Origin of the sequence: Agromyces rhizosphaerae (assembly GCF_027925245.1) — a bacterium.
In the GTDB taxonomy this organism is placed as follows: domain Bacteria; phylum Actinomycetota; class Actinomycetes; order Actinomycetales; family Microbacteriaceae; genus Agromyces; species Agromyces rhizosphaerae.
On sequence record NZ_BSDP01000001.1, the window covers coordinates 3057924 to 3172242 of the forward strand.

The 114319-nt window shown below is 72.8% G+C and carries 106 protein-coding genes, 4 tRNA genes and 1 riboswitch (2 of these 111 only partly in view); of the genes, 75 read left to right on the forward strand and 35 right to left on the reverse strand.

Translation table 11 applies throughout. The features are described 5' to 3' along the window. The 11 genes from QMG39_RS14420 to QMG39_RS14470 all read left to right on the forward strand — a co-directional run. Window positions 1-850, forward strand: the 3' end of a protein-coding gene (locus QMG39_RS14420; protein ID WP_281886180.1) for an ATP-dependent DNA helicase RecG. Its footprint begins 1346 nt before the window's first position; only the last 850 of its 2196 coding nucleotides appear in the window; the start codon falls outside the window, past its left edge; it ends in the stop codon at window positions 848-850. 50 nt (window positions 851-900) lie between these two features. Further along, window positions 901-1392, forward strand: coding sequence for a pantetheine-phosphate adenylyltransferase (gene coaD / locus QMG39_RS14425; protein ID WP_281886182.1), 492 nt, complete (start codon window positions 901-903; stop codon window positions 1390-1392). A 38-nt stretch (window positions 1393-1430) separates the two neighbouring features. After that, on the forward strand, window positions 1431-2405 hold the full coding sequence (locus QMG39_RS14430; RefSeq protein WP_281887300.1) for an AAA family ATPase: 975 nt from the start codon (window positions 1431-1433) through the stop codon (window positions 2403-2405). A gap of 4 nt (window positions 2406-2409) precedes the next feature. Continuing rightward, window positions 2410-3762 (forward strand): DUF58 domain-containing protein, encoded by a 1353-nt coding sequence (locus tag QMG39_RS14435; protein WP_281886184.1) that lies wholly within the window; start codon window positions 2410-2412, stop codon window positions 3760-3762. Next, window positions 3752-6085 carry a transglutaminase TgpA family protein gene (locus QMG39_RS14440; RefSeq protein ID WP_281886186.1) on the forward strand — a complete coding sequence of 778 codons (2334 nt, stop codon included), beginning with the start codon at window positions 3752-3754 and terminating at the stop codon, window positions 6083-6085. The genes QMG39_RS14435 and QMG39_RS14440 overlap by 11 nt, the downstream gene beginning before the upstream one ends. An 11-nt stretch (window positions 6086-6096) precedes the next feature. Continuing rightward, on the forward strand, window positions 6097-6660 hold the full coding sequence (locus QMG39_RS14445) for a YceD family protein (RefSeq protein ID WP_281886188.1): 564 nt from the start codon (window positions 6097-6099) through the stop codon (window positions 6658-6660). A 9-nt stretch (window positions 6661-6669) separates the two neighbouring features. Then, window positions 6670-6873 carry a 50S ribosomal protein L32 gene (gene rpmF / locus QMG39_RS14450; protein WP_281886190.1) on the forward strand — a complete coding sequence of 68 codons (204 nt, stop codon included), beginning with the start codon at window positions 6670-6672 and terminating at the stop codon, window positions 6871-6873. A gap of 73 nt (window positions 6874-6946) precedes the next feature. Continuing rightward, the gene (gene rnc, locus QMG39_RS14455; RefSeq protein ID WP_373878355.1) at window positions 6947-7609 is read left to right on the forward strand and encodes a ribonuclease III; all 663 of its coding nucleotides are present in this window, start codon (window positions 6947-6949) and stop codon (window positions 7607-7609) included. A 2-nt stretch (window positions 7610-7611) separates the two neighbouring features. Then, window positions 7612-8526, forward strand: a complete 915-nt coding sequence (mutM, locus tag QMG39_RS14460) for a bifunctional DNA-formamidopyrimidine glycosylase/DNA-(apurinic or apyrimidinic site) lyase (RefSeq protein WP_281886194.1) — start codon at window positions 7612-7614, stop codon at window positions 8524-8526. 69 nt (window positions 8527-8595) lie between these two features. After that, window positions 8596-9606: an SDR family NAD(P)-dependent oxidoreductase gene (locus QMG39_RS14465; RefSeq protein WP_281886196.1), complete on the forward strand. Its 1011-nt coding sequence runs from the start codon at window positions 8596-8598 to the stop codon at window positions 9604-9606. A 19-nt stretch (window positions 9607-9625) separates the two neighbouring features. Further along, the gene (locus QMG39_RS14470) at window positions 9626-10432 is read left to right on the forward strand and encodes a hypothetical protein (protein ID WP_281886198.1); all 807 of its coding nucleotides are present in this window, start codon (window positions 9626-9628) and stop codon (window positions 10430-10432) included. Here QMG39_RS14470 and QMG39_RS14475 read toward each other — a convergent pair. After that, window positions 10427-11497, reverse strand: coding sequence for a GNAT family N-acetyltransferase (locus QMG39_RS14475; RefSeq protein ID WP_281886200.1), 1071 nt, complete (start codon window positions 11495-11497; stop codon window positions 10427-10429). The genes QMG39_RS14470 and QMG39_RS14475 overlap by 6 nt on opposite strands. A 139-nt stretch (window positions 11498-11636) precedes the next feature. Here QMG39_RS14475 and smc point away from each other — a divergent pair, with 139 nt between their 5' ends. From smc to QMG39_RS14500, 5 genes are all read left to right on the forward strand, one after another. Continuing rightward, the gene (smc, locus tag QMG39_RS14480; RefSeq protein WP_281886202.1) at window positions 11637-15140 is read left to right on the forward strand and encodes a chromosome segregation protein SMC; all 3504 of its coding nucleotides are present in this window, start codon (window positions 11637-11639) and stop codon (window positions 15138-15140) included. A gap of 31 nt (window positions 15141-15171) precedes the next feature. Then, on the forward strand, window positions 15172-16050 hold the full coding sequence (gene ftsY / locus QMG39_RS14485) for a signal recognition particle-docking protein FtsY (protein ID WP_281886204.1): 879 nt from the start codon (window positions 15172-15174) through the stop codon (window positions 16048-16050). A gap of 20 nt (window positions 16051-16070) precedes the next feature. Next, window positions 16071-16565, forward strand: a complete 495-nt coding sequence (locus QMG39_RS14490; protein ID WP_281886206.1) for a DUF2004 domain-containing protein — start codon at window positions 16071-16073, stop codon at window positions 16563-16565. A 48-nt stretch (window positions 16566-16613) separates the two neighbouring features. Then, window positions 16614-18191: a signal recognition particle protein gene (gene ffh, locus QMG39_RS14495; RefSeq protein ID WP_281886208.1), complete on the forward strand. Its 1578-nt coding sequence runs from the start codon at window positions 16614-16616 to the stop codon at window positions 18189-18191. An 86-nt stretch (window positions 18192-18277) separates the two neighbouring features. Then, window positions 18278-19705 carry a GH1 family beta-glucosidase gene (locus tag QMG39_RS14500; RefSeq protein ID WP_281887302.1) on the forward strand — a complete coding sequence of 476 codons (1428 nt, stop codon included), beginning with the start codon at window positions 18278-18280 and terminating at the stop codon, window positions 19703-19705. Between the two features lie 22 nt (window positions 19706-19727). Here QMG39_RS14500 and QMG39_RS14505 read toward each other — a convergent pair whose 3' ends face one another. After that, window positions 19728-20900, reverse strand: a complete 1173-nt coding sequence (locus QMG39_RS14505) for a glutamate--cysteine ligase (RefSeq protein WP_281886210.1) — start codon at window positions 20898-20900, stop codon at window positions 19728-19730. 260 nt (window positions 20901-21160) lie between these two features. Between QMG39_RS14505 and rpsP the strand changes: the two genes are divergently transcribed. From rpsP to QMG39_RS14530, 5 genes are all read left to right on the forward strand, one after another. Continuing rightward, window positions 21161-21565 (forward strand): 30S ribosomal protein S16, encoded by a 405-nt coding sequence (gene rpsP / locus QMG39_RS14510; protein ID WP_281886212.1) that lies wholly within the window; start codon window positions 21161-21163, stop codon window positions 21563-21565. Between the two features lie 4 nt (window positions 21566-21569). Beyond that, on the forward strand, window positions 21570-21806 hold the full coding sequence (locus QMG39_RS14515) for an RNA-binding protein (RefSeq protein WP_281886214.1): 237 nt from the start codon (window positions 21570-21572) through the stop codon (window positions 21804-21806). 1 nt (window position 21807) lies between these two features. Beyond that, entirely contained in the window at window positions 21808-22398 is a 591-nt protein-coding gene (rimM, locus tag QMG39_RS14520) for a ribosome maturation factor RimM (RefSeq protein WP_281886216.1), read from the forward strand. A gap of 9 nt (window positions 22399-22407) precedes the next feature. After that, the gene (gene trmD, locus QMG39_RS14525) at window positions 22408-23118 is read left to right on the forward strand and encodes a tRNA (guanosine(37)-N1)-methyltransferase TrmD (protein WP_281886218.1); all 711 of its coding nucleotides are present in this window, start codon (window positions 22408-22410) and stop codon (window positions 23116-23118) included. 150 nt (window positions 23119-23268) lie between these two features. Then, window positions 23269-24045, forward strand: a complete 777-nt coding sequence (locus tag QMG39_RS14530) for a sirohydrochlorin chelatase (protein WP_281886220.1) — start codon at window positions 23269-23271, stop codon at window positions 24043-24045. 39 nt (window positions 24046-24084) lie between these two features. Here the strand turns inward: QMG39_RS14530 and map are convergent, their stop codons facing one another. Next, window positions 24085-24852, reverse strand: a complete 768-nt coding sequence (gene map, locus QMG39_RS14535; protein WP_281886222.1) for a type I methionyl aminopeptidase — start codon at window positions 24850-24852, stop codon at window positions 24085-24087. 86 nt (window positions 24853-24938) lie between these two features. Here map and QMG39_RS14540 point away from each other — a divergent pair, with 86 nt between their 5' ends. The 12 genes from QMG39_RS14540 to QMG39_RS14595 all read left to right on the forward strand — a co-directional run bounded on the left by QMG39_RS14540 (window position 24939) and on the right by QMG39_RS14595 (window position 34673). Then, on the forward strand, window positions 24939-25454 hold the full coding sequence (locus tag QMG39_RS14540) for a hypothetical protein (RefSeq protein WP_281886224.1): 516 nt from the start codon (window positions 24939-24941) through the stop codon (window positions 25452-25454). Window positions 25455-25641: 187 nt separating this feature from the next. Further along, window positions 25642-25989 carry a 50S ribosomal protein L19 gene (rplS, locus tag QMG39_RS14545; RefSeq protein ID WP_281886226.1) on the forward strand — a complete coding sequence of 116 codons (348 nt, stop codon included), beginning with the start codon at window positions 25642-25644 and terminating at the stop codon, window positions 25987-25989. A 73-nt stretch (window positions 25990-26062) separates the two neighbouring features. Then, window positions 26063-26800, forward strand: a complete 738-nt coding sequence (lepB, locus tag QMG39_RS14550; RefSeq protein WP_281886228.1) for a signal peptidase I — start codon at window positions 26063-26065, stop codon at window positions 26798-26800. A 4-nt stretch (window positions 26801-26804) separates the two neighbouring features. Next, on the forward strand, window positions 26805-27491 hold the full coding sequence (rnhB, locus tag QMG39_RS14555) for a ribonuclease HII (protein WP_281886230.1): 687 nt from the start codon (window positions 26805-26807) through the stop codon (window positions 27489-27491). Between the two features lie 6 nt (window positions 27492-27497). After that, the gene (locus QMG39_RS14560) at window positions 27498-27821 is read left to right on the forward strand and encodes a DUF2469 family protein (protein ID WP_281886232.1); all 324 of its coding nucleotides are present in this window, start codon (window positions 27498-27500) and stop codon (window positions 27819-27821) included. Window positions 27822-27930: 109 nt separating this feature from the next. Continuing rightward, complete coding sequence (locus tag QMG39_RS14565) at window positions 27931-28290, forward strand: YraN family protein (RefSeq protein ID WP_281886234.1); 360 nt, start codon at window positions 27931-27933, stop codon at window positions 28288-28290. Continuing rightward, on the forward strand, window positions 28290-29828 hold the full coding sequence (locus QMG39_RS14570) for a YifB family Mg chelatase-like AAA ATPase (protein WP_281886236.1): 1539 nt from the start codon (window positions 28290-28292) through the stop codon (window positions 29826-29828). The genes QMG39_RS14565 and QMG39_RS14570 overlap by 1 nt, the downstream gene beginning before the upstream one ends. Next, window positions 29825-31054, forward strand: coding sequence for a DNA-processing protein DprA (gene dprA, locus QMG39_RS14575; protein WP_281886238.1), 1230 nt, complete (start codon window positions 29825-29827; stop codon window positions 31052-31054). The genes QMG39_RS14570 and dprA overlap by 4 nt, the downstream gene beginning before the upstream one ends. Before the next feature lie 147 nt (window positions 31055-31201). Then, window positions 31202-31846: a hypothetical protein gene (locus tag QMG39_RS14580; protein ID WP_281886240.1), complete on the forward strand. Its 645-nt coding sequence runs from the start codon at window positions 31202-31204 to the stop codon at window positions 31844-31846. Between the two features lie 217 nt (window positions 31847-32063). Then, complete coding sequence (locus QMG39_RS14585) at window positions 32064-32687, forward strand: hypothetical protein (RefSeq protein ID WP_281886242.1); 624 nt, start codon at window positions 32064-32066, stop codon at window positions 32685-32687. Between the two features lie 106 nt (window positions 32688-32793). Continuing rightward, the gene (locus tag QMG39_RS14590) at window positions 32794-33711 is read left to right on the forward strand and encodes a metallophosphoesterase (protein WP_281886244.1); all 918 of its coding nucleotides are present in this window, start codon (window positions 32794-32796) and stop codon (window positions 33709-33711) included. A gap of 41 nt (window positions 33712-33752) precedes the next feature. Continuing rightward, a complete protein-coding gene (locus tag QMG39_RS14595; RefSeq protein ID WP_281886246.1) occupies window positions 33753-34673 on the forward strand; it encodes a tyrosine recombinase XerC in 921 nt (306 codons plus the stop codon). Window positions 34674-34677: 4 nt separating this feature from the next. On the opposite strand, the gene QMG39_RS14600 is transcribed toward QMG39_RS14595, so the two are convergent. Beyond that, window positions 34678-35313: a murein hydrolase activator EnvC family protein gene (locus QMG39_RS14600; protein ID WP_281886248.1), complete on the reverse strand. Its 636-nt coding sequence runs from the start codon at window positions 35311-35313 to the stop codon at window positions 34678-34680. Between the two features lie 258 nt (window positions 35314-35571). Between QMG39_RS14600 and rpsB the strand changes: the two genes are divergently transcribed. The 9 genes from rpsB (at window position 35572) to QMG39_RS14645 (ending at window position 42158) form a co-directional block, all read left to right on the forward strand. Beyond that, the gene (gene rpsB, locus QMG39_RS14605) at window positions 35572-36471 is read left to right on the forward strand and encodes a 30S ribosomal protein S2 (RefSeq protein WP_281886250.1); all 900 of its coding nucleotides are present in this window, start codon (window positions 35572-35574) and stop codon (window positions 36469-36471) included. Between the two features lie 38 nt (window positions 36472-36509). After that, window positions 36510-37340, forward strand: coding sequence for a translation elongation factor Ts (gene tsf / locus QMG39_RS14610; RefSeq protein WP_281886252.1), 831 nt, complete (start codon window positions 36510-36512; stop codon window positions 37338-37340). Window positions 37341-37457: 117 nt separating this feature from the next. Further along, window positions 37458-38192, forward strand: a complete 735-nt coding sequence (gene pyrH / locus QMG39_RS14615) for a UMP kinase (protein WP_281886255.1) — start codon at window positions 37458-37460, stop codon at window positions 38190-38192. 52 nt (window positions 38193-38244) lie between these two features. Further along, a complete protein-coding gene (gene frr / locus QMG39_RS14620) occupies window positions 38245-38799 on the forward strand; it encodes a ribosome recycling factor (protein ID WP_281886258.1) in 555 nt (184 codons plus the stop codon). A gap of 9 nt (window positions 38800-38808) precedes the next feature. Continuing rightward, window positions 38809-39789 carry a phosphatidate cytidylyltransferase gene (locus QMG39_RS14625; protein WP_309298783.1) on the forward strand — a complete coding sequence of 327 codons (981 nt, stop codon included), beginning with the start codon at window positions 38809-38811 and terminating at the stop codon, window positions 39787-39789. A 14-nt stretch (window positions 39790-39803) separates the two neighbouring features. Further along, window positions 39804-40355 (forward strand): DivIVA domain-containing protein, encoded by a 552-nt coding sequence (locus tag QMG39_RS14630; protein WP_281886260.1) that lies wholly within the window; start codon window positions 39804-39806, stop codon window positions 40353-40355. Window positions 40356-40558: 203 nt separating this feature from the next. Continuing rightward, window positions 40559-41113, forward strand: coding sequence for an aggregation-promoting factor C-terminal-like domain-containing protein (locus QMG39_RS14635; RefSeq protein ID WP_281886262.1), 555 nt, complete (start codon window positions 40559-40561; stop codon window positions 41111-41113). An 8-nt stretch (window positions 41114-41121) separates the two neighbouring features. Then, entirely contained in the window at window positions 41122-41427 is a 306-nt protein-coding gene (locus QMG39_RS14640; protein WP_281886264.1) for an Rv1322 family protein, read from the forward strand. Beyond that, complete coding sequence (locus QMG39_RS14645; protein WP_281886266.1) at window positions 41424-42158, forward strand: alpha/beta hydrolase; 735 nt, start codon at window positions 41424-41426, stop codon at window positions 42156-42158. The genes QMG39_RS14640 and QMG39_RS14645 overlap by 4 nt, the downstream gene beginning before the upstream one ends. 63 nt (window positions 42159-42221) lie before the next feature. Here QMG39_RS14645 and QMG39_RS14650 read toward each other — a convergent pair whose 3' ends face one another. Then, window positions 42222-43286 carry an AI-2E family transporter gene (locus tag QMG39_RS14650; protein WP_281886268.1) on the reverse strand — a complete coding sequence of 355 codons (1065 nt, stop codon included), beginning with the start codon at window positions 43284-43286 and terminating at the stop codon, window positions 42222-42224. Between the two features lie 25 nt (window positions 43287-43311). Then, window positions 43312-44925: a DivIVA domain-containing protein gene (locus QMG39_RS14655; RefSeq protein ID WP_281886270.1), complete on the reverse strand. Its 1614-nt coding sequence runs from the start codon at window positions 44923-44925 to the stop codon at window positions 43312-43314. Window positions 44926-45164: 239 nt separating this feature from the next. Between QMG39_RS14655 and QMG39_RS14660 the strand changes: the two genes are divergently transcribed. Both QMG39_RS14660 and QMG39_RS14665 read left to right on the forward strand, forming a co-directional pair. Continuing rightward, window positions 45165-47030 (forward strand): DUF8094 domain-containing protein, encoded by a 1866-nt coding sequence (locus tag QMG39_RS14660; protein WP_281886272.1) that lies wholly within the window; start codon window positions 45165-45167, stop codon window positions 47028-47030. Window positions 47031-47041: 11 nt separating this feature from the next. Beyond that, window positions 47042-47995 (forward strand): tetratricopeptide repeat protein, encoded by a 954-nt coding sequence (locus QMG39_RS14665; RefSeq protein WP_281886274.1) that lies wholly within the window; start codon window positions 47042-47044, stop codon window positions 47993-47995. Between the two features lie 43 nt (window positions 47996-48038). Here the strand turns inward: QMG39_RS14665 and glgB are convergent, their stop codons facing one another. Then, complete coding sequence (gene glgB, locus QMG39_RS14670; protein WP_281886276.1) at window positions 48039-50243, reverse strand: 1,4-alpha-glucan branching protein GlgB; 2205 nt, start codon at window positions 50241-50243, stop codon at window positions 48039-48041. Next, window positions 50236-52209: an alpha-1,4-glucan--maltose-1-phosphate maltosyltransferase gene (locus QMG39_RS14675; protein WP_281887306.1), complete on the reverse strand. Its 1974-nt coding sequence runs from the start codon at window positions 52207-52209 to the stop codon at window positions 50236-50238. Before QMG39_RS14675 ends, glgB begins: the two co-directional genes overlap by 8 nt. A gap of 118 nt (window positions 52210-52327) precedes the next feature. On the opposite strand from QMG39_RS14675, the gene glgP reads away from it, so the two are divergent. Beyond that, complete coding sequence (gene glgP / locus QMG39_RS14680) at window positions 52328-54880, forward strand: alpha-glucan family phosphorylase (RefSeq protein WP_281886278.1); 2553 nt, start codon at window positions 52328-52330, stop codon at window positions 54878-54880. Here glgP and QMG39_RS14685 read toward each other — a convergent pair. From QMG39_RS14685 to glgX, 3 genes are read right to left on the reverse strand one after another with little or no spacing between them, the layout of a single operon-like run. After that, window positions 54877-56844, reverse strand: coding sequence for an acyltransferase family protein (locus QMG39_RS14685; protein WP_281886280.1), 1968 nt, complete (start codon window positions 56842-56844; stop codon window positions 54877-54879). The genes glgP and QMG39_RS14685 overlap by 4 nt on opposite strands. A 48-nt stretch (window positions 56845-56892) precedes the next feature. After that, window positions 56893-57393, reverse strand: coding sequence for a Cys-tRNA(Pro) deacylase (gene ybaK / locus QMG39_RS14690; RefSeq protein WP_281886282.1), 501 nt, complete (start codon window positions 57391-57393; stop codon window positions 56893-56895). Window positions 57394-57407: 14 nt separating this feature from the next. Next, window positions 57408-59450, reverse strand: a complete 2043-nt coding sequence (gene glgX, locus QMG39_RS14695) for a glycogen debranching protein GlgX (RefSeq protein WP_281886283.1) — start codon at window positions 59448-59450, stop codon at window positions 57408-57410. Window positions 59451-59516: 66 nt separating this feature from the next. On the opposite strand from glgX, the gene QMG39_RS14700 reads away from it, so the two are divergent. From QMG39_RS14700 to QMG39_RS14770, 15 genes are all read left to right on the forward strand, one after another. After that, complete coding sequence (locus tag QMG39_RS14700) at window positions 59517-60755, forward strand: cysteine desulfurase family protein (RefSeq protein ID WP_281886285.1); 1239 nt, start codon at window positions 59517-59519, stop codon at window positions 60753-60755. A 222-nt stretch (window positions 60756-60977) separates the two neighbouring features. Continuing rightward, window positions 60978-61172, forward strand: a complete 195-nt coding sequence (locus QMG39_RS14705) for a hypothetical protein (protein ID WP_281886287.1) — start codon at window positions 60978-60980, stop codon at window positions 61170-61172. Between the two features lie 60 nt (window positions 61173-61232). Then, window positions 61233-62405 carry a tRNA 2-thiouridine(34) synthase MnmA gene (gene mnmA, locus QMG39_RS14710; protein ID WP_281886289.1) on the forward strand — a complete coding sequence of 391 codons (1173 nt, stop codon included), beginning with the start codon at window positions 61233-61235 and terminating at the stop codon, window positions 62403-62405. A 107-nt stretch (window positions 62406-62512) separates the two neighbouring features. Then, window positions 62513-64855, forward strand: a complete 2343-nt coding sequence (gene ligA / locus QMG39_RS14715) for an NAD-dependent DNA ligase LigA (RefSeq protein WP_281887307.1) — start codon at window positions 62513-62515, stop codon at window positions 64853-64855. A 62-nt stretch (window positions 64856-64917) separates the two neighbouring features. Beyond that, on the forward strand, window positions 64918-65217 hold the full coding sequence (gatC, locus tag QMG39_RS14720; RefSeq protein ID WP_281886291.1) for an Asp-tRNA(Asn)/Glu-tRNA(Gln) amidotransferase subunit GatC: 300 nt from the start codon (window positions 64918-64920) through the stop codon (window positions 65215-65217). Next, on the forward strand, window positions 65214-66749 hold the full coding sequence (gatA, locus tag QMG39_RS14725; protein WP_281886293.1) for an Asp-tRNA(Asn)/Glu-tRNA(Gln) amidotransferase subunit GatA: 1536 nt from the start codon (window positions 65214-65216) through the stop codon (window positions 66747-66749). The genes gatC and gatA overlap by 4 nt, the downstream gene beginning before the upstream one ends. After that, a complete protein-coding gene (gatB, locus tag QMG39_RS14730; RefSeq protein WP_281886295.1) occupies window positions 66749-68266 on the forward strand; it encodes an Asp-tRNA(Asn)/Glu-tRNA(Gln) amidotransferase subunit GatB in 1518 nt (505 codons plus the stop codon). Before gatA ends, gatB begins: the two co-directional genes overlap by 1 nt. Before the next feature lie 97 nt (window positions 68267-68363). Beyond that, window positions 68364-68942, forward strand: a complete 579-nt coding sequence (locus QMG39_RS14735; protein ID WP_281886297.1) for a hypothetical protein — start codon at window positions 68364-68366, stop codon at window positions 68940-68942. A 55-nt stretch (window positions 68943-68997) separates the two neighbouring features. Beyond that, complete coding sequence (locus QMG39_RS14740) at window positions 68998-70260, forward strand: DNA polymerase IV (protein WP_281886299.1); 1263 nt, start codon at window positions 68998-69000, stop codon at window positions 70258-70260. A 73-nt stretch (window positions 70261-70333) separates the two neighbouring features. Further along, window positions 70334-70681: a GerW family sporulation protein gene (locus tag QMG39_RS14745; protein WP_281886301.1), complete on the forward strand. Its 348-nt coding sequence runs from the start codon at window positions 70334-70336 to the stop codon at window positions 70679-70681. Between the two features lie 34 nt (window positions 70682-70715). Further along, window positions 70716-70826, forward strand: a riboswitch (TPP riboswitch). A gap of 38 nt (window positions 70827-70864) precedes the next feature. Continuing rightward, window positions 70865-71500, forward strand: coding sequence for an ECF transporter S component (locus tag QMG39_RS14750; protein ID WP_281886303.1), 636 nt, complete (start codon window positions 70865-70867; stop codon window positions 71498-71500). A gap of 1 nt (window position 71501) precedes the next feature. Beyond that, the gene (locus tag QMG39_RS14755; RefSeq protein WP_281886305.1) at window positions 71502-72968 is read left to right on the forward strand and encodes an ABC transporter ATP-binding protein; all 1467 of its coding nucleotides are present in this window, start codon (window positions 71502-71504) and stop codon (window positions 72966-72968) included. Next, entirely contained in the window at window positions 72965-73747 is a 783-nt protein-coding gene (locus QMG39_RS14760) for an energy-coupling factor transporter transmembrane component T family protein (RefSeq protein ID WP_281886307.1), read from the forward strand. Before QMG39_RS14755 ends, QMG39_RS14760 begins: the two co-directional genes overlap by 4 nt. Then, the gene (locus QMG39_RS14765; protein WP_281886309.1) at window positions 73740-74300 is read left to right on the forward strand and encodes a nucleoside/nucleotide kinase family protein; all 561 of its coding nucleotides are present in this window, start codon (window positions 73740-73742) and stop codon (window positions 74298-74300) included. The genes QMG39_RS14760 and QMG39_RS14765 overlap by 8 nt, the downstream gene beginning before the upstream one ends. 38 nt (window positions 74301-74338) lie before the next feature. Further along, the gene (locus QMG39_RS14770; protein ID WP_281886311.1) at window positions 74339-74596 is read left to right on the forward strand and encodes a hypothetical protein; all 258 of its coding nucleotides are present in this window, start codon (window positions 74339-74341) and stop codon (window positions 74594-74596) included. Window positions 74597-74635: 39 nt separating this feature from the next. Here the strand turns inward: QMG39_RS14770 and QMG39_RS14775 are convergent, their stop codons facing one another. From QMG39_RS14775 to QMG39_RS14805, 7 genes are all read right to left on the reverse strand, one after another. After that, window positions 74636-75883 carry a D-alanyl-D-alanine carboxypeptidase family protein gene (locus tag QMG39_RS14775; protein WP_281887309.1) on the reverse strand — a complete coding sequence of 416 codons (1248 nt, stop codon included), beginning with the start codon at window positions 75881-75883 and terminating at the stop codon, window positions 74636-74638. A 23-nt stretch (window positions 75884-75906) separates the two neighbouring features. After that, entirely contained in the window at window positions 75907-76260 is a 354-nt protein-coding gene (locus QMG39_RS14780; protein ID WP_281886314.1) for a metallopeptidase family protein, read from the reverse strand. Window positions 76261-76288: 28 nt separating this feature from the next. Then, window positions 76289-76364 (reverse strand) — tRNA-His (locus QMG39_RS14785). Window positions 76365-76413: 49 nt separating this feature from the next. After that, window positions 76414-77034 carry an oligoribonuclease gene (orn, locus tag QMG39_RS14790; protein ID WP_281886316.1) on the reverse strand — a complete coding sequence of 207 codons (621 nt, stop codon included), beginning with the start codon at window positions 77032-77034 and terminating at the stop codon, window positions 76414-76416. A 10-nt stretch (window positions 77035-77044) separates the two neighbouring features. Beyond that, the gene (locus tag QMG39_RS14795) at window positions 77045-77905 is read right to left on the reverse strand and encodes an SGNH/GDSL hydrolase family protein (protein WP_281886329.1); all 861 of its coding nucleotides are present in this window, start codon (window positions 77903-77905) and stop codon (window positions 77045-77047) included. A gap of 139 nt (window positions 77906-78044) precedes the next feature. Continuing rightward, window positions 78045-78117, reverse strand: a tRNA-Arg gene (locus tag QMG39_RS14800). A gap of 87 nt (window positions 78118-78204) precedes the next feature. Then, a complete protein-coding gene (locus QMG39_RS14805; protein WP_281886331.1) occupies window positions 78205-79422 on the reverse strand; it encodes a cation:proton antiporter in 1218 nt (405 codons plus the stop codon). A gap of 122 nt (window positions 79423-79544) precedes the next feature. Here QMG39_RS14805 and nadE point away from each other — a divergent pair, with 122 nt between their 5' ends. Beyond that, window positions 79545-80366, forward strand: coding sequence for an NAD(+) synthase (nadE, locus tag QMG39_RS14810; RefSeq protein ID WP_281886333.1), 822 nt, complete (start codon window positions 79545-79547; stop codon window positions 80364-80366). A 21-nt stretch (window positions 80367-80387) separates the two neighbouring features. Here the strand turns inward: nadE and QMG39_RS14815 are convergent, their stop codons facing one another. Together QMG39_RS14815 and mgrA are read right to left on the reverse strand one after the other, a co-directional pair. Beyond that, window positions 80388-81101 carry a hypothetical protein gene (locus tag QMG39_RS14815; RefSeq protein ID WP_281886335.1) on the reverse strand — a complete coding sequence of 238 codons (714 nt, stop codon included), beginning with the start codon at window positions 81099-81101 and terminating at the stop codon, window positions 80388-80390. Between the two features lie 114 nt (window positions 81102-81215). After that, entirely contained in the window at window positions 81216-82220 is a 1005-nt protein-coding gene (gene mgrA / locus QMG39_RS14820; protein ID WP_281886337.1) for an L-glyceraldehyde 3-phosphate reductase, read from the reverse strand. 227 nt (window positions 82221-82447) lie between these two features. Here mgrA and ssb point away from each other — a divergent pair, with 227 nt between their 5' ends. From ssb to QMG39_RS14835, 3 genes are all read left to right on the forward strand, one after another. Beyond that, window positions 82448-82963, forward strand: a complete 516-nt coding sequence (gene ssb / locus QMG39_RS14825; protein WP_281886339.1) for a single-stranded DNA-binding protein — start codon at window positions 82448-82450, stop codon at window positions 82961-82963. Window positions 82964-83134: 171 nt separating this feature from the next. Then, entirely contained in the window at window positions 83135-84817 is a 1683-nt protein-coding gene (ettA, locus tag QMG39_RS14830) for an energy-dependent translational throttle protein EttA (RefSeq protein ID WP_281886341.1), read from the forward strand. 2 nt (window positions 84818-84819) lie between these two features. Beyond that, a complete protein-coding gene (locus tag QMG39_RS14835) occupies window positions 84820-85299 on the forward strand; it encodes an acyl-CoA thioesterase (RefSeq protein WP_281886343.1) in 480 nt (159 codons plus the stop codon). An 85-nt stretch (window positions 85300-85384) separates the two neighbouring features. Here QMG39_RS14835 and QMG39_RS14840 read toward each other — a convergent pair whose 3' ends face one another. The 3 genes from QMG39_RS14840 to QMG39_RS14850 all read right to left on the reverse strand — a co-directional run bounded on the left by QMG39_RS14840 (window position 85385) and on the right by QMG39_RS14850 (window position 87333). After that, a complete protein-coding gene (locus tag QMG39_RS14840) occupies window positions 85385-85891 on the reverse strand; it encodes a hypothetical protein (RefSeq protein ID WP_281886345.1) in 507 nt (168 codons plus the stop codon). A 2-nt stretch (window positions 85892-85893) separates the two neighbouring features. Beyond that, the gene (locus QMG39_RS14845) at window positions 85894-86349 is read right to left on the reverse strand and encodes a Rieske (2Fe-2S) protein (RefSeq protein ID WP_281886347.1); all 456 of its coding nucleotides are present in this window, start codon (window positions 86347-86349) and stop codon (window positions 85894-85896) included. A 117-nt stretch (window positions 86350-86466) separates the two neighbouring features. Then, a complete protein-coding gene (locus QMG39_RS14850; protein ID WP_373878356.1) occupies window positions 86467-87333 on the reverse strand; it encodes an acyl-CoA thioesterase in 867 nt (288 codons plus the stop codon). 97 nt (window positions 87334-87430) lie between these two features. On the opposite strand from QMG39_RS14850, the gene QMG39_RS14855 reads away from it, so the two are divergent. Then, on the forward strand, window positions 87431-88108 hold the full coding sequence (locus QMG39_RS14855; protein WP_281886352.1) for a DUF8185 domain-containing protein: 678 nt from the start codon (window positions 87431-87433) through the stop codon (window positions 88106-88108). 22 nt (window positions 88109-88130) lie between these two features. Here QMG39_RS14855 and QMG39_RS14860 read toward each other — a convergent pair whose 3' ends face one another. Genes QMG39_RS14860 through pepN (QMG39_RS14875) form a run of 4 tightly spaced genes read right to left on the reverse strand, consistent with a single transcriptional unit; the run spans window position 88131 to window position 95349 of the window. After that, window positions 88131-89798 (reverse strand): FAD-binding dehydrogenase, encoded by a 1668-nt coding sequence (locus tag QMG39_RS14860; protein WP_281886353.1) that lies wholly within the window; start codon window positions 89796-89798, stop codon window positions 88131-88133. Between the two features lie 26 nt (window positions 89799-89824). Next, window positions 89825-90229: a globin gene (locus tag QMG39_RS14865; protein ID WP_281886355.1), complete on the reverse strand. Its 405-nt coding sequence runs from the start codon at window positions 90227-90229 to the stop codon at window positions 89825-89827. Beyond that, a complete protein-coding gene (gene pepN / locus QMG39_RS14870; RefSeq protein WP_281886357.1) occupies window positions 90226-92793 on the reverse strand; it encodes an aminopeptidase N in 2568 nt (855 codons plus the stop codon). The genes QMG39_RS14865 and pepN (QMG39_RS14870) overlap by 4 nt, the downstream gene beginning before the upstream one ends. Window positions 92794-92805: 12 nt before the next feature. Next, window positions 92806-95349 (reverse strand): aminopeptidase N, encoded by a 2544-nt coding sequence (pepN, locus tag QMG39_RS14875; protein WP_281886359.1) that lies wholly within the window; start codon window positions 95347-95349, stop codon window positions 92806-92808. 144 nt (window positions 95350-95493) lie between these two features. On the opposite strand from pepN (QMG39_RS14875), the gene QMG39_RS14880 reads away from it, so the two are divergent. From QMG39_RS14880 to QMG39_RS14905, 6 genes are all read left to right on the forward strand, one after another. Continuing rightward, the gene (locus tag QMG39_RS14880) at window positions 95494-95991 is read left to right on the forward strand and encodes a ribose-5-phosphate isomerase (protein ID WP_281886361.1); all 498 of its coding nucleotides are present in this window, start codon (window positions 95494-95496) and stop codon (window positions 95989-95991) included. A gap of 3 nt (window positions 95992-95994) precedes the next feature. Further along, on the forward strand, window positions 95995-96999 hold the full coding sequence (locus tag QMG39_RS14885) for an Fpg/Nei family DNA glycosylase (RefSeq protein ID WP_281886363.1): 1005 nt from the start codon (window positions 95995-95997) through the stop codon (window positions 96997-96999). Window positions 97000-97061: 62 nt separating this feature from the next. After that, window positions 97062-97712 carry an FMN-binding negative transcriptional regulator gene (locus QMG39_RS14890; protein WP_281886365.1) on the forward strand — a complete coding sequence of 217 codons (651 nt, stop codon included), beginning with the start codon at window positions 97062-97064 and terminating at the stop codon, window positions 97710-97712. Then, on the forward strand, window positions 97709-99184 hold the full coding sequence (locus QMG39_RS14895; protein WP_281886367.1) for an amidohydrolase: 1476 nt from the start codon (window positions 97709-97711) through the stop codon (window positions 99182-99184). The genes QMG39_RS14890 and QMG39_RS14895 overlap by 4 nt, the downstream gene beginning before the upstream one ends. A gap of 146 nt (window positions 99185-99330) precedes the next feature. Continuing rightward, window positions 99331-100713, forward strand: coding sequence for a sensor histidine kinase (locus QMG39_RS14900; protein WP_281886370.1), 1383 nt, complete (start codon window positions 99331-99333; stop codon window positions 100711-100713). Between the two features lie 4 nt (window positions 100714-100717). Next, window positions 100718-101371, forward strand: a complete 654-nt coding sequence (locus QMG39_RS14905; protein ID WP_281886372.1) for a response regulator — start codon at window positions 100718-100720, stop codon at window positions 101369-101371. Between the two features lie 102 nt (window positions 101372-101473). Here the strand turns inward: QMG39_RS14905 and QMG39_RS14910 are convergent, their stop codons facing one another. Further along, window positions 101474-101962 carry a Dps family protein gene (locus QMG39_RS14910; protein ID WP_281886373.1) on the reverse strand — a complete coding sequence of 163 codons (489 nt, stop codon included), beginning with the start codon at window positions 101960-101962 and terminating at the stop codon, window positions 101474-101476. Between the two features lie 135 nt (window positions 101963-102097). On the opposite strand from QMG39_RS14910, the gene QMG39_RS14915 reads away from it, so the two are divergent. Then, the gene (locus QMG39_RS14915) at window positions 102098-103054 is read left to right on the forward strand and encodes an L-lactate dehydrogenase (protein WP_281886375.1); all 957 of its coding nucleotides are present in this window, start codon (window positions 102098-102100) and stop codon (window positions 103052-103054) included. A gap of 44 nt (window positions 103055-103098) precedes the next feature. On the opposite strand, the gene QMG39_RS14920 is transcribed toward QMG39_RS14915, so the two are convergent. Genes QMG39_RS14920 through pflB form a run of 4 tightly spaced genes read right to left on the reverse strand, consistent with a single transcriptional unit; the run spans window position 103099 to window position 108560 of the window. After that, complete coding sequence (locus tag QMG39_RS14920) at window positions 103099-103779, reverse strand: DUF998 domain-containing protein (protein WP_281886377.1); 681 nt, start codon at window positions 103777-103779, stop codon at window positions 103099-103101. Between the two features lie 46 nt (window positions 103780-103825). Continuing rightward, window positions 103826-105415, reverse strand: a complete 1590-nt coding sequence (locus QMG39_RS14925; RefSeq protein ID WP_281886379.1) for an HD domain-containing phosphohydrolase — start codon at window positions 105413-105415, stop codon at window positions 103826-103828. 41 nt (window positions 105416-105456) lie between these two features. After that, a complete protein-coding gene (gene pflA / locus QMG39_RS14930) occupies window positions 105457-106263 on the reverse strand; it encodes a pyruvate formate-lyase-activating protein (protein WP_281886381.1) in 807 nt (268 codons plus the stop codon). A gap of 11 nt (window positions 106264-106274) precedes the next feature. Continuing rightward, on the reverse strand, window positions 106275-108560 hold the full coding sequence (gene pflB / locus QMG39_RS14935; protein WP_281886383.1) for a formate C-acetyltransferase: 2286 nt from the start codon (window positions 108558-108560) through the stop codon (window positions 106275-106277). 224 nt (window positions 108561-108784) lie between these two features. Between pflB and QMG39_RS14940 the strand changes: the two genes are divergently transcribed. After that, window positions 108785-109180: a rhodanese-like domain-containing protein gene (locus QMG39_RS14940; RefSeq protein WP_281886385.1), complete on the forward strand. Its 396-nt coding sequence runs from the start codon at window positions 108785-108787 to the stop codon at window positions 109178-109180. Between the two features lie 81 nt (window positions 109181-109261). Here the strand turns inward: QMG39_RS14940 and QMG39_RS14945 are convergent, their stop codons facing one another. From QMG39_RS14945 to QMG39_RS14955, 3 genes are all read right to left on the reverse strand, one after another. Next, window positions 109262-109909, reverse strand: coding sequence for a DUF2637 domain-containing protein (locus tag QMG39_RS14945; protein WP_281886387.1), 648 nt, complete (start codon window positions 109907-109909; stop codon window positions 109262-109264). A gap of 116 nt (window positions 109910-110025) precedes the next feature. Further along, a tRNA-Gly gene (locus QMG39_RS14950) sits at window positions 110026-110096 on the reverse strand. Between the two features lie 80 nt (window positions 110097-110176). Further along, window positions 110177-113851, reverse strand: a complete 3675-nt coding sequence (locus QMG39_RS14955) for an SCO7613 C-terminal domain-containing membrane protein (protein ID WP_281886389.1) — start codon at window positions 113849-113851, stop codon at window positions 110177-110179. A gap of 208 nt (window positions 113852-114059) precedes the next feature. Between QMG39_RS14955 and QMG39_RS14960 the strand changes: the two genes are divergently transcribed. Together QMG39_RS14960 and tig are read left to right on the forward strand one after the other, a co-directional pair. Continuing rightward, a tRNA-Pro gene (locus tag QMG39_RS14960) sits at window positions 114060-114134 on the forward strand. Between the two features lie 50 nt (window positions 114135-114184). Continuing rightward, window positions 114185-114319, forward strand: the 5' portion of a protein-coding gene (tig, locus tag QMG39_RS14965; RefSeq protein ID WP_281886391.1) for a trigger factor. It continues 1311 nt past the right edge of the window; only the first 135 of its 1446 coding nucleotides appear in the window; the start codon lies at window positions 114185-114187; its stop codon lies beyond the right edge, outside the window.

Consider the following 114319-nt stretch of genomic DNA (forward strand, 5'->3'; position numbering starts at 1 on the left):
GAGCACCATCCGGGAGCTGCCCACGGGACGCCCGGGCATCGAGTCCTTCGTCGTGCCGCTCGCCGACCGTCCGGCGTGGTTCGGGCGCGTCTGGGCGCGCGTGGCCGAGGAGGTCGCGAAGGGCCACCGCGCGTTCGTGGTCTGCCCGGCGATCGAGGCGAAGCAGGTCGAGGAGGCCGACGCGGAGGAGGTGGACGTGGAGGTCGCCGAGGCCGCGGACGGCGCCCCGCCCGCGCCCCTCGCCTCGGTGCTCGACGTCGTGGCGCGCCTGGCCGAGGCGCCCGAGATGGCGGGCCTGCGCATCGCGCCGCTGCACGGGCGGATGTCGAGCGACGAGAAGGACGCGGCCATGCGGTCGTTCGCGGCGGGGGAACTCGACGTGCTCGTGGCCACCACCGTCATCGAGGTCGGCGTGGACGTGCCCGACGCGTCGACGATGGTCGTGCTCGACGCGGAGCGGTTCGGCGTGTCGCAGCTGCACCAGCTGCGCGGCCGGGTGGGCCGGGGGAGCGTGCCGGGACTCTGCCTGCTCGTCACCAACGCGCCCGAGGGCACCGTCGCCCGCGAGCGGGTCGACGCGGTCGCGGCGACGACCGACGGGTTCGAACTCGCCCGGGTCGACCTCGAGCTCCGGCAGGAGGGCGACGTGCTCGGCAGCAGCCAGTCGGGCCGGCGTTCGTCGCTGAAGCTGCTCCGGGTCGCGCGCGACGGCGACCTGATCGTCGCCGCCCGCGAGCTCGCGCGGGGCGTCCTCGACGAGGACCCGGTGCTCGCCTCCCACCCGGCCCTGGTCGCCGCGGTGCGCCGCCGCCTCGACGAGGAGGAGTCGCAGTTCCTGAGCAAGGCCTGAGACTGTCCACCGGCCCCTCGGTGCGGGTCCGTGCGCATTAGTGTGGGTGCATGCGCAGGATCGCCGTCGTCCCCGGGTCGTTCGATCCCATCACGCTCGGGCACCTCGACGTGATCTCCCGTGCCGCAGGACTGTGGGACGAGGTGCACGTGGTCGTGGTGCACAACCCCGACAAGTCCGCGCTGCTGCCGATCGCGCAGCGCGTGTCGCTGCTCGAGCGCGCCATCGCCGACGCGCGCATCGACGGCGAGGTCGTCGTGGCGTCCTGGAGCATGGGGCTGCTCGTCGACTACTGCACCGACGTCGGGGCATCCGTGCTGGTCAAGGGCATCCGCTCGCAGGTCGACGTGGCGTACGAGACGCCCATGGCGATCGTGAACCGCGACCTCGCCGCGGTCGAGACGGTGTTCCTCCTGCCCGACCCGGCGAACGCCCACGTGTCGAGCTCGCTCGTGCGCCAGGTCTCCGCGCTCGGCGGCGACGTGGCGCCGTACGTGCCGCCGGTCGTGGCAGAGTACCTGCAGGGGGCGAAGACGCCATGAGCAGCGACGGGATGCACGCGACCGTGACCGGCACGCCGATGCCGGGCGACTCGGTCGGTGCGTCCGCGCAGCGCATCGTCGCGAACGTCGAGTCGGTCATCGACGGCAAGCACGACGCCGTCACGCACGCCCTGACCGTGCTGCTCGCCGAGGGGCACCTGCTCATCGAGGACGTCCCCGGCGTCGGCAAGACCGTGCTCGCGAAGGCGCTCGCGCGCTCGGTCGACTGCAGCGTCAGCCGCATCCAGTTCACCCCCGACCTCCTGCCGTCCGACGTCACGGGCGTGTCGGTGTTCGACCAGTCGAGCCGTCAGTTCGCGTTCAAGCCGGGCCCGGTGTTCGCCAACATCGTGATCGGCGACGAGATCAACCGTGCGAGCCCGAAGACCCAGTCGGCGCTGCTCGAGTGCATGGAGGAGCACCAGGTCACCGTCGACGGCGTGACCTACCCGCTGCCGGAGCCGTTCACCGTCGTCGCGACCCAGAACCCGATCGAGATGGAGGGCACCTACGCCCTCCCCGAGGCGCAGCGCGACCGCTTCATGGCGCGCATCTCGATGGGCTACCCCGACCGCGCGAGCGAGCTCGAGATGCTCGGCACGCGGGAGACCTCGAGCCCGCTCGACGCCGTCGAGGCGGTGGTGTCGGATGCCGAGCTGCGCGCGATGATCGTCGCGGTGCGGAACGTGTTCGTGTCGATGCCCGTCAAGGAGTACGCGGTGGCGATCGTGCGCGCGACCCGCGACGACCGCGAGCTGCGTCTCGGCGCGAGCCCGCGCGCGACGCTGCAGCTCGTGCGCGCGGCCAAGGCGCGCGCGGCGATGCACGGCCGCGAGTTCGCGCTGCCCGACGACGTCGACGCGCTGGCCGCGCCCGTCCTCGGGCACCGGCTGGTGCCGACGAGCCGGGCCCTGGGCCAGCACCACAACGACGGCGACCTGCTCATCGCGGAGATCGTCGACCGCATCGTGCGGGCGACGCCCGTTCCCCTCGGGGCGGCCGCGGGGCGGTGAACCCATGACGGGCGGTGTCGGATCACGCCTGGCCGAGTGGCCCAGGCCGACCCGCCGCGGTGCCGCCCTCATCGCCGTCGGCGCCATCGTCTTCGTCAACGCGCTCGTGCTCGACCGGCGCGACTTCATCCTCCTCGGGCTCATCGGCATCGCCGTGCCGCTGGTGGCCATGGGCTTCACTGCGTGGCGCATCCCGCGGCTCGACGTCGTGCGCAGCTTCGTTCCCGGCGTCGTCGCCGCGGGCGGCACGACGACGGCGTCCGCGGTCGTGCGCAATCGCGGCCGGCGCACGCTCGACGGCGCCAGGTGGCGCGACACGGCGCACCGGCTGGAGACCCCGGCGGAGTCGGTGCTGCCGTCACTCGGCCGCTGGGAGGGCGGACCGCCGGGCGGCGGCGACACGGTGCGGCTCGAGTACACCCTCCGGCTGCCGCGCCGCGGCGTGTTCACCGCCGGCCCGCTGCAGGTCTCGCTGTCCGACCCGTTCGGCCTCGCCCGCATCGAGCGCGGCTACGGGCGCACCCACGACCTGATCGCCACCCCCAGGGTCACCGCCCTGGGCGCGTCGGCGAACGGCCCGGCGAGCCTCGACGGCGTGCTCCTCGAACTGCAGCGCCAGTCGCACCCGAACGCCGACGAGCTCATCGCGCGCGAGTACCGCCACGGCGACCCGCTGCGGCGAGTGAACTGGCCGGCGACGGCCCGGCACGGCGAGATCATGGTGCGCCAGGAGGAGCAGCGCAGCGATCCCGACGCGCGGCTCATCATCGACACGGCGCTGCACGGACGTGGCCGCACCTCGTTCGCGACCGGCGACGACCGGTACCACCATCCGTTCGAGCTCGGCGTCGAGCTCGCGGCATCCGTCGGCGTCCACCTGCTGCGCGGCGGGTTCCGCCTCACGGTGTCGGAGACGGGCGCGAGCCAGCTCGAACCGGGACCGCGCCGTCGGGCCGGCGGGCTGTTCGGCGACGCCCCCGTCGAGTACCAGGGCGGGGTCGGCGAGCGGGCCTTCCTCGAGGGGCTCGCGCACCTGGCGACCCCGGGCGCCCGGGGCGGCGGCACGACCGACTCCGCCGGTGCGCCGCACGACGACCCGCGAGGGGCGACCGGTCGTGCACGCCGGCCCGCGTTCGCGGTGCTGGTGGACATCGCCCCGGCCGAGGCGGAGGCGCTGGCGGCCCTGCGTCCGGCCTTCGAGCCCGCCGTCGCCTTCGTGCAGGAGAGCGTGCGGCGCACCCTGGTCGCCGACCTCGAGGAGTCCGGCTGGCGCTGCGTCCCCGTCCGCACCGCGCAGGACATCGCGGAGGCCTGGCACTCGCTCCCGGCCGATCGGGGGAGCTCGGATGCACGGTGACTCCCCGCCGCTCACGCTGTCGCAGACGGCCGCGCTCATCGGCGCCGCGTTCGCCCTGACCGCGGTCGCGCTCACGTCGCTCGGCCCGCTGCTCGCGGGTTCGGCCTGGTGGTGGCTCTGCGCCATCGTCGCCGGCGCCGTGTTCGTCTCGGGTCTCGCGCTGCGGGCGCTCCGCACCCCGGCATCGGCCGTGCCGGTGCTCGAGCTCGTCGTGCTCGTGGCCGTGCTCACCGCGTTCTTCGGCGGGGGCACCGCGATCGCGGGCGTGCTGCCGACCGGCGCGACCTTCGCGCACTTCGGGGAGCTCGCCGCGGCGGGCCAGACGTCCATCGTGCAGCAGTCCACGCCCGCGATCGCCGTCCCCGGCATCCTGTTCGTGCTGGCGCTCGCGACCGGGCTCGTGGCGGTGGTGGTCGACATCGTCGTGGTCTCCCTGCGGGTGGCCGCCCTCGCCGCGCTGCCCGCGCTGCTCCCGCTGGCCGTGCCGGGGTTCATCGTGGAGGGCGGCACCGACTTCTGGACGGTGCTGCTGACCGGCGCGATGTACCTCCTGCTGCTGCGGGTCGACGTCGCCGTGCGGCGCCGTGGCGAGCTCGCGATCGAGCCCGAGGGCGACACCGCGCCCCGGGTCACCCCGCCGCGCCGCACGCCCGCGAGCTCGACCGTCGGGGCGACGCTCGGGCTCGCCGGGGTCGGCCTGCTCACCGCGGCGGTCCTCGCCCAGGCGACCCCCAGCATCACGAACCCGTACCTGTTCGGCACCGGCGACCGCGGCCCGCTGTTCTCGCGCGGCGTCAACCCGTTCATCGACCTCGGCGAGGACCTGCGGCGCCCGGATCCGGTGCCCGCGTTCCACTACTCGGGCACGGGGCGCGAACGGCCGTACTTCACGCTGCTCACGCTCGACCGCTTCGAGGGCGACGTCTGGGTGGCGTCCGAGGCGCCGCTGCAGGAGGAGCAGACCGTCGACGCGTTCGCCTCCCCGCCGGGACTCGACCTGGGCGTGGCGCGGAGCCTCGCGCGCACGACCGTGGTGGTCGACGACGTCATCACCACCTGGCTGCCCGTGCCCTACCCGGCGCGGTCGATCCAGGGCCTGCGCGGCTCCTGGTTCTGGGACGCCGAGTCGTTCGCGGTCGCGAGCGCCGACGACGACACGCGCGCGCAGCGCTACGTGGTGACCCACCTCGACCTCGACCCCACGCCCGAGCAGCTCCGGGCCGCCAGCCGTGCGGTTCCCGAGGAGCTCGCGAGCTTCGTGGAACTGCCCGGGGGAGTGCCCGACGTGATCGGCGAGACGACGGCCGAGGTCACCGCGTCGGCCGGTTCCCCGTACGACGCGGCCGTGCTCATCCAGCGGTTCCTGCGCGGCTCCGCGTTCTCGTACTCCACCGAGGCGCCCGTCGAGCAGGGCTTCGAGGGCGGCGGGTTCGACGTGATCGCCGAGTTCCTCGACGTGCGCGAGGGCTACTGCGTGCACTTCGCGTCGACGATGGCGGTGATGGCGCGCGAGGCGGGCATCCCGTCGCGCATCTCGCTCGGGTACACGGCGGGGTCCCGGGGCACGGGCACCCTCGCGGGCGAGGCGCGGTACGACGTCGACACGCACGACCTGCACGCGTGGCCGGAGCTGTACTTCGAGGGCATCGGCTGGATGCCGTTCGAGCCCACGCCCGGGCGCGGCACGGTGCCCGAGTACTCGCGCGTCTCGGTGCTCGCCGACCCCGGCGCGACGCGCGCCCCCGCTCCCGAGAGCCAGGCGCCGGCGACCGATGGCGGGCCCGTGATCCCGGAGGACCAGGCCGGGGGCACCGCGGCGGGGGCCGACGCCGATGCCGGGGCACCGCTCGCGAGGCTCGGAATGGTGGCGCTCGCGATCGGGCTCGTGCTCGCGGTGCCGGGCGTCGCGCGCCGGATGGTGCGCGCCTGGCGACGGCGCCGGGCATGGGACGGACCGGATGCCCCCGTCTCGGCGTGGGCCGAGATCGAGGCGGCCGCGATCGACATCGGGGACCCGCCGACCCCGTTCGAGTCCCCGCGCTCGTTCGCGGCGCGGCTCGCAGAGCGCGACGGGGTCGCCGGCGACTCGGAGGCCCGTGCGGCGCTCGAGCGCGTGCTCGCCGGCGTGGAGCGGCATCGCTACGGACCGCGGCCGGCACCGCCACCCGACCATCCCCTCACGCAGGACCTCGACCTCGTCGTGCACGCGCTCGAGCGCGGGCTGCAGCCGGCCGAGCGGTTCCGCGCGATCGCGGTGCCGGTGTCGCTCGCACGCCCGCGCGAATCGGGCGTGCAGGGCCGGCCGCGGTCCGCGGGCGCGTAGAATCGGGCCTCGTGGCATCCGCGACCAGTCCCTACCGCATCGACATCCGCGACCTCATCGGTCGGCCCGGCCAGATGCGGGAGCAGCACATCGAGGCGTCCGTCCCCGAGGCGCTCGGGGAGGGTCTCGTGTCCGTCGGCGAGGGCGATCCGATCGGGATCGACCTCCGGCTGGAGTCCGTGCACGAGGGCATCCTGGCCTCCGCGGAGGTCGATGCGACGGCCACCGGACAGTGCGGACGGTGCCTGCGCGACATCTCCCTGCCGGTCGAAGTCGAGTTCCAGGAGCTTTTCGCGTATCATTCCGGTGAAGCTTTCGAGTATGAGGTTCAAGACGACCACGTGGATCTTGAACCGCTCATCCGCGATGCGGTGGTCCTGGCACTGCCCTTCCAGCCGGTGTGCCGGCCGGATTGCCCGGGTCTCGACCCAGAGACCGGGCTCCGGCTGGAGGAACACCCGGAACTCGCCGCGAGAGAACACCGCGACCCGCGGTGGGACGCGCTCGCGGACTTCGAGGCTTCCACGGACCCTGGCTCGGACACGTCCTCCGACGCCGACCAGCAGAGAGATTGAGAGAGAGTCATGGCTGTTCCCAAGCGGAAGAAGTCGCGCGCCAACACCCACGCACGCCGCTCGCAGTGGAAGGCGCAGGCCCCTGCGCTCGTGAAGACCGTCGAGAACGGCAAGGTCACCTACAGCCTCCCGCACCGCGCGAAGGTCGTGGAGGACTCGGCCGGTACGCCGCTGTTCCTGGAGTACAAGGGCCGCAAGGTCGCCGACGTCTGATCGGCTCCCCGACGCTGACGATCGACCGGTGGTGACGGAGCGGAGCACCGAGGAGGCGGCGAGTCTCGACGCGCTGCAGCGCACGCTGCAGGTCGAGCTCGACCACGACCTCCTGCTGCTCGCCCTCACGCACCGGTCGTTCGCGTACGAGCACGGCGGAATCCCCACCAACGAGCGCCTCGAGTTCCTCGGCGACTCGATCCTCGGGCAGGCCGTCACGGTGTCGCTCTATCGCGACAACCCGGATCTCGACGAGGGCGACCTCGCGAAGCGCCGCGCCAGCCTCGTCTCGAGCGTCGCGCTGGCCGAGGTCGCGCGCACCATCGGCCTCGGGCCGCACATCCGCCTCGGTCGCGGCGAGACCCTGACCGGCGGTCACGACAAGGCATCGATCCTCGCCGACACGGTCGAGGCGATCATCGGCGCGACCTTCCTCGATGCGGGCCCGGATGCGGCGACCGACCTGGTGCTGCGCCTGATCGGTCCGCTCATGGCCGATCCGGATCGCTTCGGTGCGGCGATGGATCCCAAGACGAGCCTGCAGGAGATCGCGGCGCGCCGCGGCGCGTCAGCACCCGCCTACACGGTGACCGAGTCGGGCCCCGACCACAACAAGGTGTTCCAGGCGACCGTCGTCGTGGGCGACCTCGTGACCGGCACGGGATCGGGCACGAGCAAGAAGCAGGCCGAGATGGCCGCGGCGCTCGACGCCTGGACGCGCCTCAGCGCCGACTGAGCATGCCCGAACTGCCCGAGGTCGAGGTCGTCCGGGCGGGCCTCGCACCGGCCGTCACCGGTTCCCGCGTGCTGGGCGTCGAGGTGTTCGAACCGCGCTCGCTCCGGCGGCACGATCCGACGACCGGGGTCTTCGAGGAGCTCCTGACCGGCGCGCGCATCGAGGCGGCCGTCCGCCGCGGCAAGTTCCTCTGGATGCCGCTCGACACCGGCCGCGCCCTGCTCGCGCACCTCGGCATGAGCGGCCAGCTGCTGCTGCGCACGCCCGACGCGCCGCTCGTGCCGCTGCTGCGCGCACGCCTCCACGTCGCCTCGCCCGCGCACGGCGACCTCGCGGTCGACTTCGTCGACCAGCGCATCTTCGGCTCGCTCGCGATCGAGCGAATGGTGGAGACCGAAGACGGGGCTCCCGCCGGCTACTCCGGCGATGCGGGCGAGACGGATGCCTCGTGGCGCACGCGCCTCCCGGTGCCCGTCGCCCACATCGCCCGCGACCCGCTCGACCCGGCATTCGACGACGCCCGGTTCCTCGCGGCACTCCGGGCACGGCGCACGGGCATCAAGCGGGCGCTGCTCGACCAGAACCTCGTCAGCGGCATCGGCAACATCTACGCCGACGAGGCGCTCTGGTCGGCGCGCGTGCACTACGACGAGCCGTCCTCGGCCGTCGGTCCGGTGCGCTCGCGACGCCTGCTCGCCGCCGTGCGCGAGGTGTTCGAGCGCGCGCTCGCGGAGGGCGGCACGAGCTTCGACGCCCAGTACGTCAACGTCAACGGGGCATCCGGCTACTTCGCCCACTCCTTGAACGCCTACGGGCAGCAGGGCCGCCCGTGCCCGCGCTGCGGCACGCCGATCGTGCGGGAGCAGTTCATGAACCGGTCGTCGCACCGCTGCCCGCGCTGCCAGCGACGACGCTGATCGCGGCGGCGGTAGCATCGCAGGCGTTCGACCCTGCAGTGCTCCGCCATCGACCGGGACGGAACCGAGATGACCTCACCCGAGCACCCGACTCACGAGCCCGAGCACTTCGCCGACGTCGTGGCCGGGCTGCCGTCGCTGGAGGGTCGCACCGTTGCGGTCACCGGCAGCACGAGCGGCACGGGCGCGGTCTTCGCGTCGACCGCGGCGTCGCTCGGTGCGCGGGTGGTCCTGCTCAACCGTCCATCGCCGCGGGCGACCGCATCCGCCGCGGCGCTCGAGGCGGCGGGTGCGCACGTCGTGCCGATCGCGTGCGACCTGCAGCGCTTCGAGAGCGTGCGCCTGGCCGCCGCGGATGTCGCCGAGGCGGCGCCCGACGGCATCGACGTGCTCTGCAACAACGCCGGCGTGATGGGGCTCGCCGACGTCGCGACGCCCGACGGATGCGACGTGCAGATGCAGACCAACCACCTCTCGCACTTCCTGCTGACGTCGCTGCTCTGGCCTCTGCTCGCCGCAGCGTCCGAGGCCCGGGGAGAGGCGCGCGTGGTCAATCACTCGAGCGGTGCGCGCCGAGGGGCGCCGCTGCGCGCGGCGTACCTGGAACCCCGCGGCGGCAACCTCGGCGGTGACGGCTTCCCCGGGTTCGGGAAGTGGCGCCGGTATCAGCAGTCGAAGCTGGCGAATCTGCTCTTCACCTACGCGCTCTCCGACCGGATGCCCGAGGCCGACCGCCTGCGCGGCATGAAGTCGGTCTGCGCCCACCCGGGGCCGACCGACTCGGGCCTGCAGGCGAAGACCGCCGGTGCGGGCGGCACGCGCCTCCTCGACCGTGCCATCCTGCGGCGCACGCTCCGTGTCGCCCACTCGGTCGAGGACGGGACGATGGGCATCCTCTGCGCGTCCTTCGAGCCGGACGTCGATGACGGGCAGTTCTACGGTCCCGCCGGGCGGGGCGAGCCGGGGCCCGCCGTCCTGCTGCCGCCGGAGCGCGACCCCGCCGCCGAACGGCTCCTGTGGGACGTGAGCGAGCGCACCACCGGCGTGACGGACTTCTTCGGCGCCGACAGTGCCGTCTGACCGGCTGGGATCCCGCGGCGTGCCCGGACCGCCCTTCTTCCACCGCCGCGGCGACCTCGTCATCCGCGAGGCTCCCGCTGATCGCGTACCCGTCGCGGTCTTCGAGGGCCGGGTCCCCACACCTCGAGAGCGGAGGCAGATCCTCCGGGCGGGACTCGGACTGCACCTCGTCTCGGTTCCCCGCGAAGCCGCGGGACTGGAGTTCCTCCGCGACTTCCACGGCCTCACCAGCCTGGGCATCGTCGGCACGGGCCTCGACACCCGGCCGATCGCCGCCATCGGCTCGCTGCGCGAACTCGAGCTCACCGTGCCGGGAGCGCCCGAGACCGATCTGTCGTCGCTCCCGGACCTCGAGCGCTACTCGGGGCTCCTCCGAGGGTTCGAGACCGTGCTCGACGCCCCGGCGCTCGCCCGCGCATCGTTCTCGGAGACGTGGCGCGGCACCCTCCCGAAGCTCCCTCCCTCGCTCACGTCGTTGACCCTGACCGGCGCCCGGAACGTGTCGTCCATCGCCGCGGACGGCCCGGGACCCTGCCTGTCGGAACTCGTGATCGAGGGTGCCCGACGCTTCGACCTCGGTTCGCTTCGCGGCATGTCCGACCTGCGGATCCTGTCGCTGGAGCGGATCGGGCTGATCCGGGGAGCTGCGACGCTCGCAGCACTGCCGATCCGCGAGCTGGGGATCGTCGACTGCCGCGGATTCGACGAGATCGATCCGCTGGCCCGGATCGCAGATGCCGAGGTCACGGTCGTCGGCCCCCTCGGAGGGGCGCTGCGCGCCGTCGCGGAGCGGAGCACCGCCCGCTGGAGCTTCTTCAGGTCATAGCGTCTCCGACGGGACCCCGCCGTCGACCCGACGCTGCCACGCCGCCGAGTACGCGGCCGTCCGGAACCCGAGCGCGACGTTGATGGCGAGCATGTGCGCGTTCTCGTCGGCGTTCCAGGTGTAGACGCGCGTCCGGTCCGGCGCGGCCTCGGCCAGCGCGCGATGGTTCGCCTGCTTGACCCGCAGGCCGAGGCCTCGGCCGCGGTGCGCGGCGACCACGAGCGTGTCTCCCTGGTAGGCGCAGGACTTGTCGTGCGGCAGCTCGAGCTCGGTGTACCCGGCGACCGTGCCGTCCTCGGCCACCGCGGCCGCGACCAGCAGCCCGTCGCCGCTCTCGGCGCGCTGCCCCTCGAAGGTGCGCACCCGGTCGGCATCCCAGTGCTCGGGGTCGATCGTGAGGTCCGCTGCCGGCACGTCGAGCGCCATGCGGGTCTTCGCCGCGGCGTACGCGTCGACGAGCTCGTCGGGCGCGTGCGCCGACCACGTGACCAGGCGGTACCCCGGGGCGGGCTCCGGTTCCGGCACGTCGCCGGCCCCGACGTCGAGCACGCTCATGCGCTCGACCTGCCCGAGCGCATAGCCGTGGCGGGTGAAGAAGGCCGCGCGCGGGTCGGCGGCGGGCACGACCGCGTCGCCGACGGATGCCGCGAGGCGCGGGCCGTCCACCTCGAGCGTGGCGGCGGGGTGGTCGCTCCAGCTGATGAGCACCCGGCGGCCCGCATCCAGCGCGATCCGCTCGCACTCGGCGAGCAGCCACGACCCGATGCCGAGGCGTCGCCGCGCCGCCGGCACGACGCCGTACAGGATCGCGGTCTCGGCGTCCTCGCCCGGCTCCCACTCCACCACGGCGGCGCCGATGGCGTCGTCGCCGTCGAGGGCGAGCAGCGGCACGCGCCGCACGTACTCCGACCGGTAGCGCGGAAGCGCGGTGCGCGCGTCCGTGGTGAGGTCGTCGTTGCCCCAGAGCCCCGTCTCGACCTCGCGCATGAGGTCCACGTACCGCTCGAAGCGGCGTGCGCCGGCAGTGCCCAGGCGTTCGGGCACGTGCACCCGTTCGATGCGCATCGTCGCGCCCCCCGATCCGCCGCGCGAGTGCGCAGCCGACGAGCCTACCGCCTGCGCGGATCGCGGGGAAGAGTCCGGTACCGTAGTCGCGGGCGATCCGCGGGCCGGTCGGGTCGCCGTTCGTCAACGGGGGAACCACGTGTACCTGAAGAGCCTGACCCTCAAGGGGTTCAAGTCCTTCGCACAGCCCACCGTCTTCGCGTTCGAGCCGGGCGTCACGTGCGTCGTCGGCCCGAACGGCTCCGGCAAGTCGAACGTGGTCGACGCCCTCGCCTGGGTCATGGGCGAGCAGGGCGCCAAGACCCTCCGCGGCGGCAAGATGGAGGACGTCATCTTCGCCGGCACCTCGAGCCGCGGGCCGCTCGGGCGCGCCGAGGTGGCCCTCACCATCGACAACACCGACGGCGCGCTGCCGATCGAGTACACCGAGGTGCAGATCAGCCGCACGCTCTTCCGCAACGGCACGAGCGAGTACGCCATCAACGGCGAGGCGTGCCGCCTGCTCGACGTGCAGGAGCTCCTCAGCGACTCGGGCCTCGGCCGGGAGATGCACGTCATCGTCGGCCAGGGCCAGCTCGACAACGTGCTGCACGCGAGCGCCGACGACCGCCGCGGCTTCATCGAGGAGGCCGCGGGCATCCTGAAGCACCGTCGGCGCAAGGAGAAGACGCTCCGCAAGCTCGACGCGATGGAGACCAACCTCACCCGCCTCTCCGACCTCGCGGGCGAGATCCGCCGGCAGCTGAAGCCGCTCGGGCGCCAGGCCGAGGTCGCGCGCCAGGCGCAGTCGATCGCGGCGGTCGTGCGCGATGCGCGTGCCCGGCTGCTCGCCGACGAGGTCGTGGGCCTGCGCCGCACGCTCGACGCGCACTCCCGAACGGAGGCCGAGCGGCACTCGGAGCGCCTCGTGCTGCAGGACCAGCTCGAGCAGCGCCAGGCCCGCGTCGCGCGCCTCGAGCAGGCGCAGCAGTCGGTCGCGGTCGACGACGCCAGGCGCGTGGAGTTCGGCCTCGAACAGGCGCAGGAGCGCCTGCGCGGACTGCACACCCTCGCGAACCAGCGGCTCGCGCTGCTCGGTCGCGATGCCGACGAGCCGGATGCGGCACCCACCGTCTCGCAGTCGGCCATCGACGAGGCCCGAGCCGAGCTCGAACGCGTCCAGGAGGCCGTGGCGAGCGCCGTGGCGGGGCTCGAGCAGGCACAGCAGGCGACGGTCGCCGCACGCCGGGCCCTCGACGCCACCGACGAGGACGTCGCCGCGCAGAGCGCCGCGGTGTCGCGCTACGACCTCGAGCTCGCGGCCCTCTCCGGTCGCGCCGACACGGCCGCCTCCCGCCTCGCGACCGTGCGCGGCGAGGTGCTGCGACAGGAGAACGCGCTCGCTGCGGCGTCCGACCGTGCGACCGCAGCGGCGAACGCCCTCGCCGAGCTCGAGTCCACCGCCTCGCTCAGCCAGGACGGCGAGACCGACCTCGACGAGGCGTACGAGCTCGCGCAGGCCGCCGTGTTCGAGGCGGAGGGCGAGATCGAGCGCATCCGCGAGGCGCTGCACGAGCGCGAGCGAGAGCGCGACGCGCTGACCGCGAAGGTCGGCGCGCTGTCGCTGGCGCTCGACCAGCGCGACGGCTCGGCCGCGCTCGTCGCCGCGGGCCGCGCCGGCGTGCGCGGGCTCCTCGCCGAGCACGTCCAGGTGCAGCCGGGCTTCGAGGCGGCGATCGCCGCGGCGCTCGGCACGCTCACCGACGCGGTGCTCGTCGACGACCGCGACGCGGCGCTCGACGCGCTGGCGCACGCGCGGGCGCACGATCTCGGCCGCGTCGAGCTCGCGATCGCGGAGACCGCGTCCGAGGCGGCACCGATCGACGCCGACGGGCTCACGCCCGCGGCATCCGTCGTCACCGCCCCCCAGGGGGTCGCCGCGCTGCTCGCCCGCACCGTCATCGCCGACGACGTGGCGGCCGCGCGCGCCGCGGCGGGTGCGCTCGACGCCGACGACGTGACCGTCGTCACGCGTGACGGCGACGTGCTCGGCCGCTACGTGATCCGCGGCGGCTCCGGCGAGGGGCGCAGCCGCATCGAGCTCATCGCCGAGCGCGACGCCGCCGACGCGCGGCTCGGCGAGGTGCGCTCCGAGCTCGAGACGCGGAGGTTCGAGCTCGCCGAGCAGCGCACGGCGCACCAGGCCGCGAAGCAGCAGTCCGCGCAGGCGCTCACCGCGCTGCGCGAGTACGACGCGCAGCTCGCCGCGCAGACCGAGCAGCTCAACCGCGCCCGGGTCACCGCCGACGCGGCGACCGCCGAGACCGAGCGCCTCGCGGAGTCGGCGCGCACGGCCGCGGAGCGCGTGGCCGAGGCCGAGACGGCGTCGGCCGAGGCGAAGGCGGCGCTCGAGCAGGCCCGCGCGACGCCGCGGCCGGTGCTCGACCTCACGGCGCGGGACGCGGGCGCCGCCGCGCTCGAGACGGCGCGCGAGGGAGAGGTCGAGGCCCGCCTGGCGCTCGAGACCGCGCGCGAGCGCGTGCGCAGCGAGCAGGCGCGCATCGCCTCGCTCGAGCGTCGGCGCGAGGCCGAGCGGCGCGCGGCCGAGGAGGCGGCCCGCCGGGCGGTCATCCGACGCCGCCAGTTCGATGCGGCGCGCAGGGTCGCCGACGCGCTGCCCGCGGTGCTCTCGTCGGTCGACGCGTCCGTCTCGGAGGCGCGCATCCGCCTCGCGCGGGCCGAGGACGAGCGGCGGGGCCAGAACGAGGAGCTCAACGCCCTGCGCCGCGACGAGGCGGGCGTGCGCGAGCGCCTGCACTCGATCACCGAGGACGTGCACGGCCTCGAGCTGCAGATCTACGAGAAGAAGCTGCACGTCTCGTCGCTGCTCGAGCGCGCGCAGTCCGAGCTCGGCCTGGCCGAGGACGTGCTGGTCGACGAGTACGGGCCCGACCAGCCCGTGCCGAGCGACGAGGAGGACGGCGAGGACGCCCCGTTCGACCGCGCCGTGCAGCAGCGCCGGCTGAAGGGCGCCGAGCGCATGCTCGCCCAGCTCGGCCGGGTGAACCCCCTCGCGCTCGAGGAGTTCGCCGCGCTCGAGCAGCGGCACGCGTTCCTCACCGAGCAGCTCGCCGACCTGACGAAGACGCGGGGCGACCTCATCACGATCATCGAGGAGATCGACCGCAAGATGGTCTCGATCTTCGAGGCCGCGTTCGAGGACACCCGGGCGGCGTTCGGCGAGGTCTTCCCGGTGCTCTTCCCGGGCGGCACCGGCAGCATCTCGCTGACCGACCCCGACGACCTGCTCGCGAGCGGCATCGAGGTCTCCGTGAAGCCCGCGGGCAAGAAGATCGAGCGGCTCTCGCTGCTCTCCGGCGGCGAGCGCTCGCTCGCCGCGGTGGCGCTGCTGATCGCGATCTTCAAGGCGCGCCCCAGCCCGTTCTACATCCTCGACGAGGTCGAGGCGGCGCTCGACGACGCCAACCTCGGTCGCCTGCTCACGGTCATCGAGGAGCTGCGAGACGACAGCCAGCTCATCGTCATCACGCACCAGAAGCGCACCATGGAGATCGCCGACGCGCTCTACGGCGTCTCGATGCGGCAGGACGGCGTCTCGGCCGTCGTCGGCCAGCGCGTGCGCGAGGAGCGCGCGAGCGCCTGAGCGACGCTCGGGAGACCGTAGGCTGGTCGCCATGGCAGAACGCGCATCCTGGTCGCTCGGCGCACGTCTCCGGAACGTCTTCCAGGCGAGGGTCATCGACGAGGACACGTGGGACGACCTCGAGACGGCGCTCATCACGGCCGACTTCGGCCCCGACCTGACCGAGGAGATCGTCGAGCACCTCCAGGGCGAGGTCGAGCGGTTCCGCACGACCGACCCGCGGGACGTGCAGCGGATGCTCCGCGAGGTCATCGAGGAGCGCCTGTCGAAGTACGACCCGACGCTGCGCCTCAGCGAGCGCCCCGCCGTCGTGCTCGTCGTCGGCGTGAACGGCGTGGGCAAGACCACGACGATCGGCAAGTTCGCCCGGTTCCTCGCCACCTACGGGCGGAGCGTGGTCGTCGGCGCCGCCGACACCTTCCGCGCCGCCGCGGTCGACCAGCTCGCGACCTGGGCCGAGCGCGCCGGCGCCGAGGTCGTGCGACCCGAGCGCGAGGGGCAGGACCCGGCGGCGGTCGCGTTCCAGACCGTCGAGCGTGCGAAGCGCGACGGCATCGAGATCGTGCTGATCGACACCGCCGGGCGCCTGCAGACCAAGGGCGGGCTCATGGACGAGCTCGCGAAGGTGCGCCGGGTGGTCGAGAAGCAGGCCCCGGTCGCCGAGGTGCTGCTGGTGCTGGACGCGACCACCGGCCAGAACGGGCTCGCCCAGGCGCAGGCGTTCATCGAGCACGCGGGCGTCACCGGCCTCGTGATCACCAAGCTCGACGGCTCGGCGAAGGGCGGATTCGTGCTGAACGTGCAGGACCGCACGGGGCTGCCGATCAAGCTCATCGGCCAGGGCGAGGGCATCAACGACCTCACCGGTTTCACCCCGCACGTCTTCGCGCAGAACCTCATCGGGGAGTAGCGTCGGAACGAGGGGGTGCGATGTCCATCGAGCACGAGTACTTCGGCGTCGTCGGCGGTGACGGCGGGTCCTACTGGTCCGAGGTCGTCGACTGCGGCGACCAGTCGGTCGAGGTCGTGCTCCAGGCCGACGGCGACGAGCTCTCCGAGGAGTCGCTCGACGTCGCGGCCGGCATGGTGAGCGGCATCGAGGACCTCGACGCCGACGTGCGCGAGGCGTTCGTCGCCGAGCTGGCGCGGCCGTCGACGCCGACCGCGCAGTTCCTCGCCGACGTGCAGGAGGCGCTCGAGCCCGAGGACATCGAGGACGCGATCGCCCGCGAGTCGGGCGACCGCGAGATCGACATCCTGCGCTCGCTCGTGCTGGAGCGGGTCGAGTTCCGGCCGGCGAACGGCGGCGAGGACGAGGCGTTCGCGGTGTTCGAGTACTCGTTCGCCGCCGACGAGTCCGACGCGCGCCTCATCGCCTCCGTGGACCGCGACTCCGACGTCGTGGACGTGCAGTACGAGGGCTGACCCCGGGGCGCGGGGCGGGCGGATGCCTCGCGTAGACTTGCAGCCACCATGGCTACCTTCGGAACCCTGTCCGACCGTCTTGCCGAGACGTTCAAGAACCTCCGCACCAAGGGCAAGCTGTCCGCGTCCGACGTCGACGGCACCGTCCGCGAGATCCGGCGCGCCCTGCTCGAGGCCGACGTGGCGCTGCCCGTCGTCAAGGAGTTCACCCAGACGGTGCGCGAGCGCGCGCTCGGCGACGAGGTCAGCCGCGCGCTGAACCCCGCCCAGCAGGTCGTGCAGATCGTCAACGAGGAGCTCGTCGGCATCCTCGGCGGCCAGCAGCGGCGCCTGGAGTTCGCGAAGACCCCGCCGACCGTCATCATGCTCGCCGGCCTCCAGGGCGCCGGAAAGACCACCCTCGCGGGCAAGCTCGCGAAGTGGCTCAAGAAGGACGGCCACACCCCGATGCTCGTGGCCGCCGACCTCCAGCGGCCGAACGCCGTGAACCAGCTCCAGGTCGTCGGCGAGCAGGCCGGCGTCACGGTCTACGCGCCCGAGCCGGGCAACGGCGTCGGCGACCCGGTCAAGGTCGCGAAGGACGCCGTGGCGCAGGCCACCCGCGCCCAGCACGACACCGTCATCATCGACACCGCGGGTCGCCTCGGCGTCGACGCGGAGCTCATGAAGCAGGCCGCGAACATCCGGAAGGCGACGAACCCCGACGAGGTGCTGTTCGTCATCGACGCGATGATCGGCCAGGACGCGGTCGCGACCGCGAAGGCGTTCCAGGAGGGCGTCGACTTCACGGGCGTGGTGTTGTCGAAGCTCGACGGCGACGCGCGCGGCGGTGCCGCGCTCTCCGTGGCATCCGTCACGGGCCGCCCCATCATCTTCGCGTCCACGGGCGAGGGGCTCGACGACTTCGAGCCGTTCCACCCCGACCGCATGGCGAGCCGCATCCTCGACCTCGGCGACATCCTCACCCTCATCGAGCAGGCCCAGCAGGCCTTCGACGAGGAGGAGGCGGCGAAGGTCGCCGAGAAGATCGCGAGCGAGCAGTTCACGCTCGACGACTTCCTGAAGCAGATGCAGCAGCTGCGCGGCGCTGGCAACATCAAGAAGATGATGGGCATGCTGCCCGGCATGGGCTCGATGAAGCAGCAGCTCGACGACTTCGACGAGCGCGAGATCGTGCACACCGAGGCCATCATCCAGTCCATGACGCCGGCCGAGCGCACCAACCCGAAGCTGCTGAACGGCTCGCGGCGCCTCCGCATCGCGAAGGGCTCGGGCATGACCGTCACCGACGTGAACCAGCTCGTGCAGCGCTTCGAGCAGGCCGCGAAGATGATGAAGACCGTCGCGCGCGGCGGCACGCCGCAGATCCCCGGCATGGGGCCCATGCCGGGCGGCGGCGGCCACGGCCAGGGCAAGCGCAAGAAGGGCGGCAAGAAGCCGCAGGGCTCGCGCTCGGGCAACCCGGCCAAGCGCGCCGCCGAGAACGCCGCGCTGGCGGAGGGCCGCTCGGTCGCCCCGTCGGGTGCGGCCGCGGGCTCGGGCTTCGGCCTCGGCGGCGGTGGAGCGAAGGGTGCGCCGTCGGAGGAGGAGCTGCAGGCCCTGCAGAAGTTCCTCGGCCGCGGCTGACCCGCGACCGGATGACGCGGCCGGGCCACCGGCCTAGGGTGGGCTCCGGGGGAGTCGCTCGCAACGAGGGGGGGCATCAGATGACCATGCAGAGCGCCGACTACCGCGACAGCGGACTCGACTTCGGCCGCGACTTCGTGTTCGGCTCGGCGACGGCGTCGTACCAGATCGAGGGCGCGGTGGCCGAGGACGGCCGCGGGCCGTCGATCTGGGACACGTTCAGTCACACTCCGGGCAAGGTCTGGAACGGCGACACCGGCGACGTCGCCTGCGACCACTACCACCGGGTCGAGGAGGACCTCGACCTGATGCAGCGGCTCGGCCTCGAGTCGTACCGGTTCTCGATCGCCTGGCCGCGCATCCAGCCGACGGGCACGGGCGAGGCGAACGAGGCGGGCCTGGCGTTCTACGACCGGCTCGTGGACGGGCTGCTCGCCCGCGGCATCCGCCCGATCGCGACCCTCTACCACTGGGACCTGCCGCAGGCCCTCGAGGACGCCGGCGGCTGGACGAGCCGAGACACCTCGTTCGCCTTCGCCGAGTACGCGCGCATCGTCGGCGAGCGGCTCGGCGACCGGGTGTCCGTGTGGACCACGCTGAACGAGCCGTGGTGCTCGGCGTACCTGGGCTACGGTTCGGGCGCGCACGCACCGGGGCACACCGACGGCGCGGAGGCGCTCGCGGCGGTGCACCACCTGAACCTCGCGCACGGCCTGGCCGTGCGGGCCCTCCGGGAGGTCGTGACGAACGACCCGGAGTTCTCGATCACGCTGAACCTGCACGTCGTGCGACCCGACGGCCCGACCGGGGCCGAGGCGGCCCGGCGCATCGAGGGCCTCGCGAACCGGGTGTTCCTCGACCCGATGCTGCGCGGCACCTACCCGGCCGACGTGATGGAGGACACGGCCGCGGTGACGGACTGGTCGTTCGTGCACGACGGCGACCTCGAGCTCATCCACCAGCCCGTCGACCTCATCGGCGTGAACTACTACTCGACCGTCACCGTGCGCATGTGGGACGGCAGCGGCGAGAAGGTCGTCGCCGACGGCCACAAGGACATGGGCGGCACCGCCTGGCCCGGTGCGGACGGGGTCGAGTTCCTCCAGCAGCCCGGCCCGTACACGGCGATGGGCTGGAACATCGACCCGTCGGGCCTCGAGGACCTGCTGGTCTCGCTGCACGAGCAGTTCCCGGACACCCCGCTCATGGTCACCGAGAACGGCGCGGCGTTCGACGACGAGGTCGTCGACGGCGGCGACGGACCGCGCGTGCACGACGCCGAACGCATCGACTACCTGCGCCGGCACTTCACGGCGGCGCATCGCGCCATGGCCCGCGGGGTCGACCTGCGCGGCTACCAGGTGTGGTCGCTCATGGACAACTTCGAGTGGGGATACGGCTACTCCAAGCGCTTCGGCATCGTGCGCGTCGACTACGAGACGCTCGAGCGCATCCCCAAGGACAGCGCGCTCTGGTACGCCGAGCTCATCCGCACGCGCCGCATCCCCGGCTGACCGGCGCGGCCCGGGCCGGCGCTCACTGCTGGCCGGCGACGCCCTCGCGCAGCTCGCGGGCGAGGTGCCGCACGACCGCCGTGAGGTCGTCGTCGGCCTCCGCCGCCGCGCGCAGCTGGCGCTGGTAGCTCGCACCGTGCTCCAGCATGGTGCGCACGCCCTGCAGCTCCTCGGCGCAGCCGAGCCGGCGCGAGAACGGCTCCAGCACGGTGACGAGCTCGGCGATGTCGTCCGCCACCGGGCGCTGCGTGCCCGCGATGTCGATGATCGCCTCGGCGTCCATGCCGTAGCGCGCCGCCCGCCACTTGTTCTCGCGGATGTACCAGGGCTGCAGCACGGGCAGCGTCTCGCCCTCGTCGAGCCGCGTGCTCATCCACTCCACCAGGCACTGCACGAGCGCGGCGATGGAGGCGATCTCGGCCGACGTCGACACGCCGTCGCAGACGCGCACCTCGACGGTGCCCCAGCGTGCGGACGGGCGGATGTCCCAGCGCACCTCGGTCTGCTCCTCGATGATGCCGGTGCGCATCAGGTCGTCGACGTGCCGCTCGTACGCCTCCCAGTCGGGCAGCGGGTACGGCAGGCCGGCCGTCGGCAGCTGCTGGAACATGAGCGCGCGGTTGGACGCGTACCCGGTCTCGACCCCGGCCCAGTACGGGCTCGACGCGGAGAGGGCCTGGAGGTGCGGGATGTAGCGCATGAGGCCGTCCATGATCGGCAGGGCCTTGTCGCGGTCCTCGATGCCGACGTGCACGTGGATGCCCCAGATCATCATGTTGCGGCCCCACCACTGGGTGCGCTCGATGAGCTTGTGGTACCTCGGCTTGTCGGTCACGGCCTGCTGGAACCAGCGCCCGAAGGGGTGCGACCCGGCGCAGATGACCTCGTACTCGCCGAGCTGGTCGATGATGCGGCGCACGAGCCCGAGCTGCTGCTCGAGGTCGGCGACGGCGTCGGCCACGCGCTCGTGCACGCCCGTGACGAGCTCGACGGTGTTGCGCAGCAGCTCGGCCGTGATGCGGGCCGCGACGGGGTCGTCCGCACGCTCCGCGAGCACGCCGAGCACGCGGTCGCCGACGGGCGCGAGCTCGCCCGTCAGGCGGTCGACGATGGCCACCTCCCACTCGATGCCCACGGTCGACCGGGCCGAGTCCGCGAACGGGATCGGGGGTGGCCTGTCGTTGCGGCTCTCCATGTGCGGGCCGGCGCTCCTCCCGGGCCGCCCCACGGCGGCCGCGCTGGAGACATCGTCGCACGCCCGCGCCCGTCGGTCACGCCCCCCGGTGCATCCGTCGCCGATTCACGAATCGCGCCGAAATCTGCAAGAATGGTTCGTCGAGTTCCAGCGCGCCCGACCCTCTATCCGGCGCCCGGAACGAATCAGAGCTTCCGCCGAGTGTGCACCCCACGCTCACGGCTGTCAGTTCGTCTCACTACAACACACACGGGAGAATCGTGGCTGTCAAGATCCGTCTGAAGCGCCTGGGGAAGATCCGGGCGCCGTACTACCGCATCGTCGTCGCCGACTCGCGCACCAAGCGCGATGGTCGCGTGATCGAGGAGATCGGCAAGTACCACCCCACCGAGGAGCCCTCGTTCATCGAGGTCGACTCCGAGCGCGCGCAGTACTGGCTGGGCGTCGGCGCGCAGCCGACCCCGCAGGTGCTCGCCATCCTGAAGCTCACCGGCGACTGGGGCACCTTCAAGGGTGAGAAGGGTGCCAAGAGCACCGTCAAGACCGCCGAGCCGAAGGCCGCCTACGTGGCCGACGAGTCGAAGAAGACGGTCCTGAAGCCCAAGACCGAGAAGCCCGCCGAGAAGGCCGAGTCGGCCGACGAGGCCGCTGCGGACGAGGCCTAGGCCCGTGCTGGCACCCGCGCTCGAACACCTGGTCAAGGGGATCGTCGATCACCCCGACGACGTTCGCGTCGTGACCGCCTCGTCGACGCGCGGGGAGGTCCTCGAGGTCCACGTGAACCCCGAGGACCTCGGCCGGGTCATCGGCCGCGCCGGTCGCACGGCCAAGGCCCTGCGCACGCTCGTGACCGCCCTCGCCGACGGCCGACGCGTGCGCGTCGACGTCGTCGACACCGACCGCTGACGTGGCCTCCACGCCGCGCACCCAGCTGCGCGTCGGTCGGCTGACCAAGGCGCACGGTCTCAAGGGCGCCATCAAGCTCGAGCTCTACACCGACGACCCCGAGCGACGGTTCGTTCCCGGCGCGCAGTTCTCGCTGCAGGTGCCGACGTCGAGCCCGTGGCACGGCAAGCACCTCACGCTCACCGAGCTGCGCTGGTACAACGGGCATCCGGTCGGGTTCTTCGAGGGCGTCGCGGACCGCACCGCGGCCGAGACCCTCATCAAGGCGATCCTCTGGGTCGACCAGGACGACGCCGACGAGGAACCCGAGGACGACGCCTGGTACGACCACCAGCTCGTCGGCCTCGCCGTCGTGCGCGACGGCGAGCGCATCGGCACGGTCAAGCACGTCGACCACCTGCCCGCCCAGGACCTGCTCGTGATCTCGGTCGGCGGCCGCGAGGTGATGGTGCCGTTCGTGTCGGCGATCGTGCCCGAGGTCGACGTCGAGGCGGGCACCGTGACGGTGACCCCGCCGCCGGGACTGCTCGAGGAGCTGCCCGAGGCGCAGCCCGAGGCGCAGCCCGAGGCGCAGCCCGACGCCACCGACTAGGAGCGGCCGATGCGGATCGACATCGTCACGATCTTCCCCGAGTTCTTCCGGGTGCTCGACGTGTCGCTGCTCGGCAGGGCGCGCACCGCGGGCCTGCTCGACGTGCGTGCGCACGACCTGCGCGACCACGCACACGACCGCCACCGCACGGTCGACGACACCCCGTACGGCGGGGGAGCGGGCATGGTCATGAAGCCCGAACCGTGGGGCGAGGCGCTCGACGGCATCCTCGACGAGGCAGAGGGTGCGGGCGAGACGGTGCCGACCCTCATCGTCCCCTCGCCGGCGGGCGAGCCGTTCACCCAGGCGATCGCCGCCGAGCTGGCGCAGCTCGACCACCTGGTGTTCGCCTGCGGGCGCTACGAGGGCATCGACCAGCGGGTGGTCGACCACTACGAGGAGCGGATGCCGGTGCGGCTGCTGAGCCTCGGCGACTACGTGCTGAACGGGGGCGAGGTCGCCGCCATGGCGATGATCGAGGCCGTGGGCCGGCTCGTGCCGGGCGTGGTCGGCAACCCCGAGAGCCTCGTCGAGGAGTCGCACGAGGACGGCCTGCTCGAGTACCCGAGCTACACGAAGCCGCAGGTCTGGCGCGGGCTCGAGGTGCCCGACGTGCTCCGCAGCGGCAACCACGGCGCCGTCGCGGCCTGGCGCCACGAGCAGCGCATCGAGCGCACGCGGCGGGTCCGCCCCGACCTCCTCGGCGACGACGACGCCTGATCGCGGACGCGCCGGCGGGGCCGCCCGGCACCCCCCGACCGGGGGAGGATTCACGCGCCCGAAACATCCGAGTGCTCAGCGCGAAACACGCCTTTCATAGTTTCGAGACGCGCGAGAGCACGCGCAGGTGACGGGAAGGCGGGGCCGGGGATGGTCGAGGCGGAGTCGGCGAAGGCGATCGACTCCGACGGCGACACCCCTCCGCTGACGCTCCTCGCGGTGACCCACGGCTCGCCGTCGCCCGACAACCGGGCCGCCATCATCGGCCTCGTCGACGCGGTCGCGAGCGCGCGCGGCGACCTCGACGTGGGCATCGGCTTCGTCGACGCCCAGCACACCGACGTGGCCTCGGCGGTCGCGCGCAGCGTGCACGCGCCCGACGCGGTGATCGTGCCGCTCGTGCTGTCGGCCGGGTACCACGTGCGCACCGGCCTCGCCGCGGGGCTCGACCAGGTCGAGTCGAGCGAGGTCGCCATGGCCGCGACGCTCGGACCCGACTCGCGCCTCATCGACGTGCTCGCCGCCCGGCTCGAGGCCGCCGGGCTCCGGCAGGGCGACTCCGCGGTGCTCGCGGCGGCCGGCTCGAACGACCCCAAGGCCGTGCGCGAGTGCTTCGAGACCGGGCGGCTGCTCGCCGCACGGCTCGGCCGGCCGGTCACGGTCGGGTTCATCGCGGCCGCGATGCCGCGCCTGCACGACGCCATCGAGATGGTCCGCGAGGTCCACGCCGGCTCGCGCGTGGTCGTGTCGACCTACCTGCTCGCGCCGGGGCACTTCAACGACGCCGTCGCGACCGCGGGCGCCGACGTGGTGGCGCCGCCGCTCATCGTGCCCGGCGAGCCCGTGGCATCCGAGCTGGTCGACCTGGTGCTCGACCGGTACGACGACGCGACCGTGCTCGTGCGGGAGTCGGGCAAGGCCCGCTGAACGCCGGGCGGCCGCCGTCGGCGCGGGTCGACGGGAGCGTCAGTCGCGGGCCGTCAGCACGATCGGGCCGCTCTCGGTCACCGCGATGGTGTGCTCCGAGTGCGCGCCGCGCGAGCCGTCGGCGCTGCGCAGCGTCCAGCCGTCGGGGTCGGTGAAGATGCGGTCGGTCGTCTCGAGGAACCACGGCTCGATCGCGATCACGAGGCCGGGCTTCAGCGGCAGGCCCCGGTGGGCGCGGCCGTCGTTCGGCACGTGCGGGTCGCCGTGCATGGTGCGCCCGACGCCGTGGCCGCCGAAGTCGGTGTTGATCGCGTAGCCCTCGGCGCGCGCGATCTCGGCGATCGCCGCGGAGATGTCGCCGATGCGGTTGCCCACGGTGGCCGCGGCGATACCGGCGTCGAGCGCGCGACGGGTGGTGTCGATGAGGCGCAGGTCCTCGTCGCGCGGGGTGCCGACCACGATCGACGCCGCGGAGTCGGAGACCCAGCCGTCGACGGATGCCGCGAAGTCGACGCTCAGCAGGTCGCCGTCGCGCAGCCGGTAGTCGCGGGGGAGTCCGTGCAGCACGGCGTCGTTGACCGAGGTGCAGAGCACCTTGCCGAACGGGCTCGCGCCGAACGACGGGTGGTAGTCGATGTAGCACGACTCCGCGCCGGCCTTCCGGATCATCTCGTGCGCGAGCGCGTCGAGCTCCAGCAGGTTCACGCCGACCGCGGCCCTGTCGAGCATCGCCTCGATCACGGATGCCACGAAGCGGCCCGCCGGCCGCATCTGCTCGATCTCCGCCGGTGTCCTCAGTTCGATCACGACACTCCCTTCCCGACTCCATTCTGTCGCGTGCGCGCTGGGCGAACGCCGAGCGCACGCCCAGCGGCGGCCGTTACGCTGGATCCATGCTCCTCCGGAGGATCTTCTACCGCTGGCAGTTCATCGCCGCGTTCGTCCTGCCCGCCTGGCTCTTCGTCGGCTGGGGCATCTGGGGCGAGAGCGCGTGGGGCATCCTCGGCCTGCTCATCGCCGCGCCCGCGTCCTTCCTCTCGCTGATCGTCGTCGCCGGGATCACCGCGGCGCGCGCGACGGCTCGCCAGGAGCGGGCCGTCTCGTGGATCGACGTCGGCATCATGACCGCCTGGCACCTCGCGCTGATCGGCGTCGGGTTCTCCGGTCCCGCTGCGGGCACCTTCGCGGTGTTCGCCGTGCTGCTCGCCCTCGCCGCGTTCTGGTCGGCCGTGTGGCAGCTGCTGCGCGACAGCGCGCGCCGCGCCCAGGCCACCTTCGCCGAGTTCGAGCGACAGGCGCAGATGCCGCCGCAGGCGGGCACGCGGCCGCCGCAGGCGGGTCAGGGCCCGAGGCGCGGCCCCGACGACGGCGACGTCATCATCGTGCACGAGGTGCGCGACCCCTCGTAGCCGCGTGCCGCCCGAGGCATCCGCTTTGCCGAACCGGGCGCCGCATGGCAGAATGGTCGATTGTGCTGCCGCACGACTCTGCCTCCGGGGAGTGCGCAGGGCGCGATGGCGCCCGGCGAGGCGGCACCATTCACTTCCATTTCATCAACCGTGTTCGACCGGTGGCGGGCACAGAGAGCGACTCATCATGCACATCCTCGATTCCGTCGACGCGGCCAGCCTCCGCTCCGACATCCCCGAGTTCCGCCCGGGCGACACCGTCAAGGTGCACGTCAACATCGTCGAGGGCAACCGCTCGCGCATCCAGGTCTTCCAGGGCGTCGTGCTCGGCCGTTCGGGCGAGGGCGTCCGCGAGACCTTCACGGTCCGCAAGGTGAGCTTCCAGGTCGGCGTCGAGCGCACCTTCCCGGTGCACTCGCCGATCATCGACCACATCGAGGTCGTCACCCGCGGCGACGTGCGCCGCGCGAAGCTGTACTACCTCCGCAACCTCCGCGGCAAGAAGGCGAAGATCCGCGAGAAGCGCGAGTCCTGAACCGTCGCCCCGTTCGGGGCACGATCGGCCGAGCTCCCCGACCCTAGACTGGGACGGGGAGCTCGGGTGGTGAATGACTGAAGACATCGACGCCGCCGCACGCGCGGACGAGGCACGAGGGCGACGACGCCGCGGAGCACTGCTGTTCCTGCGCGACCTCCTCGTCATCTTCGTGGTCGCGGTGCTGGTCTCGTTCCTCATCAAGACCTACCTGATCCGGTCGTTCTACATCCCGTCGCAGTCGATGGAGCAGACGCTCCTGGTCGACGACCGCATCATCGTCAACGAACTGGTCCCCGACCTGATGCCGCTCTCGCGCGGCGACGTGGTCGTGTTCGAGGACCCGGGCGGCTGGCTCACGGCCCGCCCCGAACCGGAGCAGCCGCCGCTCGTCGCGGCGATCGACTGGTTCTTCTCGCTCGTCGGGCTCTCCGCCTCCGACAGCAACGACCACCTCATCAAGCGCGTCATCGGCCTGCCCGGCGACCACGTCGAGTGCTGCAACCCGCTCGGCCAGGTGAGCGTGAACGGCGTGCCGATCGACGAGCCGTACATCACGCTGCCCGAGGGGGAGACCGAGGCGTCGGGCGACGACTTCTCGGTCGAGGTGCCCGCCGACGCGCTCTGGGTCATGGGCGACAACCGCTACAACTCGAAGGACTCGCGGTACAACCGGGACACGCCCGGCGAGGGGTTCGTGCCGGTCGAGAACCTCGTCGGCCGCGCCTTCGTCATCAGCTGGCCGGTCGCACGCTGGTCGTGGATCGGCGACTATCCTGAGGTCTTCGCAGGCATCCCCGACCCGGAGTGACCCGATGGCAGCAGGCAAGGCGCCCACGATGACGCTGGAGCGCGGCCTGCTCGCCGACGGCGCGCCACTGGTGCTCGCGTGCGACGAGGTCGGGCGCGGCGCGCTCGCCGGGCCGGTCACGGTCGGGATCGTGGTCGTCGACGCCGAGACGAAGCGGATGCCCGCGGGCCTGCGCGACTCGAAGCTGCTGCCCGAGCCCCGGCGCGACCTGCTCGCGCCGCGCGCGGCGAGGTGGGTCGCCGCCTCGGCGGTCGGCGAGGCGAGCGCGAGCGAGATCGACGAGCTCGGCATCATGGCCTGCCTGGGGCTCGCCGGCTCGCGGGCGTACGCCGCGCTCGAGGCATCCGTCGACCTGCCCCTCGGCGCGCCGCTGCTGCTCGACGGCAACCACGACTGGCTGAGCGCGCACATCGCGCGCCGGGCGCGGGTCATCACCCGCATCAAGGCCGACCGCGACTGCGCGTCGGTGTCGGCGGCATCCGTCATCGCCAAGGTGCACCGCGACACGGGCATGCGCCGGGCGCACGAGGAGACCCCGCACTACGGCTGGGACGAGAACAAGGGGTACTCGACGCGCGCGCACTTCGCCGCGATCGCCGAGCACGGCCCGCACGCGCTGCACCGGCATACCTGGCTGCATCCCGAACGTGCCGAGGAGGCGCCGCCGCTGTTCGACCTCGGCGTAGGATGAACCGCGATGGATGAAGACGAGTTCGAGGACTACGACCGCGAGGTCGAGCTTGCCCTCTACCGCGAGTATCGCGACATCGTGTCGCAGTTCCAGTACGTGGTCGAGACCGAGCGCCGCTTCTACCTCGCGAACGAGGTCGAACTGGTGCGCCGCGACACCGAGCACGACTTCTACTTCGAGCTCACGATGAAGGACGTCTGGGTCTGGGACGTCTACCGCGCCGACCGCTTCGTGAAGTCGGTGCGCGTGCTCACGTTCAAGGACGTCAACATCGAGGAGCTCGCGAGCCGCGACTTCGAGCTGCCCAAGGAGCTCGCGCTCGACGAGTAGGCGTTCATCGCCTCCTGCACAGGCTCGCGTGAGCTGCCGATCGCGCTCGCCTTCCGTGCCGCCGTAAGCGAGGGGATGCCCGCTGCCAGCCTCTCCTCGGAGGTGGCGCATGGCACGCAAGGACGAGGTGGGCGCGCGCGGCGAGACGATCGCGGCGGCGTACCTGGAGGAGCTCGGCTACGAGGTGGTCGACCGCAACTGGCGGCACGGCCGGCGCGGGGAGATCGACCTGGTCGCCCGCGACGGCGACGAGACGGTGTTCGTCGAGGTGAAGACGCGGTCGGGCACGGCGTTCGGGCACCCGCTCGAGGCGGTGACGTCCGAGAAGCTCGCGCGGCTGCGCATGCTCGCGGGGGCGTGGTGCCGGTCGGCGCGGTTGGTGTCGTCGTCGATTCGCATCGACGCGGTCTCGGTGCTGCTGCCACCGGGTCGCGCGGTCGACATCGAGCACGTGCGGGGCGTCGGCTGATGCCGGTCGCACGCACCCGCGCGATGGCGCTGCTCGGGCTGTCGGGCTCTCCCGTCGACGTCGAGGCCGACCTGTCGGCGCAGCTTCCCGCGCTCGTGATCATCGGGCTTGCAGACACCGCGCTGTCGGAGGCGCGCGAGCGCGTGCGGTCGGCGGCGATCAATGCCGGATGCCCCCTGCCGGCACGCCGGCTCACCGTGAACCTCTCGCCCGCGACGCTGCCGAAGCACGGCTCGTCCTTCGACCTCGCCATCGCGCTCGCGTGCCTCGGCGCGGCCGACGGCGTGGACCGCGCATCGATCGAGCACGTGGTGCACCTGGGCGAGCTCGCCCTCGACGGGCGGCTGCGTCCGGTCGACGGCGTGCTGCCCGCGGTGCTCGCCGCCCGGAACGCCGGGTTCGACACGGTCATGGTGCCGGTGGGCAACCGCGAGGAGGCGGAGCTCGTGGCGGGCGTGCGCGTGGTCGCGGTCGCGGGCCTGCGCGAGGCGGTCGAGTGGCATGGCGGACCCGTGGACGGGTCTGCAGGGGCGGTGGAGCCGATCCTGCGCGAGCAGGTGCCCGAGTCGCTCGAGGATGCCGGCGACCTGGCCGACGTGGCGGGCAACGCCGAGGCCGTCGAGGCACTGGTCGCCGCTGCCGCGGGTGGCCACCACCTCTCGATGATCGGGCCCCCGGGGGCGGGCAAGACGATGCTCGCCGCGCGGCTGCCCGCGCTGCTGCCGGACCTCGCACCCGAGCAGGCACTCGAGGTCGCGTCGATCCGCTCCCTCGGCGGGCGCGCGGTCGGCGCTGTGCTGCCGTCGCGGCCGCCGCTCGAGAGCCCGCACCACACGGCGAGCTCCGCGGCCATGGCGGGTGGCGGCTCGCGGGTCATCCGACCCGGCGCGGTCACCCGTGCGGCGCACGGCGTGCTGTTCCTCGACGAGGCGCCCGAGTTCCCGGCACGCGTGCTCGACGTCCTGCGCCAGCCGCTCGAGTCGGGCGTCATCGAGATCCACCGGTCGAACGCCGTCGCGCGCTTCCCGGCCTCGTTCCAGCTCGTGCTCGCGTCGAACCCGTGCCCGTGCGGCCAGTACGGCGCGCCGGGCGACGGGTGCACGTGCCCGCCCCTGACCCGGCGCCGCTACTTGGGCCGGCTCTCGGGGCCGCTGCTCGACCGGGTCGACATCCGGCTGGTGGTGCGACGCGTCTCCGCCGCCGACCTGCGCGAACAGGGTGCGGGCGTCACGACGGCGGAAGCGCGCCGACGGGTCGCCGGGGCCCGTGGCGCGGCGGCCGAGCGCCTCTCCGCGACGCCATGGCGCACCAACGCCCGCGTGCCGGGGCCATGGCTGCGCACGCCCGGCGGCATGCGGCTCGCGCCTGCCGCGACGCGGCGGCTCGACCAGGCGCTCGAGCGTGGCGGGATCACGATGCGCGGGTACGACCGCGTGATCCGGCTGGCATGGACGCTCGCCGACCTCGACGGCGCGACGAGTCCAGCCCGCGAGCACGTGGGTCGCGCGCTCGCCCTCCGCGAGGCGGCCGCCGCGTGAGCCGGGCAGGAGCTCTTGCCGCCGCGGCGGGGCGGATGCCCGCGGTGCGCGGGGACGACGACCCGACGATCGTGCTCGCCACGGCAACGGTGATGGTCATCGCCGAGCCGGGGGACGGAGCGGCCGGCGCGCTCGTGCACGCGCTCGGCGCGCGGCGGCTCGTCGAATCGCTCCTCGCCGGAGACTCCGCCGACGCGCTCGCCGGCGCCGCGGCGGACGCGGGTGCCGAGATCGAGCCGGCCGTCGTCGCCCGTGCGCTCGGGCGCTGGCTGCCGCGCCTTGACCTGCCCGCGGCCGTGCGGTCGGTCGAGCAGGCGTCCCGGAGCGGCGCACGACTCGTGCTGCCCGGCGACGCCGAGTGGCCATCGGGGCTCGACGACCTCGGCCTGCACGCCCCGCCGGGTCTCTGGGTGCGCGGCACGCCCCAGGCACTGGCCGCGCTCGGTCGCTCGATCGCGCTCGTCGGCGCCCGTGCGGCGACCGGGTACGGCGAGCACGTCACGACCCAGGCCGCCGCGGGCCTCGCCGACCGCGGCTTCGCGATCGCCTCGGGCGCGGCGTACGGCATCGACGCCCGGGCGCACCGCGCGACGCTCTCGTCCGACGGCACGACGATCGCGTTCCTCGCCGGGGGCGTCGACCGCCCGTATCCGGCCGCGCACGACTCGTTGCTCGCCGACATCGCCGCCCGCGGGGCGGTCGCCTCCGAGGTGCCCTGCGGTGCTGCTCCGACCAAGTGGAGGTTCCTGCAACGCAACAGGCTCATCGCCGCGGCCGCAGGCGCGACAGTCGTGCTCGAGGCGGGCCGCCGCTCCGGCTCGCTGAACACCGCGGGCCACGCGGCTGCGCTCGGGCGTCCGCTCGGGGCAGTGCCCGGCCCGGTCACGAGTCCCGCCTCGGCCGGTTGCCACCGGCTGCTGCGCGAGTACGACGCGGTCTGCGTGTCGGATGCCGCCGAGATGGCCGAACTCGCCGGCGACGCGCCGAACGGATCGACCGCCCCGCCGGTGCTCGGCGAGCTGTCGCACGACGAGCTCCGCACGCTCGACGCCCTCGGCTCGCGCGCACTGCGCACCGTGGAGGAGCTCGTCCGGCGGTCCGGCCTCGGAGCGTCGCAGGTGCGCGCTGCCCTGCCCGGCTTGGAGGCCCTCGGGCTCGCCGTAGTTGAGCACGGTCGGTTCCGCCGTGCGTCGCACTCGTCATCACCGCGTCGCCGCGGTGCGTGACGGTGGTGTCTCTGGAGGTCGAGCCCGGGCGACACGCCGCTGATCGACAAACGTAGACGTGCGACGAGTCCTCTCGATAAGGTGAGGCATCCTCGGTACTGGTCGAGGTGCTGCGCCGACGGTGGTGCGTCGGCGCAGGAGACATCCGTGACGACGCCGAACCCGGAGGCGATCATCGTGACCGACGCATCAGCGAACCCAGAATCCCGCGGCGTGTCCCGCCGCACCGTGACGAAGGCCATGGCATGGAGCGTGCCCGCGGTCGCCGTCGCGGCATCCGTGCCGGCCTTCGCGGCATCCGGGCCGCCGCCGGTCGTGCTCGTCGGCGTCGCCTGCAAGCTTCCGGGTGCGAGCCTGTCGCGGTGCCCGCCCGAGATCGCGCAGGGCATCTTCGCGGGCGACTTCTCCAAGGCGTTCGCGCTGCCCGTGCAGGTGACGAACACGACGTCGAAGGCCATCGTCCTGAAGCCCAGCATCACCGTGACCAACGTGCGCGACGGCGACGGCAATCCCACCCTCGCGTTCAACGTGCAGGGCATCTACCCCGATTACTGCACGCCGATCCAGCCGAACGAGTCGGTGAACATCCTCGTCTTCGCAAACTCCGACAACAGTGCGAACGACGACGTGTACGCGGACCTCACCGTTCCCTGGGGCCACGACTGCGCCGACGCCGACCATCCGCCGATCTTCATCCCGGACCTGTACGCACCGGCGTTCCCACCGTGCTCGACGAACACCCCGTTCCCGCAGGGCTCACCCACCTGCACGCCGCCGTTCTACCAGAACTGAGCAGCGCGGTCATGGCGCCCGTCGGCGCCGGGCCCGGCCGCGCGCGCCCGGCACGTCGCCGATCGCGGGTGCACCGGCGATGTCCGCACCGTGGGGTGTGGAGTGCTGGCACGTACCGAGGTCGTTGCTCGCTAGCCTGAGGAACCTCCGCGTCGCGGAGCGCATCGGGCCAGTTCGGTGCGAAATCGCTCGCGCCACACGTACCCGAGGAGCACCCGTGCCCGACGCGCCGATGCCCACCCCTGCCCGCGGACCGAGCCGCCGCGACGTGACCCGCGCCATGGCGTGGTCCGTGCCCGCGGTCGCGATCGCCGCATCCGTGCCCGCGCACGCGGCCTCCGGAGCGATGCCGGTCGTCCTGGTCGGCGCTCCCTGCAACCTGCCCGACGCGACCGCCCTCTCGACGTGTCCCTCGGAGATCCTCGACGGCATCTTCGGCCGCGACACGAGCGAGGGATTCGCGTTCCCGCTCCAGATCAGCAACACGACGGGCAAGGACATCGTGGTCCGCGAGGGCATCCAGATCACGAACGTGCGCGACGGCTTCGGCGAGACGAGCACGCGCGAGCCGTTCGAGGTGCTCGGAACGTTTCCCGACTCCTGCACCGTCATCGAGTCGGGGATGACGGAGAACGTGATCGTGTACGCGAACTCCGGCAATGCGATCACCGACCACGTCTACTTCGACCTGACCGTGCCGTGGGGGCATGACTGCTTCGACGTCGATCACCCGCCGATCTTCATCCCGGATGTCTACGCGGAGCTCTTCCCGCTGTGCAGCTCCGCCACCCCGTTCCCGGAGGGGCGCCCCACCTGCGTGCCGCCCTTCTACCAGAACTGATCGCGGCGCTCCCGGCCGGGCGCGTGTCGCGGGCGATCCGCGGCGCGCGTCCGTAGGCTGGGCGCGGGCCCGTCGCCGACCCCGGCGGTTGCCGGGAGGAGCGCTCGTGTCGCGCATCGCACTGGGCCAGGACGACGTCCCCACGCACGTCATCGCGCACCTGAGCGACTCGCACTTCCTCGCCGGCAGCGCGCCGTTGCACGGGGCGATCGACACGGATCGCACGTTCGCCCGCGCACTCGACCAGGTCGAGGCATCCGGGCGCCCGATCGACGCGTTCGTGCTCACCGGCGACATCGCCGACCTTGGCGAGCCCGAGGCGTACGCGCGCATCCGCGGCATGGTCGAGCCCGTCGCCGAGCGGATGGGGGCCGAGGTCGTCTGGGTGATGGGCAACCACGACGAGCGCACGCCGTTCCGCGCCGGACTGCTCCCGGTCGGCCGCGCACACGGAGCCGGTGAGGATCCCGTCGACTATGTGGTCGACGTGGCGGGCCTGCGCATCGTGGCCCTCGATTCCACCGACGGCGGGTACCACCACGGCCGGCTCGATGCGGCGCAGCTCGACTGGCTGGCCGCGGTGCTCGCCGGTGCACCCGAGCACGGTGCGATCGTCGCACTGCACCATCCGCCGCTCGCCACGCCCCTGCCGGTCATGGAGGTGCTCGAGCTCCAGCGGCGCGAGGAGTTTGCGCGCGTGGTCGCCGAGGCCGGCCCGCGCGTGCGCGGCATCCTCGCCGGTCACATGCACTACGGGTCGTCGGGCGTGTTCGCGGGGGCGCCGGTCTCGGTCGCCGCAGCGACCGCCTACACGATGGACCTCTCGGCACCCGCGCGCGAGCTCGTCGGCGTCGACGCCGGCCAGGCCTTCGCGCTCGTCGAGGTGCGGCCCACCGGCCTGATCTCGGCCACCGTGCCGATCGGTCGGCCCACCCCGGTGTCGGGTTTCGACGGCGAGTTCCTCGACCGGCTCGAGGCGCTGACCCCCGAGGAGCGCATCGAGCTGTTCTCGCGCAAGCGGTGAGTCAGCCCGCACCCGCGCCGGCCGGGCGGGATGCTGGAGGCATGCGACTGGCCGTGGCCGTCGAGCGCTACCTCGACGAACTGTCCGCCGTGCGCGGACTGAGCCCGCGCACGGTCGACTCGTACGGGTCCGACCTCGCCGACCTGACCGGCTTCGCCGATGGGCGGGGCGTGACGGATGCCGCTGAGCTCGACCTCGACCTGCTGCGCGACTGGCTCTACGACGCGACCGAGCGCGGACTCGCCCGCACGACGATCGCCCGCCGCGCCGCCGCCGCTCGCGGGTGCACGGCGTGGCTTGCCCGTCGGGGACTGCGCGACGACGACCCGGGGGCGCGGCTGCGCGCGCCGAAGTCGCGCCGGTCGCTGCCGCGGGTCATGTCCGCCGACCAGGCGGCCGAGCTGCTCGCGGACGCGTCCGCGCGCGCCGAGGAAGGGGACCCGGTCGCCGTGCGCGACGTGGCGATGCTCGAGCTGCTCTATGCCTCGGGCATCCGCGTGTCGGAGCTCACGGGGCTCGACGTCGACGACATCGACCGCTGGCGGCGCACCGTACGCGTGCTCGGCAAGGGCGGGAAGGAGCGCGTCGTGCCCTACGGCGCCCCGGCGGCGGACGCCCTGGAGCGCTGGCTGCGGAACGGCCGCCCCGCGGTGCTCGCGCGGGGCGAGGGCGGGTCGGATGCCGTCGCCGCGGCGTTTCTCGGGGCGAAGGGCGCGCGCATCTCGCCGCGGATCGTGCACCGGCTCGTCGCCGACGTCCTCGACGCGTTCCCGGGCGGCGGGCCGGCCGGTCCGCACACCCTGCGCCACGCGGCCGCGACGCACCTGCTCGACGGCGGCGCCGACCTGCGCACGGTGCAGGAGATGCTCGGCCACGCGAGCCTCGGCACGACGCAGATCTACACGCACGTCTCGGCGGAGCGTCTCAAGGAGAGCTACCGCCTCGCGCACCCGCGCGCCTGACCCGTCAGTCGAGCGGCAGCAGCACGGCCCGCGGCACGCCGCCGAGGAACACGAGCGGCGAGACGTAGCGCCCATCGACGCGGGCGCCGAGGTGCAGGCAGTCGGCGCAGTGCCCGCCCGTCGAACGCTCGCCGACGACCTCGCCTGCGGCGACCGCTTCGCCGACCGCGACCGACGCCCTGACCGGCTCGAGCGTCGACACCACGCCGCCGCCGTGGTCGATCGTCACAAGCGTGCGGTCGCCCACCCAGCCCGCGAATGCGACCGTGCCGTCGGCGGGCGCGAGCACCGGGTCGTCCTCCGCTGCGGCGAGGTCGATGCCGCGGTGGCCCGCCGAGTACACGGTGTCGCCCGCGCGGTAGCCCGCGAGCACGGCGATCGGCGCACCGACGGGCCAGCGCCAGGCACGCCCGGGCGCCTCGGAGACATTCGCCACCGATGGGGGAGCGGTCGCAGGATCGGCCGACGCGGGGGCCGCGCTCGCCGAGGCGATCGCGGCTGGGAACGCCATGAGCAGCGCGACCGCGGCCGCACCACGTGCGGCGCGGGTGGCACGCGAGTCGCGGGCGGCGATGCGCGCGCGCACGGCGCGCGACGAGGGGCGTGGACGGTGTGGAGTTCGGGGGTGGCGAGCGGTCATGCGGACACCCTCGCGCGGGTGCGGACGCCGGCCCCGGGGCATCCGCTCGACCGCCCCGATCGGGCCGCGCTCGGAGCTGGGGAGGAGCCGCGCTGTGATATCGTGGCCGGAGCACCCCGGTCTCCGGGGTGACTTCGCGTGCCCGAGAGGCGACACCCTCCACCAGTCCCGTTCGAGAGAACGGGCGGAGCCGTGCGCCGGGCACCAGGGTCCGCGCCGCCGGCGCGAACGACAACTGAGAACAGAAGGAGTACGGCCATGGCCGTCGTCACCATTCGCCAGCTGCTCGACAGCGGCGTGCACTTCGGGCACCAGACCCGTCGCTGGAACCCCAAGATGAAGCGATTCATCTTCACCGAGCGTTCCGGCATCTACATCATCGACCTGCAGCAGTCGCTGGCCTACATCGACAAGGCCTACGACTTCGTCAAGGAGACGGTCGCCCACGGCGGCACCATCCTCTTCGTCGGCACCAAGAAGCAGGCGCAGGAGTCGATCGCCGAGCAGGCGACGCGCGTGGGCCAGCCCTACGTCAACCAGCGCTGGCTCGGTGGCCTCCTCACCAACTTCCAGACGGTGTCGAAGCGCCTCGCCCGCATGAAGGAGCTCGAGGAGCTCGACTACGAGGGCACCACCTCGGGCTTCACGAAGAAGGAGCTGCTGCTCAAGAAGCGCGAGCTCGACAAGCTGCACAAGTCGCTCGGCGGCATCCGCAACCTCGCGAAGACCCCGTCGGCCCTCTGGGTGGTCGACACCAAGAAGGAGCACCTCGCGATCGACGAGGCCAAGAAGCTCGGCATCCCGGTCATCGCGATCCTCGACACCAACTGCGACCCCGACGAGGTCCAGTACCCGATCCCGGGCAACGACGACGCGATCCGCTCGGTGAGCCTGCTCACCCGCATCGTCGCCGACGCCGCGGCCGAGGGCCTCATCCAGCGCCACCAGAAGCCCGAGGAGGGCGCTGAGGCCGCCGAGCCGCTCGCCGAGTGGGAGCAGGAGCTCCTCCAGGCGCAGACCCCGGCGCAGTCGTCGGCCGAGACCGACAAGGTCGACGGCGCCACGGCTGAGGCCCAGGAGGTCGCCGAGGTTCCCGACGTCGTCGCCGCAGAGGCCGCGACCGAGGCCCCGGCAGCCGACGAGGCCGCCGCCAAGTAGTCCACCCGAGACACATCGAGCAAGGAGAAGCAGAGCGAATGGCAAACGTCAGCATCGCCGACATCAAGGCGCTGCGCGAGCAGCTCGGCACCGGCATGAGCGACACCAAGGCCGCCCTCGTCGAGGCGGACGGTGACCTCGAGAAGGCGACCGAGATCCTGCGCCTGAAGGGCGCGAAGGGCAACGCGAAGCGCGCCGACCGCTCGACCTCGGAGGGCCTCGTGGCCGCCGCCGAGAACGGCAACGGCACCGCGACGCTCATCGAGCTGGCCTGCGAGACCGACTTCGTCGCCAAGGGCGACAAGTTCATCGCCCTGGCCGACCGCGTGCTCGCGGCCGTCGCGGCCGCCGGTGCCGACTCGGTCGAGGCGGCCCTCGCCGCGCCCGCCGAGGGCAAGACCGTCGCCGACGTGATCAGCGAGGAGGCGGCCATTCTCGGTGAGAAGGTCGAGCTCCGCCGCGTCGCGCTCGTGACGGGCGACCAGTTCTCGATCTACCTGCACAAGACGTCGAAGGACCTGCCCCCGCAGGTCGGCGTCGTGCTCGGCTTCGCCGGCGACGACGCGGACACCGCGCGTTCGGTGGCGCAGCACATCTCGTTCGCCGCGCCGGAGTACCTCACCCGTGAGGACGTCCCCGCCGAGGCAGTCGAGAAGGAGCGTGCGCTGGTCGAGCAGATCACCCGCGAGGAGGGCAAGCCGGAGGCGGCGCTGCCCAAGATCGTCGAGGGTCGCCTGGGCGCCTACTTCAAGCAGGTCGCACTGCTTGAGCAGGACTACGCCAAGGACAACAAGCTGAAGGTGAGCAACGTGCTCTCCGACGCCGGGCTCACCGTGTCGGGCTTCGCCCGCTTCAAGGTCGGCGCCTGATCGAATGAGAGGGAGTCCGGATCGCATCGTGCGATCCGGGCTCCTTTTTCATGCCCGCCGCAGTGGGCGGCCGGCATGCGCATGGGTAACGTGGTGCTGACAGGAAGGACACGGGGGATGGCTGGAACGAACACGCGCAGGCGCGTCCTGTTGAAGCTCTCGGGGGAGGCGTTCGGCGGTGGTTCGCTCGGCGTGAACCCCGACGTGGTGAGCGCGCTCGCACGGGAGATCGCGGAGGCGGCCGAGCAGGTCGAGATCGCGGTCGTCGTCGGCGGAGGCAACTTCTTCCGCGGCGCCGAGCTCTCGCAGCGCGGCATGGACCGCGGGCGCGCCGACTACATGGGCATGCTGGGCACGGTGATGAACGCCCTCGCCCTGCAGGACTTCCTCGAGCAGGCCGGTGCGGAGACGCGCGTGCAGTCGGCGATCGAGATGACGCAGGTCGCCGAGCCGTACATCCCGCGACGTGCCGAGCGGCACCTCGAGAAGAGCCGGGTCGTGATCTTCGGCGCGGGCGCGGGCCTGCCCTACTTCTCGACCGACACCGTCGCCGCGCAGCGTGCGCTCGAGATCGGCGCCGACGTGGTGCTGGTCGCCAAGAACGGCGTCGACGGCGTGTACACCGACGACCCGCGCACCAACCCCGACGCCGTCAAGATCGACCGCATCAGCTACCAGGACGCGCTCCAGCGCGGGCTGAAGGTGGTCGACTCGACCGCGTTCAGCCTGTGCATGGACAACGGCATGCCGATGCAGGTGTTCGGGATGCAGCCGAGCGGCAACGTCACCGCCGCGATCCTCGGCAGCGAGCTGGGCACGCTCGTCGGCAACGGCCCGGTGTCGCACGGGTAGCGCGCCGCCCCACGACTAGACTGTCCCGAGCAGCGAAACCGAAGGAGTCCACGTGATCGCGGATGTACTGTCCGATGCCTCGACCCGCATGAACAAGGCCGTCGAAGTCGCCAAGGACGACTTCGCGACCGTCCGTACGGGCCGCGCCAACCCCCAGCTGTTCCAGAAGATCATGGTCAGCTACTACGGCACCCCGACCCCGCTGAACCAGCTCGCCTCGCTCCAGAACCCCGAGGCGCGCACGCTCGTCGTGACGCCCTACGACAAGAGCGCCCTGCGCGACATCGAGCAGGCGATCCGCGACACGCCCAACCTCGGCGCCAACCCGAACAACGACGGCAACATCATCCGCGTCACCCTGCCGGAGCTCACCGAGGAGCGCCGCAAGGAGTACGTGAAGCTCGTGCGTTCCAAGGCCGAGGACGCCCGCGTGTCGGTCCGCAACATCCGACGCACCGCCAAGAGCGACCTCGAGGCGCTCAAGGGCGAGGTGGGCGACGACGAGGTCGTGCGCGGCGAGAAGGAGCTCGAGCACGTCACCAAGTCGCACGTCGAGGCGATCGACGAGGCGCTCAAGCGCAAGGAAGCCGAACTCCTCGAGGTCTGAGGGCCACGGATGACAGAGCCCGACGACACCAACGACATCGATCCGGGATCGCCGGGCGCGCCCTCGGAACTGCGGGCGCACATGCACCAGCGCCGGGTCGAGCTCGAGCGCCAGTTCGAGGCGACGCGCGCACAGTTCGACGCCACTCAGGAGCGCATCCAGGCGCGCACGGGCCGCAACCTGCTGCTCGCCATCGTGATCGGCCTCGTGCTCGGCGGCGGGCTGCTCGTGAGCCTGCTCATCGTCAAGGAGCTGTTCATGGTGTTCGCCGGCGTGCTCGTCGGCTTCACCACGGCAGAGCTCGCGACGGCGCTGCGCCGGGCGGGGTACGCCGTTCCGCGCATCCCCACCGTGGTCGGCGCTGTCGCGGTCGTGCCCGCCGCCTACTACGGCGGACCCGCGGGGCAGCTCCTCGGCGTGCTCGCCGCGATCCTGCTGGTCGCCGCCTGGCGGCTCGTGGAGCAGGCGATCCCGGCCACGCGCCGTGATTCGTCGCTCGTGGCCGACCTCTCGGCGAGCGTGTTCGTGCAGGTCTACGTGACCTTCCTGGCATCCTTCGTCGTCGTGCTCACCGCGCAGGAGGGCGGCCAGTGGTGGGCGCTCGGCTTCATCGTCATCGTCGTGCTCGCCGACACCGGTGCGTACGCGGCCGGGCTCACGCTCGGCAAGCACCCCATGGCGCCGGTCATCAGCCCGAAGAAGACCTGGGAGGGCTTCGCGGGCGGGGCGATCACGTGCCTCGTCGCCGGCGTGCTCATCGGCCTCTTCATGCTCGGCACGACATGGTGGTTCGGTCTGCTGTTCGGCGCCGCGATCTTCCTGTCCGCGACGCTCGGCGACCTCGCCGAGTCGCTCATCAAGCGCGACATCGGCATCAAGGACATGAGTTCGAAGCTGCCCGGGCACGGCGGGTTCCTCGACCGACTCGACTCGATCCTGCCGTCGGCCGCGGTCGCCTTCACAGCATTTCTGATCTACACGGCGCTCTGAGGCACAATAGTCCGGTGCACTCGACCTTCCCGCGCGTCAGGCGACCTCGTCTCGGCTACCACGTCGAACAGGTCGACGCGTTCCTCGCCCGGGCGCGACGCGCCTACGACGGCGTCGGCGGCGATGCCGACGCGCTCGCGGCGGAGGACATCCGCCTGACGGCGTTCTCGATGCAGAAGGGCGGCTACTCGACCGCGCACGTCGACGGCGCGCTCGAGCGCCTGGAAGACGCGTTCGCGGCGCGGGAGCGACAGCGGGCGGCAGCGGACCAGGGCGAGGGCGAGTGGATCAACGAGGCGCGGGCGACCGCGCAGGTCGTCATCAACCGGCTCGCGCGACCCGAGGGGCACCGCTTCGACCGCGTCTCGCTGCTCGCCGTCGGCTACAGCACCCGCGAGGTCGACCGCTTCGCCCAGAAGCTCATGCGCTACTTCCGCGACGGCGCGCCGATCAGCGTCGACGACGTGCGCACGGTCGTCTTCCGGCCGCAGCGGGGCGGGTACCGGGAGGTCCAGGTCGACATCGTCCTGGACGCCGTGGTCGACGTGATGCTGGCGGTGCGATGACCCGCCGCGCGCGTCACGAGCACGCCCTCGGGCTCGGCTAGACTCCCCGTATCGTGGGCAGGCACTCAGGGCGTACGCCGAACTCAGCCATTGCACCGGCGGCGCGTCCGCCGGTGCGTCGTCGTGCGGGCGGAAGCCGCTCGGGCGGCACCCGGGCAGCGCTCCCGGCGTCGCCGCGCCGCTCGCTGAAGCAGGCGCTGACGGTGGCCTTCGCGTTCGCCGCGTCCGTGTCGTTCGTGCTCGTGCACCTGGTCGACCCCACCATCGGCGCATCGGCGTCGGGGGAGTACCGCGCGAGCACCGACCGCTTCGGCGGCGAGGCGACCCAGGTGGTCGAGGTGACCGGCGACTACGACTTCACGGCGACGCGGGACGAGTACGTCGTCGAGGCGGCCGCGGTGGCCGTCTCGAACACCGCCATCACTTTCCAGGCGCCGCCGGCGATCGTCCCCGACCCGGGTTCGGCGCAGGCCTACGCGGCCGACGCGGTCGCGGCCAGGGGCTGGTCGACGGGCGAGTTCGACTGCCTCGTCGCGCTCTGGAACAAGGAATCGGGCTGGCGGGTCAACGCCATGAACCCGTACAGCGGCGCGTACGGCATCCCGCAGGCGCTCCCGGGCTCGAAGATGGCCACCGCGGGCGCCGACTGGCAGACGAACGCCGCGACCCAGATCGAATGGGGCCTGGGCTACATCGCGGGCCGCTACGGCACCCCCTGCGGCGCGTGGTCGCACTCGCAGTCGGTCGGCTGGTACTAGGCGGGCGGATGCCTCGGAGCAATCGCCGTCGCGGCAGCCGGCGCGCACGCGAGCAGGACGCCGAGCCGCTCGACGTCGAGCGTCTGCGCGCGGGCTGGAAGCGCACCGAGCAGCGCCGGGACGGCACGTGGTACGTGCAGCCCGTCTCGGAGGTGCAGGCGACGAAGTCGTACGTGTGCCCGGGGTGCGGCCTCGAGGTCGAGCCGGGAACCGCGCACGTGGTCGCCTGGCGCGCGGACGGCGTGCTCGGCGACGCGGCGGACCTCGCCGCACGGCGCCACTGGCACGCGCACTGTTGGAGGATGGGAGCATGAGCACCGACCAGTCCGGCACGGAGATCCGCGCGGGTGTCGAGCTGCCCGCCCGACGCGAGGAGGTCGAGCTGCGCACCGCCGACGGCCTGACCCTCGTGGGCGAGCTGGCCCTGCCCGAGCACCGCGAGCCCACGGCGACGCTCGTCACGCTGCATCCGCTGCCCACCGCCGGCGGCTTCATGGACTCGCACATCCTCCGCAAGGCGTCGGCGCGGCTGCCCGCACTCGCGGACCTCGCCGTGCTCCGCTTCAACACGCGCGGCACGGAGTCGCCGCGCGGGCGGAGCGAGGGCGCGTTCGACCACGGCGAGGCGGAGCGGCACGACGTCGACGCCGCGATGGCATTCGTCGCCGAGCGCGGCCTGCCGCGCCCATGGCTGGTCGGCTGGTCGTTCGGCACCGAGCTCGCGCTGAAGTACGGCCGCCCGCACGACGTCGAGGGGCTCATCCTGCTGTCGCCGCCGCTGCACCGCACCGACGACGAGGAGCTCACGGCCTGGGCCGGCGACGACCGCCGCATCGTGGCGCTGATCCCCGAGCACGACGACTTCCTGAAGCCCGACGAGGCGCGCATGCGGTTCTCGCTGGTGCCGCACCTCGAGCTCATCCCGGTCGAGGACGGGCGGCACCTCTGGGTGGGGGAGACGCAGACGCGCCGCGTGCTCGACGAGATCGTGCGGGTGGTGGCGCCGTCGGTGCCGCTGCCGCTGCCGACGCGCTGGCCCGCCTGAGGCGACGTGCGCCCGCCTCGGGCGTCCTGAGGGGTCTCGGGATGCCCGGAGGCATCCGCTCGCTCAGCGCTCGTTCTGGCGCGGGATGATGACCTGCTTGATGATGAGCAGGATGGAGGCCGCCACGGGGATGGCGATGAGCGCGCCGAGCACGCCGAGCAGCGAACCGCCGGCGAGTGCGGCGACGACCACCACGGCACCCGGCACCTGGACGGCGCGGTTCATGATGTGCGGGCTCAGCACGTACGCCTCGACCTGCATGTAGATGATGTAGTAGATCGCCGCCACGAGGGCCGTGAGGGGCGAGCCGATGCCCGGGATAAGCGAGACCAGCACGATGATCACCGAGCCCGTGAGCGTGCCGACCAGCGGGATCAGCGAGAGCACGAACGCCACGAACGCCAGCACTGCGGGGAACGGCGCCTGGATGATCGACAGGAAGATGAAGCTCGCGACGCCGTTGATGGAGGCCAGCGAGACTTGCCCGACCACGAAGCGGCCGACCGACTGGGTGATCTGCTCGGTCAGGTCGGCGAACCGGGCGCGGCGCGAGGCCGGCACGAGTTGGTACGCGGCGCGCTTCATGGAGTTGAGCGACGCCGTGAAGTAGAGGGTGAGGATCAGCACCACCACGCCGCCGAAGATGGCCGCACCGATGCTGAACGCGACCGCGAGCACGCCGCCCGCCAGTTCCGCCACGCTCGCGGGATCGTTCACGAGGTCGACCGCCGCGTCGGAGATGCCCTGGAAGATGTCGTCGACCCGCAGCATCGGGAACTGCTGCTTGAGGATCTCGACGATCTCGCCCGACTCGATGCGCCGGAAGATGCCCGGGATCTGGTCGATGAGCTGGCTGACCTCGTCGACGATGATCGGCACGACCGCGAGCACGAGGCCCGTCACGAGCGCGACGACGGCCGCCATCACGGTGACGATGGCGGCCCAACGCGGGAAGCCGCGCCGTTCCAGCCAGGTCACGACGGGGTCGAGACCCAGGGCGAGGAACAGCGCGGCCCCGATGTACGTGATGATCGTCGAGAGACTGACCACCGACAGGATGATGAGCAGGCCCAGGCCGACACCGAGGGTGCCGACCAGGCCGAGGCGGAACGCGTTCTGGATCTTCACGGGACGCGGTCCGCCTCTCCGCCGCCTACTTGGAGGAGTTGGCGGCCACCTGCTCTGCCTGGGTCAGCACTCCGCGGAGGCTCTCGAAGTAGCCGGCGACCGCGTCACGCTCGATCCTAATCTGCGAGAGGCGATCCTCGGCGTCCGCCACGAGGGCGCGGGTGCGCTCGTCGGCCTCGGCGATCATCTTGCGTGCCTGCTCGTTGGCGGCCGCGATGCGCTCGCGCGCCTCCTCGTCGGCGCGCTCGCGCGACTTGAGGATGTCGGAGCGCAGCTCCGCCTCGAGGCGCTCGTTCTCGGCGCGGCTCTCCTCGGTGCGGGCGATCGCCTCGGCGAGCTCGGCGTTGGCGTCGTCGAGGAACTTCTGGGTCTCGGAGACCGCCTGGCGGTGGGCGTCGAGCAGCTCCTGCTCGGCGTCGTCGCGCTTCGCGGTGAGCTCCGCGTCGAGGTCGGTGCGTGCCTGCTCGATCTCGCGACGCATGCGGGTGACCTCGTGGGTCGTCTTCTTGCGCATCGCGGCGAGCTGGTTGTCGAGCTCGATGCGGGCGCCCTCGGCCTCGGCCTCGAAGTCGGCGCGAGCCTGGTCCTGGTCGAGCGCCAGGTCGGCGCGGGCCTGCTCGAGTCCGGCCTCGTGGCGGGCGCGCACGCGCTCCAGCTCGTGCTCGAGCTTGAGCTTGGCCGTCTCGGCCTCGCGCTCGAGGTCGATCTTGACCTGCTCGCGCTCGAGGTCGAGACCCTCGCGGGCGGCATCGATCTCGCGCTGGAGGTCGGCCCGGACCTGCTCGATCTCGTGGGCGAGCGCGACGCGGCCCTCGGCGGCCTCCGCCTCGATGACGGCACGCGACTCGGCGGACTCGCGCTCGAGGTCGAGGCGGGCCTGCTCGGTCTCGCGGGCGAGGTCGAGGCGGGCCTGCTCGGTCTCCTTGCCGAGCTCCGCGCGGGCGCGGTCGAGCTCGATGGCGACCTCGGCGCGGGTCTGCTCGGTCTCCTCGGCGAGGCCCTCGGCGGTGCTGCGGGCCTCCTCGGCCGCGGTGTTCGCCTCCTTGAGGACGCGTGCGGCCTCGCGCTCGGCCTCCGAGCGCATGGCGTCCGACTCGCGCTTCGCGGTGGTGCGCAGCTCGGCGGCCTCGGTCGTGATCGCACCGCGGATCGCGGCGGCGTCCCGTGCGGCGTCCTGCCGCAGCTGCTCGCTGTGGTCGTGCGCGCGGGCGACCATGTCGTCCGCCTCGGCACGGGCGTTCTCGAGGGTGCGGGTCGCCTGCGCGCGCGCCTCCGAGACGGTGCGCTCGGCGAACTCCTGCGCGTCCGAGCGCATGAGCGCGACCTCGTCGTCGGCCGCGCGACGCAGCTTCTCGGCGTCGATGTCGGCCTGCGCGATGAGGCGCGTGGACTGCTCCTCCGCGACGCGGAGCGTGTTCTCGAGCTTGGTGCCGAGGCCGGAGAACGTCGGGTTGCCGACCTCCTCGAGCTCGGCGTTCAGGTCGTCGATGCGGGCGACGAGGCGCTTGACCTCCTTGCCCTGCTCGGTGAGCTGCGTGTTCGCGTTGAGGAGCTCCCGTCGCAGGTCGGCGAGCGCCTTGTCGACCTCGTCCTTGTCGTATCCGCGGAACACCTGCGTGAATTCGGTCTCCTCGACCATGTCTCCTCCGGGGGGTGGGTGGCTGGCCCGCGAACAGGGGGTGGCGGGACCGTTCGATTGTACGGGAGCCTGCTGCGCGCCACGCACTCGTGTGCACAGCCTTCGGTTGGCCAACTCCCAGCCTCGGCCGATATCGTGGAACGTTGTGTCGCTCGCGACCGGCGGCAGCATCGGGGCCCGATCCGGTGCCCCCGATCGGCCGGGGCGCGGCGGCCGACCCCCGACCTGAAGGAGACTCGTTGCGCTTCGTATTCGCGCTCGTGGCGTTCATCGGCGCCGTGCTGATGATCGGCGCCGGTGTCGCACAGCGCACCGTGCTCCTGGAGCCCGACCACGTGACCCGCGAGGTGACGATCGAGAACCCCACCACGTACATGGTGGTCGACCAGGAGGCCCTGGCCGCGTTCGCGGGCCAGCAGACGGTCACCGCGAGCGGTTCGCCCGAGGTGTTCCTGTCGTACGGGCGCACCAACGACGTCCTCGCCTGGATCGGCGACACGGCCTACACGAGCATCGGCTACGACGCCGAGGAGGACGCGCTCACGTCGTCGCTCATCACGCCGGCGGCCGAGCCGGGCGACGAGCCGGCCCCGGAGGCCGACCCCGACGCGCCCGCGGACACCGCGGACGAGGACGCGGCCGAGCCCGAGGAGAACCCGGACGCCACCGGCAGTCCGTCGGGCTCCGACCTCTGGCTCGACCAGTTCGCGGCCGAGAACGTGCTGCGCACGACGGTCGACATCCCCGAGGGCATCACGGTGCTGCTGGCCTCGGACGGCACGGAGAAGGCGCCGTCGCGCGTCGGCATCTCGTGGCCGCTCGACAACTCGACGCCGTGGGCGGGTCCGCTCATCGCCGGCGGCGCGCTCCTGTTCCTGATCGGCGTTTTCTTCCTCATCACCGGCATCAGGCGGCACCGTCGCGGCCGCGGGCCGCGTCGCAACGTCGGGAAGAGCGCGAAGCGCCTCCCGAGCGCCCCGAAGCCGACCAGTCGCCAGATCGGGCGCGGCTCGGGCCGCCGCGCGATCGGGCGTTCGCGCATCGCCGTCGTGCCGGTCGTCGCGATCTCGGCCATGGCCCTGTCGGGCTGCTCGGCCGACTACTGGCCCGACTTCACGGCCATGGCCACCTCCACGCCGACGGCGGAGCCGACGGCGACCGCGGACGGCGAGGAGGAGCCGGTCGTCCAGGAGGTCACCCCGCCGGCAGTCACCGTGCCGCAGATGGAGCGCATCATGCGTCGCATCGCGGTGCTCGCCGGCGACGCGGACTCCGAGCGCGACGAGTCGCTGCTCTCCGATCGCTTCACCGGTCCCGCATTCGACGCGCGCGAGGCGAACTACGCGATCCGCGCGTCGCTCGACGACTACGCCGCGCCCGCGGCGATCCGCGCCTCGCCGATCACGCTCATCCTGCCGCAGCAGTCGAACGTGTGGCCCCGCGTCGTGATGGTGGTCACGCAGAACGAGGACGACCCGACCGAGGCGCCGATCGCGCTGGTGCTGCAGCAGCAGTCGCCCCGCGAGAACTACCACATCGTCTACGAGATGGCGCTCGCGCCCGACGCGCAGGTGCCCCCGGTCGCACCGGCGAGCATCGGCGCGCCGATCATCTCGCCGGAGTTCAAGGGCCTGCTGATGCCGCCCGGCGAGGTGGCGGCGGCCTACGCCGACGTGCTGCTCAAGGGCTCCGAGAGCGAGTACGACGAGCTGTTCACGGTCGACGGCGACGTGCTGCGCGAGCAGCTCGGCGTCCGCGGCCAGCGGGAGATCGCCGCGAGCCTGCCCGACACCGCGGACATCGAGTTCTCGAACGAGGTCGGCGACGGCCCCACGGTGGCGCTCGCCACGAACGACTCCGGCGCGCTCGTGAGCGTCGAGATCGAGCAGCGGGAGAAGGTCACCCCGAACGACGGCGGCACCATCGGCTTCGAGGAGGGCTCGCCCGGCGCCGCCCTGTCGGGCTTCGACGGCAAGAGCGCCAAGGGCGTGCAGCGCCGCGTCTCGCTGCAGCTGCTGTTCTACGTCCCCGGTGTCGGTTCCGACGGCACCATCACGCTGCTCGGCTGGTCGGAGAACCTGATCAGCGCATCGGAGGTCAAGTGACGAACCCGCCCATGCCGGACCCGTCGTCGATGCGCGGCGCCGTGGACCTCTCGTCCCTCGCGTCGCGACGATCCGCTCCGCAGCCTCCGGCAGCCGGTGGCGCGGCAGGCGCCGCCGACGGTGGCGCGGCCGCCGCCCCGGCGGCCTCGCTCGTGGTCGACGCCACCGACCAGTCGTTCGGCCAGGTCGTCGAGCTCTCCCGGCGCGTGCCGGTGGTCGTGGACCTCTGGGCCGAGTGGTGCGCGCCGTGCACGCAGCTCACGCCGGTGCTCGAGAAGCTCGTCGCCGAGTACGCGGGCCGCGTCGTGCTGGCGAAGGTCGATGTCGACCACAACCCGCAGCTCGCGCAGGCGTTCCAGGCGCAGTCGATCCCGACCGTCGCGGCCGTCGTCGGCGGCCAGCCGGTGCCCCTGTTCACGGGTGCGCAGCCGGAGCAGGTCGTGCGCGAGGTGTTCGAGCAGCTGCTCCAGCTCGCCGCGCAGAACGGCGTGAACGGGCGCATCGACGTCGGCGACGTGCCCGATGAGGCCGAGGAGCCGGCGGAGGAGCCGCTGCCCGAGCACGTCCAGCAGGCGTACGACGCCATCGAGCGCGGCGACTACGACGCGGCGGCGGCCGCCTACCGCACGGCGCTCGCCAAGCAGCCGTCCGATGCGGAGGCGAAGGCGGGCCTCGCACAGGTCGGCCTGCTCGCGCGCCTGAAGGACCGCGGCATCGAAGAGATCCGCCAGGCCGCGGCATCCGGCCCCGACGACGTCGACGCGCAGCTCGCGGTCGCGGACCTCGACTGCTCGGGCGGACACGTCGACGACGCGTTCGACCGGCTGCTCACGCTCTTCCCGAAGCTCGCCCCCGCGGACCGCGACCGGGTGCGCGAGCGCCTGCTCGAGCTCTTCGAGGTGGTCGGCATCGACGACCCGCGCGTGGGCGCCGCCCGCCGACGCCTCGCCTCGCTGCTCTACTGAGCCGGGGCCGGTCCGGCCGCGGTCGGCCGGGCGGCCGGCGCGATCACGCCGGCCGCAGCCAGAGCACGCCCAGCGGCGGCAGCGTGAGGTCGATCGATGCCGGGCGTCCCTGGAACGGCTCGTCCTGCGCGTCGGCGCCGCCGAGGTTCCCCACGCCCGAGCCGCCGAACTCGGAGGCATCCGTGTTGAGCACCTCGACCCAGCGCCCGGCGAACGGCAGGCCGAACCGCAGGGTCGAATGCGGCACCCCGGCGAAGTTCGCCACGCACAGCAGCGGCCGGCGCTCGCGGTCGTACCGCATGAACGCGACGACGTTGGTCTCGGCGGAGCCGCCGTCGATCCACTCGAACCCGGTGGAGTCGTTGTCGAGCTCCCAGAGCTCCGGCGACTCGCGGTAGACCCGGTTCAGCCTGCCGACGAGCTCGAAGAGCGCGCGGTGGCTGGGCTGGTCGAGCATCCACCAGTCGAGGCTCCGCTCCTCGCTCCACTCGGAGAGCTGGCCGAACTCCTGGCCCATGAACAGCAGCTGCTTGCCGGGGTGCGCCCACATGTAGGCCAGGTAGGCGCGCAGGTTCGCGAGCTGCTGCCAGTGGTCGCCGGGCATCTTGTTCAGCAGGGACCCCTTGCCGTGCACGACCTCGTCGTGGCTGATCGGCAGCATGAAGTTCTCGCTGAACGCGTACATGAACGAGAACGTGATCTCGTCGTGGTGGTACGACCGGTGCATCGGGTCCTCGCGGATGTAGCCGAGCGAGTCGTGCATCCAGCCCATGTTCCACTTGAACCCGAACCCGAGCCCGCCGCCCGAGGTGGGGCGGGTGACGCCGGGCCAGTTGGTCGACTCCTCGGCGATGATCACCGTGCCGGGGTTGCGCTTGTACGAGGTCGCGGTGACCTCCTGGAGGAACGAGATCGCCTCGAGGTTCTCGCGCCCGCCGTGGATGTTCGGCGCCCACTCGCCCTCCTCGCGCGAGTAGTCGAGGTAGAGCATGGATGCCACGGCGTCGACGCGCAGCCCGTCGACGTGGAACTCCTCGAGCCAGTACAGGGCGTTGGCCACGAGGAAGTTCTTCACCCGGGGGTTGCCGTAGTCGAAGATCAGCGTGCCCCAGTCCTTGTGCTCGCCGCGACGGGGATCGGGGTGCTCGTAGAGCGGCTCGCCGTCGAAGCGCGCGAGCGCCCAGCCGTCCTTCGGGAAGTGGCCCGGCACCCAGTCCATGATCACGCCGATGCCGGCCCGGTGGAGCCGGTCGATCAGGTAGCGCAGGTCGTCGGGGAAGCCGAAGCGCGCAGTGGGCGCGAAGTAGCCCGTGACCTGGTAGCCCCACGAGCCGCCGAACGGATGCTCCGCCAGCGGCAGGAACTCCACGTGGGTGTAGCCGAGCTCGGTGACGTAGCCGATCAGCTCGTCCGCGGCGTCGCGGTACCCGAGGCCCCTGCGCCACGAGCCGAGGTGCACCTCGTACACGCTCATGGGCCCGTCGTGCGGGTCGCGGGCGCGGCGCGCGTCCATCCACTCGTGGTCGCCCCACTCGTACGACGTCGAGGTCACGGCCGACGCCGTCGACGGCGGCGCCTCGGCGGCCCGCGCCATCGGGTCCGCGTGCGTGACCCAGTCGCCCGCCCGGGTGTGGATCTCGAACTTGTACTGCGCCCCGGGGGCCACGTCGGGGACGAACAGCTCCCACACGCCATTGCCGCCCATGTTCCGCATGGCGTGCGCGGTGCCGTCCCACTCGTTGAAGCTGCCGACGACGCGCACGGCGCGCGCGTGCGGCGCCCACACCGAGAACGAGGTGCCGGTCACGGGGGAGCCGATTCCCCAGTGGTCGCGGTAGTGCGCGCCGAGCACGCGCCAGAGCTCCTCGTGGCGGCCCTCGCCGATGAGGTGCAGGTCGAGCTCGCCGATCGACGGCGCGAACCGGTACGGGTCGTCGGCGGTCCACTCGGTGCCGTCCTCGTACCTGGCCTCGATGCGGTAGTCCTGCGGCGAGAAGTCGCCGACCCCCTGCCAGATGCCCCAGCCGAGGTGCTCGAGCGTCAGCCGGCCGTCGACGAGCACGGCGTCGACGTCGCGCGCGAGCGGCCGCCGTGCGCGGATCACGGTGCGCGCGGGCTCGCCCGGCAGCTCGATCGGGTGCTGGCCGAGGATGGCGTGCGGATCGTGGTAGCGGCCCTCGCCGACCGCCGCGAGGATGTGGTCGGCCGGGCGCGCGGGCATGCGCGGGTGTGCGTGGGTGTCAGGCATCGATCGCCCCTCTCACGTGCAGGATGTGCACCGGCATCGTGAAGGCGTCCAGGCGCACGTAGTTCGACGCTCCCCACTCCCAGGTCTCGCCGCTGACGAGCTCGTCCACCGTGAAGCGCGAGCCCTCGGGCAGGCCGAGCGCGGTGACGTCGAGGTGCACGGTCGTCTCGCGCACGGAGTGCGGGTCGACGTTGGCGACGACGATGATCGTGTCGGGCTCGCCGTCGCGCGTGAACGAGCCGTCGACGTGCTTGCTGTAGGCGAGGATCGCCGGGTCCTCGGTGGCGTGGAAGCGGATGTTCCGCAGCTGCCCCAGCGCGGGGTGGCCGGCGCGGATGCGGTTGAGGATGCCGAGGTACAGGCCGAGCGAGCGCCCCTCGTCCTCGGCCCGGGCGAAGTCGCGCGGCTTGTACTCGTACTTCTCGTTGTCGATGGCCTCCTCGGCTCCCGGCCGGGCGACCGACTCGAAGAGCTCGAAGCCCGAGTACACGCCCCAGAGGGGCGCCGCGGTTGCGGCGATCGATGCGCGCACGGTGAATGCCGCCGGCCCGCCGAACTGCAGGTACTCGGTGAGGATGTCGGGGGTGTTCACGAACAGGTTGGGCCGCATGTAGTCGGCGGTCTCCTGCGAGACGCTGGTGAGGAACTCCTCGAGCTCCTCCTTGGTGTTGCGCCAGGTGAAGTACGAGTACGACTGCTGGAAGCCGACCGCGGCGAGCGAGCGCATCATCGCGGGGCGCGTGAACGCCTCGGCGAGGAACACCACGTCGGGGTGCTCGGCGTTCACCTCGCCGATGATCCACTCCCAGAACGCGAGCGGCTTGGTGTGCGGGTTGTCGACGCGGAAGATGCGCACGCCCTGCGCGATCCAGTGCCGCAGCACCCGCAGCGCCTCCTGACGGATGCCCTCAGGATCGTTGTCGAAGTTGATCGGGTAGATGTCCTGGTACTTCTTCGGCGGGTTCTCCGCGTACGCGATCGTGCCGTCGGGAAGGGTCGTGAACCACTCCGGATGCGCGGTGACCCACGGGTGGTCGGGGGAGGCCTGGAGCGCGAAGTCCATCGCGATCTCGAGGCCCAGCTCGTTCGCCCGCCGCACGAAGGCCCGGAAGTCGCGGAGCCGGCCGAGATCGGGGTGGATGGCGTCGTGCCCGCCCTCGGGCGCGCCGATGGCCCACGGCGAACCGGGGTCGTCGGGGCCCGCGTCGAGCGTATTGTTCGGGCCCTTGCGGAACGCCCGCCCGATCGGGTGGATCGGCGGCAGGTAGACCACGTCGAAGCCCATCGCGGCGACCTCCGCCAGGCGCTTCTGGGCGGTGCGGAAGTTCCCGCTCCGCCAGCGCCCGTTCTTGTACCGGTGCGCGCCCTCGGAGCGGGGGAAGAACTCGTACCACGAGCCCACGCCCGCGGCCCGGCGCTCGACGCGGATCACGTGCTCGGGCGAGGTCGTCGTGAGGCTCGCGTACGGCCGCACGTGGAACTCCGCGTGCAGGGCCGCGTCGTCGATGACCGCGGCGCGCACGTCGACCGGCTTCGCGCGGTTGCGGAGCAGGCGGGCGGATGCCGCGAGCCGGCGCCTCGCCGCCTTGGGGCGGATCATCTGCAGCGACGCCCGGTAGAGCAGGCGCGCGCCGATCTCGAGCATGAGCTCGACGTCGATGCCCGCGGGCACCTTGATGCCCGCGTCGTGCACCCAGGTCTCGAACTCGTCGCCGAAGCCGGTCACGCGCCAGCGCCACTCGCCGACCTCGTCGAGCAGTGCGTCGGCCTCCCACCGGTCGAGGCCCTGACCCATCAGGTGCATCCGGTGCTCGGTCGTCGCGCCGGACGGCGCGACGAGGTGCAGCATCGCCCCGACCGCGTCGTGTCCCTCGCGGAACACCGTGGCCCGGAACGGCACCACCTCGCCCTCGAACGCCTTGGGTCGCAGCTCGGGCTCGAGGGATGCGGGGGTGAGCCGGCCCACCGGGATCCGGCCGACCGTCGTCGTGGGGGAGGTCACGTTCCGACCGTATCGCGTCGGCGACGCGATGGCGGGGGATTGCGTTCACGAGTCCGACATGTTCCGCCCGTACGCTGATGCCGTGCGAGCGATCCGTCGATTCACCGTCCGTCCCGTCGTCCCGGAGCGCCTGTCCGCGCTCGAGGAACTCGCCGCGAACCTGCGCTGGTCGTGGCACCTCCCGACCCGCCGGCTGTTCGAGCATGTCTCGCCGCACGCGTGGGCGTCGACGGGGCACGACCCGGTCGCGCTGCTCGGCGAGGTGGAGCCCGCCCGCCTGGAGGAGCTCGCGGGCGACGATCGCTTCGTCGAGTGGGCGGAGTCGCTTCGGGCTGACCTGCACGCGTACCTCGGGGAGCCGCGCTGGTACCAGCGGCTCGACGGGCACTCGCCCGGCCGGATCGCGTACTTCTCGCCCGAGTTCGGCATCGCGGCGGCGCTGCCGCAGTACTCCGGCGGCCTCGGCATCCTCGCCGGAGACCACCTCAAGAGCGCGAGCGACCTCGGCGTCCCGCTCACCGCGGTGGGGCTGTTCTACCGCGCCGGCTACTTCTCGCAGTCGATCTCGCCCGACGGATGGCAGCAGGAGCGCTACCCCGTGCTCGACCCCGACGGCCTGCCGCTCACGGTGCTGCGCGGCCACGACGGCACGCCCGAACAGGTGAGCCTCGCCATGCCGGGCGGTCGCGCGCTGCACGCCCGCGTCTGGCAGGCCGCGGTCGGCCGGGTCACGCTGCTGCTGCTCGACACCGACATCCCCGCGAACGACGACGACCTGCGCGGCGTGACCGACCGGCTCTACGGCGGCGGCGGCGAGCACCGCCTGCTGCAGGAGCTGCTGCTCGGCATCGGCGGGGTGCGCGCACTGCGGCGGTGGGAGGAGCTCGGAGGCCACGAGGCCGCGGACGTGTTCCACACCAACGAGGGCCACGCCGGCTTCCTCGGCCTCGAGCGCATCTCCGACCTCATCGGCGAGGGGCTGTCGTTCCAGGAGGCGCTGCAGGCCGTGCGCGCCGGCACCGTGTTCACGACCCACACGCCCGTGCCCGCGGGCATCGACCGGTTCGACCGCGGGCTGGTCGAGCGCTACCTCACGCCCGAGCTCCTGCCCGGCGTGCGCCCCGCGGACGTGATGGCGCTCGGCACGGAGGCCGACCCCGGCTCGCACGCGTTCAACATGGCGATCATGGGCCTGCGTCTCGGTCAGCGCGCGAACGGCGTCTCGAAGCTGCACGGCGAGGTCAGCCGGCGCATGTTCTCCGAGCTCTGGGCGGGGTTCGACCCGAGCGAGGTGCCGATCGACTCGGTCACGAACGGCGTGCACGCGCCCACCTGGACCGACCCGCTGCTGAAGGACCTCGCCGAGGCCCGGTTCGCCTCGACCGACACGACCGCGGTCGACTGGGCGTCCGACGTTGTCTCCGACGCCGAGCTCTGGGAGGTCAAGGGCGCGATGCGCGAGCAGCTCGTGGCCGACGCGCGCCGCCGCGTGTCCGAGGCGTGGTCGGCCAGCCACCCCGGCGCCGTGTCGCCGCCGTGGACCTCGGGCGTGCTCGACCCGCACGTGCTCACCATCGGGTTCGCCCGGCGCGTGCCGACGTACAAGCGCCTCACCCTGATGCTGCAGGACCCGGAGCGGCTCGCGGGGATCCTCACCCACCCCGAGCGTCCGGTGCAGATCGTCGTGGCCGGCAAGTCGCATCCCGCCGACGACGAGGGCAAGCAGCTCATCCAGCAGCTCGTGCGGTTCGCCTCCGACCCGGCGGTGCGCCAGCGCATCGTGTTCCTGCCCGACTACGACATCCGCATGGCCCGCACGCTCTACCCGGGCTGCGACGTGTGGTTGAACAACCCGCTGCGCCCGCTCGAGGCCTGTGGCACGTCCGGCATGAAGGCCGCGCTGAACGGCGCGCTCAACTGCTCGATCCTCGACGGCTGGTGGGCCGAGTACGCCGACGACGACAACGGCTGGGCGATCCCGTCGGCCGACGCCGCGGGTGATGCGACGGAGCGCGACCGGCTCGAGGCATCCGCCCTCTACGACCTCATCGAGCACCGCATCGCGCCGCGCTTCTACGATCGCGACGCCGACGGGGTGCCGACCGCGTGGGTCGACATGATGCGGCACACGCTGGCCACGCTCTCGCCCGAGCTCTCGGCCGACCGCATGGTGCGCGAGTACGTGCAGCGCCTCTACCGGCCGGCGGCCGAGCTCGCCGCGACGGCGAACGCCGACGACCACCGTGCCGCGCGCGAGCTGGCGGCGTGGAAGGCGCGCGTGCAGGCGGCGTGGCCGTCGGTGCGCGTGCGCCACGTCGAGTCGGGCGGTCTCGCGTCGGTGCCGCACGTCGGCGAGGAGCTGCGCCTGCGGGTGCACGTCGACATCGACGGGCTCTCCGACGACGACGTCGCCGTGCAGGTCGTCTACGGGCGCGTCCGCGACGGCGACGACCTCTCCGACCTGCGCACCCGCGAGCTCGTGCCGGATCCCTCCGCGGAGGCCGGCGGCGCACGGGTGTACACCGGCTCGGTCGCGCTCGAGCGCGCAGGGAACTTCGGCTACACCGTGCGCGTCGTGCCCCGGCACCAGCTGCTCGCGAGCCCGGCCGAGCTCGGCCTGGTCGCGCTCGCCTAGAGCGCGGCGGGTGCGTCGGCGGGCCCGACGAGGTCTCGCAGCAGTCCGCGCAGCTCGGGCACCTGGGTGAGGGTCCAGTCGCGCGCGAGGTGGTTGTAGTCGCGGAAGATCGGGAGCCCGCCGTCGCTCACCTGGCAGGTCGACGCGTCGCACATGAGGTCGACGGAGGAGAACTCGACGGCGATTGGGTGCGCCGCGAGCACCTCGGTGCCCAGCGCGCGGAGTTCGGCGATCGGCTCGAGGGCGGTGGAGCGGGGGACGGCGCACGCCTCGGCCGACTGCTCGGCGAGGCAATCGTTGGGATCGTGGTCGAAGCGGGGATTGTCGCGGATGACCCCGATCGTCCGGCCGCTGTGGACGGCAAGCACCTCTTCGTATCCGCGCTCCCAGGCTGCGAGCTGGTCGGCCGTCGACAGCTCCGACCCGTCGTCCGCCCGGATCCGGCCGAGGTACCCCTCGGCATGGGAGAGGAGGACCGCGTCGGCGTCGTACTCGTCGATGGACGCAACGGAGTGGTCGCGGAAGGCACCGCATCGCGCGTCGTGCCTGCCGGACGTGTTGACGATGTACACGGTGACGGCGGGGCACGACGAGCGCCACCGCACGACCAGGCGCACCTGCTCGAGGCGCGCGGCCTCGTCGAGCGCCTCCTTCCAGTGGCCCGCATGCGAGTCGCCGTACATGACGACCGTGCGATCGCCCTGCGGATCGCCGAGGATGCAGGTGTCCGACTGTGCGCAGCCCGCTTCCGGATCGGCCTCGCGCGCCTCGACGATCTCGATGTTCTCGGCCTGGGCGCGCTCGCCCGAGCTGAACACGATGCCGGATGCGACGATGACGCAGGCCGTCGCGGTGAGGCCCGCCGCGAACGTGCGGACCGCCGATGCGCTGAGGCGGGGATGGAAGCGCATCGGGTGCTCGATGTACTTGTAGCTGAGGTACGCCACGCCGAGTGAGAGCACGGCCGACGCGCCGCGGACGGATGCCGCCTGTCCCCACACCTCCGTCATCAGCACGAGGAACGGCCAGTGCCAGAGGTACCAGGAGTACGAGAGCTCGCCGATCACGCGCAGCGGCGGCAGGGCGAGCAGGCGCGACGGCCACGTCGCGGGCCCGCGACCGCCCGCGATGATCAGCATCGTGGCGGCCACCGGGACGATCGCGACCCAGCCGGGGAACGCGAGCGCCTCGCTGAAGCCCACGGTCACGGCGGCCAGGGTCACGAGCCCCACCGCCACCATGGTCGCGCGCAGCCAGGCCGGCCCCAGGCGGCCGGCGGGCACGAGCGCCAGCATTCCCGCGACCGCGAACTCCCACGCGCGGGTCGGGAGCAGGTAGAACGCGGCATTCGGGTGGGTCGGGGTGAAGACGATCGACGCGACGAGCGACAGCGCCGCGACGGTCGCGAACACGACGAGGAGGCGCACGCGCACGGAACGGCCGCGAGCGAGCAGGACGGCGAGGCCGATGAGCCCGGGCCAGACGAGGTAGAACTGCTCCTCGACCGCCAGCGACCAGGTGTGCAGGAACGGGTTGGGGACGCCGAGGTCCTCGGCGAAGTAGCCGGAGGGATCGAGGGCGAAGACGATGTTCGCGGTGTACGTCGCGGCCGCGGCCGACTGGCCCGCCAGCGTGCTCAGGTCGAGCGGCGACAGCACCATCGCGCCCACCACGAGCGTGACGATGACCATCGTGACCGACGCGGGCGTGAGCCGCCGGATGCGGCGCGCCCAGAAGTGCGCGAGGCGGATGCGGCCGTGCCGGTCGATCTCGCGCAGGAGCAGGGTCGTGATGAGGTAGCCCGAGATCACGAAGAAGACGTCGACGCCCGTGAACCCGCCGTCGAAGCCGGGAACGCCCGCGTGGAAGGCGACGACGGGCACGATCGCGAGCGCGCGGAGGCCGGTGATGTCGTCGCGGAACCAGTGCTGGTGCTGCGCGGTGGGGGACGGCTTCGGGTGCATGACCGGATGATTCTGCCACACATTACGATCCGGTCCGTCTCGCTGTGCTCAGGCACGTCCGATCGCCGCGTAGCGCCCGCCGGTGACGGCGAGCAGGTCGTCGGGGGCGAGCTCGAGGTCGAGGCCGCGGCGGCCGCCCGAGACGAGGATCGTCTCGAAGAGGATCGCGGTCTCGTCGAGCACCGTCGGGGCGGGCGTGCGCTGTCCGATCGGGCTGATGCCGCCGACCACGTAGCCCGTGCGCCGCTCCGCGACCGCCGGGTCGGCCATGCGCGCCCGCTTGCCGCCGACCGCCGCGGCGAGCGCCTTCAGGTCGAGCTGGCCCGACACCGGCACGATGCCGACGACGAGCTCGCCGTCGACGTCGGCCAGCAGGGTCTTGAACACGCGCTCGGGCTCGACGCCGAGCACCTCGGCCGCCTCGAGGCCGTAGGCCTGGGTGCGCGGGTCGTGCGCGTACGGGCGCGCCTCGTACGCGACGCCGGCCGCGTCGAGCGCCACGGTCGCCGGGGTGCCGCCTCGGCTCGAGGCATCCGCTCGCTTCGCCATCGTCTCGCCGCCGCTCAGTGCGCCCGGAAGACCTGGATCGACGCCGGCCGCACCCGCACGGGATCGCCCGGCCGCCGCTCGCTGACCTGACGCGACGGGGTATCGCGGCTGGAGTCCCAGAGCCGGGTGTAGCCCTCGACGCCCTCGTGCGCCGGAAGGGTGACCCGGGTGCCGCGGTCGCGGCCGTGCAGCACGAGCAGCACCCGGTTGAACGGCTCGGTCTCGGGGGTCGATGCGGCGAGGTACTGCAGCGTGCGCCGCTTCGGGTCCTCCCAGTCGTGGGCCGACATCGGCTCGCCGCGCACGTTGTACCAGTCCATCTGGGTCGCGCCGGGCGTGGTCTCGCCGATGCGGCCGTAGCGCACCGGGCGCAGCGCGGGGTTCTCGCGCCGCAACCGGATGAGGTGGCGCGCGACGCGCAGCAGGTCGTCCTCCCACGGCTCGCGCTCCCAGTCGAGCCAGGTCAGCTCGCCGTCCTGGCAGTAGGCGTTGTTGTTGCCGCGCTGCGAGCGGCCCCACTCGTCTCCGGCCGTGAGCATCGGCACGCCGGCCGACAGCAGCAGCGTGCCGAGCAGGTTGCGCATGCTGCGGCGGCGGTCGGCGAGCACCGCCTCGTCGTCGGTCGGGCCCTCGACGCCGTGGTTGTACGACCGGTTGTCGTTGGAACCGTCGCGGTTGTCCTCGCCGTTGCCGAGGTTGTGCTTGACGTCGTAGGCCGTGAGGTCGGCGAGGGTGAAGCCGTCGTGCGCGGTGACGAAGTTGAGGCTCGCGAGCGGGCCGCGCTCGGCCGCGAAGGTGTGCGCCGAACCGGCGATGCTGTCCGCGAGCGGGCCGATGCCCGTGACCTGCTCGCGCCGCCGTTGGCGACGCAGGTCGCCGAGCCAGAAGTCGCGGACGCGGTCGCGGTAGCCGTCGTTCCACTCGCTGAACCCGTCGGGGAAGTTGCCGGTCTGCCAGCCGCCCCAGCCGACGTCCCACGGCTCGGCGATGAGCTTGGACGCGCCGATCACCGGGTCGTCGAGCATGCCGCGGAGCAGCGGATGGTCGGCGGAGTAGCCGCCGTGGTCGCCGCGCCCCAGCGAGGTCGCGAGGTCGAGGCGGAACCCGTCGACGCCCACCGCCTCGGCCCAGTACCGCATGGAGTCGAGCGCCAGGCGCACCGGCGCGCGACCGCCGTAGTAGACGGTGTTGCCGCATCCGGTGCTGTCGACGTAGGCGCCGTGCGCATCCTGCCGGTAGTAGCCGGCGTTGTCGATGCCGCGCAGGTGGTGCACCGGGCCGTTCGGCCCCTCCTCGGCGGTGTGGTTGTAGACCACGTCGAGCACGACCTCGAGCCCGGCCTCGTGCAGCAGCTTCACCATGCCCTTGAACTCGCGCAGCACGGCGTCCGGGCCGGCCGCCTGCGCCGCGGGGCTCGCGTAGGCCGCGTGCGGCGCGAAGAAGCCCAGCGTGTTGTAGCCCCAGTAGTTCGTGAGGCCCTGGGTGAGCAGCCGCTGCTCGGGCACGAACGCGTGCACGGGCAGCAGCTCGACGGTGGTCGCGCCGAGGTGCTGCAGGTAGGCGATCGACGACTCGTGCGCGAGGCCCGCGTAGGTGCCGCGGAGCTCGGGCGGCACGTCGGGGTTCCGACGGCTGAAGCCGCGCACGTGCAGCTCGTAGAGCACCGTGTGGTCCATCGGCACGCGCGGCTTCGTCGATGCGCCCCAGTCGAAGCCGCCGTCGACGACCGCCGAGCGCCACCCGTCGCCGGGCACGCGCACGAGCCCGCGGGCGTAGGGGTCGAGCAGGCGCCGGAGCGGGTCGAAGGCGTGGTTCGGCCCCTTCGGCCCGTCGGCGCGCAGCGCGTAGAGGCGGCCCGGGCGCAGCTCGGGGGAGTCGGCCGTCCAGACGGCGTGCGCGTCGCGGGTCATCTCGATGGTGGCGATCGACCACGTGGCATCCGACGCCTCGAACACCTCGCAGCGCATCGACGTGGCGGAGTGCGACCACACGCGCAGGCGTCCGCCCTCGGCGGTCGCGCGAACGCCGAGGTCGCGCAGCGCATCGCCCGACGTCATGCGATCTACAGTAGTTCGCGAGGCCGGATGCCCCTGCGCACCCGGTCGCCCGGGGAGGTGAGCGTCGTGACCGTCTACCTCGACCACGCCGCGACCACGCCGATGCTGCCCGAGGCGATCGCCGCGCTCACCGACGCCCTCGGGCGCGTGGGCAACCCCTCGTCGATCCACTCCGCCGGCCAGGAAGCCAAGCGCGTGCTCGAGGGCGCGCGCGAGACGATCGCCGCCACGCTCGACTGCGACCCGATCGAGGTCGTGCTCACCGGCGGCGGCACCGAGGCCGTGAACCTCGCCGTCAAGGGACTGTGGTGGGCCAGGCAGGCGGATGCGGGTGAGCCGGCCGGCCCCGGCCCCGCGCGCCCGCGCGTGCTCATGCCCGCGGGGGAGCACCACGCCACGATCGACACGGTCGAGTGGCTCGAGGTCCACGAGGGTGCCGAAGTCGAGGAGATCCCGCTCGATGCGCTCGGCCGGGTCGACGTCGACGCGTTCGCCCGCGCGCTCGCGCGCTCGCCCGAATCGATCGCGCTCGCGACCATGCTCTGGGCCAACAACGAGGTCGGCACGCTGCAACCCGTCGCCGAGGTCGCGGCGCTCGCCGCCGACGCGGGGGTACCGCTGCACGTCGATGCGATCGCGGCGTACGGGCACGTGCCGGTGAGGTTCCGCGCGGCGCGGGCCGCGAGCGGGTCCGGTGCGGCGGGGCTGGTGGCGCTGAGCGTGTCGGCGCACAAGATCGGCGGGCCGGTGGGGGCGGGCGCGCTCGTGCTCGCGCGGTCGGCGCGCGTGGAGCCGCTGCTGCACGGCGGGGGCCAGCAGCGCCGCATCCGCTCGGGCACGCAGGACGTGGCCGCCGCAGCGGCGTTCGCCGCGGCGGCATCCGTCGCCGCCGACTCGCTGGAGATCGAGGCGTCGCGGCTGTCGGCGCTGCGCGACCGGCTCGTCGCCGGGGTGCGCCAGGCGGTGCCCGACGCCGTGCCGAGCGGCGACCCGATCGATCGCCTGCCGGGCAACGCGCACTTCTCGTTCCCCGGCTGCGAAGGCGACTCGCTGCTGTTCCTGCTCGACATGGCGGGCATCGCGGTGTCGACCGGGTCCGCCTGCCAGGCCGGCGTCGCCGAGCCGTCGCACGTGCTGCGGGCGATGGGCCGCAGCGAGGCCGACTCGCGCGGCGCGCTGCGCATCACGCTCGGCCGCACCACGACCGACGCCGACGTCGACGCGTTCCTCGCGGCTCTTCCGGCCGCGCACGAGGCCGCCGCGCGCGCGGGCCTCGCCGCGCGCGCCACCTCGTTCGACCGCTGAGCTGCGGCAACCCTGCTCCGCCTGTACGCCGATGCGGAGATCGTGCGCGACACGCCGCCTCGGTACCCCCGCCTCCGGCGTGTCGCGACGGACCTCCGCATCCGCGTGCATCCGCCGCGTGCGGCCGGTTGCGGGCGGCTCGCCGGCCGCAGTACGTTCGCCGGAGAGTCCGAGAGCCGAGTCCGTGCGCGGAACGGCCTCCCCGACGAAGGGAGCACCAACATGGACATCCCGTGGTTCGCCTGGATCGCGATCGTCGCGATCATCGCGGTCTTCACCTATGCGAGCATCGGCATCGTCTCGAAGAACCGTGCCGCCGGCCGCGACCTCGAGGACGGCCAGCGGAAGCTCGCCGCCGACGTCGAGGCGCTGCAGCGCCGGGTCGAGTCGCTCGAGGCGGGCCGGCCGCGGCCCTGAGCGCGCGCGCCCGACGCGCCGTCGGGCGGCTGTTCAGGGCCCGCTCGTACACTGGGGCGCATGAAGGTTCTCGCGGCGATGTCGGGCGGCGTCGACAGCGCCGTCGCTGCGGCGCGCGCGGTGGAGGCCGGCCACGAGGTGGTCGGCGTGCACCTCGCGCTCAGCCGCATGCCCGGGACCCTGCGCACCGGCAGCCGCGGCTGCTGCACCATCGAGGACTCGATGGACGCGCGCCGCGCCGCCGACCTCCTCGGCATCCCGTTCTACGTCTGGGACTTCTCCGAGCGCTTCAAGGACGACGTCGTCGACGACTTCATCGCCGAGTACGCCGCCGGCCGCACGCCGAACCCGTGCATGCGCTGCAACGAGCGCATCAAGTTCGCCGCGCTGCTCGAGAAGGCGCTCGCGCTCGGCTTCGACGCCGTCTGCACGGGGCATTACGCGACCATCACGACGGATGCCTCGGGGCGCCGCGAGCTCCACCGCGCGAGCGCGGAGGCGAAGGACCAGTCCTACGTGCTCGGCGTGCTGACTGCCGAGCAGCTCGCGCACGCGATGTTCCCGCTCGGCGACACCCCCTCGAAGGACCTCGTGCGCGCCGAGGCAGCCCGCCGCGGCCTCGCGGTGGCGCAGAAGCCCGACTCGTACGACATCTGCTTCATCCCGGACGGCGACACGAGCGCGTGGCTCGCCGAGCGGGTCGGCACCGCACCGGGCGACATCGTCGACCGCACCGGCGCTGTCGTGGGCAGCCACGAGGGCGCCCACGCGTTCACCGTGGGCCAGCGCCGGGGCCTCCGCCTCGGCACGCCCGCGCCCGACGGCAAGCCGAGGTTCGTGCTCGACGTGCGCCCCAAGGAGCGCACGGTCGTCGTCGGCCCGCGCGAGGCGCTCGCGATCGCCGAGATCGCCGGCTCACGGTACACGTGGGCGGGGGAGCCGCCCGCCGACCCGACCGAGACGTTCGCGTGCGACGTCCAGATCCGTGCACACGCAGACCCGGTGCCCGCGATCGCCCGGGTGGTGGAGCGCGAGTCGGATGCCTCCGGCGAGCCGTCCGGCTCAGCGGCATCCGTCAGCTCAGGGGCATCCGTCACCGAGCTCGTGATCACGCCCGACGCCCCGCTCGACGGCGTCGCGCCCGGCCAGACCGCGGTGGTCTACGTCGGCACGCGCGTGCTGGGCCAGTGCACCATCGACCGCACCGTGAGCGCGGTGCCGGTGCCCGCCTGAGCGCTCCGCCCGGCGTGGGTGGTCGCTCATAGGATTGCCCCGTGAGTGAGACGAGCGCCGCGGAAGGCGCGCCCGCAGAGATCGAGTCGCCCGCGGAGATCGAGGCGATGGACTTCGTGGCGGCGCGGGCGGAGGCCGACCGGCTGTCGGAGCGCATCGAGGCCGCGCGGCTCGCGTACTACGCCGACGGCGACTCCCCGCTCTCCGACGCCGAGTACGACGACGAGTTCCACCGGCTGGAGGCGCTGGAGCGCGCGTTCCCCGAGCTCGCCGGACAGGACAGCCCGACGCAGCAGGTCGGCGCCGCCGTCGTCGCTGCCGGGTTCCCGGAGCACGAGCACGCCGAGCGCATGCTCAGCCTCGACAACGTGTTCTCGGTCGAGGAGTTCCGCGAGTGGGCCGCGAAGACTGAGGCCGCCGCCGGCGCGCCGGTGCGCTGGCTCACCGAGCTGAAGATCGACGGGCTGGCCATCAGCCTCGCCTACCGCGACGGCGTGCTCGAGACCGCCACCACGCGTGGTGATGGCCGGGTCGGCGAGGACATCACCGAGAACGTCGAGTACATCCCGGCGATCCCGAGGCGGCTCACGGGGAGCGGCTTCCCCGGGTTCTTCGAGGTGCGGGGCGAGGTGTTCCTCAGCACCGCCGACTTCGAGGCGCTGAACGCACGGCAGCGCGAGCTCCAGGCCGAGTACGAGGCCGCCGAGCTGGCGAAGGGCCGCCCCGCCGACAAGATCACCACCCGGTTCCCGGAGTTCGCCAACGCGCGCAACACCGCGGCGGGCAGTCTCCGCCAGCGTCGCGAGAACAAGAACGCCTTCGAGCGCGGGCTCATGCGCGACCGGCTCGGGCGCCTGGCGCTGTACCTGCACGGCATCGGCGCGTGGAACGAGCCGCCGCTCGCCGCCCAGTCGGAGATCTACGACCTGCTGGCGTCGTGGGGGCTGCCCGTGTCGCCGTACGCCCGCGTGTTCGACACGATCGACGGCGTCGCCGGCTTCATCGACCACTGGGGCGAGCACCGGCACGATGTCGAGCACGAGATCGACGGCATCGTCGTGAAGGTCGACGACCTGGCGCTGCACGCCGAGCTCGGCGCGACGAGCCGGGCACCACGGTGGGCCATCGCCTACAAGTACCCGCCCGAGGAGGTGCACACGAAACTGCTCGACATCGTCGTCGGCGTCGGCCGCACCGGACGCGCCACGCCGTACGCGGTGATGGCCCCCGTGAAGGTCGCCGGTTCCACGGTGCGCCAGGCGACGCTGCACAACCAGGACGTCGTGAAGGCGAAGGGCGTGCTGCTCGGCGACACGGTCGTGCTGCGGAAGGCCGGAGACGTCATCCCCGAGATCCTCGGCGCGGTCGAGCAGTTGCGCGACGGCACCGAGGTCGAGTGGCGGATGCCCGAGGCGTGCCCCGAGTGCGGCACGACGCTGCGTGCCATGAAGGAGGGCGACATCGACCTCCGCTGCCCGAACGCGCGCGCCTGCCCGGCGCAGGTGCGCGGGCGGGTCGAGCACATCGGGTCGCGCGGGGCGCTCGACATCGAGGCGCTCGGCGAGGTCACCGCGGCCGCGCTGACCCAGCCCGAGGTGCCCGAGGTGCCGCCGCTCGTCACCGAGGCCGGGCTGTTCGACCTGACCGTCGAGGAACTGGTGCCGATCGAGGTGATCGTGCGCGACGCCGAGACGGGCGAGCCGAAGCTCGACGAGGCCACCGGCGAGCCCGTGCGGCGCGCGCCGTTCCAGAAGTGGAGTGCGGCGAGCTACCCGCCGGGCACGGAGGGCATGACCCCCGCGGAGCGCCGGGCTGCGGGCATCCGCAAGAACCACCGCGAGCTGCTGCCCTCCGAGGCGGCGACCCGACTCGTCGACGAACTCGACCGGGCGCGCACGAAGCCGCTCTGGCGGCTGCTCGTGTCGCTGAACATCCGCCACGTGGGGCCGGTGGCGGCGCGCGCGCTGGCCGACCACTTCGGCTCGCTCGACGCGATCCGCGAGGCCACGCAGGAGCAGCTCGCCGAGGTCGACGGCGTCGGGCCCACCATCGCCGACTCGCTGCTCGACTGGTTCGACGTCGACTGGCACCGCGAGATCGTTGGTCGCTGGGCACGCGCCGGCGTGCAGTTCGCCACCCCGGGGCATCCGGGTCCAGGCGCCGCCGCCGAGGCCGGAGGGGTGCTCGCGGGGCTCACCGTGGTCGCGACCGGCACGCTCGACGGGTTCAGCCGCGAGGGTGCGAAGGAGGCCATCATCGCCGCCGGCGGCAAGGCCGCGTCGAGCGTCTCGAAGAAGACGGACTTCGTCGCCGCTGGCCCGGGGGCGGGCTCGAAGCTCGCCAAGGCCGAGGAGCTCGGCGTGCGCGTGCTCGACGCCGCGCAGTTCGCCGTGCTCGTCACCGAGGGGCCCGACGCACTGCCGCCGCAGGAGGCGGCATCCGCGGACTGATCCGGGCGCTCCGCCCCGATAGAATCGCTGACGCATCCCCCTCCCCGACACGACGGAGCAGTATGTCCGACATCACGGCGGAGCAGGTCGCCCACCTCGCGAACCTCGCCCGCATCGCGCTCACCGACGACGAGGTGACGAGCCTCACGAAGGAGCTCGGCCAGATCATGCACGCGGTGGAGCAGGTGAGCGAGGTCGCCACGCCCGACGTGGCCGCGACCAGCCACCCGATCCCGATGCAGAACGTCTTCCGCGACGACGTCGTGGGCGAGACGCTGACCCCGGCCGAGGCCGTGGCGGGCGCGCCCGAGCACGACGGCTCGCGCTTCAAGGTCTCGGCGATCCTGGGGGAGGAGCAGTGAGCCGCGACCTGACCCGCCTCGGCGCCGCCGCCCTCGGCGAGGCCCTCGCCTCGGGCGAGGTGAGCGCCGTCGAGGCCACCCGGGCCCACCTCGAGCGCATCGAGGCCGTCGACACCGCGGTGCACGCCTTCCTGCACGTCGCGACGGATGCCGCGCTGGCCGACGCCGAGCGCATCGATCGCGCGCGCGCCGCCGGCGAGCCCCTCGGGCCGCTCGCGGGCGTGCCGATCGCGATCAAGGACGTGCTCGTCACCAAGGACATGCCCTCGACCGCCGGATCGCGCATCCTCGAGGGCTGGATGCCCCCGTACGACGCGACCCCGGTCGCGAAGGTGCGCGAGGCCGGCATGGTGCCGCTCGGCAAGACCAACATGGACGAGTTCGCGATGGGCTCGTCGACCGAGCACTCCGCGTACGGGCCCACCTACAACCCGTGGGACCTCGAGCGCATCCCCGGCGGCTCGGGCGGCGGCTCGGCCGCGGCCGTCGCGGCCTTCGAGGCCCCGCTCGCCCTCGGCTCCGACACCGGCGGCTCGATCCGCCAGCCCGCGCACGTCACCGGCACGGTCGGCGTGAAGCCCACCTACGGCGGCGTCAGCCGATACGGCTCGATCGCGCTGGCCTCCTCGCTCGACCAGGTCGGCCCGGTCACGCGCACGGTGCTCGACGCGGCGCTGCTGCACGACGTCATCGGCGGCCACGACCCGCACGACTCCACGTCGATCCCCGACCCGTGGCCGTCCATGGCAGACGCCGTGCGCAACGCCGACGTGCAGGGCCTCAAGATCGGCGTCATCCGCGAGCTCGACGGCAAGGGCTTCCAGCCCGGCGTGCTGGCGCGCTTCCACGACGCGCTCGCGCTGCTCGAGCGCAACGGCGCCGAGATCGTCGAGGTCAGCACCCCGCACTTCGAGTACGCGATCGCCGCGTACTACCTGATCCTCCCCGCGGAGGCCTCGAGCAACCTCGCGAAGTTCGACTCGGTGCGCTTCGGCCTGCGCGTCACGCCGCCCGGCGGCGGCACCGTCGAGGAGGTCATGGCAGCGACCCGCGAGGCCGGCTTCGGCCCCGAGGTGAAGCGCCGCATCATCCTCGGCACCTACGCGCTCTCGGCCGGCTACTACGACGCCTACTACGGCAGCGCGCAGAAGGTGCGCACGCTCGTGCAGCGCGACTTCGACCAGGCGTTCGCGTCGGTCGACGTGCTCGCGTCGCCCACCGCGCCGACCACCGCGTTCAAGCTCGGCGAGAAGCTCGACGACCCGCTGGCGATGTACCTGAACGACGTCGCGACCATCCCGGCGAACCTCGCGGGCGTGCCCGGTATCTCGCTGCCGTCCGGCCTCGCCGACGAGGACGGCCTGCCCGTCGGCATCCAGTTCCTCGCCCCCGCGCGCCAGGACGCGCGCCTGTACGGCGTGGGCGGTGCGCTCGAGCGCCTGCTCGAGGCGGAGTGGGGCGGGCCGCTGCTCGACCGCGCACCGTCGCTCGCACCCAATGAGATGACCGCCGCCGAGGAGGGTGCCGTCTGATGGCCCGCGCAGAACTGATGGACTTCGACAAGGCACTCGAGCTGTTCGAGCCGGTCATCGGCCTCGAGGTGCACGTCGAGCTGAACACCGTCACGAAGATGTTCTCGCCGGCCCCGAACCCGGCGAACGCCGCGTACCACGACGCCGAGCCCAACACGCTCGTCTCGCCGGTCTGCCTCGGTCTGCCCGGGTCGCTGCCGGTCGTGAACGGCGACGCGGTGCGCAAGTCGATCAGCCTGGGCCTCGCGCTCGGCTGCGACATCGCGGAGTCGAGCCGCTTCGCCCGGAAGAACTACTTCTACCCGGACCTCGCGAAGGACTACCAGATCTCGCAGTACGACGAGCCGATCGCGCACGACGGCGAGGTCGAGGTCGAGATCTCCGACGGCCGCGTCTTCCGCGTGCCGATCGAGCGCGCCCACATGGAGGAGGACGCCGGCAAGCTCACCCACGTCGGCGGTGCCACCGGCCGCATCCAGGGCGCCGAATACTCGCTCGTCGACTACAACCGCGCCGGGGTGCCGCTCGTCGAGATCGTCACGCGTCCCATCTTCGGCGCAGAGGCGGATGCCCCTGAAGTGGCGAAGGCCTACGTGTCGACCATCCGCGACATCGCCATTTCGCTCGGCATCTCGGAGGCGCGCATGGAGCGCGGCAACCTCCGCTGCGACGCGAACGTCTCGCTCCGCCCGCGCGGGCAGGAGGCGCTCGGCATCCGCACCGAGACGAAGAACGTCAACTCGTTCCGCTCGATCGAGCGCGCGGTGCGCTACGAGATCCAGCGCCAGGCGGCGATCCTCGCCAAGGGCGGCTCCATCACGCAGGAGACCCGCCACTGGCACGAGGACACCGGCACCACGAGCCCGGGCCGCCCCAAGTCCGACGCCGACGACTACCGGTACTTCCCGGAGCCCGACCTGCTGCCGGTCGTGCCGTCGGCGGAGCTGGTCGAGGAGCTGCGCGCCGCGCTGCCCGAGGCGCCCGCGGCCCGTCGCCGTCGCCTCAAGGCCGAGTGGGGCTTCACCGACCTCGAGTTCCAGGACGTCGCCAACGGCGGCCTCCTGAACGAGGTGGCCGAGACCATCGCTGCCGGAGCCACGCCCGCCGCCGCCCGCAAGTGGTGGACGGGCGAGCTGACCCGCCTCGCCAACGCGGCCGACACCGATGCCGCGAGCCTCGCGACCCCCGCGCAGGTGGCCGAGCTGGCCGCACTGGTCGAGGCCGGCACGCTGACCGACCGCCTGGCCCGCCAGGTGCTCGAGGGCGTCATCGCGGGCGAGGGCTCGCCGCAGGAGGTCGTCGACGCGCGCGGACTCGCGGTCGTCTCCGACGACGGTGCGCTCATCGCGGCCATCGACGAGGCGCTCGCCGCGCAGCCCGACGTGCTCGCGAAGATCCGCGACGGCAAGGTGCAGGCGGCCGGTGCGGTCATCGGCGCGGTCATGAAGGCCATGCGGGGCCAGGCGGATGCCGCGCGCGTGCGCGAGCTCATCCTCGAGCGCGCCGCTGCCGAGTAGTCCATTCGTGGCCGGCTGAGAGGCGACTCCCAGCCGGTTCGAGGCTGCCCTGCCTAGGCTGGCTCTTCCATCGACCCCGCACGGAAGCGAGACGACCATGGGATTCCTCGACCGACTGCTCGGCCGCGACGAGCCGCAGTACGCCGCACCCGCCCCGCCGCGTGCGCCGGGCAGGCAGCTGTCGGAGGACGAGCTCGCGGTCGAGCGCTACCGGTACCTGCTCCGCACCGCGCCGCCCGAGGCGGTCGAGCAGGCGCACAACGAGGCGTTCTCGAAGCTGACGCCCGAGCAGCGCCGGCTCGTCTACCGCCGCCTCTCGGAGGAAGCGGCCGCCGGTGACGCGCCGACCAGCGACCAGCCCGAGGACCTCGCCCGCTCGGCGACCCGGTCGGAGCTGCGCGAACCCGGCTCGATGGAGCGCGCGTTCTCCGATCGCGGGCAGAACGGCCCATCGTTCGGCCAGATGTTCGGCAGCTCGATGCTCGGCACGATCGCCGGCTTCGTGATCGGCTCCGCCATCGCGAACGCGTTCCTGCCCGACGCCTCCGCCTTCGACGCCGGCGCCACCGACGCCGGGGCCGCGGATGCGTCGACCGAGGCGGGCGGCGACTGGGGCGGCGACGCCGGTGGATTCGACGGCGGCGGCCTCGGCGACTTCGGGGACTTCGGCTTCTGATCCGACGCCCGTCGGGCGCACGGCCCGCGACGGCGGTCGGGGTTACGCTCGCAGCATGAGCAGGCAGGACGGCAGCGGCCGGCAGGTCACGACCGGGCCGGTCGACGACTCCGGCACGCCGATCCTGCACGTCGACATGGACGCGTTCTTCGCGTCGGTCGAACTGCTGCGCCGCCCCGAGCTCCGGGGCAAGCCGGTCATCGTGGGCGGCGGGGGCCAGCGCGGCGTGGTGTCGGCCGCCAGCTACGAGGCGCGGAAGTACGGCGTCTACTCGGCGATGTCGATGGCGCTCGCGCTGCGCAAGTGCCCGAACGCCGAGATCGTTCCGGTCGACATGCCGCGGTACGTCGCGATCTCGAAGCAGGTCATGACGATCTTCGAGGAGATCACGCCCTTCGTCGAGAAGCTGTCGATCGACGAGGCGTTCCTCGACGTGGGCGGTGCCCGGCGCCTGCACGGCTCGCCCGCCGAGATCGCGTGGACGATCCGCACGCGCGTGCGGCAGGAGCTCGGCCTGCCCTGTTCGGTCGGCGTCGCCGCGACGAAGTTCGTGGCGAAGGTCGCGTCCGGCCGGGCCAAGCCCGACGGCCTGCTGGTGGTGCCGGCCGACCGCACGCTGGAGTTCCTGCACCCGCTGCCCGTGTCGGCGCTCTGGGGGGTCGGGCGCGTCACCGAGGAGTCGCTCGGGCGTCTCGGCCTGCGCACGGTCGCCGACGTCGCCGCGACACCGCTCGACGCGCTCGAGCGCGCCGTCGGGCCCGCGGTCGGGCGCAAGCTCCACGCCCTCGCGAACGGCGTCGATCCGCGCGACGTGTCGACCCAGCACGTCGAGAAGAGCATCGGCCACGAGCAGACCTTCCGGCACGACCTCACCGACCCCGAGGAGATCCGGCGGGTGCTGCTGCGCCAGGCCGAGGACGTGGCCGTGCGCCTGCGCCGTGCGGGACTGCTCGGCCGCACGGTCGTGCTGAAGCTGCGCTACACCGACTTCCGCACCGTGACGCGTTCGCGCACGCTGGGCGAGCCGACGGACGTCGCGAAGCGCATCTACGACGAGGTCTGCCTCGCGCTCGACGCGCTCGACCTCGACGGCGACCGCGTGCGCCTGGTCGGCGTGCGTGCCGAGCAGCTGCGCCCGTCGGGGATCGCGGCGAGCCTCTGGGACCCCGACGAGGACTGGCGGCAGGCGGAGCGCACGGTCGACCGGCTGACCGAGCGCTTCGGCAGGGGAGCGGTGCGCCCGGCCGCGCTCGTGCGGCGGGGCGAGCACGACCGCGTCGAGCCGCAGCGCGGGCAGGTCGACCCGTTCCTGGGCTGAACGGCCGTCTCAGGGGCATCCGATCGGCCCTGACCCTAGCCCGACGCGACCGCTGCGGAGTAGCGTGGCCGCCATGGCTGATCTCGCGCTCGAACTCTCGAAGGCTGCCGGCGACGCCGGCATCAAGACCGTCTACGGCGACCCCGTCACGATCGAGGGCACCACGCTCATCCCGGTCGCGCTCGCGTACTACGGATTCGGTGCCGGCACCGCCGAGGGCGAGGCGTCCGGGTCCGGAAGCGGGGGCAAGGGCAGCGGCGGCGGTGGCGGCGGCCTCTCCATTCCGATCGGCGCATACGTGGGCAAGGACGGCGAGACGCACTTCGAGCCGAACGTCATCTCGCTCCTCGCGGTCAGCATCCCGTTCGTGTGGGTCGCGGGCAACGCGCTCGCCAAGCTCGTCAAGGTGCTGAAGAAGTAGCATCCACCGGCCCGCCTGCGCGCGGGTCTATACTCGTGTCGAACACGGGAGTCCGGTGAGCCGGGCTGAGAGGAAGGTTCTCCAACCTTCGACCGTCGAACCTGATCTGGATCATGCCAGCGCAGGGAGGCCGATTTCATCTCATTTCCCGTGCCGCTTTCACTGACAGAAAGGGCACGAACAGTGCACGCAACCACGTCCACCACCCCCTCCACCGCGACCTCGCGTCCGGCCCGATCGCTGCGCTGGCGCGTCGTCGACATCGTCGTCGCCAGCGTCGTGGGCGTCGCCGTCGGCGTCGTCTTCTGGGCCTGGGGCCTCGCCTGGAACGGCGTCAGCGCGCCGATCGAGGCGCTGCTGCCGGGCCTGCAGGCCGCACCCGCCGCGGTCTGGCTCGTCGCCGGCGTGCTCGGTGCGCTCATCATCCGCAAGCCGGGCGCCGCGATCTACACCGAGCTCGTCGCCGCCGTCGTCTCCGCGCTCATCGGCAGTCAGTGGGGCGGCTTCCTCACCATCGAGGCCGGCCTCGTGCAGGGCCTCGGCGCCGAGCTGATCTTCCTGCTGTTCCTCTACCGCAGGTGGAACCTGCCCGTCGCGATGCTGGCGGGTGCGGGCGCGGGCCTCGCCATGGCGATCAACGACCTCGTGCTCTGGTACGTCGGCGCCGCACCGGCGTTCGCGGTGATCTACGCGGTCTCCGCGGTCGTCGGTGGCGCGCTCATCGCCGGCCTGCTGTCGTGGCTCGCGGTGCGCGGGCTCGCCTCGACCGGCGCGCTCAGCCGCTTCGCGGCCGGCCGCGAAGCGCGGATCGCCGACTGACGTGACCCGAGTGGTTCCCGGTGCCGCCACCCCGGCCGCGGTTCGCGCCGTCGGCTGGGGCTGGCGGCACGCGGGCCGTCGCTCCTGGGCGATCGACGGCCTCGACCTCGCCGTCGAGCCCGGTGAGCGCGTACTGCTGCTCGGCGCCTCGGGCTCGGGCAAGTCCACCCTGCTGCACGGCCTCGCGGGCGTGCTCGGCGGCGAGGAGGAGGGCGACGCGCTCGGTTCGCTGCTCGTCGGCGGCCGGCCCGCGAGCGCCGGTTCCGCCGCGCTCGTGCTGCAGGACCCGGATGCCCAGGTCGTGCTCGCCCGGGTCGGGGACGACGTGGCATTCGGATGCGAGAACGCCGGCGTGCCCCGGGAGCAGATCTGGCCGCGCGTGCGGGAGGCGCTCGACGCCGTCGGGCTCGACCTGCCGCTCGACCACCCGACCTCGCACCTCTCGGGCGGACAGAAGCAGCGGCTTGCGCTGGCCGGCGCGCTGGCCATGCGCCCCGGGCTGCTGCTGCTCGACGAGCCGACCGCGAACCTCGACCCCGCGGGCGTGCGCGAGGTGCGCGACGCCGTTGAGCGGGTCACGCGCGAGTCGGGCGCGACGCTCGTCGTCGTGGAGCACCGGGTCGACGCCTGGCTGCCGGTGATCGACCGGGTCGTCGTGCTCGGTGCCGGTGGCGTGGTCGCCGACGGCCCGCCAGAGGCGGTGCTGGCCGAACGCGCCGAGGAGCTGGCGCGCGACGGCATCTGGCTGCCGGGCCGGCGGCTGCTGCCCGACCACGTGCCGTCCGCGCAGGGGCCGGTGCTCCTGGACGCCGCGGGGCTGGCCGTCGGGCGCGACCCGTCGGCGTCCGTGCTCGGCGGGCTCGACCTCGCCGTCCGCTCCGGCAACGCGACCTGCGTCACGGGGCCGAACGGCATCGGGAAGTCGACGCTCGCGCTCACCCTGGCCGGGCTCATCCCGCCGGTGGCGGGCCGGCTCGAGGCATCCGCCGCCCTCGCTCGCGGGGCGAACCCGGCGCCGCATCGCTGGCGCTCGAAGCAGCTGCTCTCTCGCATCGGCACGGTGTTCCAGGACCCCGAGCACCAGTTCCTCACTGGGCGCGTGCGCGACGAGCTCGCGGTCGGCCCCCGCGGGCAGAAGGTGCCCGACGGTGAGATCCGCGAGCGTGTCGACGACCTGCTCGTGCGACTGCGGCTCGATCGGCTCGCGGAGGCCAACCCGTACACCCTCTCGGGCGGGCAGAAGCGGCGGCTGTCGGTCGCCACGGTGCTCGCGTCGCGGCCCGACGTGCTCGTGCTCGACGAGCCGACGTTCGGGCAGGACGCGACGACCTGGGCCGAGCTCGTCGCACTGCTCGGCGTGCTGCGCGACGAGGGCCACGCGATCGTGGCGGTCACGCACGACGAGCACGTGGTCGACGCGCTGGCCGATCTCCGGCTCGACCTCGCGCACGAGGGGGTGCCCGCATGAGCCTGCTCGACGCGCGCGGCGGCACCACCTGGGTGGGGCGCCGCAACCCCGTCGCGAAGGTGGCCGCCACCGTGCCGCTCAGCATCGCGCTGCTGCTCACGCTCGACCCGGTGTCGGCGGGCACCGCGATCGTGCTCGAGGTCGTGCTGTTCTGGGCCGCGGGCCTCGGGTCGCTCGTCTGGTCGCCTCGCACGGCCGTGGTGTGGATCGCCGGTCCGCTCGCGGGCGTCAGCATGCTGCTCTACGGCCGCACGGGCGGCACGGTCTACTTCGAGTGGGGGCTGATCCAGGTCTCGCAGGGGTCGATCGAGATCGGGCTGTCGACCGCCGCCCGCGTGATCGCGATCGCGCTGCCCGCCGTCGTGCTCTTCCTCACGATCGACCCGACCGACTTCGCCGACGGGCTGTCGCAGACCCTCCGGCTGCCGGAGCGGTTCGTGCTCGGCGCGCTGGGCGCGCTGCGTCTCGTGGGGCTGTTCATGGACGACTGGCGCGCGCTCGCGCTCGCGCGCCGCGCGCGCGGCGTGGGCGACCGCTGGATCGTGCCGCGCCTCGCGGGCCAGGCCTTCGGCCTGCTCGTGCTCTCGATCCGCCGCGGGTCGAAGCTCGCCACCGCGATGGAGGCGCGCGGCTTCGGGGCCGATGTCGCACGCACGCACGCGCGCGAGGTGCACTTCGGCGGGGCGGAGGTCGCGCTCATCGCGATCGGCGCGCTGGCGGCCGCGGTGTGCGTCGCGGTCGCGGTGGCATCCGGAAGCTGGAACTTCGTCGTTGCCTGAGCGACTCGCGCCCGCCGTCGCCGTGCGGCGACTCGCCGCCCTCCTGCGGGCGGAGCCGTCGGCGACCGTGCTCGTCGACGGCCCGAGCGGCGCCGGCAAGTCGACGTTCGCCGACGCCGTGCTCGACGCCGCCGGTGCGCGTCGCGTGCAGCTGCTGCGGCTCGACTCGGTCTACCCCGGATGGGACGGCCTCGCGGCGGGCTCGGCGGCCGTGCGGCGCGGGGTGCTCGCCCCGCGCGTTCGCGGCGGTGCCGGCACGTGGCGCCGCTGGGACTGGGCGCACGACCGCCCCGCCGAGTCGCACCTCCTGCGTCCCGGCATCCCCCTCCTCGTCGAGGGCTGCGGCGCGTTCACCCTCCCCGGCGTGCTTCCAGACCCGCGGGTGGTGCGGGTGTGGGTGGTCGCGGGGGAGGAGGCGCGCAAGCGCCGGGCGCTGGAGCGCGACGCGGGCGGGTTCGATCCGCACTGGGCGCAGTGGGAGCGGCAGTGGCGCGCCTACGTGTCGGCGGCGGCGCCCGCGCCGCGGGCCGACCTCGTCGTCGCGGGCGCGTGACCGTTCCCGCGCGGCGGGTGGAGGACTACGGTGGGGACATGAACGCGAGCAATGAGGCCGTGCGGTACACCGCGGAGTTCGTCGACGGCCCCCTCGAGGGCCAGGCCGAGCAGCGCATCCTGGTCGCGGGCGACTACGAGCGCCGCGTCGGCATGATGGCCGCGGTCGACGGGCTGGAGTCGCTCTTCTGGTACGACGCGATCGACGAGCGCGACGTCGCCGGCATGGTCCACGTGCGCTACCGGTTCGACGCCTCCGACTCCGACCCGGTCGAGTCGGACGACGAGAACGACTGACCGGCAGCACGCGCGCGGGGCCGCCCACGCCCGCGCGGCTCAGCCCGCGAAGAACGCGTCCAGCATCAGCGACGGGTGCGTCAGCCGCCAGATCGGGCCCGGGTCGGTGATCGCCGCGTCGAGTTCCAGCGCGGTCGTGACGTCGCCGTCGGCGGTCGGCACGGTGACGCTGCCGACCTGGTCGCCGGGCGAGCCCGTGCTGAACGCCTCGACCACGACCTCCGGGGTGCCGCTCGCGTCGTTCCACGCGGGCTGCGTGCGATCGCTCGCCGCGACCGCCTCGGCCCGGTCGCCCCAGGGCGCCGTGAGCACGGCGTAGGTGTCGCCCTCGGTGATCACGGTGACCTCCTCGTCGACGAGCTTCAGGCCCTCGATGGCGGTCGTGACCGCCGGATCGAGCGTGTCGTAGTCGGGCATGCGCAGGAACGCGCCCGACAGCACGCGCACGTCGTCGCCCTGCCCGAACGTCGTGAGGAAGACGAAGCAGAGCCCCGCCTGGTTCGTGTACGAGCGCGAGAGGCCGCGCACGCCGTCGATGTCGTGCGCCGACACGTCGGGCACGGCCCGCTCGCCGTAGGTGCGCTCGTCGGCCGTCGCGAGGATGTCGACGAGCGCGGGCTCGACCGCGACGTACGCACCGAGCCGTGCCGCGTCGGCGGCGGTGCCGACGTTGTCGTCGGAGAGTCCGGTCGCATCGACGACCACGGTGTCGGCGATGCCGTGCTCGGCGAGCCAGGCGTTGCCGGCGATCGTGTACCCGTCGACCGAGCCGAACGCCCAGCGCGCGAGCCCGTCGGCGTGGTTGTTGCTCGAGCCGAGCACGACTGCGCGCAGCATGTCGCGCATGGTCCAGGTGTCGCCCGGCGTCGTCTGCACGGTGCGTGCGCCCTGCTTGCGGTAGTCGACGTACGCCTCGTAGTCGGCCGGCGTCACGGGAATGTCGGGCCCGGGCTCGCCGGCGGCGAGCGGCTGCGCCTCGAGCACGGCGAGCGCGAGCACGAGCTTCGCGACGCCCGCGATCGGCACCGGGTCCTCGATGCCCGCCTCGGCGAGCGTCACCGACTCGGCCGCCGTCTCCGGCGAGTCGGGGTCGACCACCACGACCGACGACGCACCGGCGTCCGGCAGCTCGACCTCGACCGTGCCGGCCGTCTGGGCGCCGGGGTCGACCGCCTGCACCGCGACCGCGGGCAGCGGACCGAGCAGGGTGGCGGGGCCGTAGAGGCCCAGCGCGATGATCGCGAGCGCGCCGAGGCCGATGAGGAGCGCGCGCAGGGGACCGGGCATCACCCGATGATCGTACCCACGGATCAGGCCCAACCGAGCTCGTGCAGCCGCTCGTCGTCGATTCCGTAATAATGGGCGATCTCGTGCACCAGCGTGACGTGGATCTCGTCGCGCAACTGGTCGAGGTCGTCGCACGCGTCGAGCAGCCCGAGCCGGTAGAGCACGATGCGGTCGGGCATCTCGCCGAAGCCGTACCGGTCGCGCTCGGTGACCGCGACGCCCTCGTAGACGCCGAGCAGGTCGAGCGAGCCGTCCTCGGGGGTGTCCTCGACCACGAACACGACGTTCTCGAGCCCGTCGACCATGTCGTCGGGCAGGGCGTCGAGCTCATCGACCACGAGCTGCTCGAAGGCGTCCTCGTCGAGTTCGACGGCCATCAGCACTCCTCGCGGGGAGGGGACGAAGTGGGGTGAGTAACGGGGCTTGAACCCGCGACCTCCTGGACCACAACCAGGCGCTCTACCAACTGAGCTATACCCACCATGCGGACTCGCTCGACGCACGCCGAACGAGGCAACTCGACGACTTTACTACACCTTTGCTGTGAACTCGTTCACGACGGCCTCCGAGATCTGCGCCAGCTCGTCGCTGGTCGGGCCCGGGTCGGCCACGAAGACCGCGCGGCGGTAGTACCGAAGTTCGCGGATGGACTCGAGGATGTCGGCCAGGGCGCGGTGCCCCCCGTGCTTGGCGGGGGCGTTGAAGTACACACGAGGGAACCAGCGGCGGGCGAGCTCCTTGATCGACGAGACGTCGACGTTGCGGTAGTGCAGGTGCGCGTCGAGCCGCGGCATGTACTTGGCGAGGAACATCCGGTCGGTGCCGATGGTGTTGCCGGCGAGCGGTGCCTTCTGCTCGTCGGGCACGTGCGCGAGCACGTACTCGAGCACCTCGTACTCGGCCTCGGCGACGCTCTTGCCGCCCGGGATCTCCTCGAGCAGGCCCGACTCGGTGTGCATCTTGCGCACGAAGTCGCCCATGTGCTCGAGGGCGGATGCATCGGGCTTGATGACGATGCTGAGCCCCTCGTCGACCGGTTCGAGGTCGTAGTCGGTGATCACCACGGCGATCTCGACGAGTTCATCGACCTCGAGGTCGAGTCCCGTCATCTCGCAGTCGATCCAGACGAGCCGGTCTCCCGAGGTTCCCATGCGACCGAGTCTAGTGCGGCCCGCCGTCGGCGAACCCGGCCGGCGCGACGCCGCCGGGCAGCACCGGGGCGGGGATGGGGCGCTTGGGGGCGCGCCCGTCGCCGCTGGAGATGCGCCGCATGCGACGCCCGATCCACGGCAGCGCGTGCACGACGAACCAGCGGGGGAGCGACATCGGCGCCTGCCCGGGGAGCGCGACGGGCTCGGTGACCGGCGACGGCCCAGGCCCGGGCATCCGCTCGGGAGGTTCCGCCGACTCGGCGTACGGCACGCCCAGCGAGTGCGACGCCCGGCGCGCCAGCACGCGGTGGCCCGCGGTGCTGAGGTGCACGCGGTCGGCGGCCCACATCGACGGCTGCTGGAACTCGGCCGTGCCCCACACGTCGAGCACGGCGGCGCCGTGGCGGCGCGCGATGGTCCAGACGTGGGCGTTGAACACGGCCGCGCGGCCGCGGAACGGGCGCAGGAAGAACGCGAACTGCGGGTCGAAGCAGTTGGCCAGCAGCACGCTCGCCCCGCTGCGCCGCAACCGGCGCACGACGTCCTCCAGCTCGGCGGCCACGGCGTCCGGGTCGGCCGTCGGGCTCATCAGGTCGTTGCCGCCGATCATGACCGAGACGAGATCGGCCCCGACCTCGATCGCGCGCGGGACCTGGGTGCGCGCGGCGTCGCCGATGCGGCTGCCGCGCAGGGCGAGGTTGGCGAACTCGAAGCGTTCGCCGGCGAGCCGGGCGTGCCCGTCGAGGATGATGGCCAGGCGGTCGGCCCACCCCAGCCACTCGTCCTCGCCGCGGGCGCCCGCCGGATCCCCGAGTCCCTCGGTGAGGGAGTCCCCGATCGCCACGTAGCGGTGCCAGCTGTGCGTCTCCACGCCGACATGTTCGCGCGGGCGGGTGACCTGCAGGTGACGCCCCCGCAGGGCGTCCGGAAGGTTCCCGGAGCGTTCGCCCGGCGTACACCAGCGCGTCGCGTGTCGGTGCGTGGCGGACGACCGCACGGCACCGCCTCGGTGCCCCCGGCAGGACTCGAACCTGCGACCGACAGATTAGAAGGCTGCTGCTCTATCCGCTGAGCTACGGGGGCCGGCGCCGACAAGCCTACCGGTGGGGCGCTGGGAGGCCGGTCAGGGCCGGGCGGACGCCTCCGGAGGGCGCAGGGCGGGCGGATGCCTCACGCCACCGTGGGCACGTAGTCGTCGTCGGGTCCCGTGGTGGGCGCGTCCGACGACTTCCGGCGCAGCCAGAGGGCCAGCAGCGGGTAGACGAGCACCGACAGCATGCCGGCGCCGACGAGGGCGGATGCCACCTCGGAACCGAGGTCGCCCTGGTCGACGCCGATCGCCGTGACCGCGACGATGATCGGCAGGCCGGTCGCCCCGTAGAGCACCATCGCGCCGCGATCGAGGCGGTTCGAGCCTCGCGGCAGCGAGAGCAGGCTCGGGATGCCGCGCAGCAGGATGAACGATCCGAGGAAGATCGGCACGAGCGCGAGGGCAGTGGGCGACGCGAGCAGGGCCTCGAGGTCGAACGTGACGCCGGTGTAGATGAAGAAGACCGGCACGAACACGCCGAACGCGACCGCGTCGATCTTCGAGCCGATGACCTTCGTCTGCGCCTCGTCGGAGCCGTTCATGAGCAGCCGGTAGAGCACGCCGGCCGTGAACGCGCCGAGCAGCATGTCGAGGCCGAGCACGACGCTGACGCCCACGAGCGTGATGGTCACGACCATGAACAGGCGCACCGCGAACTGGCCGCTCGTGTGCAGCGTCGCGGTCACGAGGCGCTCGAACTCGGCGCCGACGCCGCGCGCCGCGCCCCAGATCGCGAGGCCCGCGATGACCGCGAAGCCCAGCAGCACGAGCGAGGCGTGGAGCGGCGTGCGGCCGCTGAGGAAGATCGAGATCGCGATGAGCGGCGCGAACTCGCCGACCGCCCCGACGGCGGTCACGGCGATTCCGAAGGGCGAGCGCAGGTCGCCCGCGTCGCGGAGCATCGGCAGGATCGTGCCGAGCGCGGTCGACGTGAGCGCGATCGCGATGAACACGGCCGCACCGACGTGCTGCGCGAGCACGAAGCTGAGGCCGAGGGCCGCGCCGAGCGAGACGAGCCAGCCGGCGAGCGCGGTGGTGAGCGGCCTGCCGCGGATCTCGCGGAAGTCGATCTCGGCGCCGGCGAGGAAGAACAGCATCGCGAGCCCGAAGTTCGCGACGAGCTCGGTGTGGTCGTCCACCGTGACCCAGCCGAGCAGGTCGGGCCCGACGACGATCCCGAGCGTGATCTCGAAGACGACGACGGGGATCGCGAGCCAGGTGCCGATGAGACGTGCCACGAGCGGGGCGAGCACGCCGACGGCGACGATGATCACCAGGTTGCCGATCGTGACCTCCACGGCGCACCTCCCCCCGGAAGCGGTGTCGCCGATCGCGTCGGCGTCGCTCGCGATGCTACCGGAGCGCTGCCGCGGGCCGAGGGCGTTTCCTGCCGGTAACACGTCGGCGCTAGCCTCGTGCCATGCGCGAACTGCAGGCGAGGATCATCGCAGAGCTGAACGTGAAGCCCACCATCGAGCCGGCCGCAGAGGTGCGTGCCCGGGTCGACTTCCTGAAGGAGTACCTGCGCGCCACGGGCGCGCACGGATTCGTCCTCGGCATCAGCGGCGGGCAGGACTCGGCGCTCGCCGGCCGCCTGTGCCGGCTCGCGGTCGCGGAACTGGCCGACGAGGGGCATCCGGCCCGCTTCGTCGCGGTGCGCCTGCCCTACGACGTGCAGCACGACGAGGACGACGCCGCGTTCGCGCTCGAGTGGATCCAGCCGCAGGAGCAGGTGACCTTCAACATCAAGCGCGGCGTCGACGGGCTCACCGCGGAGTACGCGGATGCCACCGGTGTCGCCCTCAGCGACCACGGCAAGGGCAACATCAAGGCGCGCGCCCGCATGGTCGCGCAGTACGCCATCGGCGGCGAGGACGCGCTGCTGGTCGTCGGCACGGACCACGCGGCGGAGGCGGTCACGGGCTTCTTCACCAAGTACGGCGACGGCGGCGCCGACATCCTGCCGCTCACCGGGCTCACCAAGCGCCAGGGCCGTGCGGTGCTCGCGCACCTGGGCGCGCCCGAGCGCATCTACCTGAAGACGCCGACCGCCGACCTGCTCGACCACGACCCGGGCCAGGCCGACGAGGCGAACCTGGGCCTCGCCTACGCCGACCTCGACGCGTTCCTCGAGGGTGAGGAGATCGACGAGGGCACCGCCGAGCTCATCGAGGCGCGCTACCTCGCCACCGAGCACAAGCGGCAGGTGCCCGTGTCGATGTTCGACGACTGGTGGCGCTGAGCGTCGGCTGACGCCGACGGGTCAGCGCGCGACGGGCGTGCTGCCGGTCGGCGTCGCGTCCTGGCGGGGCTGCGGCGCGCCGATCGTGACGGGGCGCTCCTCGGCGGGAGCCTCGGTCGCGGGCGGGGCCGGCTCCGCGGCATCCGTCGTCGGCGCGGCCTGCGTGTCGGAGTACCGGTCGTGGTGCTGCTGGGCGACCCACTCGTCCTGCTGCTCGACGACGGCCTGCTCGGGCCGGGTGTCCTGCGTGCGCCAGCGCTCGAGGTCGGCCTGGAACTGGCGGCGCATGCGGCCGGGGTGACGCTGCCACTGCACCATGCGGTCGCGGAACTCGCCGACGGCCGGGTCGAGCTGGTAGCCGAACGTCGCCGAGGCGCGCTTCAGCTCGTGCAACTGGTGCGACGCCCAGTTCGCGGCGACGTCGGCGCCCTTCACGGGCAGCAGGCGCAGTCGCACGTCGGCGAGGCCTACTGCGCGGTCGGAGAGCACCTGCTCCTGCGGGGTCAGCGAGTTCCAGACGGATGCCTCGGTGGCGGCGTCGACCAATGCGGCGACCGCCGACGAGCGCAGCTCGCGCTCCTGCCGGGTGACGAGGCCGCGCACGGCCGACCGGGAGATCCAGGCCGCGAGCAGCCCGGAGACGAGCACCGCGAGGAAGAGCACGCCGGCCGTGAAGAGCACCGGCAGCGTCTCGGGGTCGAAGAGCCATTCCGTGAATGCGTTCCACCACTGCATGGCCGCAGGCTACGACGGCCGGCCCCGGACGGCGGGAAGGCGCGCCCGGGCGGGCGAGGACTGCTCAGGACCTGCGACAGGGCTCCGGATGCCTCGGGGCGCCGCCCGTCGCGGTCAGCCGAGCCGCGTGCCGTGCGCCGCGAACGGCTCGATCGCGGCGATCTCGTCGTCGGTGAGCGCCGGCGCGTCGAGCGCGGCGAGGTTCTGCTCGAGCTGGGCGACGCTCGACGCGCCGACGAGCGCGCTGGTCACGGTCGGCACGCGCAGCACCCAGCTCAGCGCGAGCTGCGCGATCGACTGGCCGCGCGCGTCGGCGATCTCCCGCAGGCCGCGCACGCGCTCGAGGTACTCGGAGCTGATCTGCTCCTGCGAGAGGAAGCGGCTGGTCGCGGCGCGCGAATCGCTCGGGATGCCGTCGAGGTAGCGGTCGGTGAGCATGCCCTGCGCGAGCGGGGAGAACACGATCGCGCCGGTGCCGAGCTCGTCGAGCGCGTCGAAGAGGCCCTCCTCGGGGGTGCGGTCGAACATCGAGTAGCGCGGCTGGTGGATCAGCAGCGGCACGCCGAGGTCGGCGAGCGCCGCCTGAGCGGCGCGGGTCTGCTCGGGGTCGTAGTTCGAGATGCCGACGTACAGCGCCTTGCCCTGCGAAACGGCCGAGGCGAGCGCGCCCATCGTCTCCTCGACGGGCGTGTCCGGGTCGGGCCGGTGCGAGTAGAAGACGTCGACGTAGTCGAGGCCGAGCCGGGCCAGGCTCTGGTCGAGCGACGCGAGCAGGTACTTGCGCGAGCCCCACTCGCCGTAGGGTCCCGGCCACATGTCGTAGCCCGCCTTGCTCGAGACGATGAGCTCGTCGCGGTAGGGCTTCAGGTCGGTCGCCAGCAGGCGGCCGAAGTTCTCCTCGGCGCTGCCGGGCGGGGGGCCGTAGTTGTTCGCCAGGTCGAAGTGCGTGATGCCGAGGTCGAACGCGCGTCGCACGATGGCACGCTGGGTGTCGAGGCCCCGCTCGTCGCCGAAGTTGTGCCAGAGGCCCAGCGAGAGCCCGGGCAGGCGCAGCCCGCTGCGGCCCACGCGCCGGTAGTCCATCGAGTCGTATCGGGTGTCGTCGGCGACGTAGATCATGCTCGTCACTCTACGGGCGCCGGACGACGTCGCTCCTCCACAGTCGGTGGCCGCAGAGCGGGGCGGATGCCCTCGGGCGGGAGCCCGCACGGCACGCCGCCGGGCCCGCAGACTCGTGACCGCGACGTCGGGGCGCGGGTCCATCCGGCACGAGCCCCGTGCTCCGGCGTCGCGGGCGGGCGTCCGGCCCGTCGCATCCGTCAGCCACGACCCAGAGGAGACCACCCATGCACGACAGCATCACCCTCACCGGCACCATCGGCACCGAGCCCGAGCACCGAGTCATCTCGGGCGGCGTCGAGCTCACCACGTTCCGGCTCGCGACGGGCGGGCGGCGGTTCGACCGCCAGACCCAGCAGTGGGTCGACGCCGAGGCGAACTGGTACACGGTCAGCGCGTTCCGCCGCCTCGCGGTGAACGCATCGCGGTCGCTGTCGCGCGGCGACCATGTGGTGGTCGCCGGCAAGCTCAAGGTGCGCTCGTGGGAGGCGGGCGACCGCAAGGGCATCGCGGTCGACGTCGAGGCCGACTCGATCGGGCACGACCTGCGCTGGGTGCGCACGACGGCGGAGCGGCCGGCGCCGCGTCCCGCTGGGTCCGACGCACCCGCGGCGCCCGGCACGGCCCCCGAGACGCCGATCCCGACGAGCGCGGAGGAGGCATCCGACGCCGACGGCTTCCTGCCCGCCGACGACTGGGCGCGCCCGCTCACCGCCGAGGCCGGATCGCTCGCCGGCGGCTGACACGATCCGGCCCGCGGAACGTGCGCCCGGCCCGGCGTGGGTAGGCTTGGGGGAGCGTCATGTGGCGGGGCGGCGCCCCGCGCATGGCATCAGACGTGGCGGTCCGCTCGAGACCGCATCCGGCCCGTGATCGCGGGCCGAAGATCACGACCCAAGAGGAGAATCACCCCGGTGGCGGAATACATCTACTCCATGGTGCGCGCCCGCAAGGCGGTCGGCGACAAGGTCATCCTGGACGACGTGACGATGGCGTTCCTGCCCGGCGCCAAGATCGGCGTCGTGGGCCCGAACGGTGCCGGAAAGTCCACGATCCTGAAGATCATGGCCGGCCTCGACCAGCCCTCGAACGGCGACGCCCGGCTCTCGCCCGGCTACAGCGTCGGCATCCTCATGCAGGAGCCCGAGCTCGACGAGTCGAAGACCGTGCTCGAGAACGTGCAGGAGGGCGTCGGACCGATCAAGGGCAAGATCGACCGGTTCAACGAGATCTCGGCCGCGATGGCCGACCCCGACGCCGACTTCGACGCGCTCCTCGCCGAGATGGGCACCCTGCAGGAGGACATCGACGCGGCCGACGCGTGGGACCTCGACTCGCAGCTCGAGCAGGCCATGGACGCGCTGCGCTGCCCGCCGTCGGACGCCTCCGTCAAGCACCTCTCCGGCGGTGAGAAGCGCCGCGTGGCGCTCTGCAAGCTCCTGCTCAGCAAGCCCGACCTGCTGCTGCTCGACGAGCCGACCAACCACCTCGACGCCGAGAGCGTGCTCTGGCTCGAGCAGCACCTCGCCAAGTACCCCGGCGCCGTGCTCGCCGTGACGCACGACCGGTACTTCCTCGACCACGTCGCGGAGTGGATCTGCGAGGTCGACCGCGGTCGCCTCTACCCCTACGAGGGCAACTACTCGACCTACCTCGAGAAGAAGGAGGAGCGGCTCCAGGTCCAGGGCAAGAAGGACCAGAAGCTCGCCAAGCGCCTGAAGGACGAGCTCGAGTGGGTGCGCTCGAACGCCAAGGGCCGCCAGGCGAAGTCGAAGGCGCGCCTCGCCCGCTACGAGGAGATGGCCGCCGAGGCCGAGCGCACCAGGAAGCTCGACTTCGAGGAGATCCAGATCCCGCCGGGGCCGCGCCTCGGCCAGGTCGTGCTCGAGGCGAAGAACCTGAAGAAGGGCTTCGGCGACCGCACCCTCATCGACGGCCTGAGCTTCACGCTGCCGCGCAACGGCATCGTCGGCATCATCGGCCCGAACGGCGTCGGCAAGACCACGCTGTTCAAGACGATCGTCGGCATGGAGCCGCTCGACGGCGGCGACCTGAAGGTCGGCGAGACGGTCGACATCTCCTACGTCGACCAGTCGCGCGGCGGCATCGACCCGAAGAAGACCCTGTGGGAGGTCGTCTCCGACGGGCTCGACTACATCCAGGTCGGCAAGACCGAGGTGCCGAGCCGCGCCTACGTGTCGACCTTCGGGTTCAAGGGCCCCGACCAGCAGAAGCCGGCCGGCGTGCTCTCGGGCGGCGAGCGCAACCGCCTGAACCTCGCGCTGACGCTCAAGCAGGGCGGCAACCTGCTGCTGCTCGACGAGCCGACCAACGACCTCGACGTCGAGACCCTCGGCAGCCTCGAGAACGCCCTGCTCGAGTTCCCCGGCTGCGCCGTGGTCATCACCCACGACCGGTGGTTCCTCGACCGCATCGCGACGCACATCCTCGCCTACGAGGGCACCGAGGAGAACCCGTCGTACTGGCACTGGTTCGAGGGCAACTTCGAGGCGTACGAGCAGAACAAGATCGAGCGCCTCGGTCCCGACGCGGCCAAGCCCCACCGGTCGACCTACCGCAAGCTCACCAGGGACTGAGCGTGCGGCTGCACGTGCCCATCCGGCTGCGCTGGTCGGATCTCGACGCGTACGGCCACGTCAACAACGCCGAGATGCTGCGCCTGCTCGAGGAGGCGCGCATCGAGGCGTTCTGGGTCAGCCACGACGCCAGGGACGCCGCGGTCGGCGCCTCGACGGCCGTCATCGACGGTCGTCCGGGTGCCGACACCATCACGCTCATCTCCCGCCAGGAGGTCGAGTACCTCGCCCCGGTGCCGTACCTGCGCGCACCGCTCGACGTCGAGCTCTGGATCGCGAACATGAGCGGTGCGCGGCTCGACGTCTGCTACGAGGTGTTCGCCCCGCCCGAGAGCGAGCCGCGCACCCTGTTCGCCCGCGCGTCGACGACCATCGTGCTGGTCGACGCCGCGAGCGGCCGTCCACGCCGCATCACCGACCACGAGCGCGCCGCCTGGTCGCCGTACCAGGACGAGCCGCTGCGCTTCACGCGCCGTACCTGACCTCGGCGCGCTGGCGTCGACCGAGTACGCAAGATGCGGGAATCCGCGCAGGATTCCCGCACTTTGCGTACTCGGTGGCGCTGAGCTACTCGAGCGGATCCTCGCTGAAGGAGCCCTCCCAGACGGCGCGCGAGCCCGACTCGCCGATGAGCACGGTGGCGATGGTCGCACCCGTGCCGACGGCGACCGCGAGCACCGTGCCGACGATGCCGACGGCAAGGCGGATGCCGCGTGACGGCGCCTGCTCCCGGCGCTCGAGCGACCTGGCCACCAGATGCCAGACGGCGAGCAGGACTGCCAGCCCGGCCAGGCCGGAGACCCAGGGCATCAACCCCTCGCCGAGTTCGGTGTGCTCCTCGATCAGCGGCGCCGGCGGCACGCGCTCCTCGAGCCACTCGCCCGACTCGGCGGCGAGCCAGACGAGCACGACGTTGCCGAGCGCGACGACGACGAGCGGAATCCAGAGCGCACGCCGCGCCGCTGGCCACGCGGCCGCGACGATCAGGCCGAGCGCGACGACGGGCACGGCGATCACGACCGCGTGCACGAGCAGCACGTGCGCGGGCAGGCCCGCGATGAGGAACGGGTCCACGCTCAGCCCGGGACCACGTCGTCGCCGTCGACGGTCACGGCGACCGAGGGCAGCGGCTCGAGCGCAGGCCCGTTGAGCACGTCGCCGGTGGCGGTGTCGAACCGCGACCCGTGGCACGGGCAGACGATCTCGGCCGCCTCGACGGCGACCACGCACTGTTGGTGCGTGCACACGGCGCTGAACGCCACCACCTCGCCGGCGGTCGGCTGCGACAGCAGCACCGGGTCGCTGCCGATGGTCGCGGAGACGGTTCCGCCGACGGGGATGTCCGAGAGCGAGGCGATGACGGTGCCTGCCGCGGCGCCCGTGTCGCCGCCGGAGGACGTGTCGTCCGCAGCATCCGAACCCGAGCCCGCATCGGACGGCGTGCAGCCGGCGAGCATCGCCGCTCCGCTCGCGACGCCCCCCGCGCCCAGCGTGAGCGCGGTCCTCCGTGTCAGCCGTGCCTCGTCACCCATCGTGCCTCCTCGTCGGATCAGCGGTCGTGGGCGCCATTCTGCCGTGCCGACGGCGCGGTGACGCCGATACACGGCGAGTGTCCAGCATCCCGTCGTGGCGGCGCCGGGCCCGGCGACTCAGTCGCGCGCCGACGTGGGCACGCGCACCATGCCCTCCTGCGCGACCGAGGCGACGAGCACGCCCGAACGGTCGAAGATGCGGCCGATCGACAGGCCCCGCCCGCCGCCCGAGCTCGGCGACTCCTGCACGTACAGCAGCCAGTCGTCGACGCGCACGTCGCGGTGCCACCACATCGCGTGGTCGAGGCTCGCGACCTTCAGCCCGGGCGTCGCCCACGGCACCCCATGGCGACGCAGTACCGGCTCGAGGATCGAGTAGTCGCTGACGTAGGCGAGCGCGGCCCGATGCAGCTTCTGGTCGTCGCCGATGGTGCCGATCGCACGAAGCCACACCGCCTGGTGGGGGACCCGCGGGCCCTCGACCGACAGGTAGATGGGCGAGGGCACGTGCCGCATGTCGAACGGACGCTCGGTGGCCCAGTGCCGGGCGATCTCGTGGTCGAGGCCGCTGAGCACGTCGGCGGCGGTCGGCAGCGACTCGGGGTCCGGGATGTCCGCGGGCATGTCGAGCTGGTGGCTGACGCCCTCGTCGGCGTGCTGGAACGAGGCGATCATCGAGAGGATCGGCTGGCTCGACTGGTACGCCTGCGTGCGCCGGGTGGAGAACGAGCGGCCGTCGTGGATGCGGTCGACCGCGAAGGTGATGTGCTCGTTCACGTCGCCGGGCCGCAGGAAGTAGCCGTGCATCGAGTGCACCGGGCGGTCGTCGGGCACCGTGTGCATGGCGGCGACGAGCGACTGCGCGAGCACCTGCCCCCCGAACACGCGGCCCCGGGGCATCCACTGGGATGGACCGGTGAAGATGTCCTCGTCGGTCCTCGCTCCGGTGTCGGTCAGGTCGAGCGTGCTCAGCAGCCCGTCGATCGGTCCGTTCACGGGTCCTCCGGTATCGCTGTGGGGCGGTTCGCGCGAGCGGCTCCCAGCGGAGTCGCAGCCGTGCTCTTGGTAGTTTATTGAGCAGATGAGCGAATCGATCCAGCTCGCCGACCGCCATTCGCTCGGCGACCTCCAGACCTACCTCGGCCGGGCCGCCCGGGTCGAGGACGGCTCGGTGCGCATCATCGCGGGCTCGGGCATCCTCGCCGTGTACACCGCGATCCTGTATCCGCGCGGCATCCTCGACGAGACCCCGACCGTGCTGGGCCTGCGCACGTTCTCGCTCGGCGACCGCGTGGAGTTCGACGAGGTCGTGCCGATGCGCTCGCTCTCGACGCGCGTCGACGACACCCTCTCGCGCACCGCGGAGGGCGCGGTCCCGGCGCCGTTCACGAAGCCGCACGGCGTGAGCACCGTGACCTGGGCCGGCATCTCGCCGCCGCGCGGCGGCTGGCTCGCCCACGAGTCGGTACCGCAGCAGGTGCTGGAGGACGCCGCGCGCATCGGCATCGCCGAGGTCGCCGCCGCGGTGCCCGAGGGCACGGGCGAGCAGCTCGTCGAGAAGGTGCGCTCCGAGGTGTGGGGCCGCCCCATGGAGGGGCTCGAGTTCGTGCCCGCGGGCGCCGCGTTCGCCGCGCTCAGCCTCGGCTTCCTGGGCGGCGACGAGGAGGTCGGCGTCTTCGAGACCGGCCCCTGGACCAGGCTGTCGACCCGGCGCGGGCACGTGCTCGTGCGCCGTCGCGCCTGGTCGCTCAAGGGCTGAGGGGCGGATGCCCCGCTGACGCTCAGCCGGCCTCGCGAGCGGCGGCGAGTCCCGCAGCGCGCCCGCTGAACAGGCACCCGCCGAGGAACGTGCCCTCGAGCGCGCGGTAGCCGTGCATGCCGCCGCCGCCGAAGCCCGCCGCCTCGCCCGCGGCGTAGAGCCCCGGCACGGGCGCACCGTCGGCGCCGAGCACGCGCGAGTCGAGGTCGGTCTGGATGCCGCCGAGCGACTTGCGCGTGAGCACGTGGAGCTTGACCGCGATGAGCGGCCCGGCCTTCGGATCGAGGATCTTGTGCGGCGGCGCGACGCGGATGAGCTTGTCGCCGCGGTAGTGGCGCGCGCCGCGGATCGCCTGCACCTGCAGGTCCTTGCCGAACGGGTGGTCGATCTGCCGGTCGCGGGCGATGATCTCGCGGGTGATGCGGTCGGTGTCGAGGATGCCGCCGGGGGAGAGGCCCTGCATGCGCTCGAGCAGCTCGTCGAGCGTGTCGGCGACCACGAAGTCGGCGCCGCGCTCCTTGAACGCCTCGACCGGCCCGGGGGCCCCGGAGCGCACGCGCTGGGCGAGCAGCTTCAGGTCCTTGCCCGTCAGGTCGGGGTTCTGCTCGCTGCCCGAGAGCGCGAACTCCTTCTCGATGATGCGCTGGGTGAGCACGAACCAGCTGTGGTCGTACCCGGTGGCGAGGATGTGCTCGAGCGTGCCGAGCGTGTCGAAGCCCGGGAAGCACGGCGCGGGCATGCGCGCGCCCGTCGCGTCGAACCACATCGACGACGGGCCGGGGAGGATCCGGATGCCGTGCGCGGGCCAGACCGGGGAGTGGTTCCGGATGCCCTCGGTGTAGTGCCACATGCGGTCGCCGTTGACGAGTCGTCCGCCGGCCGTCTCGGTGATGCCGAGCATGCGTCCGTCGACGTGGGCGGGCACCCCCGAGAGCATCGACTCCGGGGGCGTTCCGAGACGCTCGGGCCAGTTCGCGCGCACCAGGTCGTGGTTGCCGCCGATGCCGCCGCTCGTGACGATCACGGCCGGCGCACGCAGCTCGAACTCGCCGGTCTCGGTGCGGTTCGAGGCCTCGCCTCGACCGGCGTCGCTCGGCGCGAGCACCGCGCCGCGCACCCCGACGACGCGGCCGTCCTCGACGATCAGCTCGTCCACGCGGTGGCGGTGCCGGGCCGCCGCCATGCCCTGGTGCACGGCCCATCGCACGCGGGTGATGAAGGGCTCGATCACGCCCGGCCCGGTGCCCCACGTGATGTGGAAGCGCGGCACCGAGTTGCCGTGCCCCGAGGCGAGGCCGCCGCCGCGCTCGGCCCAGCCGACGACGGGGAAGAATCCGACGCCGCGCTCGCGCAGCCACGAGCGCTTGCCGCCCGCGGCCCACTCGAGGTACGCGTCGGCCCAGCGCCTGGCCCAGAGGTCCTCGTCGCGGTCGAAGCCGGCCGACCCATACCAGTCCTCGCGCGCCAGCTCGAGCGAGTCGTGCACGCCCATCGCGCGCTGCTCGGGGGTGTCGACCATGAAGAGGCCGCCGAACGACCACCACGCCTGGCCGCCGAGCGAGGCCTCGGGCTCCTGCTCGACGATGACGACGCTGCGGCCCTCCTCGGCGAGTTCCGAGGCGGCGACGAGCCCGGCGAGGCCGGCCCCCACCACGATCGCATCGGGATGGTCGAGGTCGGCTCGGGGCACGCGGACTCCTTCGTCGCGTCGGGCGCCTACGAGGAGGTGTCGGGTGCGTCCTCGAACGTGTTCACCATGGCGAACGCGGCGCGCTGCAGGTAGTCCCAGAGCATACCCTCGTGCAGCGGCGACAGCTCCAGCGTGTCCACCGCCCGCCGCATGTGCCCGAGCCACCGGTCGCGGGCGTCGGGGTTCACGTGGAAGCCCATGTGCCGCATCCGCAGGCGGGGGTGCCCGCGCTGCTCGCTGTAGGTGGTCGGCCCGCCCCAGTACTGCTCGAGGAACATCCGCAGGCGCTCCTCGGCCGGGCCGAGGTCCTCCTCGGGGTACATCGGCCGCAGCACCTCGTCGTCGGCCACGCCGCGGTAGAACTCCGCGACGAGGCGCTCGAACACCGGGGCGCCGCCGACCTCCTCGTAGAAGCTCGTCGGCTCGCTCACGCGGGGCCTCCCGCGAGCGTGGCGCGGTCGCGTGCGCGTGCCGCGAGCGCGCGCACGAGCTCGGCGTGCCCCTCGGCCACGAGGCGTCGCAGCGGCGCGGGGGCGTCCGCGTTGTCCTCGACCCACGTCGCGGCCGCGGCCGCCGTCCCCTCGGTCACCACGGGAGCCGGGAACAGCCCGGTCACGATGAGGTCGGCCATCGTGAAGCTCCGGCTCGCCCACACGTCGCGCAGCATCGCGAAGTAGTCGCCCACGCGCGAGCCGAGCAGCGACTCGGGGTGCGCGCGACGGTACCCGGCCGCGATCGCCCTGGCCATGTCGTTCGACAGGCTCGTGTCGGTCGCGACGGCCAGCCAGGCGGCATCCTTCGCATCCGCGTCGGGGCGTGCGGCCCGCGCGGTCGCGGCCTGCTGGCGGCCCTTGGCGGTGTCGTCGGCGGCGAGGGTGCGCTCGATCAGCGCGTCGTCGGCCGCGCCGAGCGCGGCGAGCGCGATCACGAGCTCCCAGCGCAGCTCGGTGTCAACCTCGAGGCCGTCGACCTGCGTGGCGCCATCGACGAGGCCCGTGAGCACGTCGGCGTGGGCCGGGGTCGACGCGATGCGCGCGAAGCCGAGCGCGTACTGCAGCTGGGCGTCGGAGTCCGCCGGTGCGAGCTGCACCAGGCTCCACAGCGCGTCGCCGGCCTCGGCCTGGAGGCGTTCGCGCTGCTCCGCGGCGACGTAGCGCTCGAGCGCCGCCTGCAACCGGGCGAGGGCCGAGGTGCGGGCCGACGACGTCGTCTCGTGGCCGAGGTTGCCGATCACGAGGCGCACGAAGTCGCTGGCCGGCAGTTCGGCGTCGCGGGTGGCGTCCCACGCGGCGCCCCAGACGACGGCACGCGCCACGGGGTCGGCGATCTCGCCGAGGTGTGCGAGCGCGAACTCCATCGACGCGGCGTCGAGGCGCACCTTCGCGTAGGTGAGGTCGTCGTCGTTGAGCAGCACGAGGTCCGGGCGGCTCGTGCCCACCAGCTCGGGCACCTCGGTGCGCGCGCCGTCGACGTCGAGCTCGACGCGTCGCTCGCGCACCACGCCGTCGTCGCCGCGCGAGTAGCCGCCGACCGCGATGCGGTGCGGGCGCAGCACGGGGTGCGACGCGGCCGCCTCCTGCACGATGGCGAAGGACGTGATCGTGCCCGCGGCATCCGTCTCGATCTCGGTGCGCAGCGTGTTCACGCCAGCGGTCTCGAGCCACGCCCGCGACCAGGCGGAGACGTCGCGGCCGCTCGATGCCTCGAGCTCGGCGAGCAGGTCGGCGAGGGTCGCGTTGCCCCCGGCGTGCGCGCGCAGGTACGCGCCGACTCCCGCGTGGAACGCGTCGAGGCCGACCCAGGCGACGAGCTGCTTGAGCGTCGACGCGCCCTTGTCGTAGGTGATCGCGTCGAAGTTCACCTCGACGTCGGCGAGGTCGGCGATCTCGGCGACGATCGGGTGGGTCGACGGCAGCTGGTCCTGGCGCGCAGCGTTCGACTTGTCGGTCGTGGCGAAGGTCGCCCACGCGTCGGTGAACTCGCTGAGCTCGGCCGTCGCCAGGGTGGACGCCCAGGTCGCGAACGACTCGTTCAGCCAGAGGTCGTTCCACCAGCGCATGGTGACGAGGTTGCCGAACCACATGTGCGCGAGTTCGTGCAGCACGACCAGCGTGCGGCGCTCCCTGCGGCTCTCGGGCACGCGGGAGCGGAACAGGTACGCCTCGTTGAAGGTGACCGCGCCGATGTTCTCCATCGCGCCCCAGTTGTACTCGGGCACGAAGATCTGGTCGTACTTCTCGTACGGGAACGGCACGCCGTAGTTGCCCGAGTAGAAGCGGATGCCCCGTCGCACCGTCTCGAACATGAACTCCGGGTCCGCGTACTGCGCGAGCGAGGCACGCGTGAACACGCCGAGCGGCACCACGCGCCCGTCGTCGAGCTCGGCGGTGTCGCGCCAGACCGCGTACGGACCGGCGACGAGCGCGACGATGTAGCTGGACATGACCGGGGTGTCCTCGAACTCCCACATCGCCGTGCCGTCGGCGACCGCCTCGGTCGCGAGCGGGGTCGAGGCGTTGCCGAGCACCTGCCAGTCCTCGGGCGCGGTGATCGTGAACCGGAAGCGGGCCTTCAGGTCGGGCTGGTCGAACACCGCGAACACGCGGTTGGCCTGGGCCACCGCGAACTCGGTGTACAGGTACACGGCGTCGTCGACCGGGTCGACGAACCGGTGCAGTCCCTCGCCGGTGTTCGTGTACGCGCCGTCGAAGACGACCCGCAGCTCGTTCCGGTCGGCGAGGCCGTCCAGCCGGATGCGGTCGCCGGCGAACACGTCGGCGACCTCGAGCGCGCGGCCGTTCAGCACGACCTCGCGCACGGTCTCGGCGGTCGCCTCGATGAAGGTCGACGCGCCCTCGGTCGCGGTGAAGGTCACCACGGTCTCGCTGCCGAAGTGCGTGTCGCCCCGGGTGAGGTCGATCGCCACGTCGTAGCGCTCGACCGAGACGAGGGCGGCGCGTGCCTCCGCCTCGGCGCGGGTCAGGTTCGCGGGCATCCGGTTCCCCTCCTAGCGGCCGTCGCGCGCCTGGGCCGCGAGGGCCCGCTCGACGCCGGCGAGGTTCTCGGCGACGAGGCGGCGCAGCGCCGGGATGTCGGGGTGCGCGTCGAGCCAGGCACGGGTCGCGTCGGCGAGCGCCTCGTTCGCGAGCGGGGCCGGGTACAGGCCCACGATCAGCTTCTCGGCGATCGCGTAGCTGCGGTCGTTCCAGATGCGCTCGAGCATGTCGAAGTACTGCGCGACGAAGGGCTCGAGCAGCGATGCGTCGGCGGCGCGCTGGAAGCCCAGGGCGGTCGTGCGCACGATGGTGTTCGGGGCGTCGGATGCCACGACGAGCGAGTCCCACGCGCGCTGCTTGCCGTCGAGCGTGGGCAGCGCGGCACGCGCGTGCGCGGCCGACTGCCGGCCGGTCGCCGTGTCGTCCTCGGCGAGGCGGGCGTCGATCTCGGCGTCGCCCGCCACCCCGCCGGCGACGAGTGCGATGAGCAGCTCCCAGCCGAGGTCGGTGTCGATGTCGAGGCCCTCGAGCGTGGTGTCGCCGGCCAGCAGCGCGGCGACCGCGTCGAGGTGCGACGACGACTCCGCCATCGCCGCGAACGCCTTGACGAACTGGAACTGGGCGTCGCTGCCGGCCTCGGCGCCCTGCGCGAGCGTCCAGAGCGTGTCGGCGACCTCCCGCACGAGGTCGTCGCGGCCCTCGGGCGCGGTGTATGCGGTCGCGGCCAGCGCGAGCTGCGCGAGCGTCGTGCGCAGCGTGGTCGACTCGGTCTCGGTCGCGATGTTGCCGAGCACGAGCGCGATCCAGTCGCGCGCCGGCGTCTCGGCGTCCCGCGTGGCATCCCACGCCGAACCCCACACGAGCGAGCGCGCCAGCGGGTTCGCGATCGACGAGAGGTGCGCGATCGCGACCTCGAGCGACGCCTCGTCGAGGCGCACCTTCGCGTAGGCGAGGTCGTCGTCGTTCAGCAGCACCAGGTCGGGGCGTGCGCGCCCGACGAGCTCCGCGACCTCGGTGCGCTCGCCGTCGACGTCGAGCTCGACGCGGTGCGTGCGCACGAGGGCGCCGTCGGCGAGGTCGTAGAAGCCGATCGCGAGGCGATGCGGGCGGATGGTCGGGTAGTCGTCGGCCGCGGACTGCAGCACGGCGAAGGAGGTGATCGTGCCCGAGGCATCCGTCTCGATCTCGGGGCGCAGCGTGTTCACGCCGGCCGTCTCGAGCCAGAGCGCCGCCCACGCCGAGAGGTCGCGGCCGCTCGCGGTCTCGAGCTCGGCGAGCAGGTCGGCGAGGGTGGTGTTGCCCCACGCGTGCTTGCGGAAGTACGCGCCGACGCCGGCGAAGAACGCCTCGCGGCCCACCCAGGCGACGAGCTGCTTGAGCACCGACCCGCCCTTGGCGTAGGTGATGCCGTCGAAGTTGACCTGCACGTCCTCGAGGTCGCGGATCTCGGCGACGATCGGGTGCGTCGAGGGCAGCTGGTCCTGCCGGTACGCCCAGCTCTTCTCCATGGCGGCGAACGTGGTCCACGCCTCGGTCCACTCGGTGGCCTCGGCGGTGGCCATGGTCGACGCCCACTCGGCGAACGACTCGTTCAGCCAGAGGTCGTTCCACCACTTCATCGTGACGAGGTCGCCGAACCACATGTGCGCGAGCTCGTGCAGGATCGTCACGACCCGGCGCTCGCGGATGGCGTCGGTGACCTTCGAACGGAACACGTAGGTCTCGGTGAAGGTCACCGCGCCCGCGTTCTCCATGGCGCCCGCGTTGAACTCGGGCACGAAGAGCTGGTCGTACTTCTCGAACGGGTACGCGACGCCGAACTGCGCCTCGAAGTACGCGAAGCCCTGGCGGGTCTTCTCGAAGACGTAGTCGGCGTCGAGGTACTCGGCGAGGCTCGCGCGGCTGAACACGCCGAGCGGGATGGTGCGGCCGTCACTCGACGTGAGCTCGGAGCGCGTCACCGAGTACGGGCCCGCGATGAGCGCGGTGATGTAGCTCGAGACGCGCGGGGTCGGCGCGAACGCCCAGGTGGCGGTGCCCTCGTCGGCGGGCACGGGCTCGGGTGTCGTCTGGTTCGACACGACCTGCCAGTGGTCGGGCGCGGTGACGGTGAAGCGGAAGGCGGCCTTGAGGTCGGGCTGCTCGAAGACGGCGAACATGCGGCGCGAGTCGGGCACCTCGAACTGCGTGTACAGGTAGACCTCGTCGTCGACCGGGTCGACGAACCGGTGCAGTCCCTCGCCGGTGTTCGTGTACTCGGCGTCGGCGTCGACGACGAGCACGTTCTCGTCGGCCAGGTCGTCGAGCGCGATGCGCACGCCGTCGGCGACGGTCGCGGGATCGAGCTCGCGGCCGTTCAGGGTGACCGAGTGCACGGTGCGGGTGATCGCGTCGATGAAGGTCGAGGCGCCGGCGGATGCCGCGAAGCGGACCGTCGTCGTCGAGCGGAACGTCTCGGGCCCGGTCGTGAGGTCGAGCACGACGTCGTAGTCGTGCGCGGTCACGAGCGCGGCGCGCTCCTCGGCTTCGATGCGGGTGAGGTTCTCTCCGGGCACTGACGTCTCCTGCGGGTCGAGGGTGTGGCGTGCGGGTGCCGTTCGTGGCGGCGCCGCACGATCCACCAGCCTAATTCCCGCGGCCGCGAAGCGGGTCATCGGCCTCGATCACGGCCCGCGTCCGCGCTGCCTAGACTTGGCCCCATGCGCATCCACATCGCGACCGACCACGCCGGCCTCGACTTCAGCCGCCACCTGCAGGAGCACCTCGCGGCGGCCGGCCACGAGGTCGTCGACCACGGTCCGGTCGAGTACGACGCGCTCGACGACTACCCGGCCTTCTGCATCAACGCGGCCCTCGGCGTGGTCCGCGACCAGCGTGCGGGCGTCGAGGCGCTCGGCGTGGTCTTCGGCGGGTCGGGCAACGGCGAGCAGATCGCCGCGAACAAGGTCGAGGGCATCCGCGCCGCGCTCGCCTGGAGCCTCGACACGGCGCTGCTCGCGCGCCAGCACAACGACGCCAACGTCATCTCCATCGGCGCCCGCCAGCACACGGTCGAGGAGGCCACGTCGTTCATCGACGCCTTCATCGCCGAGCCGTTCTCGGGCGCGGAGCGTCACGCGCGCCGCATCGCGCAGCTCGCGGAGTACGAGACCACGGGCGACATCGCGGGCAAGGGCGTCGACGGCGCGGAGGGCTAGCGGATGCCCGAGGGACATTCCGTCCACCGCATCACCCGGCAGTTCGCGCGCAACTTCGTGGGGCACGTCGTGCACGCGTCGAGCCCGCAGGGGCGATTCGCCGAGGGCGCCGCGGTCATCGACGGCCGTCGCATGGTCGACGCGCGTGCGGTCGGCAAGCAGATGTTCCTCGAGTTCGAGGGTGGCGTCTGGCTGCGCGTGCACCTCGGCATGTACGGGGCGTGGGACTTCGCGGGCGACATCCGCATGGACGCCACGATCGCCTCGGCCAACGGCCGAATGGGGCAGACCAACCAGCGCGGCACCTTCCTCGACGCCCCGAACCCCGACGCGGTCGTGCTCGACGCTGCCGGCGAGAACTCGCTGACCTCCATCGGTGCGCCCCGCAAGGCGCGCCTGCGCATGTCGGAGGCCGAGAAGGAGTCGGATGCCCCGGAGGAGTTCCCGCCCGAGCCGGTCGGCCAGGTGCGCGTGCGGCTGCTGACCGACACCGTCTGCGCAGATCTCCGCGGACCCACGGCGTGCGAGGTGCGCGACTCCGCCGAGATCGAGCAGACGGTGGCGAAGCTCGGGCCCGACCCGCTGGTCGACGACACGGATGCCGCGGAGCAGCGCTTCACCGAAGTGGTGCGCCGCAAGCCGACGCCCATCGGGCTGCTCCTGATGGACCAGTCGGTGGTGAGCGGCATCGGCAACGTCTACCGCGCCGAGCTGCTGTACCGCGCACGGCTCGACCCGCACACGCCGGGGAAGCTCGTGCCCGAGGAGACCGTGCGCGCCCTGTGGCGCGACTGGGCGCACCTGCTGAGGATCGGCGTCGAGACCGGGCAGATGATGACCATGGACGGCCTCGACCCCGACGCCTGGCGCGCGGCGATGGCCGATCGCGCCGACCGGCACTGGGTGTACAAGCGCGAGGGGCTGCCCTGCCGCACCTGCGGCACGAACATCGTGCTCGAGGAGATGGGCGCCCGGAAGCTCTACTGGTGCCCGACCTGCCAGACCTGAACGGCCCGACCCACCCGACCCGGCAGACCTGAACGACGCGGCAGACCTGAGAGGAGCAGCGGATGCGGCAGAACCCCAGCTTCACCCTCGCGAGCGAGGAGGGCGTGAAGCGCCTCGTGCGCGCGCACCCGTGGGCCACGATCGTGTCGCACACGCGCGAGCGCGGGCTCGTGGCATCCCACTACCCGGTGCTGCTCGACGAGGACGCGGACGGCATCGTGCTGCTCACGCACGTGGGCCGGCCCGACGAGCAGGTCCACGAGCTCGGCGAGCACGAGGTGCTCGTGGTCGTGCAGGGGCCGCACGGGTACATCTCGCCCGGCTGGTACGACGCGCGCCCGGCCGTGCCGACCTGGAACTTCACGACCGCGCACCTGCACGGCACGCCCGAGATCCTCTCGGCCGACGACAACCTGGCGGTGCTCGACGCGCTCGTCGCGCACTTCGAGTCCGGCATGGCCGAGCCGCGGCTGATGCGCGGCACCGCCGAGAACGCCGCCTACGCCGAGCGCATCGTGGCGGGCACGGTCGGGCTGCGCATCCCGATCACGCGGTTCGAGGCCAAGGACAAGATGAGCCAGAACAAGCCGCCCGAGACGGTCGAGCGCATCATCGCCGAGCTCGAGGGCGACGGGCCGTACGCGGATGCCGCGCTGGCGCGGGAGATGCGTCGCGCCCGCGACGAGCGCGCGGTCGCGGAGCCCGGCCGGTGACCGACCTCGTCGTCGCCGGCGCCCGGCCGCTCGGGTCCGACGCACCGGTCGACGTCGAGATCGCCGGCGGGCGCATCACCGCCGTCGTGCCGGCGGGTACCGGCGACCGGGGCGCCCCGCGCATCGAGGCGGACGGGCGCACGGTGCTGCCGGGTCTCTGGGACCGGCACGTGCACGCCTCGCAGTGGGCGCAGCGCGCCCGGCGGGTGGACGTGTCCTCGGCGGTGACCGCGGCCGAGGCGGCGGCCCTGGCCGGGGAGTTCGTCGCCGGGCGCGACGAGGTCGTCGGCATGGGCTACCAGGACGCGCTGTGGCCGGATGCCCCCGACCGCGCGCTCCTCGACGCGGCGACCGGCGACGTGCCCGTCGCACTCGTCTCGCACGACCTGCACGCGTGCTGGCTGAACTCGGCCGCACTCGCGCGCCACGGCCGGCCGGGGCATCCGACCGGGGTGCTGCGCGAGGAGGAGGCGTTCGACGTCGTGCGCGTGCTCGACGACGTTGGCGACGAGCAGCTCGACGCGTGGGTGGGCGACGCCATGCGCGCCGCCGCCGCCCGCGGCATCGTCGGTGTGGTCGACCTCGAGATGCGCTGGAACGCGGCGGACTGGACCCGGCGCGTGCGCGGCGGGCTCGACGCGGTGCGGGTGGAGTTCGGCGTCTACACGCAGCACCTCGACCGCGCGATCGAGGAGGGCCTGCGCACGGGCGACGTGCTCCCCGGCACCGAAGGGCTCGTCGCCGTCGGGCCGTACAAGGTGCTCACCGACGGCGCGCTCAACACCCGCACGGCCTGGTGCGTGGACCCGTACCCCGACGCGTCCGTCGGAGACGAGTTCGGTCTCGCGACCGTCGCCCCCGAGCACCTGCTGCCGCTGCTGCAGCGGGCGACGGCAGCAGGCCTGGTGCCCGCCGTGCACGCGATCGGCGACCGTGCGAACCGCGAGGCGCTCGCGGTGCTCGCGCAGGTCGACCCCGTGGCCACGCCCGACGGGCCGCGCCGCGGCTCGATCGAGCATGCGCAGCTGCTGCGCCGCGAGGACCTCGCCCGCTTCGCCGAGCTCGGCGTGGTCGCGAGCGTGCAGCCCGAGCACGCGATGGACGACCGTGACGTCGCCGAGCACCACTGGGCCGGGCGCACCGACCGGGCGTTCATGCTGCGCAGCCTCGTGGAGGCGGGCGCGGAGCTCGCGCTCGGCTCCGACGCGCCGGTCGCCCCGCTCGACCCGTGGATCACGATCGCCGCGGCCGTCGGTCGCACGCGTGACGGGCGCGCCCCGTGGCATCCGGAGCAGGCCATCGATGCGCGCACCGCGATCGACGCCTCCACCCGCACCGCGATCGCGCCGGGCGAGCGCGCCGACCTGGTGCTCGTCGACCTCGACCCGGTCGCCGCGACGCCCGAGGAGCTCCGCACCATGCCGGTCGCCGCGACCCTGCTCGCCGGGCGGGCCACGCACCTCGCGATCTGACGCGGGCGACCCGGCCGGGCGGCCGTACGGGGGAGAACCCCCGTGCCGATCCGGGCGGCCACCGGGTGCCGTGAACCCGCGCCGCGCCCGAGGCTGGAAGCGTGCCCGACGCACGCCGACGCCAGAATGAATCCCGGAGGACTGCCATGAGCGACCACGACACCGCACCCCGCCGCCGGCGAGGGTACTTCGGCCTCTGGGCCGGGATGCCCCGCGAGCTCGTCTTCCTGCTCATCTCGATGCCGATCGCCTGGGTCGGCTTCAGCGTCGCCGTGGGCCTGGTCTCCACCGGGTTCGGCCTGCTCGTGCTCGTCGTCGGCGTGCTCTTCCTCACCGCGACCTTCTACGTCGCACGTGGCTTCGGCTGGACCGAGCTGCGCCTCCTGCACTGGACGGGCCAGCGGGAGATCCGCTCGCCGTGGCCGCCGGCGGCGACCACGCCCTCGTTCTGGCGGGGGGCGTTCGGCCCGTTCATCGACGGCCACTACTGGCTGTACGTGCTGCACGTGCTGGTGGTCGGGCCCGTCGTCAGCCTGTTCACCTTCGTCGTCACGGTGGTCTGGGTCTCGATCGGCCTGGGCGGCGCGACGTACTGGTTCTGGGAGCGCTGGCTGCCGCTCGACGGGCAGAACGTGTGGACCGTCGAGTACGTGTGGGAGTTCGTCTTCGGCGTGCCGATCACGATGGACCCCCGGCAGGCGGAGTCGATCTTCCTGCTCGTGCTCGGCCTCGTCTTCCTCGTGACCCTGCCGCTCGTCACGCGCGGCCTCACGCTCATCCACCAGGGCGTCGCGCTCGGCATGCTCGGCCCGTGGCGTTCGCAGGCACTCGAGCGCGAGGTGCAGCAGCTCTCCGCCTCGCGCGGCGCGGCCGTGCAGGCCGAGGACCGCTCGCTGCGCCGGCTCGAGCGCGACATCCACGACGGCCCGCAGCAGCGGCTCGTGCGACTGCAGATGGACCTCGCGGCCGCCGAACGCGCCATCGCCCGCGACCCGGAGGTCGCCCCGACGGTGCTCGGCGAGGCCCGCGAGCAGGCGCGCGAGGCGCTCGACGAGCTCCGCGCCCTCTCGCGCGGGTTCGCCCCGCCGATCCTCCAGGACCGCGGACTCGCGGCCGCCCTCGCCTCGCTCGCGTCGCGGAGCCCGATCCGGGTGGAGGAGCACGTCGACCTGCCCGACGACGGGCGCATCCCCGCCGAGATCGAGCGCAACGTCTACTTCATCGCGGCCGAGCTGCTGACGAACGCGGCCAAGCACTCGCGCGCGACGGCGATCGGCCTGCACTGCTCGGTGCGCCAGGCGCCCGCGGGCGGCGGCGGGTCGTGGCTCGACCTGTGGGTGATCGACGACGGCGACGGCGGCGCGGCGATCGTGCCCGGCCACGGCCTGAGCGGCCTCGAGGAGCGCGTGCGCGGCCTCCGCGGCATCCTGCGCGTGGACAGCCCGGCCGGCGGCCCGACGACGGCGGGCGCGCACATCCCGTTCACGGCGCTGGTGCCCGAGGCGGCCGAGCCGGCACCCCTATCCTGAGAGCGTGACGGATGCTGCGCTGCGGGTCGTGCTCGCCGAGGACTCGGTGCTCCTGCGCGAGGGCCTCGTGCGCCTCTTCGACGAGGCCGGGTTCGAGACGGTGGGCTCGTACGGCGACGCCGATGCGCTCCTCGAGGAGATCGCGTCGCTCGAACCCGACATCGCGGTGCTCGACGTGCGCATGCCGCCGACGTTCCGCGACGAGGGCGTGCGCGCCGCGCTCGAGTTGCGCAGGCGGATGCCGCGCCTGGGCGTGCTGCTGCTCAGCCAGTACATCGAGGGCACCTACGCCCAGGAGTTGCTGTCGTCGGGGGAGGGCGGCATGGGCTACCTGCTGAAGGACCGCGTCGCCTCGCTCGACGAGCTGGAGGACGCCGTGACGCGCGTGAGCCAGGGCGGCACGGTGCTCGACCCGCAGGTCGTGCGCGAGCTCATCGGCCGCCGGGCCGACCCGCTCGAATCGCTCACGCCGCGCGAGCGCGAGGTGCTCGCGCTCATGGCCGAGGGTCGCACGAACAGCGGCATCTCGCAGCAGCTCTACATCGGCGTGGGCGCAGTGGAGAAGAACGTCACGTCGATCTTCGCCAAGCTCGGCCTGGAGGACTCGGGCTCCGACCACCGCCGCGTGCTCGCGGTGCTCGCCTGGCTGCAGCGCTGACGCGAGCGCCACGCCGACGCGCGACGGCCCGGCGCCGCACGTGCGGGGCCGGGCCGTGTGCGCGGGCGCGGGCCCGCGGCATCCGTGTCTGTCGACCGCCGTTCAGTCGACGCTGATGTGCGAGAACAGGAACCAGCGGTCCTTGTCGAGCCCCTGGCGGATCTCGATGGCGATGTCCTGGCTGGCCAGGTCGAGGTCGTCGAGCCCGTCGACGGCCGAGTTGACCTTCTCGAGCGCGAGGTCGATCTGCGCGATGACCTGCTCGATGGTCGGCTCGGCCTGCTGGAACCCGGCCTTGGGGTTCACGGCGCCGGACTTGTCGGCGACGGTCGCGAGGCGCGCGTCGATCGGCAGGCCGAGGGCGACCACGCGCTCCGCGGCGAGGTCCGCCCACTCCTGCGCGTGGGCGACCACGTCGTCGAGGAGCTCGTGCACCGCGACGAAGTTCGGCCCGCGCACGTGCCAGTGCGCCTGCTTGCCGTTGACGGCGAGGGCGACCAGCTGGTGCACGACCGGGGTCAGGAACTGGGCCACTCCTGCGGCGACGTCGGGATTCGAGCTCGCCTGCGGAGGAACGTGCGTGTCGGTCATTCGGAACCACCTTCCTGGGTGCGTCGTCTGGGCTCACGCTACGCCGATGGAATCGGATTTCAAGCAAGGTTCGGCTGGCCTCACCTCGCGGCCGGGGCCTGTTGCGCGACCCGGGCCTGCGAGCATGATGGAGGCATGGCCGTCATCGAGAACTCCAAGCTGTCCGTCATCGGCGCAGGCGCTGTCGGCGCCTCCGTCGCCCTCTCCGCCCTCGTGCGCGGCAGCGCCCGGGAGGTCGCGCTGTACGACATCGACCGCAAGAAGGCTGAAGCCGAGGTGCTCGACCTCGCGCACGGCACGCTGTTCGCGGGCTCGTCCACGATCGCGGGCGGCGACGACCTCGACGTCGTGACCGGCTCGAACATGGTCATCATCACCGCAGGGGCGAAGCAGCGGCCGGGGCAGACCCGCCTCGACCTCGCCGGCGCGAACATCAACATCATGAAGAGCCTCATGCCGCAGCTGCTCGACCGGGCGCCCGACGCGGTCTACATGCTCGTGACGAACCCGTGCGACGTGCTCACGGTCGCCGCGCAGAAGATCACCGGCCTGCCGAGCTCGCGCGTGTTCTCGTCGGGCACCGTGCTCGACTCCTCGCGCCTGCGCTGGCTGATCGCGCAGCGCGCCGACGTCGCGAGCTCGAGCGTGCACGCCATGATCGTCGGCGAGCACGGCGATTCGGAGTTCCCGCTCTGGTCGCACGCGACCATCGGGCCCGTCCCGATCCGCGACTGGGCCGACGCGCAGTCGGCCGTGAAGCCCGAGCTCGGCGACTTCGACGCGATCGCCGACGAGGTGCGCACCGCGGCCTACCAGATCATCGAGGGCAAGGGCGCGACCAACCACGCGATCGGCCTCTCGGCCGCCCGCATCGCCGAGGCGGTGCTCGACGACCAGCGCGCGGTGCTGCCCGTCTCGAGCGTGCTCGACGACTACCTGGGCGAGTCGGGCGTGGCGCTGTCGGTGCCGTCGATCGTCGACTCCTCGGGCGTCGCCGACGTGCTGCGCATCCCGTTCGACGACGACGAGGCGGCGAAGTTCGCCGCCTCGGCCAAGGTCATCCGCGACTCGCTGCAGACGCTCGGGTTCTAGGCCCGGCGTCGGGCCGCCCCGGCGTGCACGGGGCGGCTCGCCGCTCAGGCATGCGCGAGGCGCAGCATCCGCGTCGACACCGCAAGCTGCCACGGGAAGCGCAGCCCGATCATGACCACCAGCTGGATCAGGCCGCCGACCGGGCGCAGCGGGCCGTCCTCCGGCAGGTAGCAGGCGATCACGAGCACGTTGATGAGCAGCGTGAGCGCTCCGACGACGACCGTGACGGGCACGAGGCGGCGCCATCGCGCGTCCTTCCGCAGCCGGGGGACCAGTGCGATGATGCCGAGCGACCCCACGAGGAAGTAGAGCGTGCCGCCGATGCCGTGCACGCCCGGGTCGACCAGTGCCCCGGTCGCCTCCCGCTCCAGCGGGAAGGCTGCGGCCCACAGCAGGCCGATGGCGCTCACGCCGATCAGCGCGGGGCCGAGCCAGCCGGCCCGGGCGGGCGCGATCGCCCGGTGCAGCCCGACCGCGAACACCAGCGTGAGCACGCCGAAGACGACGAAGTTCGCGGTCTGGATCCATCCGGCCGAGCCCGTGGCGAGACCGGATCCCGGCTCGGCGATGAGGTCGAACTCGTCGCGGCGCACCGCGGCCTGGACCAGCCAGGCCGCCAGGTAGAGCACGGGGCCGATGAGACCTGCGTACGCGCCCGCGCGGACGGCTCTCGGCACGGGCTCGCCCCCGGTCGCCGCTCGGACCGGTTCCCTGGTGGCATCCATGTCGTCCCCCTCCGTCGTGGCCGTTCGCCGGCCCTCGGGAGCGAGGCTACGAGCGTGCGGGAGAGGTCTCGATCGGGAGTTCACCCCATGCCATGAGCCCGTGCTGCATGGCGAACAGCGTCGCCGCGGGCCGGGAGGAGACGCCCATCTTGGCGTAGGCGTTCTGCACGTGACGGTCCGCGGTCTTCACGGCGATCCCGAGGTCGCGCGCGATCTGCTTGGTCGCCTCGCCGCGGGCGAGCCGGGCGACGACCTGCACCTCGCGGCGCGTGAGCCCGGCGGGCCGCGGCACGTCGCCGATCGGTTCGCCGGCGGCCTCGAGGACTGCGGTCACGCATTCGGCGTCGAGTCGCCCGGCCGCGGCGTCGCGCCGGAGCTCGCGCGCGGACTCCTCCGGCGTCATGCCGGGACGGTCGTGACGCGGCTCGGCGCGCAGGCGGAACGCGTCCGCGGCGGCGAGCATGCGAGCCAGCGGAGGGATCGCGTCGCCGGATTCGCCGCGGTGGTAGCCCGACCCGTCCATCGCCTCGTGATGGTGGCTCGCGATCGGGTCGAGCGTCGCGAGGAACGGCGACGAGCCGAGCACCTGCTGCGTGTGGTACGGATGCAGGCGCACCTGCTCGAGGTCGTCCCGGCCGAGCGGCTCGGGCTTGTCCCAGACATCCGCCCACACCGTCACCGCGCCGATGTCGTGCACCGACCCGGCTCGTCGCACGCGGGTCACGTCGGCCGCGCCGTAGCCCGCCAGCGCGGCGGCGCGCGCCGCGAGGCGCGAGACGCGCGAACTGTGCCCGGCCAGGCAGGGCGCAGCCAGGTCGGCGAAGTCGCCGAACGCGGCGAGCGCATCGTCGAGGCCCTCGTCGGCGAGTTCCAGGTGCGGCCGCGGTTCGCGATCGACGACCTCCCGATCGAACGAGTCCGGCTCGCGGGCGAGGAATGCCCCCGGATCCCCGAGGAACGCGCCGGTGACCACCGGATCGAAGGCGGCGCCCTCCCGCCGCCGCACGACGTCGGCGACCTCGTCGATCGACCGCGTGAGCGACTGGAACCCCGAGTCGACCGCGACATGGGCGATGCGCAGCGAGACCGGGAGGTCCTCCGCGCTCCGGCGGTGGGGGAGCCCGTTGCCGTCCCAGCGCTCGGTGACCATGGCGAGCCCGTCGGCCACGGCGGCGGGCAGTCCCAGCCGCGCGCTGAGCATCGGACCGACCTCGCAGACGGCCGTGAAGTGGCCCGTGCGGGTGCGCGCCCAGCGGGTCATCTCGGTGGCGCGGTGCACGGTGCGCTCGATCGGGTTCGGGTGTCCGACGCCGAGCGCCCGGTACGCGCCCCTCAGCTGTTCGCCCGCGGAGCCGAACAGGATCGGGTCGATGTGCGTCGGTGTCGCGCCGGGCGCCATCACGCGCGCGCCGACGTGGGCGTCGGTCGTGCACGTGACGTGCAGCAGCAGCGCGGTGAGCCAGGCCGCGCGCTCGGTCTCCGCATCGACGCCGATCGCCCGAGCGAGCCGGGCGGCGATCACGGCGGCCTGCATGCCCTGCTCGAGCGGCCTGCCCATGCCATAGTCGATGGCGAGCGAGAGGGCGGCGACGATCTCCGTCGTCCGTACCCGTTCCCCCGACCCGGTACCGGTCATGCCCTCAGGCTACTCGCGGCCCGGGTCGGAGGTCGTGCGGCTCAGGCCACCGGCACGCCCGCCCGGCGGAAGCGGTCGCGCACCGCGTCGACCCGTTCCGGCTCGGGCGGGCGCGTGTCGGCGAGCGCGTAGTCCGCGCCGATGCGCTCCCACTTGTCGGCGCCCATCTGGTGGAACGGCAGCACCTCGAGGCGCTCCACGTTCGGCCAGCGCGACACGATGCGGGCGACCGCGTCGACGTTCTCGTCGGCATCGGTGAGCCCGGGCACGAGCACGAAGCGCACCCACACCCGCGTGCCGCGGGCGGCGAGGCGGTCGCCGAACGCGATCGTCGGCTCGAGGTCGACGCCGGTGACGTCGCGGTAGGTGTCCGGGAGCCCCGACTTCACGTCGAGCAGCACAAGGTCGACGTCGTCGAGCATGTCGTCGTCGGCCTTCGCCCCGAGGAATCCGCTCGTGTCGAGCGCGGTGTGCACTCCGAGAGCGGATGCCTCGTGCAGCACGCGCCGCACGAACGGCGCCTGCATCAGCGGCTCGCCGCCCGACAGCGTCAGCCCGCCGCCGGTCGCGGCGAACACGTCGCGGTAGCGCGCGATGCGGGCGACCAGCTCGTCGACCGTCGTCGCGGTGCCGTCGCGCATGCGCCACGTGTCGGGGTTGTGGCAGTACTGGCACCGCAACGGGCATCCGTTCAGGAACACCGTGAGGCGCGTTCCGGGGCCGTCGACCGCGGTCACGAGCTCCCACGAGTGCACGTTGCCGACCTCGCCGGCCCGCTGCGCGCGGAGGCGCTCGTGGTGCGCCTCCGCGAGCGCCTCGCGGCTGGGGTGGAGGGTCAGGGCGACCATGACGGCCTGCCTCAGACCCCGGCGTGGAAGGTGCGGTCGAGCACGTCCTGCTGCTGCTCGCGCGTGAGCCGCACGAAGTTCACCGCGTAGCCCGAGACGCGGATGGTCAGCTGCGGGTAGTTCTCGGGGTGCTCCATGGCGTCGACGAGCGTCTCGCGCCGCAGCACGTTGACGTTCATGTGGTAGCCGTTGCGTGCGATGTACGCGTCGAGCAGTCCGACCAGGTTCGACACGCGCTCGTCCTCGGTGCGGCCGAGGCCCTGGGGCGCGACCGTCGTGGTGAGCGAGATGCCGTCCTGCGCGTCCTCGAACGGCAGCTTCGCCACCGAGAGGGCGCTCGCGAGCATGCCGTGCGTGTCGCGGCCGTTCATCGGGTTCGCACCCGGGGCGAACGGGGCGCCCGCGGGCCGGCCATCGGGCGTGCCGCCGGTCGCCTTGCCGTAGACCACGTTCGAGGTGATGGTGAGCACCGACTGGGTGTGGATCGCGTTCCGGTAGGTGGGGTGCTTGCGCACCATCGCCATGAACTCGTGCACCAGCTCGGCAGCGATCTCGTCGGCGCGGTCGTCGTCGTTGCCGTAGGCGGGGTACTCGCCCTCGACCACGTAGTCGACGACCAGGCCGGTCTCGTCGCGCACCGGGCGCACCGTCGCGTACCGGATCGCCGAGAGCGAGTCGGCGGCCACGGAGAGCCCCGCGATGCCGCAGGCCATGGTGCGCACGACGTCGCGGTCGTGCAGCGCCATCTCGAGCCGCTCGTACGCGTACTTGTCGTGCATGTAGTGGATCGTGTTGAGCGCGTCGACGTAGGTCTCCGCGAGCCACTCCATGGTGCCGCGGAACGCCTCGCGCACCTGGTCGTAGTCGAGCACGTCGCCCTGCGCCGGCGCGGCGACCGGCGCGACCTGGTGGCCGGAGATCTCGTCGCGTCCGCCGTTGATGGCGTAGAGCAGGGTCTTGGCGAGGTTCACGCGTGCGCCGAAGAACTGCATCTGCTTGCCGACGGCCATCGGCGAGACGCAGCACGCGATGGCGCTGTCGTCGCCGCACGCGCTGCGGATCAGGGCATCCGACTCGTACTGGATCGCGCTCGTGTCGATCGACACCTGCGCGCAGAACCGCTTGAAGCCCTCGGGCAGGTCCGCGCTCCAGAACACGGTGAGGTTCGGCTCGGGTGCCGGGCCGAGGTTGTAGAGCGTCTGCAGCATGCGGAACGCCGTCCTGGTGACGAGCGGGCGGCCGTCGGCGCCGACGCCGCCGAGCGACTCGGTCACCCAGGTCGGATCGCCGCTGAACAGCGCGTCGTACTCGGGGGTGCGGAGGAACCGCACGATGCGCAGCTTGATCACGAGGTCGTCGACGAGCTCCTGCGCCAGGGTCTCGTCGATGCGGCCCGCGGCGAGGTCGCGCTGCAGGTAGACGTCGAGGAAGCCGGTGTTGCGGCCGAACGACATGGCCGCGCCGTTCTGCTCCTTTACCGCGCCGAGGTACGCGAAGTACAGCCACTGCACGGCCTCCTGCGCGGTCCCGGCGGGGCGGCGGATGTCGAAGCCGTACGAGTCGGCCATCGCGACCAGTTCCTGCAGGGCGCGGATCTGCTCGGCGTTCTCCTCGCGGTCGCGGATGACCTCCTCGGTCGAGAACCGCATGTCGAGCTCGGCGCGCTCGGTGCGCTTCGCGGCGATGAGCGCGTCGACGCCGTACAGGGCCACGCGGCGGTAGTCGCCGATGATGCGGCCGCGGCCGTACGCGTCGGGCAGCCCGGTGATGATGTGGCTGTGCCGTGCGCGCTTCACGCCGGGGGAGTAGGCGTCGAACACGCCCTGGTTGTGGGTCTTGCGGTACTTGGTGAAGGTCTCCTCGACGCGCTCGTCGACGTCGTAGCCGTAGGTCTTCAGGGCGCCGGCGACCATCCGCCATCCGCCGTTCGGCATGATCGCGCGCTTCAGCGGGGCATCCGTCTGCAGGCCGACGATGAGCTCGCGGTCGCGGTTGATGTAGCCGGGGGCGTGCGAGGTGATCGTCGAGGGGGTGTGCGGGTCGATGTCGTAGACGCCCCGCTCGCGCTCGGCGGGGAACATCTCCGTGAGGGTGTTCCAGACGGCCAGCGTGCGCTCGGTGGGGCCCTGCAGGAAGGCGGCGTCGCCCTCGTACGGCAGGTAGTTGCGCTGGATGAAGTCGCGGACGTCGATGCCGTCCTGCCAAGGGCCGGGGGCGAACCCCTGCCACGCCTCGGGGTGCTCGGCGGCCTCGTGGGTCGTACCGGTCGTGGTGCGGGTCTGGTCGAGCGTGCTCATCGCGTCCTCCTCGGGACTCTCCCTGCGCGCCGTGAGGATCACCCGCGGCGCCCCATCGCTTCCGTGGTCGGACCATTGTGGTCTGACCACCCTTCCACCGTACTCCTGCCCGCTGGGAATCACCAGTGATTCGCGGGGATCGGTCGATCGGGAGAGGTGACGGATGCCTCGGGCCGACCGCAGTGGTCACTCGACCAAATACCCATGGGGTATTATTGACGCCCATGAGCACCATGCGTTCCACCACCCGTCCGTTCGCCCGCGTCATCGCGCTGCTCGCGGCAGCCTTCGCGACCGTCTTCGCACTCGCGGCCTGCTCGTCGGCGGAGCCGATCGAGGTCGGCAGCGACACGGTCGTCGTCGACGTGCGCACCGCGGGCGAGTACGCCTCCGGTCACCTCGACGGCGCGGTCAACATCGACGTGCAGTCGGCCTCGTTCGACGCGGCGATCGCCGAGCTCGACCCCGAGGGCTCGTACGTCGTCTACTGCCGCTCGGGCAACCGCTCGGCCGCGGCCATCGACCGCATGGAGGCGGCGGGCTTCACCGACCTCGTGAACGCGGGCGGTCTCCAGGACGCCGCGGACGCCACCGGCATCGAGATCGTCACCGGCCCGTAGCCACCCCCGAACGTCACCGATGGGCCCGCGGCGATCGCCGCGGGCCCATCGCCGTCTCCGGCCGGGGCGGAGCGGGCCGGCTCAGGCGACGAGCTGCTCGTGGCGGCGGATCCACTCCACGAGCGTCTCGCGGGGCACGCCGACCCGTTCGGTGACGCGGTCCATCGGCACGTTCGCCTCGAGCAGGGCGCGCGCCTCGGCGACCACCTGCTCCTCGTCGATGACGACGGGCTCGCCGGTCTCGAGCGCGTCGAGCTCCGCGTCGAGATCGCCGGTGTGGGCGACGGACTTCAGCAGTCCGGCCGCGACCGGCGAGCGGTGCCGCGTGAACACGGTGTGCACCGCGAGGTGCGCGGTGAAGGCGAGCGCGATCGGCGGCACGGCCGAGATGACCACGGCCGGCCACACACCCAGTGCGAGCGACGACGCCGGGAGCGCGAGCACGTGCACCGCGTTGCCTGCGACCGTCGCGACGATGAACACCCAGAACGTCACCCAGGTGAGCGCGCGCGAGGTGTCGGGCAGCAGCACCGCGATGAGCGTCGCGGCCACGACCGGCAGGTCGACGATGAGCGGGAACACCCACGCCCGTTCGGGCGGGATGCCGCCGGCGGCGACGGCGAGCTCGTAGAGCGCGCCGTACGAGAGGTAGAACGCGCCGACCGCTGCGGCGATGACGAGCAGGACGAGTCCGCCGCGCAGCAGGCGCGACGAGGGCGAGTCGGGCACGGGATCTCCGTTCGGGTCACGGGTGAGGTCGTGGCCGAGCGTAGGAGCGACCGCCGACACCCGTGGCCGGGAACGACGAACGCCCGGCGGAGCGGCGTCCACCGGGCGTGTCAGGGAGGGGATGACGGGAATCGAACCCGCGTAATCAGTTTGGAAGACTGAGGCTCTACCATTGAGCTACATCCCCGCGCGCCCGTTCGGGCACTGGAACATGGTAGTACACGCGGGGCGTCCCACCGTGCACGCGCCGAGCCCGTCGGGCGCCCGTCAGCGGAACGATCCGATCGTCGCGATCACCCGCCGTGCCGTGCGCAGCTGCCGCTCGTAGGTCGCCGCGATCACGATGAGCAGCACACCCGCGATGCCGAGCCACACCCACCACCACACGGCCTGGTAGAGCGCCGCGATCCACGGCCAGAGCTGCGCGACCGCGTGCACCGCGAGCACGACGCCCCCGATGAGGAACGGGGCCTGCAGGCGGCCGAACGCGCCGACGAGCAGCACTGCGAGCGACGCCACACCGAGCGTCACGACCCGCCAGAGCTCGGGGTCGGTGAAGTCGGCGGCGAGGGCCGGCAGCAGCAGCACCGCGAGACCGGGCCCGAGCGTGCTCCACGACGACCGCGCGGGCGTCCGGACCAGGTCGATGACGCCGGCGCCGAGTAGCGCGAGTGCCACGCCGGCGGTGACCGGGTCGCTGGGCTGCACCGCGTCGGTCGCGAGCGAGACGATCGCGAGGAGCACGAGCGCCGCGAGCGTCGACCACCGCGTGACCGAGCCGCCGAACGGGCGGGTCGTCGACCACGCCGCCGCGACGTGCAGCACGGCCAGCACCGCGAGCGCGAGGATGACGCGCCACTCCGGCGCGCCGGCCGCCAGCATGGCCAGCACGGGCGCGAGCGCGACGGCGACGGATGCCGCGAGCAGCCACTCCGCGGCGGCCCCGGGCGTCGCGCGCCGGCGCACCCAGCCGACCGATGCGAGGAACCCGGCCATCAGGGCGACCGCGCCCCACGGCTCCGGCGGCAGGAACGTGGTGCCGAGCCGTGCGGCGGTGATACCGGCGACCGCGCTCGCGAGCGCCGTGCCGGCCCACCCCATCGCGAGGGCGATCGCGGCCGCTCGCGCGCCCGCCACCCGCTCCGGCAGCACGAAGCCCGCGACGACGAGGGCGATGCCGACGGCCGCGACCACGAGGGCGCGCACGGCGTCGTCGGCGGCAGCGGCGGAGGGGAGCAGCGCGGTGGCGGTCGCTCCCGTGGCGAGCGCCGTGGCCGAACGCTCCGGCGGGGCATCCGGATGGTGCCGTGCGGTGAGGAGGAACCACACGGTCGCGAGGGCGATCGCCGCCGGCAGCGAGTACGCCTCGACCGCGTCGGCACCGAGCGTCGCCGAGCCCGACCACGCCGCGGCGATCGCGAGCAGCACCGACCCCCACGACGCGTGGCGCCACGGTCCGGTGACGACGTCGCCGACCGACGCGGCCACGAGCACCGGGGTCGGCGCGAGCAGGAGGAGCGGCAGCCAGGCCGGCACGTCGCCGATCACGACGAGCCCGACGGTCGTCACCGCCACGAGCGCGACGCTGCCCGCCCAGACCAGGCGCGGCGTGGGCGGCGCCTCGGGCAGCAGGAGCAGCACGCCGGCGGCGATCGTCGCGGCGACGGCACCCGCGACTCCGGCGAGGTCGGCGCGGTGCAGCCCGTCGGTCACGAGGGCGATGCCCGTGATCAGGGCGCCGACGGGGGCGACGAGCGCGAGCGTCATGCGCACGACGATCGCGCGGCGGCTCCACTGCCAGGCGGTCGCGGCCAGCGTGACCAGCAGTGCCGCGACGCCGCGCGAGGGCTCGTCGGTCGAGAACGCGACCGTGGTGGCGGCGAGCACCGCAGCCACGGCGAGCGGACCGGCTGCAGCCACGAGGTCGGCGTCGCGCCACGCGCGCCACGTGAGCCCGGCGATGAGCAGGCAGAGTGCGGCGCCCGCCGACGCCCACGAGGCCGCCGCGTCCCAGTCCTCGGGCAGGTCGACGCCGAGTTCACCGAGCAGTGCGGGTGCTCCGGCGAACAGGCCGACGACCCCGAGCGCCGCGATCACGACGTGCAGCGCATCCGCCACGGCGACCGCCCCCTCGGTCCAGACCGCGCGCGAGAGCACCCGCCCCGCGACCGCGAGCGCGACGACCGCGGCGAGCGCCGCAGAGAAGAGCACCGGGTCGGATGCCACGAGGAGCGCGACGACGACCGCGAGCCCGCCGCCCGAGGCGAGCACGACCCGCACCGTCGTCGACACGCGCAGCGCGGCGCATGCGGCGAGCGCGGCGGCCGCGGCGAGCAGCAGCACGGCCACGCACTCGGGCCGGTCGAGGCTCGCCGCGAACGGGAACACCGCCGCCGCGAGCAGGCCGACCGGCACGGCGAGGAAGCGGCGTCCCGACCGGAGCAGGTACGTGACCGCGAGCGTCGCCGCACCGAGCGCGATCGCCGCCGCCGCGCTGCCCAGCGCGTATTCCCGCCCCGTACCGGACGCCGACGCGAACTCGAACGCGGTGATGCGGTCCACCACCGTCATCACCGCGTACGGCAGGGCGAACGCGCTCGCGGCCGCGGCGACGACGAGGGCGGGAACCGACGCCCACACCGCGAGCGTCGAGACCGATCGAATCGGGAGGAGCCGCGCAGCCGCGGCGAGGACAGCGACGGCGCCGGCCGCAGCCGGAGCGAGGGCGATCGCGGCGGGCTCGGCCACCCGGTCGGCGAGCTCGAGCGCGGGGCCCAGCGCTGCGGCGATGCCCGCAAGGAGCGCACCCGCGCGCGCGGACTCGCGGCGCAGGCGCTCAGCGGGATGCGCGTCCGCGATGAGCGCCCATCCGCCCCACACGCCGGCGATCGCCCAGAGCGACCAGAGCACGGGCACCTCGTCGGTCCACGGTGCGGCGGCGAGCGCCAGGATGCCGCCGAACGCGCCGGCGCCCACCGCGACGGCCCTCGAGGCGGATGCCGGCAGGAACCATGCGGCGGCCCCGACCGCGAGCGCCAGGCCGCCGCCGGCCCAGACCGACGTCGGGAGTTCCTCGGAAACGGTCGAGCCGAGGAGGAAGACGGCCGTCGGCACGAGGCCCGCGGCCGCCCAGCCGGGCACCCGCACCCGAGTCGCCCATCGGGCGCCGATCAGCAGCACGGAGAGCGCGAGCAGCGCCATGCCGGAGTAGAGGCGCCCGTCCAGCAGGTCGGTGCCGAACAGCGCGTTCGCACGCACGATCCACACGTCGAGCAGCAGCAGCACGACCGCCACGACGGCGACCCCCTCGGCCGTGCCCGCGAGCCCGCGGCGGCGCAGCAGCCAGGCGAGGCCAAGCACGAGCACGCTCGCGAACGCGATGATCACCGAGCGCACCTCGAGCGACGCGACGAGGTAGGCGACGAAGAGGAACACGATCGCCGCGACCGACGTGAGGATGACGCCGATCGAGAGGAGCAGCACCTGCACGCCAGAACGCGTGCGCCTCGCCGGGGCGGTCTCGCCGGCCGCGGCGGAGCCGGAAGCGGGCGTGGGAGGGGAGGGCGCGACGCTCGGCTCGGGCGCCTCGCCGGGGGCATCCGCCCGCCCCTCGCCCGGTCCGGCCGGCGCGGCGACGGCCGCCGACCCCGGTGCCGCCGCGGCGACGCGCGCGGCGTGCTCGCGCCGGGCCCGCTCGCGTTCCGCCTGCTCCGCCCGCAACTCGGCGATGAGCGCCTGCCGGCCCTGCTCGGCCTCGAGCACCCCGCGCGAGGCCGCGAGCAGCTCCCCGGCGCGCGGCACGTCGAGCGCGAGGCCGCACGCGTCGCACGTCGCCGAGCGCAGCGGCGTGAAGCAGGCGGGGCACCGCGTCGTGTCGACGAGGTGCTCGGGGGCCTCGGGCCAGCGGCGGAGACCGGGACGTGGCGCGCGCGCGTCGCTCATGGCTGAATGCTGCCAGAGCACGGATGCCCGGTGGCGGATGCCGCGCACCTGTGGACCGTGTCCTCACCGGCGTGCGCGTGGAGCACGCGCGCGGCCGGGCCGCCCCGCGCGCCCGCGGAACGCGTGCAGTAGACTCGTTCGGGTTGTCTCCGTGCACCGGTGCGTCTCGGCGCGCCCACACGGGAGACCCACGAGTTGAGTGCCGACTCGGGGCGTAGCTCAGCTTGGCTAGAGCGCCCGCTTTGGGAGCGGGAGGTCGCAGGTTCGAATCCTGTCGCCCCGACGAGTCGCTCGAGTCGACTCGAACTTCCACGAATTCAGGAGAACCGTTCCATGCCGACCACTTCGGTTGAGAAGCTGAGCCCCACCCGTGCCAAGCTCACCATCACGGTGACGCCGGAGGAGCTCAAGCCCAGCATCACGCACGCCTACGGCCACATCGCCGAGCAGGTCAACATCCCCGGCTTC

Excerpts from the sequence above, each read along its gene's own strand:
- coaD (WP_281886182.1), top strand. The coding sequence starts at position 901 with ATGCGCAGGATCGCCGTCGTCCCCGGGTCGTTCGATCCCATCACGCTC.
- QMG39_RS14430 (WP_281887300.1), top strand. The coding sequence starts at position 1,431 with ATGCCGGGCGACTCGGTCGGTGCGTCCGCGCAGCGCATCGTCGCGAAC.
- QMG39_RS14435 (WP_281886184.1), top strand. The coding sequence starts at position 2,410 with ATGACGGGCGGTGTCGGATCACGCCTGGCCGAGTGGCCCAGGCCGACC.
- QMG39_RS14440 (WP_281886186.1), top strand. The coding sequence starts at position 3,752 with ATGCACGGTGACTCCCCGCCGCTCACGCTGTCGCAGACGGCCGCGCTC.
- rpmF (WP_281886190.1), top strand. The coding sequence starts at position 6,670 with ATGGCTGTTCCCAAGCGGAAGAAGTCGCGCGCCAACACCCACGCACGC.
- mutM (WP_281886194.1), top strand. The coding sequence starts at position 7,612 with ATGCCCGAACTGCCCGAGGTCGAGGTCGTCCGGGCGGGCCTCGCACCG.
- QMG39_RS14465 (WP_281886196.1), top strand. The coding sequence starts at position 8,596 with ATGACCTCACCCGAGCACCCGACTCACGAGCCCGAGCACTTCGCCGAC.
- QMG39_RS14475 (WP_281886200.1), bottom strand. The coding sequence starts at position 11,497 with ATGCGCATCGAACGGGTGCACGTGCCCGAACGCCTGGGCACTGCCGGC.
- ftsY (WP_281886204.1), top strand. The coding sequence starts at position 15,172 with ATGGCAGAACGCGCATCCTGGTCGCTCGGCGCACGTCTCCGGAACGTC.
- QMG39_RS14490 (WP_281886206.1), top strand. The coding sequence starts at position 16,071 with ATGTCCATCGAGCACGAGTACTTCGGCGTCGTCGGCGGTGACGGCGGG.
- ffh (WP_281886208.1), top strand. The coding sequence starts at position 16,614 with ATGGCTACCTTCGGAACCCTGTCCGACCGTCTTGCCGAGACGTTCAAG.
- QMG39_RS14500 (WP_281887302.1), top strand. The coding sequence starts at position 18,278 with ATGCAGAGCGCCGACTACCGCGACAGCGGACTCGACTTCGGCCGCGAC.
- QMG39_RS14505 (WP_281886210.1), bottom strand. The coding sequence starts at position 20,900 with ATGGAGAGCCGCAACGACAGGCCACCCCCGATCCCGTTCGCGGACTCG.
- trmD (WP_281886218.1), top strand. The coding sequence starts at position 22,408 with ATGCGGATCGACATCGTCACGATCTTCCCCGAGTTCTTCCGGGTGCTC.
- QMG39_RS14530 (WP_281886220.1), top strand. The coding sequence starts at position 23,269 with ATGGTCGAGGCGGAGTCGGCGAAGGCGATCGACTCCGACGGCGACACC.
- QMG39_RS14540 (WP_281886224.1), top strand. The coding sequence starts at position 24,939 with ATGCTCCTCCGGAGGATCTTCTACCGCTGGCAGTTCATCGCCGCGTTC.
- rplS (WP_281886226.1), top strand. The coding sequence starts at position 25,642 with ATGCACATCCTCGATTCCGTCGACGCGGCCAGCCTCCGCTCCGACATC.
- lepB (WP_281886228.1), top strand. The coding sequence starts at position 26,063 with ATGACTGAAGACATCGACGCCGCCGCACGCGCGGACGAGGCACGAGGG.
- rnhB (WP_281886230.1), top strand. The coding sequence starts at position 26,805 with ATGGCAGCAGGCAAGGCGCCCACGATGACGCTGGAGCGCGGCCTGCTC.
- QMG39_RS14560 (WP_281886232.1), top strand. The coding sequence starts at position 27,498 with ATGGATGAAGACGAGTTCGAGGACTACGACCGCGAGGTCGAGCTTGCC.
- QMG39_RS14565 (WP_281886234.1), top strand. The coding sequence starts at position 27,931 with ATGGCACGCAAGGACGAGGTGGGCGCGCGCGGCGAGACGATCGCGGCG.
- QMG39_RS14570 (WP_281886236.1), top strand. The coding sequence starts at position 28,290 with ATGCCGGTCGCACGCACCCGCGCGATGGCGCTGCTCGGGCTGTCGGGC.
- QMG39_RS14595 (WP_281886246.1), top strand. The coding sequence starts at position 33,753 with ATGCGACTGGCCGTGGCCGTCGAGCGCTACCTCGACGAACTGTCCGCC.
- QMG39_RS14600 (WP_281886248.1), bottom strand. The coding sequence starts at position 35,313 with ATGACCGCTCGCCACCCCCGAACTCCACACCGTCCACGCCCCTCGTCG.
- rpsB (WP_281886250.1), top strand. The coding sequence starts at position 35,572 with ATGGCCGTCGTCACCATTCGCCAGCTGCTCGACAGCGGCGTGCACTTC.
- tsf (WP_281886252.1), top strand. The coding sequence starts at position 36,510 with ATGGCAAACGTCAGCATCGCCGACATCAAGGCGCTGCGCGAGCAGCTC.
- pyrH (WP_281886255.1), top strand. The coding sequence starts at position 37,458 with ATGGCTGGAACGAACACGCGCAGGCGCGTCCTGTTGAAGCTCTCGGGG.
- QMG39_RS14625 (WP_309298783.1), top strand. The coding sequence starts at position 38,809 with ATGACAGAGCCCGACGACACCAACGACATCGATCCGGGATCGCCGGGC.
- QMG39_RS14640 (WP_281886264.1), top strand. The coding sequence starts at position 41,122 with ATGCCTCGGAGCAATCGCCGTCGCGGCAGCCGGCGCGCACGCGAGCAG.
- QMG39_RS14645 (WP_281886266.1), top strand. The coding sequence starts at position 41,424 with ATGAGCACCGACCAGTCCGGCACGGAGATCCGCGCGGGTGTCGAGCTG.
- QMG39_RS14655 (WP_281886270.1), bottom strand. The coding sequence starts at position 44,925 with ATGGTCGAGGAGACCGAATTCACGCAGGTGTTCCGCGGATACGACAAG.
- QMG39_RS14665 (WP_281886274.1), top strand. The coding sequence starts at position 47,042 with ATGCCGGACCCGTCGTCGATGCGCGGCGCCGTGGACCTCTCGTCCCTC.
- glgB (WP_281886276.1), bottom strand. The coding sequence starts at position 50,243 with ATGCCTGACACCCACGCACACCCGCGCATGCCCGCGCGCCCGGCCGAC.
- QMG39_RS14685 (WP_281886280.1), bottom strand. The coding sequence starts at position 56,844 with ATGCACCCGAAGCCGTCCCCCACCGCGCAGCACCAGCACTGGTTCCGC.
- ybaK (WP_281886282.1), bottom strand. The coding sequence starts at position 57,393 with ATGGCGAAGCGAGCGGATGCCTCGAGCCGAGGCGGCACCCCGGCGACC.
- glgX (WP_281886283.1), bottom strand. The coding sequence starts at position 59,450 with ATGACGTCGGGCGATGCGCTGCGCGACCTCGGCGTTCGCGCGACCGCC.
- QMG39_RS14705 (WP_281886287.1), top strand. The coding sequence starts at position 60,978 with ATGGACATCCCGTGGTTCGCCTGGATCGCGATCGTCGCGATCATCGCG.
- mnmA (WP_281886289.1), top strand. The coding sequence starts at position 61,233 with ATGAAGGTTCTCGCGGCGATGTCGGGCGGCGTCGACAGCGCCGTCGCT.
- ligA (WP_281887307.1), top strand. The coding sequence starts at position 62,513 with ATGGACTTCGTGGCGGCGCGGGCGGAGGCCGACCGGCTGTCGGAGCGC.
- gatC (WP_281886291.1), top strand. The coding sequence starts at position 64,918 with ATGTCCGACATCACGGCGGAGCAGGTCGCCCACCTCGCGAACCTCGCC.
- gatB (WP_281886295.1), top strand. The coding sequence starts at position 66,749 with ATGGCCCGCGCAGAACTGATGGACTTCGACAAGGCACTCGAGCTGTTC.
- QMG39_RS14735 (WP_281886297.1), top strand. The coding sequence starts at position 68,364 with ATGGGATTCCTCGACCGACTGCTCGGCCGCGACGAGCCGCAGTACGCC.
- QMG39_RS14740 (WP_281886299.1), top strand. The coding sequence starts at position 68,998 with ATGAGCAGGCAGGACGGCAGCGGCCGGCAGGTCACGACCGGGCCGGTC.
- QMG39_RS14745 (WP_281886301.1), top strand. The coding sequence starts at position 70,334 with ATGGCTGATCTCGCGCTCGAACTCTCGAAGGCTGCCGGCGACGCCGGC.
- QMG39_RS14760 (WP_281886307.1), top strand. The coding sequence starts at position 72,965 with ATGAGCCTGCTCGACGCGCGCGGCGGCACCACCTGGGTGGGGCGCCGC.
- QMG39_RS14770 (WP_281886311.1), top strand. The coding sequence starts at position 74,339 with ATGAACGCGAGCAATGAGGCCGTGCGGTACACCGCGGAGTTCGTCGAC.
- QMG39_RS14775 (WP_281887309.1), bottom strand. The coding sequence starts at position 75,883 with ATGCCCGGTCCCCTGCGCGCGCTCCTCATCGGCCTCGGCGCGCTCGCG.
- QMG39_RS14780 (WP_281886314.1), bottom strand. The coding sequence starts at position 76,260 with ATGGCCGTCGAACTCGACGAGGACGCCTTCGAGCAGCTCGTGGTCGAT.
- orn (WP_281886316.1), bottom strand. The coding sequence starts at position 77,034 with ATGGGAACCTCGGGAGACCGGCTCGTCTGGATCGACTGCGAGATGACG.
- nadE (WP_281886333.1), top strand. The coding sequence starts at position 79,545 with ATGCGCGAACTGCAGGCGAGGATCATCGCAGAGCTGAACGTGAAGCCC.
- QMG39_RS14815 (WP_281886335.1), bottom strand. The coding sequence starts at position 81,101 with ATGCAGTGGTGGAACGCATTCACGGAATGGCTCTTCGACCCCGAGACG.
- mgrA (WP_281886337.1), bottom strand. The coding sequence starts at position 82,220 with ATGATCTACGTCGCCGACGACACCCGATACGACTCGATGGACTACCGG.
- ssb (WP_281886339.1), top strand. The coding sequence starts at position 82,448 with ATGCACGACAGCATCACCCTCACCGGCACCATCGGCACCGAGCCCGAG.
- QMG39_RS14845 (WP_281886347.1), bottom strand. The coding sequence starts at position 86,349 with ATGGGTGACGAGGCACGGCTGACACGGAGGACCGCGCTCACGCTGGGC.
- QMG39_RS14855 (WP_281886352.1), top strand. The coding sequence starts at position 87,431 with ATGAGCGAATCGATCCAGCTCGCCGACCGCCATTCGCTCGGCGACCTC.
- pepN (WP_281886357.1), bottom strand. The coding sequence starts at position 92,793 with ATGCCCGCGAACCTGACCCGCGCCGAGGCGGAGGCACGCGCCGCCCTC.
- QMG39_RS14880 (WP_281886361.1), top strand. The coding sequence starts at position 95,494 with ATGCGCATCCACATCGCGACCGACCACGCCGGCCTCGACTTCAGCCGC.
- QMG39_RS14885 (WP_281886363.1), top strand. The coding sequence starts at position 95,995 with ATGCCCGAGGGACATTCCGTCCACCGCATCACCCGGCAGTTCGCGCGC.
- QMG39_RS14890 (WP_281886365.1), top strand. The coding sequence starts at position 97,062 with ATGCGGCAGAACCCCAGCTTCACCCTCGCGAGCGAGGAGGGCGTGAAG.
- QMG39_RS14900 (WP_281886370.1), top strand. The coding sequence starts at position 99,331 with ATGAGCGACCACGACACCGCACCCCGCCGCCGGCGAGGGTACTTCGGC.
- QMG39_RS14910 (WP_281886373.1), bottom strand. The coding sequence starts at position 101,962 with ATGACCGACACGCACGTTCCTCCGCAGGCGAGCTCGAATCCCGACGTC.
- QMG39_RS14915 (WP_281886375.1), top strand. The coding sequence starts at position 102,098 with ATGGCCGTCATCGAGAACTCCAAGCTGTCCGTCATCGGCGCAGGCGCT.
- QMG39_RS14920 (WP_281886377.1), bottom strand. The coding sequence starts at position 103,779 with ATGGATGCCACCAGGGAACCGGTCCGAGCGGCGACCGGGGGCGAGCCC.
- QMG39_RS14925 (WP_281886379.1), bottom strand. The coding sequence starts at position 105,415 with ATGACCGGTACCGGGTCGGGGGAACGGGTACGGACGACGGAGATCGTC.
- pflA (WP_281886381.1), bottom strand. The coding sequence starts at position 106,263 with ATGGTCGCCCTGACCCTCCACCCCAGCCGCGAGGCGCTCGCGGAGGCG.
- pflB (WP_281886383.1), bottom strand. The coding sequence starts at position 108,560 with ATGAGCACGCTCGACCAGACCCGCACCACGACCGGTACGACCCACGAG.
- QMG39_RS14940 (WP_281886385.1), top strand. The coding sequence starts at position 108,785 with ATGAGCACCATGCGTTCCACCACCCGTCCGTTCGCCCGCGTCATCGCG.
- QMG39_RS14955 (WP_281886389.1), bottom strand. The coding sequence starts at position 113,851 with ATGAGCGACGCGCGCGCGCCACGTCCCGGTCTCCGCCGCTGGCCCGAG.